This window comes from Kribbella sp. CA-247076 (assembly GCF_050942445.1).
In the GTDB taxonomy this organism is placed as follows: domain Bacteria; phylum Actinomycetota; class Actinomycetes; order Propionibacteriales; family Kribbellaceae; genus Kribbella.
In genome coordinates, this window is record NZ_CP192051.1 from 170,184 (window position 1) to 280,082 (window position 109,899).

Consider the following 109,899-nt stretch of genomic DNA (forward strand, 5'->3'; position numbering starts at 1 on the left):
TGGTCGACGCGGCGGGCTGGCAGTTCATCTTCTGGATCAACGTGCCGGTCGCGCTGGCCGCCGTACTGCTGACCGTGTTCTTCGTGCCGGAGTCGCGGGCCGCGGTGCCGCGGCGGATCGACCCGGTCGGTCAGGTGCTGGTCGTGCTGCTGCTCGGCGGCGTGACGTATGGGATCATCGAGGGTCAGCGGCTCGGCTGGACGTCGCCGCTGATCATCGGGTGTTTCGTGCTGGGCGTGGTCTCACTGGCCGGGCTGGTGGCGTACGAGCGCCGCCGGGACGAGCCGTTGCTGGACCCGCGGTTCTTCCGGAGCGCGCCGTTCTCGGGGGCGACCTTGATCGCGATCGCGGGGTTCTCGGCGCTGTCGGGCTTCCTGTTCCTGAACTCTCTGTACCTGCAGTCGGTGCGCGGGTTCTCCGCGTTGCACGCCGGGTTGCTGACGCTGCCGATGGCCGCGATGACGGTCGTCTTCGCGCCGCTGTCCGGGTGGCTGGTCGGGCACCGCGGTCCGCGCCTGCCGCTGGTGGTCGCGGGGAGCATGCTCACGGTCTCGGGGCTGATGTTGTCCCGGATCGCGCTGGACACACCGACGGTGCTGCTGATGGCCGGCTACCTCGTCTTCGGACTCGGCTTCGGCATGCTGAACGCGCCGATCACGAACGCCGCGGTGTCCGGGATGCCGCGGTCCCAGGCCGGCGTCGCGGCCGCGATCGCCTCGACGAGCCGTCAGGTCGGCGTCTCGCTCGGGGTCGCCATCGCCGGGACCGTGCTGACCGCTCGCCTGGCCGGGTCGCTGGAGAGCGGGTTCGTGGACGCCGCCCAGCTGTGCTGGTACATCATCGCCGGCTGCGGGCTGCTCGTGCTCGTCCTCGGTCTGATCACCACCGGCCCTTGGGCCCGCCGTACCGCGGCTGCCGTCGCCGAGGACTTCGTCAAGGCTCGATGATCCCGGCCCGCACGAGGGCCTTGAGCCGGCCACGGAGGATCTTCTGGCGGCGGTCCTCGTCGGGGAACAGGTCGACGTACGCCGTACCTTTCGCGGCCAGGAGGTCGTCGTCGAGGCGGCGTACGGTCCCGGCCGGGAAGCGGTGGGTCATCGCGGCCTGGACGGCGGCGCTGTCGATGCCGGCGAGCAACTCCGTCAGCTGCTCCTCGGTGGTCACGCCGAGCCGCGCGAGTACGCCGAGGATCCAGGCGTAGTGGTTGGTCTTGGCGTGCGGCGCGTCTGGGTAGCGCCGGGTCAGGTACGTCGTCAGCGTCGCGGTCGTCAGGTCCCGGGGAGTCTTGTCCGGCTGGGTCGCGGCGAGCTCGCGGTACAGCCGGTCGATCTCGGTGAACTCGTTGTCCGCCAGCTCCATCAGCGCGGCCGCGAGCAGGAACCGGCGGTCGAACTCGGGTTTGCGGTCCGGCGGGATGTCCAGCTTGTACCGGATGTCGTGCTCGAACTCGGCCCACGCGTGCTGGACCGCCGTCCGGACCTGGATCTCCATCGTGAGGTTCTTCAGGACGGCGTACTCCGGGAGCTCGCGGCGGTGCGCGTTCAGCCGGACCAGGTAGTGCTTGCTCGCGTACCCGAACACGCCCTGCGCCCGGGTGTGCGCGCCCATGTCGGTGTGCTCGACGATCTCGAACTCGGCCTCGATCACCTCGCACACCCGGTCCACCGCCTCCACCAGGAAGGTGATCACCCGGGCCGCGACCAGGTCGGTGATCTGGTTCAGCGGGTCGTCGTACTTCGGCCGGCCGGGATCGTCGGGATGCGGCTTCGAGGCCTTGGAAAGGAACGACTCCGGGTCCTTCGCGCGTGCTGTCGCGCTCAGGTAGTTGATGCCCTCCTCCTCGCCGATCAGCTCGTTGATCAGCGCCTCGAGCTTGCGGGCGCCCCCGACGTACTGCTGATGCACGCGCTCGTACAGGCCCGCCGCCTGCCCCGCCCACTCCATGGGCGCACGATAGTGGTCCGAGCGGGGCTAGGCGCGTCTAGCGAAATCTAGCGTTCTTGCTAGAAAGCTGTAGAGATGGGTCGCGACACGTTCTCCGTGTCGCTACGTCAATCTAAGGAAAACGCTAGACGCGGTCATACAGTGAAATGCATGGATCCGATCCGGAATCCCTATGCGCCCGGCGCCGGTCAGCGGCCGCCTGAGCTGGCCGGACGCGACACCGAGGTGCGGCAGTTCGAGGTGGTCCTCGAACGGGTCGCGGCAGGCAGACCGGAACGGAGCCTGGTGCTGAGCGGGCTCCGCGGGGTGGGCAAGACGGTGCTGCTGAACACCCTGCGCAGCCAGGCGATCAAACGCGCCTGGGGCACCGGGAAGATCGAGGCCCGGCCGGACCAGAGCATCCGGTTGCCGATCGCGCAGGCTCTGCACACCGCGATGCGCGAGCTGGGACACCGGCACCGCGACGACGAGAAGGTCGACGGCTTCAGCGCCGTACTGAAGGCATTCGCTTTGCGGACGGCGGCGAACGATCGCAAGGGCATCCGCTGGCATCCGCCGGTCGACGTGGCCGCTGCGAAGGGCCGGGCCGACTCGGGCGACCTCGAGATGGACCTGATCGAGCTCTTCACCGACGCGGCCGACCTGGCCGGCGACCTGTCCGTCGGCGTCGGGCTGTTCATCGACGAGATGCAGGACATCTCCGCCGACGACCTGTCCGCGCTGTGCGCCGCGTGTCATGAGATCTCGCAGCAGAGCGCGCCGCTGGTCGTCGTCGGCGCCGGGCTGCCGCATCTGCCCGCCGTACTCTCCGCCAGCAAGTCCTACTCCGAGCGGCTCTTCCGCTACGTCCGCGTCGACCGCCTCGCCCGGGACGCCTGCGACCGCGCGCTGATGATCCCGGCGGAGAGCGAAGGGGTGTCGTACGACGAGGAGGCGCTGGACGAGCTGTACGCCCAGACCGACGGCTACCCGTACTTCGTCCAGGCCTTCGCCCACTCCACCTGGGACCACGCCCCGACCTCCCCGATCACCATCAAGGACGTCGCCGTCGCGGCCCCGGAGGCATCCGCCGAGCTGACGGTCGGCTTCTTCGGCTCGCGGTACGAACGTGCCACGCCGGCCGAACGCGAGTACATGCGGGCGATGGCCGAGCTCGGCATCGGCGTCGACGACGGTTCCGTCCCCACCGCCGAGGTCGCCAGCACCCTCAACCGCAAACCCCAGTCCCTCTCCCCCGCCCGCGACGGCCTCATCAAGAAAGGCCTCGTCTTCTCCGCCGAACGCGGCACCGTAGCCTTCACCGTCCCGCACTTCGGCAAATTCCTCCGAACCCGCACAGCCTGACCAGTTGCGGACTGGCCTGGTGACGACTGTGGATGGCGAGGGACTGGATCAGAGGGAGAGCGCTCGGCTGTACGTGTACCAGACTGAGTACGTCGACGGGACGTAGACGCGGTAGCTCCGGGCGCGGTTCGTGGTGAGGGTGTAGGCCGCCGCTCCGGTCGCGGTCGGCGTGACGTACGCCAGGCTTCTCCACGTCGTCGTACCGGGGTCCTTGTACTGCACCAGCATCCGCGCGTGCGACCGGACGTAGACCCTCTTGGCAGGACTGAAGTATGTCGCCGCCGCGGTCAAAGTGACCTTGCTGCCACGTCGTACACCGGAGAGCGTGGCGATCGAGGCGGCCTTGGTGACCGAGGTCGCGGGCAGGAGGTCGGCGACCTTCCGGCCGTTCTTGTCTATCGCCACGCTTCGCGGAGTCCAGTGCGTGGTCCCACCGACGTGGGTGTACTGGACATACACACCACACGACTCCCACCCGCAGCCGATCCCCATGTGCGTACGGCCGTCGTCGCTGACCGGGAACCAGCTGGCGTTGTGCACAGTCTTGGGGCAGTCCGCGCCCAGCGGAAAGCTGACGTAGACGTTCCGCGAGCTGAGCACGAGCTTGGCCGGCACCGGGAACGAGCAGGTAGCCGTGGCCTGCACCGGCGCCGCCTGCGCGGTCGGCTGGAACAGCAGTCCCGACGCGATGAGGCCGGCGGCAGCGAGCAGTGATCTGTAACGCATGGTGTCCCCTCGAGAAGCGACCGTCACCCTCGGTCGAGCACGCGAAGACTACCGGCCACCTCACGTCGGTCGGCAAGGCGCTCAGAAAAATGCGTGAGGAGGATGTCGAGGGTTGGTGGTTGGGTTCGTCCTTGGGGTGGATGCGGTCGGTGGGGCCGCACGGACGGAAGGGCGAATCATGCGGAAGTTGATCGTGCAGCAGTGGGCGACCGTCGACAACGTGGTGGCTGAGGAGGACGGGGGGCTCAGTTTCGTGTCGGGGGAGCCGTTCGACGACGCGGTGACCGACAACCCGTTCCAGAACAGTGTGATGAGGTTCATCGACTCGGTCGACACGATGATCATCGGGGCGAACACGTACAACCAGTCCAAGGACTACTGGCCGTACGCGGACGAGCAGGGTGAGTACGGGCGCAAGTTCAACAGCCTCACCAAGTTCGTCGCCTCGTCGACGCTGGCCGAGGCGCCGTGGGGCGACTACCCGGCCGCGACCGTGACGCGCGACCCGGTCGCCACCGTCCGCGAGCTCAAGGAGCAGGACGGCAAGGACATCTTCCTCTGGGGCAGCCTCCAGCTCATGCGTTCCCTGTTCGACGCCGGCCTCGTCGACGAGGTGCAGTTGCGGGTCTGCCCGGCGGCCCGCGGCAAGGGAACGCGCGTCTTCGAGGACCGCCAGAACCTGTCCCTGGCCGAAGCCACCCCGTTCCCGAACGGCGTCGTACTCCTCCGCTACAACCTCGAGAAGTAGGCCGCCTTCGGTTCGTTGGTGGGGATGGCATGAAGCTGCCCTTTCGGTTGGGGCGGGAGGGTGGGTAGGGTGAATCGTCATGACCACCCGGCGGACTGGCCAGCGCGCGGACGCGCCTGCCCGGAAGCGGCGGGGTGGGCGGCACAGCCGGAGGAAGTCGTACAAGGCGCAGTGGTTCTCGGTGTCCGCGCTGGCGGTGCTGGGCACGGTGATGGTGGCGCACCCGGACGCGATGGACCGGCGGAGCCTGGCGTCGGAGGTGGTGGCGGGCGTGGCCGCGTCGGCCACCGAGGCGCCGTACGCCGCGCCCGCGCCGGAGCCTGTGTTCACGCCGACGGCGGCGACGCCGACGCAGAAGTTCACCACTCCGCTGCGGCCGGCGCCGACGTTGACGCGGCCGCCGAAGGGCGCGAAGCCGAACTACTCGGTCTCGAGCGGCAAGCTCGCGGTCGTCCCCGGGTCGAACAAGGCGACCGGCGTCCGGGACAAGCTGACCTACCGGGTCGAGATCGAGCAGGGGCTGTCGGTGAACGGGCCCGCGGTCGCGGCGATCATCCACAAGACGCTGACCGACACCCGCGGCTGGCAGGCGATCCATCCGGTCAACTTCGAGCGGACCGACAAGGTCGACGCCGACCTGCGGATCATCCTGGCCACGCCGACCCTGACCGACAAGCTGTGCCTGCCGCTCGACACCGGCGGCGAGGTGTCCTGCCGGGTCGAGGACCGGGTCGTGCTGAACGCGAAGCGCTGGATGTACGCCGTCCCGGCGTACTCGGGGAACATCCCCCTCTACCGCAGCTACCTAGTCAACCACGAGGTCGGGCACGCGCTCGGCCACGGCCACTCCACCTGCTCGAAGGCGAAGACTCCCGCGCCGGTGATGATGCAGCAGACGAAGGGTCTCGGCGGCTGCCTGCCGAACGCCTGGCCGACCATCAAGGCGACCTGAGCGCGGCCCAGCGGCGCGACCTGAGCGAAGCCCTCGTTCGTGAGAGGCTGAGTCCGAGGGGAGGGAGCAGCGATGTCCTCACAGGATTTCCCGACGTACGGCCGGGGCGACCAGCCCGAGCAGGGCGAGCAGGAGGAGCACCACTACGCCCCGCCCTCCCCGTACGGCGGCGGCACGTACGGCGCCCCGCACCAAAGCCAGCCTCAGTCAGGCCCCTACCAGCAGGGCCCGTACGCGCAACCGCAGCAGTACGGCGCTCCGCCGCAAACACCACCTCAGACCCCGCCCGGCGCCTACACCCAGCCGCCGAACTACCGCCCCGGTCACCCGTACGGCACGCCCGCCCACCCGCAGCAGCACGAGCTCCCGCAGTACGGCCGCGAGCTGCCGGTCGCACCCCGTGACCCGCGCGCGGCCCGCGTCGTACTGCTCGCCGCGATCATCGCCGGGGTCTACGGCCTCCTGGTGCTGTCGGTCCAGCGGGTCGCGCTCCGCGAGATCTCCCAGGCCCCCGGCTCCCCGCTGAACCACCCGCTCCGCACCGACGTGATCGACACGATCGGCCAGCTTCTGCTGCTCATCGTCGGCCTGGCCGCGATCGCGATGTGGACGCGCGACATCCTCGCCCGGCGCAAGGTCGGCCGGGAGCTGGATCCGATCGAGCTCGGCGGTCTGCTCCTGGTCGGGGTCGGGCTGATCCCGATCCTGATCTGGGCGGTGATGGTGCTCTCGACCGGGATGGGTGCGATCGACGACTCGCTCGACCGGCTGCCGACCGCGTACGGCTGGGGCGGGATCGGGCTGCTGATCCTCGCGGCCGGCTTCCTCCTCGGTTACCGCGAGCTGAAACCGCCGGTCGGCAACTCGGTCGTCCAGGCTCCGCCGGCCCGCGCGCCCTGGGAGTGAGCATCCCGGTCGTCCTGGTCCCGGGGCTCGGGCTCGGGCCCAAGTCGTACGCACCGACGGTCGAGCACCTGACGACGCCGTACGACATCGTCACCCTGCCCGGGTACGGCGATCCCGCCGAGCCCGGCGCCGACCTGCGTCCCCAGGCTCTGGGTACGGCGCTCGCCGACAAGCTCCGTGATCCGTCGGTCCTGGTCGGCCACTCGGCCGGATGCCAGATCGTGGTGGAGGCCGCGGCCGCCCGCCCGGACCTCGCCCACGCCCTCGTCCTGATCGCCCCGACCGGAGACCTCCGCGCCGCGACCTGGTGGGACCTCGTCGTCCGCTGGCTGGGCTCGGCCGTGCCCGAGTCTCCCCGGCTGATCCCGGCGCTCGCCCCGCAGTACGCGCGGACGACGTTGCCGACGATCGCCCGGGCGGTGGAAGCCGCCCGGCACCACGACATGGCCCGCGCGATCACCCGGGTGAAGGCGCCGATCGTGCTCGTTCGCTGCCGGCACGACCACCTGTCGCCGGCCGAGTGGATCGACCGGTTGGCGGAGCTGACCCACAGTGAGGCGCGCACCCTGTCGACCGGCTCACACATGCCGGTCCTGACGAACGGCCCCGAGTTGGCCGCTCTCATCCAGCGGGCAGCCGCTGCACCCGGCCAGGCCTGAGGCGCTATCGTTGACGCGGTAACGAAACCTCTGCGGGAGCTCGCACGATGCGCGGGCTGAGAGGGCGACGCCGGGTCGCCGACCGCCTGAACCTGACCGGGTAATGCCGGCGTAGGGAGCGGGTCCAACCATGACCAGTACTGCTGTCCGTCCTGTCGCCCAGAGCGAGGCGCCGCTCGTCCTCACCACGGACGCGCCGCGCACGCTCGGCTTCTTCGACCAGTTCACCCTCTGGGGGAACCTCGGGATCTCCCTGTTCGGGCCGGTGACCGGTGCGCTGGTCGCGGCGTACACCGGCTCGCTGGCGCAGGGCCTGCTCGCGGTCGTGATCGGCTGCGGCATCGGTGCGCTCGTGCTCGGCGGGGCGGCCGTGTTCGGCTCGCAGACCGGGGCGCCGGCGATGGCGAGCCTGCGCGGCCTGTTCGGCCGGCGCGGCTCGATGGCGCCGACCGTGCTGAACATCGCGCAGAACATCGGCTGGGCGACGATGGAGATCATCGTCATCTCCCAGGCCGCGGTCGCGGTGACGAGCGAGCGCTGGCGCTGGCTGTTCGTCGTCCTGGCCGGGGTGATCGCGACGGTGATGGCGGTCCGGCCGCTCGGCAGCGTGAAGGTACTGCGCAAGTTCATGGTCTGGCTGGTGCTGATCGCGTCGGTCTACCTGTTCGTGCAGGTGCTCAGCAAGCCGGTGCAGCCGCTGCCGCAGGACGGGGTCTTCGGCTTCTGGCCGGGTGTCGACCTGGCCGCCGCGGGCGTGGTGTCGTTCGCGCCGCTGGCCGCCGACTACACCCGGCACTCGCGGACGAACAAGGCCGCCTTCGCCGGATCGTCCCTCGGCTACGGGATCGCCGCGATCGGGTACTACGCCCTCGGCGTGTTCGCCGTGGCCACGCTGGGGACCAACAGCGCGGACGTGATCACCGCGCTGGTCACCCTGCCGGCCGGCGCGATCGCGTTGTTCGTGCTGCTGGTGGACGAGGTCGACGAGGCCTACGCGAACGTCTACTCGACCACGATGGCCGCCCACAACCTGGTCGGTCACGTCGACCGGCGCTGGATCTCGGTCGCCATCGGCGCGCTCGCCACCGGCCTCGCCCTGTTGGTTGACCTGGGCAACTACACGCAGTTCCTCTACCTGATCGGGTCGGTGTTCATCCCGCTGTTCGCGGTCGCGATCGCCGACTTCTTCGTGGTCAGCAGGATGAACTGGGACGTCTCCGGTACGGCGCGGTTCCGCTGGCAGCCCGCGGTCGCCTGGCTGATCGGGTTCGTCGCCTACCAGCTGGTCAACCCCGGCACGGTGTCCGGCTGGTCAACGTTCTGGCTCGACGTCCAGCAGTGGATCTTCGGTGACCGGCCTGTCCCCGGCTGGCTCGGCGCGACGTACACGTCGATCGTCGTCTCGATGCTGGCCGCCGTCGTTCTCGGGCGGATCGGCCGCCGACCGCTGGACAACTGACCCGGAGTAACCGGGATACTTGCGCAATGCTGAACTCCGCACTGCGCAGCCGGGCCGAGTACGCGGAACTCGGGGCCGACGGGCTGGCCGCGCGTACCACGCCCGAGCGGGACGCGGCGATCGTCAAGGCCGTCGAGGAGCTGCTCGAGGGCCGGGAGTCGGTGCTCGACCTGTGCTGCGGGTACGGCCGGATCGCGCTGCCGCTGCGCCGGGCCGGCAAGGTCGTCCGCGCCCTGGACATCGCGCCGAACCTGGTCGAGGCCGGCCGGGCGAAGGCGGTCGAGGAGGACCTGGCGATCGACTGGGCGATCGGCTCGATGACCGACCTGCCGTACAAGTGGGATGCGTTCGACGCGGTGATCTGCCTGTGGACCGCGTTCCACGAGCTCTTCGCCGAGGACGAGCAGGTGTCCACGATCTGCGAGATCTCCCGGGTGCTGAAGCCTGGCGGAGTGGCGATCATCGAGGGCCCGGTCTGGGGGCCGGCGACGGCCGCCGAGATCGCCAACGGGCTGCGCCAGGGTCCCGAGCACCGGATCGTCACCACCGAGCACTTCGACTCCAGCAGCGTGCACTTCATCCACGACGAAATCAGCTACGGCCGGCTCTGCGCGGCCGCCGGAATCGAGGACTACAAGGTCTACAAACGGGACTGGGGCGGCCGTCGCCGGCTCATTCTGGAGATCCACCAACCCGGTGCCGACTGACGCGTCAGGCAATTCGTTCACCGCGCCCGGATCCCTTCCAGGCAAGGGAAAACAAGAAGCAGATCCCCACTCCACACTGGGGATCTGCTCCTTAGCTCTTTCAGTGTAAATGCCTTCTCGGCGGCGCGGGAAAACTCAGCTTTTTGCTTCGAGATTCAGCAAGAATCGTTTCGCGTCCAGTCCGCCCGCGTATCCGGTGAGCGCTCCGCTCGACCCGATCACCCGGTGGCACGGCAGCACGACACACACCGGGTTCGCGCCGAGCGCCGTACCGACGGCCCGGGCCGCCTTCGGCTTGTGGATCGCCCCGGCGAGCTCGCCGTACGTCGTCGTCCGCCCGTAGCTCGTGGACGCCGGCAGGTCGGCCAGCACGAGTCGCTGGAACGGCGTCGCCAGCGCGAGATCCACCTCGAGGTCGAACTCGTGCCGCCGGCCGTCCAGATACTCGTCCAGTTGCCGCCGTACGTCGTCCAGCGGCCGGGGCTGCCGGAGTACGCGCGGGGACACGGCCCGGGCGAGGCGGTTGGTGACGGTCTCCTCGTCGGCGAAGGAGCTGGCGACCACCCGGCCGTTCGCGATGGCGAGCACCAGCGTGCCGATCGGGGTGTCGTGCAGGGTGTAGGCGACGTCGGCGGTCGGAAGGACCGGTGGCTTGAGGTCCGGTGCGGTGAGCCGGGCGAGCCGGCTCTCGAGGTCATTCATGGTGTACTCCGAGTTTCGTGCGCAAGGTCGCGAGCGCGTCGCTGACGAGTCGTCGGGACGCGGCCGGCGTGGTGTCCAGGGCGGCGGCCACACCGTGGTGGTCGAGGTCGCCGACGTACTTGAGCGTGATGGCGAACCGCTGGCGTTCGGGCAGGTCGTTGACGGCCTGCCACAGGTCGGGGTCCGGCCAGTCCGCGGCGTCCGGGCCGTCGACCGCGAGCGCCGGGGCCTCGTCGAGCGGGCTCTGTGGTCTGCGCGCCCGGTGCAGGTCGGTCGCGCACCGGGCGGTGATGGTCAGCAGCCAGCTGCGGAGGTTCTTCGCCGAGGTCAGCGCCGGATAGGCGGCGAACGCCTTCTCCCAGGCGCGCTGGGCCACGTCGTCGCCGTCCACCGGCCCGGCCAGGGCACGCGCCAGCCGCGCCACGTCCCGCCAGTGCGCGTCGACCAGCGCCTGGAACGGCGGCAGCGAAACCGACTTCTCCCGAGCCATCACGCCAGTAGAACGCATCCGGCCCCCACGGTGTGAGTCCGCATCCCGAGACTCGGCGCTGTTGCGGCGTCGGCCCGGTTTCAGGTCACGCGGACGACGAGCTTGCCGACCGCGGCGCCTTCCTGCATGATCCGGTGCGCCTCGCCGATCTGCTCCATCGTGAGGACCCGGTCGATCCTCACCGGAAGCTTGCCGCTGGCAACCAGGTCGACGTACCGCTGGAGCGCCTCGGCGGGGAGGTCGCTGCTCTCGCCGCCGTACGCCGTCAACCGGACACCGTTCGGCAGGTAGCCGATCGGGTAGAAGTCCGGGATCGTCCAGGTGTCGCTGAGCATGCCGGTGAAGCACACCGTGCCGTGGACCGCCGTCGCCTTCAGCGTGTCCGGGAGCACGTTCGTCCCGACGAGCTCCAGCGCCGCGTCCACGCCCGCCGGCGCGATCTCCCGCACCTTCACCGCGACGTTGCCATCGTCAACGATCGGATGGTCGATGCCGAGCTCGTGCAACACCGTCGCCCGCTCCGGATTCCGTGTTGTCGACAACACGGTCAGGCCGTGTTCCTTCGCGATCGCGGCCGCCGCCACCCCGACGGACGACGTACCGCCGCGGATCAGGAGTGTCTGCCCCGGCTGGATCGCCAGCCCGGTGTGCAGCGACCCGTGCGCGGTCTGCAGCATCTCCGGCAGCGCTCCGAGCGTCGCCCAGTCCAGCTCGGTCCGCACGGGAATCACCGACGACGCCGGTACGACGGTGTACTCGGCGTACCCACCGTCGTACTCACGCCCCATCCCGCCCATCATCGCCACCACCTGCTGACCGGGCTCGTACTCGCCGCCCGGCGCCAGGTCGACCGTCCCGGTTGCCTCGATCCCCGGGATCACCGGGAAGCGTGCGTTCGTCGCCAGCCCGGCCCGCAGGTGGTACTCCGACCGGTTCAGCCCGAACGCCTCCACCTTCACCCGCACCCACCCTGGTCGCGGCTCCGGTACCGACACGCGCCGTACCCGCAGCTCCTCCGGCTCGACCGGACCCTCCAGCACCACCGCCCGCATCAGCATTCGTCCATCCTGCCGGACACTACCCACGGGAAGTGGTCCGCTTCAGGCTGCAGCAATCGTTTTCCCTGGACGGCGTGGCTGCGTGACCTGGGCGCTCGACCGCGTGACAGAGTTGATCCCATGGCGCAGAGCTTGCTCGGGCGGGGCCCGAGCGTCGTCGCCCATCGCGGCGCGAGTGACGTCAGTCCCGAACACACGTTGGCGGCCTACCGCCGGGCCGTCGAGGCCGGCGCGGACGGCCTCGAGTGCGACGTACGGCTCACCTCCGACGGGCATCTGGTCTGCGTCCACGACCGGCGGATCGACCGCACCTCGAACGGCCGCGGCGTGTTGTCGACCATGAGCCTGGAGGAGCTCGAGGCGTTCGACTGGGGTTCGTGGAAGAACCCGTGGTCGGACCTCGACGACGAGGCCGAGCTGCCGACCCCGGACCTCCGGAAGGTGCTCACCCTCGACGAGCTGCTGTCGATGGTCCGCGACTGCGGCCGCCCGGTCGAGCTCGCGATCGAGACCAAACACCCCACCCGGTACGCCGGTCTGGTCGAGCGCCGCCTGATCGAGACCCTCGACCGGTTCGGCTGGGCGCACCCGAAGGTCGGCAGCGAGTCCCCGGCGCGGGTGATGAGCTTCTCCTGGCTGTCCCTCCGCCGACTGCGCACGATGGCGCCCGCCCTGCGCACGGTCCTGCTGATGGACCGCGTGCCGCTGCGCTTCCGCGACGGCTCCCTGCCGACGGGTGTCTCGTACGCCGGCCCGAGCCTGGAGATCGTCACCGCCCACCCGGAGTACGTCGACCGCGCGCACAAGCACGGTCACCAGGTGCACGTCTGGACCGTCAACGCGGACGCGGACATCCGCCACTGCCGCGCGATCGGCGTCGACGCGATCATCACCGACCGTCCCGAAGCCGCGCTGAGAACCCTCGCGGAACCCCCGACCCCGCCGCTCCCCTCCTACACCTATCCACCCAGACGCCAACCCCGCCGTCAGTAGCGCGGCCGGGCTCTCCGGACGGTGTGGGATGGGTCACGAGGGCAGGCCGGGACGGTGCGCTTACGTAGCGGTGTGAATGCGGCGCGTTATCGCAACGTTCAATTCCGTCGATTTCGTCTCGATTTGTTGGCTAAACGTGTGATCTGCGGCGTCGCTATGTAACGGAATACCTGCCGGTGTTTTCCCAGGTCGGAAGCTGGGCAGATGTGCATATGGCTGTTCCGATGAACGAGGAGACCCTGCTTGTCCTCTGCGACCTTGCCTGCCGACGTGAGCGTTGTGGACGTCGTACTGCCGCATGAAGTGTCCGCGGTAGCGGATGCCCGTCGCCGTCTAGCCGCCTACCTCAAGCGTTTCCGGGTCGCCGAAACCGCTCGTGACGACGCTCAGCTCGTCCTGTCCGAACTGCTCTCGAACGCGATCCGGTACGCGCCGCCGCTGCCCGCCGGCGAAGTCCGTGCCGCCTGGTGGATCGACAAGGCGGGGATCCACGTCGAGGTCACCGACGGTTGCGGCGACACCGAGCCGCAGCGCATCGACGACGCCCACCCCGAGTCCATCGGCGGCCGCGGCCTGGCGATCGTCGACGTACTCACCTCCGCCTGGGACGTCCGGACCGCCGCCACCCACCGCACGGTGCACGCGATCATCCCGAGCTGACCGCGAGCCGGGTGCGTTCCCGAGTTGGCTGTCCGGGGCGGCGGGCTGCAAGACTGCGCTCTATGGGAAAGAAGTCGCGGCAGCGCCCGAAGAACACGACGACCGTCACGCTGGATCCGGCCGACCTGGTCGACGTCGGGCCACGGGAGCCCTGCCCGTGCGGCTCGGGCAAGCGGTTCAAGCAGTGCCACGGACGGGAGCGAGCCCAGGCGGCCGACGCCTTCGTCGTCCGGCCGTTCGAGGGGCTGCCGTCGGAGTGCGACCTGATCGCGTTCCGCGAGATCGTTCCGTCGGGTACGGCGGAGGTCGTGATGACCGGTGACCACGCCGGCAAGGTGGTCAACCTGGTCACATTGCTGCCGATGGCGATGCCGGGGCTGGTGCGCGACGACGAGACGATCTGGATCGGCATGCAGACGCACGCGTCGTCCGGTGACCCGAGTCGCGACCTCGGGCACGCGATCACCGCCGCGTTGACGACCGAGCCGGGCAACCCGATCCAGTTGGGCGACCTGCTCAAGGACGGCCCGCGGTTGCAGGACCTGATCGACACCACGAAGCCGATCGAGGTCAAGGTGCACGAGGGCTTCGACTACTGGGTCGGCGAGAACGTCGAGGACCCGACCGGCGAGGTCGCCGCGGGCCTGGAGCGAGCGAACTCGGCCGCGGCGCCGACCGTCCGCCTGGAGTCGGTGGACGCGGCGTACTGGACGCAGATCGGCGACCGCCGCTACCTGCGCTGGGTGATGCCGCACAGCGAGGACACCCTGCTGGACGCGCTGGCGCGGCTGCATGCCGCCGGCTCGTCCGCGCTGGTCGACGGCAGCCGCCTGATCGGCTCCTTCCGCGCGCTCGGCGTACTCGCCCCCGTTTGGGAACTCCCCGCCGACGCCGAAGCCGCCGACGTCGAGAAGCCGGCCGCCGACTTCGCCACCGCCCTCGAGAAGGCCCTCGCCACCAACACTCCCCTCACCACCGAAGAACGAGCCGCCCGAGCCGGCCTCTCCAGCCGCCAACTAACCATCCGCTAGCTCTGGGTCCAGTACGCCGTACGCGAGAACCCGACCGTCGGTCGCCAAGCACCTCGCGTACGGCGTGCACATAAGAGCCGACCAAGTACGACGCGCATCGGCTCAGTCCGACCGCCGCGGGGGAGGCCCGTTGTGGTCTAGTCCGTTGGGGTGGTTGTGGACCAGTGGATCTCCGCGGGAGGCGGGTGGGCCTGCTACCGGGAGAGAACGTGGACGGCCCAAGTCCTGCTGACGGGGGAGCAACAGGGCCTGGGCCTAGGCATGAAGAGTACTCAGGTTGGGGGTCGGCCACAAGCCCCGATTTCACTGCGCGTGTCGCCGGGCTCACGTGGTCCGGCCCGGTCGGCCTGAGTGCGGTTTAGACCACTTTGACCGGCGCGCGCAGAACCGGGCAGGACATGCAGCGCGGACCACCCCGGCCGGAGCCGAGCTCGGAGCCGGAGATGCGGATGACTTCGATCCCGGACTCCTCCAGTCGCGCATTGGTCTCGACCGTGCGCTCGTAGGCGATGCACACGCGCGGTGCGAGCGCGAGAGTGTTGTTGCCGTCGTCCCACTGCTCACGTTCGGCGGTGACCGGATCCAGGCCGGTGTCGATCCTTCGCAGCGTGTCGATCCCGAGCGCCTTCGCGGCCGCGACCAGGAACGGCTCCGGCTCCGCGACGTACAACTGCTCGCCGTCGGTCGTCACCGCATGCGCACGCATCTCCTCCGCCATGTTCGGATACATCAGGACGGCGTCGACGTCGACCATCGTGCACACGGTGTCGAGGTGCATCGTCGCCCGCTGCTGCGCGATAGGTACGGCGAGGACCGTATGCGCCAGCCCCTTCGCGAAGACCCGTCGAGCCAGCCGCTCGACCCCTGCGGGCGTGGTCCGCTCACCCACGCCGACCGCCAGGACGCCCGGACCGAGCGCGAGCACATCGCCGCCTTCGACATGCTCGAGTTGATGGTCGTAGACCTTGTCCGACCCGGCGAACCGCGGATGGAAGGTGTAGATCAGCTCGGTCAGCTGCGTCTCGCGCACCCGGGCCGGCATCGCGAGCGAGGTGACCGCGACCGAGTCCCGGATCCACACGCTCGAGTCGCGGGTGAACAGCAGGTTCGGCAGGGGGTCGATCAGGAAGTCCTCGTGGGCCAGCAGTGAGGTGACCAGCCCACCGGCTCGGACCTCGTCGTTCCGCACGCCGGCCATCAGCGCCTCGGCCAGTCGCGCCGGATCGAGGTCGCTCAACGCCGTCCGGAGGTAGTCGCGCAGCGTGTCACCGAGCCGGAGGTCCGCGATGGCACCGCTGACCGCGACCGAACGGGCCTCGGGATCCGTCAGCGCTTCGGTGAGCAGCTCGCCGAGATACAGCACCTCGACGTCGCGGTCGCGCAGCGCCTGGGCGAACGCGTCGTGCTCCTCCTGCGCCCGCCCGACCCAGGGGATGCCGTCGAACAGGAGCTTGTCGTTGTTCCGCGGGGTCAGCCGGCGCAGCTCGTTGCCCGGCCGGTGCAGCATCACCGTCCGCAGCGGGCCGACCTCGCTGTCGACGCCGTACCCCTGGTCGACTCCCTGAGCCTCGGTCATCCGCCTGTCCCTTCTCCGGGTCGTCCCAACCACGCTACGGCAGCCGGGCGTGCTGCGCCGGTCGCCGGACCGATCTGTCTGATTGTCGGACAATATCCCTTCACCTCCAACTTCTCCAGTCGAGCGACGAGCCGCTCTCGCCAGAGAAGATGCCGTGATCCGGCCGCCGGCCTCCCAGGTTTTCCACAGGTCGTTCGAAAGAAGGAGATATCCACAGTGGTCCGGAACCGACGAGGTCGATCGGCTGCGAAGCAACTAGGCTGCGGTGCTGTGTCCGGTCATGACCTGCCTTCCGAGCCCTTCGAGCGAGCCGTCGCCTGCGTGATTCCGGCGAAGGACGAAGCGGACCGGATCGCGGCCACGGTGGACGCGGTGCACAAGATCATCGGCGTGGATCTCGTGGTCGTGGTCGACGACGGTTCGGCGGACGGCACGGCGCAGGCCGCCGAGCGAGCCGGGGCGGTCGTCGTCCGGCACGAGCGGAACCGGGGGAAGGCAGCGGCGATGGAGTCCGGGGCGGCGGCCGTGGCGGAGCGCGACGGCGCCCGCGCGCGGCACCTGCTCTTCCTCGACGCCGATCTGACCGACTCCGCGACCGCCGCGGGTGCGCCGCTGATCGAGCCGGTGCAGACCGGCCGGGCCGACATGACCATCGGGACGCTGCCGGCGCAGGTGCGCGCGGACGGCTCCAAGGCAGGCGGCCACGGGTTCGTCGTCCGGCTCGCGCGGGCGGGCATCGAGGAGGCGACCGGCTGGGCGCCGGAGCAGCCGCTGTCCGGCCAGCGCTGCCTGACGCGGGTCGCGTTCGACGCCGCCGTACCGCTCGCCGCCGGTTTCGGGGTCGAGACCGCGCTGAGCATCGACCTCGGTCGTAAGGGTTTCCGCATCCTCGAGGTGCCGATCGACGTCCGGCACCGCGCGACCGGGACGGACCTGCGCGGCCAACTGCACCGCGGCCGGCAGTATCTGCACGTCCGCCGCGCCCTGGCCGCGCGGAGCGCGCTCCCGGCCGGCAGCGGGCCGTCGCTGCGCAGTCTTTTTCCGCGGAAGTCGCAATGAGCACCAGCGACACCAGCACCGAAACCACAGACCCGCGGCTGGCGGACCGCTACGGCCGCCGCGCGGTCGCGCTCTACCTGGCCTGTACGACGCTGATCGTCGCTGTCGGCCTGCTCGGCCCGTCCGTGGTCGTGCTGACCCTGACGAACCGGCACGCCTGGCTGCCGTCGTACTGGTTCGACAGCAAGCCGAACGACTGGCTCGTCACGGTGATGATCTACGTCGCCATCCTGCTCGGCGGGTACGGCGTCTTCCTCGCGACCAAGGCCCTGAAACACGGGTGGGCGCCGCGGGTCGAGCGATTGGTTGCCCTGGGCATCGGTACGACAGCGGCGATCACGCTGGTGCCGCCGATGGCCTCCGGTGACGTCCTGATCTACGCGGCGTACGGCCGGATCATGTCGCTCGGCGGCGACCCGTACACGACCGCGCCCGCGGACACCATCCGGCTCGGGTACGACTCGGTGATCGCGGCGACCGAACGGCCGTGGCAGGGTGCGCGGAGCGTGTACGGCCCGATCGCGACCTGGATCCAGTGGATCTCGTCGCTGATCGGCGGCGACTCGATGCAGCTGACCGTGTGGATGCTGCAGTTGTCGGTCGCGATCAGCCTGGTCGTCACCGGGCTCGTCCTGCTCAAGCTGGTCGGGCGCAACCTGCCGAACCAGCGGCGCGTGGCGATGCTCGGCCTGGCCAACCCGCTGATCCTGTGGACGGTTCTGGCCGGTGCGCACAACGACGCGATCGCGGTGATGTTCGCGGTGATCGGGCTGTGGCTGTTCCGGCGGCACGTCTTCTGGGCGGGCATCCTGATCGGCATCGCCGGCTGCACCAAACTGTCGATCGGCCTGGTCGGCGTGGCGATGCTGTGGGCCTTGCGCGCGGACCGTCGGAAGGCAGCGATCTTCTGCGGCGGTGGTGCGCTCGCGATGGGCAGCCTGTACGCCGTGGTCGGCTTGCAGGCGTTCCAGCAGGCGCGCTCGCAGACGTCGTTCATCTCGACCGGCACGCCGCACAAGGTGCTGCTGAGTTTCTTCGACCTGTTCCTGCCGGGCCCGCTGGTCCGGACGTTCCTCGCGATCATCGCCTGGCTGGGGCTGATCGTGGTCGCGATCCTGCTGTCGCAGGTCTTCCCGAAGTCACTGGTGCCGCAGACGCACCCGGACGACCCGACCCCGGCAGCTATCCGGTACACCGCGATCTACGCGATCGCCTGGATCCTGACCGCGATGTACTCACTGCCCTGGTACGACGTGATCGCCTGGGTCGCGCTGGCCGCGGTGGCGGCGTCGAAGGTGGACGGGTTGATGGTGGTCCGGACGACGATGCTCGCGATCGCCTACGTCCCCGGCCGAGATCCGAACGCACGTCAGGTGGCGGCGAGCCTGTCGGATTCGCTGGAGTGGTTCAGCGCCCGCCTGCGGGACACGATCTGCCCGGCGGTCGAGCTGGCCGTGCTGATCGGGCTCATCGTCTGGGCGCGGCGCGGCGGCGCGCAGTGGTGGCCGTACGACTGGCCCCGCCGCCGGCCGAAACCCGTCGTCGGTACGGCGGAGCCGCACAAGACCAGCACCTGATCGGGATTCGTCCGCTAACCTCCCCGGGTGAAGAAACTGGCGGGGGCGGGCGTCTTCGTACGCCGCGAGCCGAACGACTACGTCGAACAGCTACGGAACGAATCGATGTCCGTGGGCACCTACTCGATCCCGGCGGGCGGTGTCGACGACCAGGCACCGCACCACGAGGACGAGATCTACGTCGTCACCACCGGCCGGGCGACGCTGGTGACACCGAGCGGCTCCGAGCCGGTTGGGCCGGGTGACGTGCTGTTCGTCCCGGCCGAGGAGGAGCACCGGTTCACCGACATCACCGAGGACCTGGCGCTGCTCGTGATCTTCGCCCCGCCGTACAGCGGTCGGTAGCGCCGTGTCAGCGCGGTGACGGTGGGGTGTCAGAGCCGGCCGCGAAGGTCGTCGTCATGAACACTTCAGAGCGCGCGGCCTCGGGGCCGCGGAAGCGATATAACGACAACAAGGCCGCTCGGCGGGCCTTTCGGCGAGTAGGGGTGGCGGCGCTGGCCGTGGCGTTGATGACCGCAGCGACCGTGCCAGGGGCGGCTGCCGCGGACAGCACGGCCGTGTCGAAGGTGGGCGAACGCCCGGAGCTCCAGAGGGCGATGCAGGAGTTCGTCGGCGCCGGGTTCGGCGGCCTGCAACTGCGGGTACGCGACGAGCGGGGCGACTGGGTCGGCAGCGCCGGGGTGCGGAAGCTGGGCGGGAGCGCGAAGCCGCCGACGAACGGGCGGTTCTGGATCGGGAGCACGACCAAGACCTTCACCGCCACCGTCGTCCTGCAACTCGTGGCCGAGGGCAAGGTCGGCCTGGATGCGCCGGTGGCCGGTTACCTGCCCGAGCTCGGGCTGGATCGGCGCATCACCGTACGCATGCTGTTGCAGCACACCAGCGGCTTGTTCAACTACACCGGCGACTTCGACGCCGACGGGAACTGGGAGCCGGGGGTCGTCGCCGGGGGCAAGGACTGGGTCGACGACCGGTTCCACTCCTACCGGCCGGATCAACTGGTCAGGCTGGCATTGTCCAGGGCACCTCGGTTCGCGCCGGGAACGGACCAGCGGTACGCCAACACCAACTACACGCTGGCCCTGCTGCTGATCGAGAGGAGCACGGGCCGCTCGTACGCCGACGAGCTGCAGCGGCGGATCCTGCGACCGCTCCGGCTGGACGGGACCTCGGTGCCAGGCAACCGGTCGCGCCTTCCCGGGCCGCATGCTCACGGCTACTACCGGTACCAGGACGCCGGCGAGTGGAAACTGGCCGACGTCAGCCGCCAGAACCTCACCCTGCTGGCCGGGGCCGGCGACATGGCTTCGACGACGAAGGAGCTCCAGACGTTCATCGCCGCGCTGATGGGCGGGAGGTTGCTGCCGGCCGCGCTCCTGGACGAGATGCGCACGCCGGTCGGCCCGTACAACCTCGGTCTCGGGCTGTGGGTGCAGGATCTGGGACCGGACTGCGGCGGCATCGTCTACCAGCACAACGGCGGCGCGCCGGGTGGGTACGGCGCGATGATGTACAGCTCGGCGGACGGCCGCAGGACCCTGACCGCCTCGGTCACCACTGCCGACGCACCGATTGACCCGGCGGTCGTGTTCCCGGCGGCCTCGGACAAACTCGTCAAGGACGTGTTCTGCGCCCAGCCGCGCAAGGCAGCCCGCTAAGCACCACCACCAGCCGCCCCGAGCTCACTCGAGCCGGGGCGGCCGGCGGTTGCCGGGGCTGGGGCTCGGGCCGGTGGTTATCGAAACCGGGCGGCTGGCGGTTGGTGGTTGGTGCCGGTGGTTGCCGGGGGGTCGGGTGGGTGGTTAGTGCCAGAGGGGTTCGGCTGCTGCGATTGCTCGGGCGAGGATGGACTTCACCGGTTGTTTGAGCTCGGCCGCGGCCGCCACGACGTCGTCGTACTCGGGCTGGACGTTGACGACCTGGCCGTCGTACCGCGCGATCTTGATGCTGATCGGCTGCCCGTCCACCTCGACGGTGGTGAACTCGCGGTCGGCGGCGTGCTTGCTGATCGGGAACTCGCGCAGGCCGATCGCCGTGGTCTCGGTGAGGATCACCCGTCGGACCGCGTCGGCGTTCACGCTGCTGACGAGGACCGACAGCGTGTGCGCCGGGCGGCCCTTCTTCATCAGGATCGGGGTCAGCCAGGCGTCCGCCGCGCCGGCCTCGAGGAGGCGGGCGAGCGTCTGCGGCCACAGGCGCGGGTCGAGGTCGTCGACGTTGGTCTCGTAGACCAGCTCGGTCGCGGGGCGCTCGGTGGTCTCGCCGACGATCACGCGAACGATGTTCGGCACCTCGACCGGGTCGCGGCCGCCGGCGCCGACGCCGGTCCGGGTGATCCGCATCGGCGGCATCATGCCGAACTCGTCGGCCAGCGTGGCGAGCAGCGCGGCGCCGGTCGGGGTCGTCATCTCGTACGGCGCGGTGCCGCCGACGACCGGGGCTTCGGCCTCGGACAGCAGGTGGAGTACGGCGGGTCCGGGGATCGGGATGCCGCCGTGCTGACCGCGCACCTGGCGCCCGCCGCCGAGCGCGATCGTCGAGACCACGACCCGGTCCAGCCCGAGCGAGACCGAGGCCGCGGCGACGCCGACGATGTCCGCGATCGCGTCCAGCGCGCCGACCTCGTGGAAGTGCACGGCGTCCGGCTCGACCCCGTGCGCCGACCCCTCGGCTCGAGCCAGCCGGGCGAAGGTGTCCAGAGCCCTGGCCCGAACGCCTTCCGGCAGGTCGGCCCACTCGAGCAACTCCCGCACATCAGCCCAAGCCCGAGTAGGTCCGTGGGAATGCCCGTCGTGCTCGTGCTCGCCGTGCCCGTGCCCGTGACCGTGGCCGTGCTCGGAAGGTCCATCGGAGTGGGAGTGACCGGTTTCGGGGAAGGACTCCGGGTGGGGGGTGCCTTCTACTGTCACCGTGGCCTTGGTGGCGGCTATCTGGTGGCGGGTGGTGGGGTCGACGGTGACAGACAACGACGGGTCGACCGCGGCTACCGCCGTGTTTACGAAGGTGAGGTCGGCGCCGGCGTCCAGGAAGGCGCCGAGGAGCATGTCGCCGGAGGCGCCGGCGGAGCAGTCGATCCAGGCGATCCTCACGAGGTCTCCTTGGACTCGCGCGGCGCGGCCCGGCGGGCGACCCGTGCCGCGAACACACCGGCCCCGAAGCCGTTGTCGATGTTCACCACGGTCACACCCGGTGCGCACGAGTTCAGCATCCCGAGCAACGCCGCGACCCCACCGAACGAGGCGCCGTACCCGACCGACGTCGGTACGGCGACCAGCGGTACGCCGACCAGCCCGCCGACCACACTCGGCAGCGCACCCTCCATGCCGGCGACGACGATCAGGCAGTCCGCCGCGTCCAGCCGCTCGCGGACGGCCATGATCCGGTGCAGCCCCGCGACGCCCACGTCCGTGATCACGTCCACCTCCGCGCCGAACACGCGTGCGGTCGTGACCGCCTCGGCTGCCACCGGCGCATCCGACGTACCAGCCGCGACGACGGCGACAGTCCCGCGCAGTACGGGCGGCTCGCCGAGGACCGCCGTACGGCCGACGGGGTCGACCACCGCGGTCGGGAGAGCGGCGGCGACGGCCTCCTGCGCCTCGACTGTCAGGCGGGTGGCGAGCACGGCGTGGGACGGGTGAGTGGCGTGCAGAGTACGCAGCAACTCGACGACCTGTGCGGGCGTCTTGCCGGCGCCGTAGACCACCTCGGCGTCGCCGGTCCGCTCCAGCCGATCGGTGTCGAGCCGGGCGTATCCGAGGTCGTGGACGCCTGGCTGGGGACCTGGGTCGGGCAAATGTGTCACGCGGCTGAATCTACGTTGCTGCTGACACCACCCGATCGTGTGGTCCACCGACCAGCACCGGGCAAGCACTCTCCGCATTCACCTGAATACTCAGGTATGACGAAAGATGCTTTAGGCTTCCTGCGTGTCTTCGACGTTAGCCGGTGCATTCGGGATCGCCGCCTTGTTCGTGGCGGTTCTCGCCCTGGTGTTCGCTGTTCAGGCGGTGCGCGCACAGTCCGCGGCCGCCCAGGCCGACGTACCCGCGCCCCCGGTCCCGGAGCCGGAGCCGCAGCCGGAGGCCAAGCCGGGCACGGTGAGATCCGAGCTGCGGAAGCTGGGCAAGGAGCTCGAGGTCACCCGCGGCGAACTGCGCGAGACCCTGCAGCACCTGGCCGTGGTCCGGTACGACGCCTTCGGCGACACCGGCGGGAAGCTGTCCTGGTCGCTCGCACTGCTGGACGACAAGGGCGACGGGGTCGTGCTGACGTCGATCAACAGCCGGGCCGACGCCCGCACGTACGCCAAGGAGATCAAGGCGTTCGCGAGTGAGGCCAAGCTGTCGCCCGAGGAGGAAGAGGCGATCGAGACCCTGCAGAAGGAAGCCGGCCCGACCGTCGACGGCTAACGCCGCTTGGGCACGCGGGTCACCAGGGCGCCGGCCTCCACCTCGGCGGTCAGCGAACGGCCCGGACCGATCGGGTCCCCGTCGAGTTGCCTTTGTACGTCGACCGCCGCGGTGATCTCCACCTTCCGCCCGGTGAACCGTTCGAGGTACATGTCGTGCCGGTTGGTCCGGGTCATCAACCGCCAGACGACGATCGGCCACTGGGTCACCCGCCGCGGCGCGATCACCACCACGTCGAGCAGTCCGTCGTCCGGCCGGGCGTCCGGGAGCAGCGGGATGTTCGCCTGCAGCATGCCGACGTTGCCGACCACGACCGTGCGCACCCGGCGTTCGATCACGAGCTCGTCGTCGAGCGCGAGCCGGACCTTCACCGACGGGTGGTTGATGTTCTTCGCCGCCGACACCAGGTACGCCGTCCAGCCGATCTGCCGCTTCAAGTGCGGCGGCGCGTCCGAGATGATCGCGGCGTCCAGCCCGAGACCGGCCATCACCGCGAACCGGTCGGTGTCCAGCTCGTCCCCGTGCACCTTGACCAGGTCGATCCGCCGGTCGCGGCCCTCGAGGATCCGTTCGAGCGCGTCGTCCAGGTCGAGCGGGATGTGCAAGTTCCGGGCGAGCAGGTTGCCGGTGCCGGCCGGGATCACCCCGACCGGGATCCCGGTGTACGCCAGCGCCGCGCAGACCACCCGGACCGTCCCGTCGCCGCCCGCCACCAGCACCAGGTCCGACTCGTTCTCGATCGCCCGCTTGGCCATCGCGTTCCCGGCGTCGTCCTCCCGGGTCTCCAGCCACAACGGGTCGTCGAACCCGCGGACCGCGAGCGCCCGGGTCACCTTCCGCCGGAACGCCACCCCGTCGCCGACCTTGATCGGGTTCACGATCACCGCGGCCCGTGGCGGCTCCACCCTTCCGTCGTCGTCCGACGGCGTACGGCGACGTCGCCGGCGCAGACCGGGCCGGAGCCCGAAGCCGATCGAGGTCGCGGTCAGGATGGCCAGGCCGAGCGCCCAGCCGCCGAGGACGTCGGAGACGTAGTGCACGTTCAGCGCGACCCGGTCGACCGAGGCGATCCACACGACCGCGATGGTCGGCAGCATCACCAGCAGGCGGAACCGGCGCCGCCAGCCGCGCACCGACGGCAGGACGACGCCGAGTGCACCGGCCATCACGAACGCGGCGGCAGCGTGGCCGGAGACGAAGGACCAGCCCTCGTTCGCGACCAGCATGCCGTCTGGGCGCGGCCGGTCGAAGATGTGCTTGACCGCGTACGTCAGGCCCAGCTCCGCGCCCGCCGAGACCAGCAACCAGATGGTCAGCAGGCGGGCGCGCCGGTGCCAGAGGTAGACGGCGACGATCACGATCACCGCCCGCATCGCCCACGGCAGGAACACGTCGCCGACCACGTGCCAGAAGTCCACGACGTTCGGCCGGGTGGCGCCGTACTCGGCGGCACGGGCGGCGACCGACCGGTCCCAGCGCTCCAGCGGCGCCCACCGGTTCGCGACCAGCAGGGTCAGCACGGTGAACGGCAGTGCACCCAGCACGACCGTGAGCGCACGGCCGAGGTGACTGGGTGGATGGTGCTGCATGACCCGCTCGATTCCCCCTCATGATCGCGTAGGCACAGCCCATCATCCCGAATAGACTTCGCCCGCTCTGACACGCCCCGATACCCTCGGGGTGTGATTGACGCGAAACTGCTCCGTGAGAACCCCGATGTCGTGCGCGCGGCCCTGACCAAGCGCGGTGAGAGTGCGGACCTGGTCGACCAGATCCTGGTGGCCGACAGTGAGCGTCGATCGTCCATCTCCGCCTTCGAGGCGCTGCGGGCCGAGCAGAAGGGGCTCGGCAAGCAGGTCGCCCAGGCCAAGGGCGACGAGCGGGCCGCCCTGCTGGAGCGGACCAAGTCGCTGGCCGCCGAGGTGAAGGCCACCGAGGCCGCCGCGAACGAGGCCGAGAACCGCTTCGACGAGCTCGCCCGCGCCCTGCCGAACCTGGTGTCCGACGAGGCCCCGGTCGGCGGCGAGGACGACTACGTCGTGGTCGAGGAGATCGGGAAGCCCCGCGATTTCGCCGCCGAGGGCTTCGAGCCGCGCGACCACCTCGAGCTGGGCGAGCTGCTCGGGGCGATCGACATGGAACGCGGCGCGAAGATCTCCGGCTCGCGGTTCTACTTCCTCAAGGGCGTCGGCATGCTGCTCCAGCTCGGCATGCTGCAGCTGGCGATCCAGCAGGCGGTCGAGGCCGGGTTCACCCCGATGATCACGCCGACGCTGGTCAAGCCCGAGGTGATGGGCGGCACCGGCTACCTGTCGGCGCACGACGACGTCTACCGGCTCGCCGACCCCGACCTCTACCTGGTCGGTACGTCGGAGGTCTCGCTGGCCGGCTACCACATGGACGAGATCGTGGACCTGTCCGCCGGCCCGATCCGGTACGCCGGCTGGTCGTCGTGCTACCGCAAGGAGGCCGGCTCGCACGGGAAGGACACCCGCGGGATCATCCGTGTCCACCAGTTCGACAAGGTCGAGATGTTCTCCTACTGCACCCTGGAGGACGCCCCCGCCGAGCACCTGCGGCTGCTGAACTGGGAGAAGGAGATGCTCGACAAGATGGAGCTGAGCTACCGGGTGATCGACACCGCCACCGGTGACCTCGGCATCTCGGCGTACCGGAAGTTCGACTGCGAGGCGTGGGTGCCGACGCAGGGCCGGTACCGCGAGCTGACCTCGACGTCGAACTGCACCGACTTCCAGGCCCGCCGGCTGAACATCCGGCACCGCGACGCCGACGGCAAGACCCAGCCGGTCGCCACGCTGAACGGGACGCTGGCGACCACCCGCTGGATCGTCGCCATCCTGGAGACGCACCAGCTGGCCGACGGATCGGTCCGGGTGCCGACCGCGCTGCGCCCGTACGTCGGCGGTCGTGAGGTCCTCGAACCGGTTGGCAGATGACGGACACGCCGCGGCCGACGGCCGTTGCCCTGGACATCGACGGAACCCTGCTCGACCACGACGACCAGCTGTCCCCGGCGGTGCTGGACGCCGTCCGGCGGGCCGCGGCCGAGATCCCGGTGATCCTGGCCACCGGGCGGGGCTGGCAGACCGCCAAGCCGGTGGCCGAGCGGCTCGGCCTGGCCGCGGGCGCGTTGGTTGTCTGCAGCAACGGTGCGCGCACCATCCGGTTCCCGGCCGGTGAGGTCGTCGACGAGCGGACGTTCGACCCGACGACGGTGATCGCGTCCGTCCGCAAGCACGCGCCGAACGCCCGGATGGCGGTCGAGGAGTACGACGGCAGCTACCTGGTCACCGCGCCGTTCCCGGACGGCGACCTCGGGTACGACGCCCGGATCCGGGTGGTCGGCGACGACGAGCTGGCGCCGGAGCCCGTGACCCGGTTGATCATCCGCGACCCCGAGCAGTCGGAGGCGGACTTCGTCCAGCTGGCCGAACGCCTTGGCCTGCACGGCGTCAGCTACTTCGTCGGCTGGACCGCGTGGCTCGACATCGCGCCGGAAGGCGTGGACAAGTCGACCGGGCTGAAGGTCGCACTCGCGCAGTACGACCTGGACGCGTCCGGTCTGCTCGCGATCGGTGACGGACGCAACGACATCGAGATGCTGACGTACGCCGGTCTCGGTGTCGCGATGGGGTCCGCGCCGGACGAGGTGAAGGCGGCCGCCGACGAGGTGACCAAGACGGTCCAGGACGACGGCGTCGCCGCGGTCCTCAACCGGTGGTTCTGAACAACTTGCTGTAGGCAACCGAAAGGCCCGGAACCCCTGCGGGAGCAGGAGTTCCGGGCCTGAAGCTGAAGCTGTTACCGTCCGATAGTCCGCTGGCGGGCCGAGTATCGGATCAGGCCACCCGGCTGCTGCCGGTCCGGCGCGGCTGGCGCTGCTGATCGACGACGGTGTCGAACGCGTCCAGCACGGCGCTGACCTCGGGCCGCGGCCGCGGCGTCTTGGCGGCCGGGCTCTGCCCGCGGCGCGCCCGGCGCAGGTGCCGCTTCACCGTGGACAGCGAGCACCCCAGCCGCATCGCCAGCGACTCCAGGCTGTCGTTCGGGTACTGCGTCCGCAGCCGGAGGACCTCCTCGTGGCTCACCGGGCGGCGGGTGCCGCGCGCGCCGGCCAGCTGGTCGAAGTCGTCGGCCTGGACCTCGACGTCGAGCAGGTTACGCATCGAACGCCGTTGGGCCGCGGTGGTTCCGGCGACGAAACCGCTGACGTCGTGCTCGGCGACCGCGTTGTAGAGGCAGTCGGTGAACAGCGGGCACGAGGCGCACAGCGCCTTCGCCTCCCGCACGAGCTGTTCGTACCGCTCGCGGGTCCGCCGGGTGGCGGACGCGGGCGGCGGTTCCTCCATCAGCCGGTGCTGGAAAATGTCCGACCGGGCGATGCAACCGGTCATTGCCCCTTCCGTGGTGGAAGATGTGTCGACAGCGGCTCGGGAACTGCTGCCCCCTGATCCCGCTAGATTGGCGCTGTTGACGGTCATGTGGCTCCCCAAGTTTTAGGATCCGAATGAACGAACGATGAACGTCGTTCGGCCACGCGGACCCACTCGCTGATGGATCGACGTACCTTTGCCGACCCACCGTGTCGCCCCGGCACGGGGCGCACCGATCCATAACTGTTGACGCCGTTGATGTGGCTTTGGTTGCAGTCAACTCCACAACAGTTCTTCGACGTTTTCGTGTGTGCTTCCAGGGTGGGGCTGCATCAGTCGCGCTGATCCAGAACAGGCTTACGACGCGGCCGAATCGCCCCCGGTTCCCCGCCAGACCACCGCATGAAATCATGCGTAAACCGCGCTGCGCAGGGGAACTTGCTGCCTTTGCAGCATCCTGCCGTAACGGTCTGGTGACGTTGTTCAAGCCTCAATCAGATTGGTCAGAAACGTCTGAAACCGGTCCTCGATCGCTTGCGCGGGATGTGCCGCGAGGGGTAATGAGCGGTCGTCGGCGAACGCGGATACGGTAGTCCGGGTGAAGGCCACCGACGACCTCCGCCCACCCCGCCTGATCGCCACCGATCTGGACGGAACCCTTGTCCACAGTGACGGAACCATCTCGGACCGCACTCGATCGGCCGTGCTCGCGGCGCAGCACGCGGGAAGTGTTTTCGTGATGGTCACCGCCCGTCCACCTCGGTGGCTGCACGACCTGGCCGACCTGGTCGGCGAGCACGGTGTCGCGATCGTTGCCAACGGCGCCATTCTGTACGACGTCGTCCGGCGGCGGCCGATCCGGACCCGGCTGATCGATCCCGCGGTGGCCCTCGAGGTGGCACAAGCGATCCGGGCCGAGATTCCCGACGTCGAGTTCGCGATCGAGCGATCGAACCGCTACGGGCAGGAGCCGAATTACTTGAACCGGTGGCCGAAACCCGACGACACCCTGGTCGCCGGGATCGAGGTGCTGCTGTCCGAGCCGGCCGCGAAACTGCTCGTCCGGCATCCGAGCTGGCACTCGGACGACCTGCTCGCCCGGATCAGCCCGCTGGTCGCCGGCCGGGTGACGGCCAGCCACAGTGGCGGGACGAGTCTGGTGGAGATCTCCGCGAGCGGAGTGTCGAAGGCCGCGATGCTGGCCGATTTCGCTGCCGACCAAGGGATCGCGGCCGAGGAGTCGATCGCGTTCGGTGACTCGATCAACGATCTCCCGATGCTCGCGTGGGCCGGGACGTCGTACGGCGTGGCCAACGCGCACGCCGAGGTGCTCGCGGTTGTGGACGAGGTGTGCCAGTCGAACGACGAGGACGGCGTCGCCGCCGTCCTCGAGAGTTTGTTCAAGCTGTAAAGCCGAAGAACTACAGGTACATGCCGCCGCTGCCGGGGCCGTCGGTGCGGTTGGCCTGGGGCGAACCCGGGAAGCCCGGCACCTCGTCCTCGGGGAGCTGCTGGCCGCCGGGCAGTGCGCGACGCATCTGCTCCAGTTGCTGACGGGCGGCCATCTGCTGGGCGAACAGCGCCGTCTGGATGCCGTGGAACAGACCCTCCAGCCAGCCGACCAACTGGGCCTGCGCGATCCGCAGCTCAGCCTCGGTCGGCACGCTGTCGTCGGTGAAGTCGAGGCTGAGCCGTTCCAGCTCCTCGACCAGCTCCGGCGCGAGCCCGCTCTCGAGCTCCTTGATGGAGACCTCGTGGATCGACTTCAGCCGCTGCCGGGAGGCCTCGTCGAGCGGTGCCGACTTCACCTCCTCGAGGAGCTGGCGGATCATGTTCGCGACCCGCATCACCTTGGCGGGCTGCTCGACGAGCTCGGTCACCGACCGCGGCTCGTCCTGCTCGTCGCGGTCGTCGGCGCGCGGCGGGCCCTCGACGGCCATACCGTCCGGCCCGACGATCAGCACCTTGCCGTCCTCGGTCCGCGCTCCGGCCATCGGCCTGTCCTGGCCCTCGCTGCTGCTCTCGCTCATCTGCCCATCCTAGGCGCCGAATCCGAGCGGTCCCTGTCCGGGCCGTCGACGGCTCCCGGGATCTACGTCGAGCGGGCGCGATGGCGTCGTACGGCGTCCCGGTTGGCGCAGGCGGGACTGCAGTACCGCTGCCGGCCGGTGCGCGACAGATCGGCGTACACGTGGTCGCAACCCTCCGTGGCGCAGCGGCCGAGCCTGGTGATGCCACGGCCCGCGAGGTGCAGCGCCGTACCCGTGCTGATGAGCGTCGCGACCAGTCGGCCGACCGGTACGTCGTCCGGCCGGTAGTGCATGTGCCAGCCGTCGCCGGCGTGGTTGGTCAGCCGGGGGTGCTCGGTGTACTTCGCCAGCATCGCGTTGACCAGGTCGACGCGAGTCTGCTCGTCCTTCGCGTCGACCACCTCGAGCCACTCGTCCAGGGCAACCCGTACGGCGGCGAGGTCGGCCGCGGTCACATTGCGGTCGCGCACGAGGCGACTCTCGACACCACTCTCCTCACATCTCCGGGCCAACTCCTCAGGCGTCTCCGCCGGCCGGGTCACCAGGTTGACCGCGAGCAACACCGCGTCCGCGCCGTAAGGGTTGAGATGCACAATGGCATTACACCACGAGTCACTCGATGCGGCTCACCATGGGTAGCCGGGAGCGCGTCATCAGCCAGGCGAGCAGGCCGGCGAACAGCGGTACGACGAGCACGATCGCGCCGATCTCCAGCCACGGCACCATGAAGCGCGGCGATCCGAAGGCGGCGTGGGCCGTGTAGCCGTAGAGCGCGCCGACACCGACCCCGAGGACGCAGCCCAGTTGTCCCAGCACCCACGCCTGCGCGGCCGCGAGGTTCCGCCGCCGGCGCGGCTGCGCACCGATCGCCGCCAGCGTTGCCAGGTCGGCCCGGCCCTCCGCCGCGGACAACGAGACGGAGATCGCCACACCGAGCAGCGTGACCACGGTCGCCGCCGTGATGATCCCGATCAGGAAGGCCCGTGCGGGACTCCGGTAGCCCTGCTCGACCGTGAGCAGGTCGTCGCGTCCGAGCAGCCGGTGCGCGGCGTCGAGCTCGTCGCCGGACGGCGTACGGCTGAGGGCGTACTCGACCTGGACCACCCGGACGGCGCCGACCTTCGCGGCCGCCTCCGGGCTGATCAGCCCGCTCTCGCGCAGATAGGCGATCCTGGGTATGCCGCCCGCGTGCACGGCCGGATGGCGATCGATCTTCTTGCCGCCGGTCGGGGTGTCGCTGATCAGCTCGACGGTGTCCTTGGTGGTCAGGTCTCCCCTGGGCAGGACGATCTTCCCGGCGCGCAGCTCGGCGGCCGCGCGCTCGAGGCCGGCGAACTGCTCGACGTACGCCGGTTCGGTGACGATCAGGTTGATTCCGCTCTCGCCGAGGGTCGTCTCCGGTGCGCGGGCGAAGATCGTCGGCACGTAGCCGTACTCGCCGACCGGCTTCGCTCCGGGCACCGTGAGGGTGCCGAAGCGGTAGGTCCGCTCGACTGGTAAGAGTGCCGCGACCCGCTGTTCGGTCGCGGGCGAGTAGGGCACCGAGCCGGATCCGCCGAGGTCGAACTGCACGGTCGCGTTGCCGGAGAGGCCCTGCGGCACGTACTCCTTGGCGTCCGCGGCGATCGCGTTCGATCCGGCGAAGGCGACCGCGGCCGTGCCGGCGACGGCCATCATGATCGCCGCGGTCGCGGGTCCAGTGCGGTGCCGGTGCCGGGCGGCGTCGCGCACGGCCAACCGTCCGCTCAGCGGGAGGTGTCCGGCGAGACCCGCGAGCTTGCCGACCAGGTTGGGCAGCATCCAGACGAGGCCGGCGATCACCGCGGTGATTCCCAGCAGGACAAGGGCGATCGGACCGGTCGGCGTCGCACTGGCCTGATAGCCGGCCGACTCCGGCACCGTTCGCCGCGCCTCGGCGAGCGCCGACGCGAGCATCCCGCTGCCGGCAACCACCAGGGCGACACCCGCGACCACCATCAGCACAGCCGGCTTGCGGATCTTCGCCTTGCCGGTCGTCGCCGCGAAGCGTCCGGCCAGCGCGGCGAGCGGCGCCTGCCGGCCCGCGCTGACCGCGGGTACGACGGCCGCGGCCAGACCTGCGAGCACACCCAACACCGCGATCACGATCACGCTGACCCACGGGACCTGCCACGACAGGAACAGGGTCGAGTTCATCCGCTCCCACCAGGGCTTCCCGGCGAGCAGTACGACGGTGGCCAGCAGCAGACCGCCGGTCACCCCGACCACACCGGCGAACAACCCCTGCAGCAGGACGATCCGGCGTACGTCGCGCGCCGTACCGCCGGCCGCCATCACCAGACCGAGCTCACGCGTCTGGCGGCGGGCGCCGACCGCGAACGCCGTGCCGGCGAGCAGCACGATCTCGAGGACGCCGAAGCTGATCGCCAGCGCCATCGCGGCGTACGGGCCGAGGTCGCCGGACTGCGTGCCGTAGACCTCCGGCGGCGGGTCCACGATATTTGCCCGCGGCAACAAGAACAGGCCCCGGTCCCGCAGCGGTCCGGCCAGCGCGCCGCCGTCGACGGCGTCCGGCAGGTCGACCAGGTACCGGACGGACGCGGTCGGGTCCACGGTGACGAGCGAGGTCCCGGGAGTCGCCAGGACCGTCCGAGCCTGCGGATTGTTCGCCGGACGGACGAGACCGACGACCGGGTACGACGTTCCGTCCGCGCTGCGCGCCGTGGCCCCCGTGAGGTCGCGAAGGCCGAGGTACTTCGCCAGCGCGGGTGAGATCGCCACCTCGGCCGGCGAAGACGGGAAGCGCCCTTCGTCCAGCCGGATCGTGTCCTTGGCGAGCGGGCTGGCGGCGTCTCCGGTCAGGACCGTGACGCTGCTGGTCGTCGACGGTCCCTGGACGTCCGCCGTCCCGACCTCGGTGACGAGGCGCGCGAGTACGCTGCCCGCCGGCAGCAACGGCTGCGGGTCGAACGTGGCCGGCGTACGGACCGGCTGCTCGGCACCCTCGGCCGGCGGCGGCTCGGCCGAACCGAGGACCGGCGGCAGGTCCTGCGGCTGGAGCTTCGCGTACGGCGTCACGTCGATGCGGGCGTCGGCCTGGCCGAGGCTGAGCCGGGCCAGCGTCTCGCCGGTCGGGCTGCTCGTCTGCAACACCACGCCCATCCAGGTCGCGGCGAGGACGGGCAGACCGATCAGCGCGGCGACCAGGAACGTGCGGCCGAGCGATCTCCTGGTCGTCCGCCGGGCGATTCGCAGGGGTGGCGCCCATCCACCCATCAGCGACTCTCCTGCAGCAGCGCGTCGGCGTCGGGGAGCGGACCGGACTGGCCTACCAGCACACCATCACGCAGGTAGACGACGCGGTCGGCCCAGGCCGCGTGCCGGGCGTCGTGGGTGACGAGGACGCCGGCGACGCCGTGGTGGTCGCAGCGGTCGCGGAGGAGTTGGAGGACGGCCTCACCGGTGTCGGAGTCCAGGGCGCCGGTGGGCTCGTCGGCGAGGAGCAGCCGGCGTTCCCCGACGATGGCCCGGGCGATCGCGACCCGTTGCCGTTGGCCACCGGACATGTCGTCGGGGAATCGGTCGGCGAGGTCACCGATCGCCACCTCCGTCAGGGCTGCTTCGGCGTACTTGCGCGCGGTCCGGGTCCGGCTGCCGTCGAGCTCGAGCGGCAGCGCGACGTTCTCGGCGGCGGTCAGGGCGGGGATCAGGTTGAAGTCCTGGAAGACGTAGCCGATCCGGCGCCGGCGGAGGGCGGCCACCGCGTTCCGGCCGAGCGTCGTCAGGTCGTTGCCGTCGACAAGCACCTGGCCGGCGGTCGGCCGGTCGAGGCCGCCGGCGCAGGTGAGCAGTGTGGACTTCCCGGAACCGGACGGGCCCATCACCGCCACGAGCTCGCCGGCCTCGACGGAGAGGTCGACACCGCGCAGTGCGTGCACCGCCTGTTCGCCCTGCCCGTGCGTCCTGGTCAGGCCGCGGATGTCGAGGATCATCGCCGGACCCCTTCCTGCTCGACCGCGGACGCCGTCGTACCGGATGGCGTCGTACCGGATGAGGTCGTGCCGGAGGACGCCGTACCGGATGAGGTCGTACCGGATGACGCCGTACCGGACGACGTCGTGCCGGACGGCTTGCCGCGGTGGCGTAGCAGCATGGCTTCGCAGTGGTCGAGCCAGCGGATCTCGGCCTCAGCGGCGAAGATCATTGACTCCAGCACCAGTTGCCAGGAGATCTCCGCCTCTCGGCTGGTGCGTTTGAGCCGAGTCAGCTCCTGCAGCGACTGCATGGTCGACATCCGCTGCCGCTGGACGACGGCACTCACGTCGACGCCCGGGACGGCCAGAGCCAGCGCGAGTTTGATCGCGAGCTCGTCCCGGGGCCGCGACTCGCGGGTGACCGGGGTGTCGAACCAGCCGGCCAGTTCCGACCGCCCAGCATCGGTGATCTCGTACATAGACCGGCCATCGCCCTCGGACGACGCGGCCCGCACGAACCCGTCCCGCTCGAGCCGGGTGAGCGTCGTGTAGACCTGCCCGATGTTCAGCGGCCAGGTCGCGCCGGTGGCCGACTCGAACTCACCGCGCAACTGGTAGCCGTACTTCGGCTCCTTGCGCAGCAGGGCCAGCAGTCCATGTTTGATCGACATGGATACTGAGTATGCATACCGAGTATGCGACGGTCAATCCTTGTGGTCAGTCCTTGCGGACGAGGCGCCGGACGAGCCGGTCCGTGGCCGCGGTGACGTCGTACGGGCGGCCGGTGCCGGGGGTGAGCTGGTCGAGGACGAGGCCGTCGATGGCGAAGTGCAGCAGGCGGATCTCCTCGGCGCCGCCGGGCAGGCCGGCGTTGGAGTTGAAGGCGACGTCGGCGTCGAAGCCCTGCCTGATCGTGCGGGACAGGATCTCGTGCAGCTCGGGCCGGCGAGCCGCTTCGAGACGGAGCTCGAGCAGGGCGAGCGAGAGCTCGGGCCGCCCGAGCAGTCGCTCGACGATGTAGTGCACGTAGTCGACCATCAGGTCGACGCTCGGCTCCCGCTGCGACAGTGGCTCGATCACGGTCTCGTCCGGAGCGAGCCGCTCGAAGATGCGCTCACCAAGCGCACCGAGCAGGGCGTCCCGGGTGCGGAAGTAGTTGGACGCCGTCCCGGCCGGCAGCCCGGCCGCGGCGTCCACGGCTCGGTGGGTCAGTCCACGGGCGCCGGCCTCGGCCAGGACGGCCAGGCCCGCGTCGGCGAGTTGGGTACGGCGTTCGGGATTCCTCGGCATGTTGACAAGGCTAGCAGAGTTCCACTACAACTGTCGTACACAACAACGACAGATGTAGTAGTCAGGAGTACATATGCAACCTGCAGCCTTCGGCGCCACCGTGGTCACCGACCGACCGGCGGAGGTCGCCGCCTTCTACCAGCAGCATTTCGACCTGCAGATCGCCATGGACCTCGGCTGGTTCATCACGGTGCGCCGTGGTGAGGCGGACTGGGAGCTCGCGATCTGTCAGCGTGGGCACGAGACGGTGCCGGCCGCTCTGAACGAGCTGACCGAGAGCACGAACCTGTTCGGGTTCGTCGTCGAGGACGTGGACCGGGTCGCGCAGTCCTTGACCGACGCGGGCGTGAAGCTCGAGTCCGAGGTGGTCACCGAGGTCTTCGGGCAGCGGCACTTCTTCGTCCGCGACCCGGAGGGGACCTGGCTGGACGTCATCCAGCTGGTCGCGCCCGACCCGGAGTGGCTGGCCGCCAACCTGCCGGCGTCAGAGAGTTAGCAGGACCTTGCCGATCTGCGTGGACCGCTCGAGCATCTCGTGGGCGCGGGCGACCTGGTCGAGGGGGAGAGTGGTGTGCACGATCGGGCGCACCTTCTTCTCCGCCATCAGCGGCCAGACGTGGCCGACGACCTCGGTCAGGATGTGGCCCTTGTCCGCAACCGAGCGGGACCGCAGGCCGGCCGCGGTGATCGAGGCCCGCCGGCTGAGCAGCCGGCCGAGATCGAGTTCGCCCTTGACGCCGCCCTGCATGCCGATGACGACCAGGCGGCCGCCGTACGCGAGCGACTTGACGTTGTCGGCCAGGTAGCGCGCGCCGATGATGTCGAGGATGACGTCGGCGCCCGCCTTGCCGGTGGCCTCGTGGACCACCGAGGCCCACTCGGCGTCCTTGTAGTTGATCGCGACGTCCGCGCCGAGCCGGGTGCAGAACTCCATCTTCTCGGTGCTGCCGACCGTGCAGAGCACGCGCGCGCCGTGGGCGACGCCGAGCTGGATCGCCATCGTGCCGATCCCGGACGCACCACCGTGGACGAGCAGCGTCTCGCCGTCCTTGAGGTGCGCGCTCATGAACACGTTCGACCAGACGGTCGCGACCACCTCGGGCAGCGCGGCCGCGCTGACCAGGTCGACGCCTTCCGGGACCGGCATCACCTGCGGCGCCGGTACGACGACCTTCTCGGCGTACCCGCCACCCGCGAGCAGCGCGCAGCACTCGTCGCCGACCGACCAGCCCTCGACCTCCGCGCCGACGGCGGCGATGGTGCCGGAGACCTCGAGCCCGATCGTGCCCGGTGCGCCGGGTGGCGGCGGGTAGTTGCCCTGCCGCTGCAACAGGTCGGCGCGATTGACGCCCGCGGCGGCGACGTCGATCACGACCTCGTCGACCGCTGGTTGCGGATCCTCGATCTCGCCGATCGTCAGTACGTCGATCCCGCCGGCACCCTCACACACGACAGCACGCATGCAGGCCACGGTACCGCTAGCTCCCGGCGATGCCGGCCAGATCCCGGGCGAGACTCTCGAGGTGAGCGGTCGTACCTACCGAAGCGAACCAGTCCCATAGTTCGAGCGCGTGGTAGAGCCGGTAGAGGGTGGTCCGTTCACGCCAGTCCGGCGGCAGGTCGCCGTACCCTTCGAGCAGGCCGTCGAGCTTGGCGGTGTTGTCCCCGATCGAGTAGGACTGCGTCTTGGCGAGGTCCATCAGCGGGTCGGCGGCGATCGCGTTCTCGACGTCGACGAATCCGGTGACGCGGCCGGTCTCGTCGACGAGCACGTTGCCCTCGTGGAAGTCGTTGTGGCACAGGACGGCAGTTCCCGTGTTGCTCAGCAGGCCGGCGTGGGCTTCGACGTACTGCTGCACCTTGTCGTGCAGCCCTGGATCGCCGCCGAGGTCCTCGAACTCCTTCAGCTTGACCGCGAACTGACGGCGCATGTACTGCGTGTTGTCCGGCAGCGGGTCGAGGATCCGGTCGACGAGATACCCGTACGCCGGCTGGCCGACGCGATGGACCGCGGCCAGGAGCTCACCCAGTTGCCCGTACGTCGCCCGCCAGTCGGACGGAACCGTCTCGGAGAGCGGTCTACCGGCGAGCTTGGTGAAGACGGTGAAGTCGTCCCCGGTGTCGAGGACGCGCGGGACCATCGGCCCGAGGTCGGCGAGCAGGCCGTAGACGTGCAGTTCCTTCGCCTGCTTCCAGGCCACGTCCGCGGGGTAGACCTTGACGATCACGGGATCCGCGGCGGGACGGCGTACCTCGAAGACAGTGTTCTGCTCGCCGCCGCTGCGCGGGACGATCTCGCTGTCCGGGAACGCTCTTCGTACCGTCTCAGTCATCCAGGTCCGCCCAGGTGTCGACGTCGTGGCCAGCGCGGGTCGGTGCGGACCAGGTGAGGTCGAGGTCGGCGAGAGTACGCCGTACCGACTTGTCGCGGGGATCGCCGACCTGCCGGATCGCCTCGGCGAGCGTCGTCCGTCGATAGGCCGTGGCCAGGTGCTGCTCGTGGCCTTCGGTGTCGCGCAGTCCGTGACCGTCATGGTCGCCGAGGTTGCGGACCAGGTGGGTGACGTCGTACTTGGTCAACCACGGAAGGTCGCAGCTGAACACCACGACGATCGGCGACGTGCCGTGAATCAGGCCGGCCGCGATTCCGGCGACCGGACCGCCGGCGGGCGGGTCCTCGACCGTCCACGCGACCTGGCGGTACGTCGTACGGATCGGGCCGACGACCACGGTCGACGTCGCGTCCTCGGTCGCGGCCAGCACCCGGTCGAGCATGGTGACGCCGTCGAGCACCAGCATGGCCTTGTCCACCCCGCCGAACCGGGTCGATCCACCCCCGGCGAGCACCAGCGCGTCGTACTCCACGCGGCCAGTGTCCCAGGTACCGGGGGCTCCGATGCGGCACCATGGAAGCGTGAAGATCGCCGTGGTGCAGACCGCCAGCAGCTACGACAAGGCCGCCAACCGCGAGTTGGTGGGCCGGGTCGTCGCCGACGCGGCGCGGGAACGGCCGGACCTCGTCGTCCTGCCGGAAGCGGTCATGTCCGACTTCGCGGTCGAGGGTGGCTCGGTGGCGGAGGCCGCCGAGGCGCTGGACGGCGAGTTCGTGGCCGTGTTGCGCAAGAGCGCGGTGGAGCACGGGGTCGCGATCGTCGCGGGGATGTTCGAGCGGAGCTGCGACCAGCACCGGCCGTACAACACGCTGCTCGCCGTCGGCGCGGACGGCTCGCTGCTCGGTGCCTACCGGAAGATCCACCTGTACGACGCCTTCGGGTACAAGGAGTCGAATCAGCTGACGTCCGGCGATGTCGCGCCGGTCGTCGTGTCGGTGGGCGGGTTGAAGCTCGGCCTGATGACTTGCTACGACCTGCGCTTCCCGGAGTTGTCGCGAGCCCTCGTCGACGCCGGCGCCCAGGTCCTCGTCGTACCGGCCGCCTGGGTCCGTGGTCCGCTGAAGGAGCACCACTGGACGACGCTGCTGACCGCGCGGGCGGTGGAGAACACCTGCTACGTCGCGGCCGCCGCCCAGAACGGGAAGAAGTACTGCGGTCTGAGTCAGGTCATCGATCCACAAGGCATCGCCGTCGCATCGGTCGGTGAATCCGATGGGCACGCCTTCGCGGAGTTGTCGGCGGATCGCTTGGCCGACGTACGACGGCGGAACCCGTCGCTCCTGAATCGCCGTTACACCGTGACTCCGCGCTGATCGCGCGTCTTCGGAAGCAGTTAGCCTCCTAAGGTGAACGACGGGTTTGAGCTGGACCATCACGGTGATCTCGAGGTCGGCGGCGGGCTGGTCGACCTGGCGGTCAACGTCCGGGCCGGGACCCCACCCGCCTGGTTGATCGAGGAGATCACGAGCAGTCTGACCGACCTGGCGGCGTACCCACGGCAGGATGCTGCGGTCGCGGCCGTGGCTGCGCGGCACGGGGTGTCGCCGGATCGGGTGCTGTTGACCGCGGGTGCGGCGGAGGCGTTCGTGCTGGTGGCGCGGGCTTTCCGGCCTCGGCATGCGGTCGTGGTACATCCGCAGTTCACCGAACCCGAGACGGCGCTGCGGTCGGCCGGGCATGTGGTCGACCGGGTGGTCCTGCGGCCGGAGGACGGGTTCGCCCTCGATCCTCGGGCGGTGCCGGCCGACGCCGATCTTGTTGTCGTCGGCAATCCGACCAACCCGACATCGGTGCTGCATCGCGCCGACGTCCTGCGGGAGTTGGCGCGTCCGGACCGGATCCTGGTCGTCGACGAGGCGTTCATGGACGCCGTACCGGGTGAGCCGGAATCCCTTGCCGGCGCATCGGTCCCGGGCCTGGTAGTGATCCGAAGCCTGACGAAGACGTGGGGTCTCGCCGGCCTGCGGATCGGGTACGTGCTCGCGGCTCCGGGGCTGGTCGAGCAGCTGGCCGCGGTCCAGCCGCACTGGCCGGTGTCCACTCCTGCGCTGGCCGCGGCAATTGCCTGCAGCAACGGGCATGCGCTGGCTGAGGCGGCCCGGGCGGCGGCCGACCTCGACCGGCAGCGCGCGTACCTGGTGGACGCTTTGGGTGTGGAGCTGTACGGCGAGCCGCGCGGGCCTTTCGTCCTGGTGCGGGTCGACGGTGCCGACGTACTGCGAAACGCCTTGCGGGAACGGGGATACGCGCTCCGTCGTGGGGACACTTTTCCGGGACTCGGGCCGGACTGGCTGCGGATCGCCGTACGTCCCGAAGTGGTCACCGACGCCTTCGTGAAGGTGTGGCGCGATCTCCGCGGGTGAACCGAGTCGGCGCTGTAACCCGCGAGGGGTTTAGTCGGCCTGCCCATTGCGCACAGGATGGTCCCAGAGTGCCCGCACCACGTCCCGGCACTCGCGGCCATTTGCGAAGGGAGTAGTTGCATGAGTCTGAACGACGACATGACCACCTCGTCCGACGGTGGAGAGGGTCTGGCGGACGGTGGCGCGACCGCGGGTGCGACGGACGGCGGAGCCGACGGCGGCGCCTCCGGCCAGGGCAACGACACGACGGCCGGATACGGCTCGGAGGGACCCGCCGACGGCGGAGCCACCCCGGGTGCGACCGACGGTGGCGCGGATGGCGGAGCCGACGGGGGCGCGGACGGTGGCGCCGGTGGTGAAGGGCCGGCCGATGGTGGCGCGACCCCGGGTGGAACGGATGGCGGTGCTGACGGTGGAGCCGGCGGCGAAGGACCCGCGGACGGTGGGGCCTCACCTGGTGTGAGCGACGGGGGCGCCGACGGTGGTGCCGATGGTGGTGCGGGCGGCGGTGGCGAAGGCCCGGCCGACGGCGGTGCCAACCCGAACGCAACCGATGGCGGTGCGGACGGCGGAGCCAGCTCCGGAGGTTCGTAAAGCAACGACGAGGAGCCGGGCCGGAGCTGGGATCCGGCCCGGCACCTGGAAGTTGGACTTGGAGCTGGGCTGGGCCTGGCTGGGCTGGGTCGGTGCCGGTTTCGGTGTCGGTGTCGGGAGGAGTGTTGGGGATGGATGGGCGGTTGGCACTTCGGCGGTGTGTGGCGGGTGACCTGGACGAGTTCGCGCACTCCTCCTGGGGTGCGCGGGCGCTGTTGTCCCACGCTGCCGACCTGCCGGCGCCGTACGACGACCTGTTCAGTCTGGACGCCGCGGACGAGTTGCTGTCCCGCCGCGGTCTGCGTACGCCGTTCCTCCGGATCGCGAAGAACGGAGCAGTCGTCGGCGACGCACAGTTCACCGGCTCCGGCGGAGTGGGTGCCGAGATCGCGGACCAGGTGCGCGACGACAAGGTCGCCGCGCTGTTCGCCAGCGGGCACACCGTCGTACTGCAGGCGCTCCACCGCACCTGGCCGGCTCTCGTCGACTTCGCCACGCAGTTGACCGTGGACGCGGGTCATCCGGTGCAGATCAACGCATACATCACGCCGCCCGAGTCACAGGGCTTCTCAGCGCACTACGACGTACACGATGTCTTTGTCCTGCAGGTAGCGGGCGAGAAGCACTGGACCGTCCACGAGCCGGTGCACGTGGACCCGCTACGCAACCAGCCCTGGACGGACCACTCGGCCGCGGTGGCTGCTGCTGCGCGTGATCGAGCTCCGGTGGTCGACAACGTACTGCGGCCGGGTGACGCGCTCTACGTGCCGCGCGGCTTCCTGCACTCGGCGAAGGCATTGGGTGGGGTCAGCGCGCACCTGACCGTCGGCCTGCACACCATGACGCGTTACCTCCTTGTGCAGGAGCTAGCTGCGCTTGCGGCCGACGAGGCGGCTCTCCGTGCAGCCCTTCCGCTCGGCTTCGACGCGGGCGACCCCGCGCAGGTCAGCGCGGTCCTGCCTGAGGTTGCCTCGCTTTTGATCAAGCAGATTCAGTCTGCGACTCCAGACGACCTGGCAGCCCGGCTGCGTCGCCGCACCTGGTCGAGTAGCCGGCCGGCTCCACTCTCGCCACTGGCCCACGCCGCTGCGATCGCCTCACTCGCGGTCGGCACCACGGTCCGCGTCCGCACCGGCCTGCGCTGCCGCGTCGCGCCGGGCGATCCCGTCGTACTCCACCTCCCCGACCGCAAAATCACCTTCCCGGCCACCACCGCGGACGCGGTCACGGCCCTCTGCTCCGGCACCGACCACAAGGTAGGCGACCTCCCCGGCCTGGACCCAGACGACCAACTAGTCCTAGTACGCCGCCTCCTCACCGAGGCAGTCCTGGTAACCACCACCCCTTAACCCCACCCACCCCCGCCGACCTCCAGCCCACAGCCCCGGGCCACAGCCAGACCCCAGACCGCGCGGTCTAGCCACCCCGCCTCGAGCCCACAGTCCCGAGCCACCTCCGGACCCCAAACCCGCAGGCCTAGCCGCCCCACCTCCAGATGCCTGACCACGCCGATCTCCAGACCCAAGACGGCGGGCCTGGCCGCCCACCTCCAGACCGCGGCACGAGCCACCCACCCCGACGGCCTCGAACCACCCCTTCCAAGCCACGGACCCGAGTCACATCCCCAGACCACCGCGAGCTCGGCCACCCCACTCGCCGACCTCAACCACCACGACCCACAGGATCCACGGGATTGTGTGCCCGGGTGCGCAGGGTGGACGAAGGCTGTGAGGTCGCCCAGCGGTCCGGTACGCCGCCTGCTCCGGCCGTGATGTGGACACCGGCAGCCGGTGCGCTTACCGCGTGTGCTGAGGTGGTGTCACCTGTGTTGTGGCGGTGTGCCGGAATACCGCCGCGGGAGCAGGTAGGCGGCAGCGACGTCGGGTATGCGGAACGGACAGGTGGCAGGGACCTCGTGGATGTGGGAACGGACGGGTGTGGTGACTGAGACGTACCGAGCGGAGACCGGTTGTGCTGCGCTGGCCGACCGACGCGGCGACTCATTGGTCGCCACCGCACCACCCGCCGAGCGCTGGCTCCTGATCGAATCGCGCGTGCCTTGGCCCCGCGACGCCCTGACCTCGCTCGAGTACTCGCGGGACGCCGGAGACAGCACGCCAGATGGTGCCTCGGCCGGACGCGAAGCTGATGATGCGCTTGGGAGCGGAGTTAGTGACGCGGCAGGGAGCGGCCGTTCAGCGCGAACAGCTGTCGGCTCCAAAGGCGGTGATCCAGCGCGGGCAGCTGTCGGCGCAGAAGGCGGCGGTAGAGCTCGAGCGGACGTCGGCGATTCAGCGCGGGCAGCTGTTGGGGCAGAGGTCGCGGCTGAGGTCAGGACAGATCTTGGGGCTGAGGTTGCGCGGCGGTGTCGGGAGTTGGGGTATCGGCCGGTGCTGATCCGGCGGTTCGGGCGGATCGATCGGTCGGCGCCGCGGCGTTGGGCGCTGGTGGACTGCCGGCCGGGGCAGGAGTCGGCGCGTTGGGGTGTGCTGCCGTCGGACGAGCATGTGCTGAACGTGCTCGACGGATCCGATCCAGGCGAGGTCAGCGACGAACCGATCTACCTCGTGTGCACGCACGGGCGGCACGACGCGTGCTGCGCCGTACGTGGACGACCGGTCGCGGCCGCACTGGCGGCCGCGTATCCCGAACGCACGTGGGAGTGCAGCCACATCGGCGGCGATCGCTTCGCCGCGAACGTCGTCGTCCTGCCGCACAGCCTGTTCTACGGGCACGTGACAGCGTCCCGCGCCATCGAGCTTGCCAAGCTGTACGACGAAGGCCTCATCCTTCCTGATCTCCTCCGTGGATCAGGCGCGTTCTCTCCTCACGTTCAGGCGGCCCAGCACTACGCCCGAGCCGCCGGTCACTCCACAGCCCTCAACACCCTCCAACCCACCTCCGCGGCCCAACTCGCCAACAACCACTGGCGCATAACCCTCGCCACCAACGACCCGGCCAGCGCCACCAACGACCCGGCGAGAGCCACCGCCGACCAGGCGAGCAAGGACACGGCGACCAACGAGGTTGGCACCAACGGAACCGCGACCAACCAGGTCAGCCTCACCGTGGAGGTGTCGGCGCACCTGGACACCGTCAACGCGCGACTCACGTGCGCAGGCAATTCGCCCGCCCAAGTCCGCCGCTTCCAGCTACACCACCTGACCGCCGCAACCACCTGACCGCCGTAACCAACTGACCGGCGCAACCGCCAGACCGCCGTAACCAACTGACCGGCGCAACCACCTGACAACCACTTGACCGTCGCAACCGGCGGACAGTTCGCGGCTGCGCTGAGGTCGCATGACCAGGCAGACGGCCTACTCGTGCTCGGGCAGGAGGCGGTCGTCCTGGTGGGCGCCGTAGTACGCCGACTGACGCGCCATGATGTCGCGCATGGGTGTCCCCCGCGGTACGCCGTACACGGTGCCGGGAAAGTCCAGATCGCGTTGGATCTGCCAAAGCTCCTCATGCCGGTCGGGCGAGAAGAGCTCGGCCGGATCGCCGACCGCGATCCACCCGATCGGGAGGACCGTGCCGGGCTCCAGGCGCGAGTTCACGTGCAGCACGCTGTTGATCCGGAGTTCCGCGCCCGCGCCGACGACCGAACCGGGGAACAACGCGGCGCCCGTGGCGATGAAGACCTCGTCCTCGACCGTGGCGCCGTTCACGTGTGCATGGGGACCTACCAGGACCGCGTCGCCAAGCAGAGCGGGATGGTCGGCCCGGCCGCGCACCAGGGCGTTCTCCATCACCACACTGTTCTCACCGAGACTGACCTCGCCGTTCTCCGCGGTCAGCACCGCACCGTGCAGCACCCTGCTGCCTTCGGCCAGTACGACGGCTCCGCACAGCACAGCCGACGGTGCGACATAAGCGGATTCGGGCACGACCGGTCGTCGGCCGCGGTGTTCGAGCAGCATCGTGCGCTGTCCCTTCGTCGGGCATCACCTCGTTCTCGTCAGCTTCTACCTGGTCAGCCTGCGGATCTCCACTGCCCGAGCCCTCACGCACCCGGGCGGCGGCGCCTCGAGCGTCCGGTCCACATCGACGGTGGGAGGTTCGGTCGCCCTGGCGGTCCGGGTGGAGAACCGCGAACGAGGAAAACATTAGAACAGATGTTCGAGAGCGCGCAACGAAGCCTGACTTGTCAGTGTGATATCTCAGGACATCGGCGACGTTTCGGCCTGAGCAGTCACGATCCAACCGGCTTGGAGATGCACAGCATGGCTCTGACAAAGGACGGGCATCCGACGCGGGAGCTGCACACGCTGATTGCGTCGGCACTGGGCAAAGAGCCGATTGACTGGCATCGGCCGCACGCGGGGCTGTCGGCCGCGTCTTTCGTCGCTGGCTTCGCTGACGGCTCGAGCGCCTTCGTGAAGACTGCGTTCGATGACGAGGGAGCGAAAGGGCTCCGTACAGAGCATGAGATCGTCTCCAGCGCCAACAGCGACCTGGTCGCTCGGGAGCTGGCCTGGCTCGAGCACGGCGATCGCCCGGTCCTCGTCATGGAGGACCTGCGTGCGGCGCATTGGCCGGCCGACCATGACCCGGTGACCTGGAAGCCCGGTCAGTTCGATCTGCTGTTCGCGGCACTGCGCCGGGTCGGTGAGCTGCCCGCGCCCGCATCCCTTCCGTCAGCCCGGGACGGATTCTGGCCGCAGTGGCCGTTGATCGAGCGTGAGGCGGAGGACTTCCTGGCGCTCGGCCTTTGCAGCGAGGCCTGGTTCAACGCTGCGCTGGCTGGACTAGTGGAAGCGGAGAGCAACGTCCCGGTCGGGGGCGATTCGCTGGTGCACAACGACGTACGGAGCGACAACCTGTGTTTCGTCGGTCAACGCGTGGTGCTGGTGGACTGGGCCCAGGCCGTTCGTGGGAACCCGCAGCAGGACCTCGCTTCGGCACTCAGTACGTTGCCGCTCGAAGGCGGCCCGGATCCGTTCGACGTGATGCCTGAAGGAGGGCCTTGGGCGGCCCACATCGCCGGTCAGTGCGCTCGCCGGGCCGCTCACGAGACGGAGGCTCCGGAGTGGCTCCGCAGGGTCTTTCGACGTATCGCCGTCATCTGCCTCACCTGGGCCTCCCGCTCGCTCGACCTGCCACCTTGGACCGGAGCCCGCTGGAACGAGATCCGCTGACTTCGGCGGCAGGGCCCGGCTGTCAGCGGCGTTGGGTGGTGGAGTGGGGGAGGATTCGGTCGAGGGTGAGGATGGTGGCGGCGGCCGCCAGGGCGAGGACGGTGAGAGCCAGCCACGGGAACTCGTGCCGCACCTCGAAGAGTTGGGCGAAGAAGGCCGGCGCCAGCACGCTCGCGAACGTGAACGAGTACTGCCAGTAGGACAGGTACTTCCCGTGCCCCACCACCGGCGCGACCGCGGCGGCCAGTGCGTTGGACGTCGCCGCGTGCAGTACGTCGGCGAACGCGAACACCGCCGTCGCAAGGATCAGCCCCGGCACCACCAGCCACGTCGGGATGTGCAGCAGCGAGGCCATCAGCAAGCCCCACACCGCCCACGTCACGCCGGCAACGATCAGTACGTTCGTACGACGCCGCTTCTCGGTGTGCTGGACGACCAGGGTCTGCCCGGTCGCCAGTACGACGGACACGGCTGCCAGCAGTACGCCGACCAGCCACGGCGGCACGGGCAGCGCGTCAGCGACGTACACCGGCAGTCCGACGCCTAGCAGCATCGTGCAGAGCGCCAGGACGGTGTTGGCGGCGATCAGCACCAGGAACGGCTTGTCCTTGCGCAACTGTGGCGCTGGACCGGTGTCCTGAACCGCACGCTGGTGGTGCGACGGGTGAAGCCGCAGCAGGAGCAGTCCGGCCAGGAAGAACGTGGCCGCGTTGAGTGCCATCGCGATCAGGAACGGAGTGTCGCCGCCTACAGCCAGCAACGCGCCTGCGGCCAGTGCGCCGAGACCGAACCCGCCGGCCTGCATCATGCCGCCCAGACCGAACCACCGGTCGCGGTCGCCCTCGTCCGCCACATCCGACAGCAGGCTGAACACCGACGACCAGAACACCCGCTGACCGAACGTCATCACCAGTGCGCAGAGGAAGAGCAGCCACAGCGACCGGCCGAAGAAGAATCCGGTGAACGCCAGCCCTTGGGCGAACTGTGAGCCGACAACCAGGTTGCGCGGCCCGATCCGGTCGATCACCACGCCGACCGCGGCCGGTGCGGCGATGGAGAACAGCGTCGCCACGGTCAGCAGCGTTCCCGCCGTACCGAGGGGGACATCCGCGACACGGACGAAGTACAGCAGCAGCAGTGGTCCCGCGCAGCCGCCGCCGAACGAGTCGATCGCCAGGCCGACGAGCAGGGGGACGCGGCCGCGGATGTTCGGGAGGCCGAGGGACGTGGCTGTAGGCATGACAGAGTGCTCCGATCGCATCGACTCGGCCCACTCGCAGCGTCGCTACGAGACCACTCCACCAGGGGTGTTCCCCTGACTACAGTCGGGGCTCTCGGCCGAAAACACTAGCAAGCCTTTGCCGAGAGCCCCAGCCCTTTTCAGTCCGCCGCGGGCACCCGCCGTACCGACACGTGCCTCAGCGGGCGCCAGGCGACTACGGTCATCAGGACCATGGCGACGAAGGCGATGGCGAAGGGGGCTGCCAGACCGTACTGCTGCGCCAGTACGCCGCCCAGCCCCGCACCGATCGCCGCACCGCCGACCGAGGCGAGCAGGTAGACGCTGTTGACCCGGCCCATCAGGGGCTCCGGTGTGGCGAGCTGACGCGCGGTGGTCGACACGATGCCCCAGACGACCGCATGGACGCCGAACACAACCATGGTCGCGCCGACAACCCACGGGCTCCGGGTCAGCGCGAGGATCAGGTGCACGGTCGTCTCGATCACCAGTCCGGCCCGCAGGAGCGTCAGTGACCCGACTCGCGGCTCCAGCAGGTGGTACACCGGCATGCCGAACACTCCACCGATCGCCCCGACGGACACGAGCAGGCCGAACTGCGTCTCGCTCAGCCCGAGGCGCTCGCGCGCGTACAGCACCCAGGTCGCGAAGGCAGCGCAGAAGGTGATGTTCATGACGAGGATCGAGCACGCCAACGTCCGGACACCCGCGTGCGCCCACAGCCAGCGGATTCCATCGTGTACTTCGGCCCAGAGCGCGCGGGGCGGGCCGTCCGGCGGTGCCGGGCGTACGGCGACCCGTGCGATCAGCGCAGCCGCCGCGGCGAAGGTGACCGCGTCGAACACCAGCGGCACTCCGGCCCCGACGGCGAACAGCAACGCGCCGAGCGGTGGACCGCCGAGCTGCTGCAAGACCGTGCCGGTCGCGAACAGCCGGGCATTCGCCTTACCCAGCTGATCTTTCGGTACGGCACTGACCAGCAACGCACCGGACGCGTTGTCGGCCAGCGTCTCCGCCGTACCGAGCAGGAAGAGCGCGGCGTAGACCGCCCACAGGGGTGAGGTGTCCAGGAGTACGGCGACGCCGAGCGCACCGAGGACGATGGCACGGAAGATGTCGGCGGCAACGATCATCAGCCGGCGGTCGAGCCGGTCGACGAGAGCGCCGCTGAACAGGGCGAACAACAGCCACGGCAGCTGCTGGACGAACGCGGCCGCGCCGACGGCGGCCGGTTCACGGGTGATCGAGGCGACCAGCAACGGGCCGGCGGCAAGCATCGCGCCGTCGCCGAGGTTCGAGATGATCGCGGCCGGCCAGATCTTGCGGAAGTCGGGGCCGAGCTCGGGCGGCAGCAGCGACGTACGGAGGGATCGCATACGGAATCTCCAGAGGGCATGACGGGACAACCTGACAACCGGCGCCGCTCCGGCGCCGGCGGGTGGTCAGCCGCTGATCAGGTGCTGGTCAGCGCGCCGACCGGATGGTGCGTGCCATGTCCTCGAACGACCGAGACATTGCCCTCACCTCCGTCCGCGATTCCAGGCGGCCCGTCCGCCTCTCCGCCGACCCTACAGTTCCGTCCCCGCCGCCGCACTCCCGTTCGGCCGCACCCACCCCACCGCGCTATCCTCGACGCTCGGCGACCACGTCGCCAGGAGGGTTCGCATAGCGGCCGAGTGCGCTGGTCTTGAAAACCGGTAGGGCGGGTGACCGTCCTCGTGGGTTCGAATCCCACACCCTCCGCCTTGGGAAAGTGGCCTCTGACCTGCGAAAACCCTGCCAGCGCGCCAAGCTCCAGCCAATCAGGAAGAAGTCTTCGCGAAGGACTCTTCTGGGTTAGGCTGGGGCGATGAGCGATCAGGTGCCGTCGGGTGACATCGTCTTGGATGCAGCGACCCTGCGGGTGCTGGCTCATCCGATGCGGTTGACCCTGTTGGAGCACCTCCGGCAGCGCGGTCCTGCGACTGCGCGGCAGCTCGCGGCGCACTACGAGATCGACTCGGGTGCAGCGAGCTATCACCTGCGGCGGTTGGCAGACGGAGGTCTGATCGAGGAGGACCTCGAGCGCGGTAACCGGCGCGACCGCTGGTGGCGGGCTCGGCATCGGTCGTCGGTGCATCAGCCTGCGGACAGCGGTCCCGACGAGCGACAGGACAGCCGGGCGTACCTACATGCGGTGGTGCTCGCGTACAGCGAGCAGTTACGTCGGCTCGCCTACACAGCGCCGCTACTGCCGGATGAGTGGTACGAGGCGTCCATGTTCAGCAATTACACGCTGCGGCTGACGCCGGAAGAGCTCAACGAGGCGAAGTCCGAGCTGGCTGCGGTGATCAAGAAGTATCGCGACCGAGGCGATGGTGCGGGCGTGCCGGTAGCTCTCCAGTTGCACGCCTTTCCGCTGTTAGAGCTGGACGATGCCGATTAGCGGTGCTGTTCCCGCAGTCGCCTACCGGGATCGCAACGTCCTGCGCTGGACGGCGGCCTACACCGCGTCTGTGAGCGGCGACGTTGTCTTCTTCCTGACCTTGTCCTGGGCGGCAACGCGGATGGCCGGGCCTGCCCAGGTCGGCGCAGTGTTGGCCGTCGCAGCCATTCCCCGAGCGGTGCTGATGCTGGCCGGCGGGGTGATCGCCGATCGGTATGGACCGCGCCGCGTGGTGATTGGCAGCGATCTCGCGCGCTGCCTGATCGTGTTCGGCGCTGCCGCGCTGATGCAGTTCCAGACGGCCGGGATGTCGATGCTGTTCGCCGTTGCGCTGGTCTTCGGTGTGATCGACGCATTGTTCATGCCTGCGGTTGGGGCGCTCGCCGGCCGGCTCACCGATCCGGGCCAGCTCGGGCGGGTTCAAGGGCTGCGGCTGCTGGCGGTCCGGCTCAGCAATGCGGTTGGTCCGATGATTGCGGCGATCGTGTTGACCGCCGCAGGAGTGTCCGCGGGGTTCGGCTTGGCCGGCTTGCTGTTCAGCCTGTCCATTGGTCTTCTGCTTGCGGTACGCCTGAATCCGATTCAACCCGGCGTGGGGTCTACAGACTCCCCATTCGCCGATCTCAAGGACGGGTTGCGGCACGTACGGCGAAACCGTCACCTGACCCGGCTGGTTGTAGTGGTTGGGCTGGGCGAGTTGTGCTTCAGCGGTCCAGTCGGAGTCGGTCTGGTCCTGCTGATCGCCGAACGCCACTGGGCCGCGGACGTCCTCGGATGGACGCTCAGTGCGTTCAGCCTTGGAGGTGCGGTCGCCGGGATTCTGCTCACAGCTCTGACTCGCATCCGGCGGGCAGGCGTCGTACTCGTGTGCTCCCTGCTGGCGACCGCCGTTCTGATCGGCGCCTTGGGGCAGGTCACCACCGCCGGCATGCTGATTGTCGGTTCAGCTGTACTCGGAACGGTCAGCGGTGCCGCGTCGGCGATCGGCAACGCTCTACTGCAACACAAGACCGATCCCCGCTACCTCGGCAGAGTTGGTTCGGTGACCTCCCTCTCCACCTTGGGCCTAAGTCCACTTCTGTACCCGGTCATCGGCTTGGTTGCGGCCGTCTGGGGAACAGGCGTCTTCTTCGCCGGGTGCGCGCTGGTCTGCCTGCTCGCGGCGCTGATCGCCACGACCAAATCCGTGCGCGGCTCTGAGCTCTAGCATTTGCCTCAGAGCTGCTGCGCCAAGAACACCACCGTCAGTTGAAGGTTTGGGACCGGTGTCGGATTTTGGGGTGGGTTGTTCGTGGGGTGGGTAGAGGCGCCTGTTGGGGGTGCCGTTGGTTTAGGAGCGCGTGATGACTGCGACGTATACGTTCGACGTTTTCTCCACTCTTGATGGGTTTGGGTCGCACTCGGGGGACTGGGGTGGTTACTGGGGGAAGCAGGGGCCTGAGTTGCTGGAGCGGCGGGCCGAGTTGTACGGCGGGGAGCATCGGATGGTGTTCGGCGGTACGACGTACCGGGTGCATGCGGAGATGTTGGCCGCGAGTGCCGAGGGGGACGAGGTGCAGGACGCGTGGGCCATGCGGATGCGGGAGTTGCCGGCGACGGTGGTGTCGAACACGCTGGAAGGGCCGCTCGACTGGCCGGACGCGACGCTGGCGAGGGGTGACGCGGCGGAGATCGTACGGCGGCTGAAGGCGGAGTCCGACGTACCGCTGCGGTCGCACGGGAGTCTGTCGTTGAACCGGGCACTGCTGGCGGCCGGTCTGGTCGACCGCGTCCAGGTGACTGTGTTCCCGGTGATCTGCGGTCGGACCGGTGTGGACCCGGTCTTCGGCGGTGCGGACGACTTCGACCTCGAGTTGCTCGAGAGCCGCACGCTCGACGGCCACACCCAGGAGCTCATCTACCGCCCGACCCTGCACGCCTGACGCGCCCCACGACCCATCAGCGCGCCGGGAGGTGTCAGGGTGGGGGCATGGAGCTGCAGGTGCCTGTTGGTGGTGGTGAGATCTGGGCTGAGCACGTGGCGGGGCCGGGAGTGCCCGTGATTCTGTTGCACTCGGCGGTCGGGGATTCGCGCGGGTGGGATCCGGTGATGCCTCGGTTGGTCGAGAGGCATCGGGTGGTGCGGTACGACGTACGCGGGTACGGACGGTCCGCGCCGCCGAAGACGGAGTTCTCGCTGGTCGGCGATCTGGTGAGTGTGCTGGACCAGCTAGGGCTCGAGCAGGTGGTGCTGGTCGGGTGCAGCCTGGGTGGGGACACGGCGTTGCGGCTCGCGGTGGACGATCCGGAGCGAGTACGGGCGCTCGTGCTGCTGTGTCCTCTGGTCAGCGGGTTCCCGTATCCGGACGAGCCGGAGCTCGACGCGGAGTTCGAGGCGCTCGTCGAAGCGCGGGACGTGGATGGACTCGTGCAGCTGGGCCTGCGGCTGTCGGCCGGGGCCGGAGCCGACGAGGCCGCGGTGGCTCAGCTGGAGGCCGCCGTACCCGCGTGGTTGGACCAGGACGACTACCTGCGGAAGGACCCGCCGGTCTACGACCACCTGCACGAGATCCAGGCCCCGACCGTGGTGATGGCCGGCGCCAAGGACCGGCCCATCGTCGCCGCCGCAGCCGGCGCCGCCACAGCCCGAATTCCCAGCGCAGAGTTCATCTGGCTGCCCGAAGCTGACCACTTCCCCGCCCTCCGCTGCCCGGACCAGATAGCCGAAACCGTCCTGCGCCTAGTACTCTGAGAGGTACTCGAGAACTAGCGTTGAGCGGACGCCGGTACGTCGTCGTGGGGGAAGGAATGGTGTTCGTGGGTGACGGTCCAACGGCCGTCGATCCGGCGTAATCCGATCGTCAGCCGGAGACGCTGGTCCGGCTTGGCCGCGAACTCGTCCGGGGTCCCGCACCGCAGCAGCGCGAACGCGAACGCGACGTCGGCACCCGCGGTCACGTCCAACGACTCCAGCTCGAAGGACGCCCCTGAGCGTTGCCACTCGAAGAACCCGGGCCAGGTGTCGCGGTAGGCGTCCATCCCGCGCACCCCGTCGTACGGCGGGGGTACGTCGAACATCACGATGTCCGGCGCGTGGTCGGCCAGGACCGTGTCCAGGTCACCGGCGTGGACAGCGGTGACCCAGTTCTCGATGAGCGTGCGGACTTCCTGTTCGTTCGTCATGCGTCCGTCCTAATCTGCGAGAGATTCGTCACCGGTAGAACCCCGGCACCAGGCGGAAACTCATCGCGGAGACGTCAGAAGACTTCCTCCGGCAGCCCGAACGACTCGAAGTCCGCCTCCAGGAACGACACCACCTCGACGATCTGCGACCCGCGGACGACGATCACGTCGAGCCCGGACGGCACGTACCGGTCGACGTCCCACAGGTACGTCCCGAACGCCAACTGCCCGTTCGCCCGGGCCGGCAGGAACCGCCACTTTTCCCGCAGCGGACCGTCCAGCAGGAACTGCCGGATCCCGGGCCGGCCCGAGAACCACTGCAGCAGCGGCGGCATCGAGTACCTTGCGTCGTCCGCGAGCATCGCGACGATCGCGTCGACGTTCCCGGCCTCCCACGCGGCCATGTACCGCCGTACCAGGTCACGCTGGGCCGACTCGCCCAGGTCACGCAGAGTCTCCTGCTGTGTCGGTCGCAACGAGCTCAGCACCGAGCGGGCCCGCTGCAGAGCACTGTTGACCGCGGCAACTGAGGTTTCCAGCAGCTCGGCGACCTCACGGGCGGCGAACGCCAGTACGTCGCGCAGCAGCAGCACTGCACGCTGCAGTGCGGACAGGTGCTGGAGCGTCGCCACGAACGCCAACTCGACCGACTCGAGCGCCACCACTCGAGCTTCCGGCGACAGTTCGGCGGTCCACGCCAGCCGGCTCGTCGGATACGGCTCCACCCACTCGGCGTCGTACTCGGCGCCCAGATCGGTCGGCAGCTCGCGCTTGCCGCGCTTCTCGATCAGGGTGAGGCAGCGGTTGGTGGCGATCTTGTAGAGCCAGGCCCGGATCGACCCGCGGTCCTCATACCGGTCGAGACCACTCCAGGCGCGCAGGAGCGTCTCCTGGACGGCGTCCTCGGCGTCGGAGTCGGAGCCGAGCATGCGGTAGCAATGAGCATGCAGCTCCCCACGCCACGGCCCCACCAGCTGTCCGAAGGCGTCCTCATCCCCGCTCTTGGCGGCGTCGAGCAGCTCACGCATCACCTGAACGCTAACGAGTGACCGGCCCAGCGTTCCAGCGTTGCCGTGGTGTCGCCGCTGTCCACAGCCCGTCGGCACCGCTCCAGCGCCTCTGCAAGCTGCTCCAGCAGCAGCCCCTTCCCGAGGTCCAGAGTGACGAGTGCGGCCGCCGCGTTCAGCAGTACGACGTCCCGCACCGGACCACGCTCGCCGTCGACCAGACCGCGTAGTACCCGGGCGTTGAAGGCGGCATCACCACCGCGTAGCTCGGCCAGTGACGCCGGAGCGAGTCCGAGCGACCGCGGGTCGAACACCACCTCGGTAGCGGTGCCGCCATGCACGACCCACACCCGCGAGGGCCCGGTGGTGGTGAGCTTGTCCAGCCCGTCATCGCCACGTGCGACCAGAGCAGACCGGCCCTGCGCAGCCAAGGCGCGTGCGATGACGGGCTGCATGGCTGGGTTCGCTACCCCCACCAGTTGGTGCTGAGGATCTGCCGGGTTCAGCAAGGGTGCGAGCACGTTGAACGCCGTCGGCACCGCCAGCTCCCGTCGTACGACGGCAACGTGCCGCAGCGCCGGGTTGAAGCGGGGAGCGAACAGATAGGTCAGCCCGACGTCCGCAGCGACGCGTGCGGCGTCGTCCGCCGACAGGTCGAGCGGCACACCCAAGTGCTCGACCAGGTCGGCGGAGCCCCCGGCGGACGACGATGCGGCGCGTCCACCGTGCTTGACCACGGTGACGCCGGTGGACGCCGCGACGACGGCGGCCATCGTGGAGATGTTCACGGCGCCGGTCCGGTCGCCTCCCGTCCCGACGATGTCGACGAACGGTCCGCCGATCCGCACCGGCGTCGCGTGCGAACGCAGTACCGAGGCCAGCCCGGCGACCTCCTCGGCCGTCTCGCCCTTGGCGCGGAGTGCGATCAGGAAGCCCGAAATCTGTGCGGGTGAGGCGTCGCCGAGGACCAGTTGGTCCATCGCCCAGGCGGTGTCCGCGGCGGTCAGGTCGGAGCCGGCCAGGAGCGCGGAGATGAGCCCGGACCAGGTCCGGAGTGTTGTTGCCATCGGCAATCCTCGGGTGCTGGGCCGCCCACGAGGAGGCATCACAACGGCCGCCTCGCAGGAGACGGCCGGGTGGGTACGCGGAAGCAGGACCGTCTACTCGACGGCCCACCAGCTTCCGGCGCTCAGGGACATGGCAGTGACCCTAGTCAGGCGACGAGCTCCTCCGCAACGTTCCATCCGCGGATGTGGTCGACGGTGAACGTCGGCACCAGGTGGTCGTCGTCACCGTTGCTCTGCTCAGGGAAGTCGAACACGGCGAGCATGAGCTGCAGCGGGTACGCCGGTGCGCCCTGGCAACTGCGGATCTCGGTGCCGTCGACGAAGAACGCCGCCTCGCTGCCGGTCCACTCGACCGCGTAGGTGTGGAAGTCGGCCAGATCGATCGGCAGCGGCACCGCCTCGAAGTCCTGCGGTACGGCGGGGTCGCGGATCGTCTTCAGGCCCATGCCGACCGCGGTCGACTCACCGGGGACGATCGCGTCGCCGAAGACCTCCATCACGCAGATCTCGCCACAGCGCTCCGGCTGGTCCTCGAGCCCGACCATCCACAGCGACACCATCGACCGCGGACTGATCTCGGCCCGGGCGCGCAGCTCGACGTACCCGCCGTGCGGCGTCCAGCCCCAGAACGGCTCCTGCTCCTCGAGGACGACCTGGCCGTCGCGGAACGGCTGCTGGCCGACCGTGCTCCCCACCGGGCCGGAGTAGTTGCCCGACTGGATCCCGGAGACGCGCAGGTCCGGCTTGTGGTCGCCGGCGCACCACAGCCCCTGCTCGGTCGGGATGCTGAGCGTCAGGCAGGAGTCACCCACCGAGTACGTCGCCGCTGCCGCCTGCCGCGAACTCCACTGCGGCAGGTAGTACGGCGACCAGACGGACAGGTCCAGCGTGGAGCCGTCGAACGCGTCCTCGAAGACCAGATCACCACGGGTCTCAGCCATGACCCCATCATGGGGCACAACCTGGCCCGGCCACATCCACGACCTCGCGGCTGTCACATGATGGTGCCGCGGTCCGTCAGAGAGATGACGGAGTACGACGGGAGACTGGGACCAGTGGACGAGCACGACCAGCTAGCGCGGCAGTTCGAGCAGCACCGGGGACACCTGCGGGCGGTGGCGTACCGGATGCTCGGGTCGCTCGCGGAGGCCGAGGACGCGGTGCAGGAGGCGTGGCTGCGGCTGAGCCGGTCGGACGTGAGTTCGGTCGGCAATCTGGGCGGCTGGCTGACCACGGTCGTGTCGCGCGTGTGCCTGGACGTTCTGCGCAGTCGCAAGTCACGGCGTGAGGACTTCGTGCCGGATCCGATCGTGACGCGTGAGGACAGTGGTCCGGGTCCGGAGGAGCAGGCGGTCCAGACGGATGCGATCGGGCTCGCGCTGCTCGTCGTACTGGAGACGCTGGCGCCGGCGGAGCGGCTGGCGTTCGTGCTGCACGACCTGTTCGGCGTCAGTTTCGACGAGATCGCGACGATCGTGGACAGGTCGCCGGCGGCGACCCGGCAGCTGGCCAGCCGGGCGCGGCGGCGGGTCCAGGGCCGGCCGGCCGGTGACGGCGATGCGGGACGGCAGCGGGAGATCGTGAACGCGTTCCTGGCCGCGTCTCGCGGTGGTGACTTCGAGGCGCTGCTCGCGCTGCTCGATCCGGACGTCGTACTGCGTGCCGACGCCGGCGCGGCGACCGCGGTGGTCGCCGGCCCCGCGGTGTCCAAGCTGGTCCACGGCGCCCGGGCCGTGGTCGAGCAGGCCCTGCTCTTCAGCCGCATGTCCCCGCACACTCAGCTCACCTTGGTCAACGGCCGCCCCGGCGCCGTCACCATCGTCAACGGCCGCCTGATGGGCGTCATGGACCTCACGATCACCGACGACAAGATCACCGAAATCAACATCCTCGCCGACCCCGACCGCCTCGCCCACCTCCCCCTCCCCGCCTGAGCAGCGCCAAGACCCTCCCGGCCTGGGCTTCCGCCGTACCGGGAGGGTTGCGCGCGGCACTTGGCCCGCCCGGTCCGACCAATGTGAGCCAGAAGGCGGCCCACAGGCACCGAGCGGTGTGAAACCGGTCCAGGTCGACCGCGAACCGGTCGGCGAAGCCGGTCCAGTCCGTACGGCGTCCGGACAGATGCTCGACCAGATTCGCCAGCTCGACCGCCAGGTCGCCACGGCCGGCGTCCTCGAAGTCGACGATCCGCACGCGTTCGCCGTCCCAGAGGTAGTTCTCCAGGTTCGGATCACCGTGCCCGATCACCGGATCCTGTACGTCGACCAACTCGCACCCGGTCTCCAGCCAGGTCCGCGCCGCCGAGCCGATCACGCCGGGCACGTCCCGGAGCGTGGTGAGGCCGGTGCGGACGCGTTCGTCGAGCGCTGGAAGGTCGATCGGGGCAAGGCTGCCGGGCGGGATCGACCAGAGCGTTCGGAGCGCGTCGGCGAGGGCGTCCAGCTGCGGTTCGGTGAGCGAGCCGCTGAGTGCAGCACCGGGGACGACGGTCATCGAGACAGCGACTCCCGACGTCGGTACGCCGCCATCCGCCCAGGTCTTGCCGAGCGGGGCCGGGACGAGATCCGGTGCGTGCCGGGAGACCAGGTGCAGGGCCGTCCACTCTCGGACGGGCTCGTTGCGGGTCCAATCGACGTACTGCTTCCGCAGGACCTGACCGTCGACCGAGACCGCGTGGGTGGGGCTCATGCGAAAAAAGTTTGGGGGGTGTGTCAAGAACGGGGGGTCTTGCTCGACGTATCGGTAGATGCGGACAGCGAGGGAGTGGTGAGGATGACTACGCAGACGGTTGCTCCGGAGACGAGTGACGTGGTGGCGGGGCTGTTGGGGGCCGGGTTCAACGGGGTGATCCGGCGGCCGGGTGAGGCGGAGTACGACGTTCAGCGGAAGTCTGTGATTCCGACGGTGGATTCGCGGCCGTTGGTCGTGGTCGAGGCGTTTGCGCGGACGGATGTGCAGGCGGCAGTCCGGACGGCGCGGGCGTACGGCGTACCGATCGCGGTGCAGGCGACCGGGCACGGCACCCGGGTCCCGGCCGACGGCGGCATCCTGGTGAAGACGACCGCGATGGCGTCGGTGCTGATCGACCCGGAGCGCCGGATCGCGAAGGTCGGGCCGGGGGCGCGCTGGGGCGCGGTGCTCGACGCGGCGCGGCAGTTCGGCCTGGCGCCGCTGTCGGGATCGCACCGCGACGTCGGCGTCACCGGCTACACGCTCGGCGGCGGAGTCGGTTGGCTCGCGCGGAAGTACGGGTTCGCGGCCGACAGCGTGATCCGCGCCGAGGTCGTCACGGCCGACGGCCGGTTCGTCACCGCGAGCACCGACCACCACCCGGACCTGTTCTGGGCGATCCGCGGCGGGACCGGCAACTTCGGCATCGTCACCTCGCTCGAGTTCCGGCTGTACCCGGTCCGCCAGGTGCACGCCGGCATCGCGTACTACGGCATCGACCGGGCCGCCGACATCCTCCGCCGCTACCGCGAGTGGACGACGACGGTCCCGAACGAGCTGAGCACCGCCGTCGTCCTCACCAAGCTCGACGACGGCCGCCGCGCGGTCGCGATCAAGGTCATGTACGCCGGTGCCGCCGACGTCGCCGAGCACCTGCTGAAGCCGTTGTTCGAGGTCGCGGGACCGCGGTTGGCCGGTGAACTCCGGACGATCGAGTACGCCGACGCCGCGATGGGCGGGACACCCGCCCGGCACCTGGACTTCCTGGACGAGCTGCCCGACACCCTGATCGAGGCGCTGACCACGGACGAGAACGCCCCGACGGTGGAGATCCGGCATTGGGGTGGCGCGATGGCCCATCCCGGTCCCGGCGCCGGCCCGGTCGGCCACCGCGGTGCGTCGTACTCGCTGATCGTCGACCGGGAGATGCCGCACCTGCCGAACTCCGGCCGCACGTTCGTGAACTTCCTCGGCGACCCGGGCCGCGCGGACACGGCGTACGCGCCGGCCGACCTGCAGCGGCTGCGCCAGGTGAAGCGGGCCTACGACCCGGCGAACTTCTTCCACCTGAACGCCAACCTCAAGCCCTGACAAAGTGAGCGACCCCGGCCCTCAGGTTCCGGAGGGCCGGGGTCGCTCGGAGCGTCAGCGGAGGGCCGACGGGGTCTAGACGGTGCCTTCGTTGCCGTAGACGGACACGTGCACGTGGTCATAGTGGTTCGCGGTCGCGCTGCCGCGGTCCTCCATCCCGCGCCAGCCGTCGGAGCTGCGCTGGACGGTCCAGATCTGCTGCTGGTAGATCAGCTCACTGATCCCGAGCTTCTTGTAGTTCGCCTTCAGCCACTCGGCGACCTCCTTGCCCTCGGCGCCGCTGACCATGATGTCGAGCGCGCGGCCGCTGGAGTGCTCGGAGCCGCTGTCGCCGGGGCGGAGCCCGCCGTACGACGTGATGTTCGGGAACTTCGCGCAGACGGCCCGGTGCACCCGGATCGCGTCCTGGGACAGCCCGTCCTCGACGTCCGAGCCGGACTTGCAGGCGGCCTGCGAGATGGTGTTCGCGGTGCTCGCCGCGGTCTTCGCGACCGGCTTGGTGGCGGACAGGTACTGCGCCTTGACCCACCGGGACTTGTCGTCGCGGACGATCTCGGCCCAGATGCCGTCCACCTTGCCCGTGACCGAGACCTTCGTGCCCGTCGGGATGACGTCCAGCAGGGTGCCGGCGACCGGCACGGACCAGACGTTCAGGTCGGTGGTGGTGTACTTCGAACCCGTGACCTTCGGCGGGGTCGCCGCCTTCGCGGCCGCCCGGGTCTTGGGGGCGGCGGGCTTCGGGATCGGCGCCTGCTTCTTCAGGTGCTTCGCCGTCGGAGCGGCGGCCTTCGGCTTCGGCTTCGGTGCCGGCGGCGTGACCTTCAGCGGGGGACGGAGGGCGTCGCGGCTGATGGCCGACTCGCGCGCCAGCTGCAGGGACGAGCTGGCGATCGGGGTGTCGAGCTTGACCTCGTGGTCGGGAAGTGCGGCTGCCGAGCCGGTGGCGACCAGGGCCACCGCCGCGCCGGGGATCGCCACCTTCGCGATGCCGGGCTGGATCACCTTCGGGCGCGGTTGACGGTGCCGCGCCTGTCTATGCCGTCCTGCAGCCACTGCTCACCCAATCTGCCGAGACCAAACCGTTATCGACCGGAGGAGTCAAGCACACATCGCCCAAAGGTTCGCAATCGACCCGCACTCTTAACGCATTACGAACATGGAAACGGGGAACAGGGCGTAATCCGCCCGCTATCCGGAAGTTATCCATCCGAGATCAAACGATCGGTGCAATTTCGTGCTGTTGTTTCAGCACACAGAGTCACCGATCGTCCGCCCGATCCAGGTGGTGTACCGCTCGAGCGACCAGCCGCGGTGCAGCACGAGGAGCTCGTACTGCTCGACCGCGATGCAGGTCCAGAGCACGTCGGCGACCTCCTCGACCGTGATCCCGGCCCGCAGTCCGCCGGAGTCCACCAGGTGGCGGGCGAACATCGTCATGCCGGTGAGCCGCTCGGTCAGCAGGGTCTCCCAGGTCTCCCGCAGCGTCTCGTCGTGGTGCCGGCCGTCCCGGATCATGAGCTGGACGCGGGCCGACCGCTCCTGCCGGACCTTCAGGCCGTCCACGTACAGCGCGATCTTCCGCCGTACGTCGGGCTCGGCCTGGATCGCCCTGGCTTCCGGGCGCTCGGCCATCGGCACGGGCTCGTCGTCGCCGGCGATGACGAAGTCGAACACGGCTTTGGCCAGCGCGGCCTTGGTGCCGAACCCCTTGTAGATGCTCTCGGCCGAGACGCCGGCGTGCCGGGCCACCGCGGTGATGGTCGTGCCCTGGAAGCCGTGCGTCTCGAACAGCTCCCGGGCGGCGACCACGACGTCCCGTCGCCGCTGCCGGGCCCGCTCACGCCGGCCGGACGCGTCGTACTGCCTCTTGACTTCTGCCATCACCGGTCCCATGGTTTAGATACAGGTTCACTGTATCGAATTCTAGGGGGAGACATGAACACCACGGCAGGCGTGTCGGCGAGCGAGTTGGCCGTCCGCAGCATCCGGATCATGGCCGACGGCGACCGGGCCGACTTCGACGCGCTGGTGCACCCGGAGGCGGTCAACCGGGAGGGCGAGGTCGAGCCCCCGGAGTGCCGCGTCGGCGGACCGGCCGGGTTCTACGCGACCGCACTCTGGCTGCGGACCGCGTTCGAAGGCCTGGCGTACGAGATCCACCACGTCGTTGCCGACGGCAATCTGGTGGCGATCAACTCGACCATGAGTGGCCGGCACGTCGCGCCGTTCGCGGTGTACGACGGAGACGGCGTGGACACGGTGTTCCCGCCGACCGGGAAGACGTTCGCGATCACGCAGTCGCACTGGCTGCGCATCCAGGACGGCCAGGTGATCGAGCACTGGGCGAACCGCGACGACCTCGGCCAGGCCAAGCAGCTCGGCTGGGTTCCGCCGACGCCGGCGTACCTGGTCCGGATGGCGCGCGCGAAGTCCCGGGCGAAGCGCGCCGCCGTCAGCCGCTGATCAGGCGCTGATCAGGGTGCCGCGGAGCTCCACGCGGTCGCCGACGAGCGCGGAGATCCGGGCGGCGACGGCTTCGGCGCGGGCGTCGTCGGCCACGTCGATCAGGACGATGCCGGACACCTGGTGGTCGGCCGGGACGAAGGGACCGGCGGTGACCGTCTGCCCGTCATCGCGGATCCGGACGATCCGGCCCTCGGCCGGGACCTGGAGCTCCTCGGCGCTGACCAGCTCGCCGGTCGGGGCGAACTCGGCCTTGACCGCGGGCAGGCGGCGGGCGGCGTCCGCCCCGTAGATCATCACGACGTACTTCATGAGCACACGGTAGCCAGCTGAACGGACAGAACCCCGCGGGACGGGCCCGCGGGGTTCTGAGGTCTCTGGTGAATCAGTACCAATGTCGTCGTCCGCCGACCGCGCGGCCGGTCGATCCGAGCAGGAACAGCACGGCACCCACGATCAGGATGATGATGCCGAGCGTCCACAGGATCGAGATGTTCAGCACGAGACCCAGGACCAACAGGATCAGTCCGAGGATGAGCATGAAGCCTCCTTCTCAAGGGGCCGCCGGGCGGAGGGGTGGCGGCCGCAGGTATCTGGTGCCCACTCCGGAGAAGGCAAACCTCCAACAAGTGTTTGACCTTCTCCGGCCTCGTTGACGCTCTGTCGAAAGTCGGCCACTCGTTCCGACGTACCGGGCGAGAGGGGGTCACAGCGGCCTCCGGGAGCGTCAGGATGGTGCCTGTGAAGTACGTGCTGCTGATCTACAGCAACCCCGACAGCTGGGCGAGCCTGTCCGCGGAGCAACGCGACGGCCTGACCCGGGCGCACGAGGACCTGAGTCGCGAGCTGAGCGAGCAGGGCCTCCTGGTCAGTGCGGCCGGACTGGCCGACCCCATCACCAGCCGGACGGTCTCGGTCCGTGACGACACGACCACGACCACCGACGGTCCGTACGCCGAGGCCAAGGAGCACCTGGCCGGGTTCTACCTGGTCGAGTGCGACGACATCGACCAGGCGATCGGTTACGCGGCGCGGATGCCGGACGCGAAGTACGTCGCCGTCGAGGTGCGGCCGGTGATGGACACGTCCGGGCTGGAGATGTGAGTCTCCCCGCGGACCTCGAGCTGCTGCTGCGGGAGCAGGCGCCGCAGGTGCTGAGCGCGCTGGTCCGGCACTACGGGCACTTCGACCTGGCCGAGGAGGCTGTCCAGGAGGCACTGCTCGCGGCCACTCAGCAGTGGCCGGACGAGGGCGTCCCGGACAATCCGCGCGGCTGGCTGATCCGCGTCGGGTCGCGCCGGCTGACCGATCTGCTCCGCAGCGAGTCGGCCCGGCGCCGGCGCGAGGAGAACGCCGCCCAGCTGGCCGCGCCCGAGGAGTTCGTTGCCTCGGGCCCGGACATCGACGATCCGGGCGGGCGGGACGACACCCTGACGTTGCTCTTCCTGTGCTGCCATCCGGCGTTGTCGCCGGCCTCCCAGATCGCGCTCACCCTGCGGGCCGTCGGCGGTCTGACCACCGCCCAGATCGCGGCCGCGTTCCTGGTGCCGGAGGCAACGATGGCGCAGCGCATCAGCCGGGCGAAGCGCAGTATCAAGCAGGCGGGCAGTACGTTCGAGCTGCCACCCGAGGCCGAGCGGGACGAGCGGATGGGCGCCGTACTGCACGTCCTCTACCTGATCTTCAACGAGGGCTACACAGCCTCGTCGGGTACGTCGTTGCACAGCGCGGAGCTCACCACCGAGGCGATCCGGCTAGTACGCGGTGTGCGCAAGCTGCTGCCGGACGACGGCGAGGTGGCCGGGTTGCTGGCGCTCATGCTGCTGACGGACGCGCGGCGACCCGCCCGTACCGGTCCGGACGGTGCACTGGTCCCACTGGCCGAGCAGGACCGGTCGAAGTGGAACAAGGACACCATCGTCGAGGGTGAGGCGCTGGTGACCGAGGCACTGGCGCGCACGCAGCTCGGGCCTTACCAGGTGCAGGCAGCCATCGCCGCCGTACACGACACGGCCGAGCGGGCTGAAGCCACGGACTGGCGGCAGATCGTCGCTCTGTACGAGGTACTCGAGCAGATGGTCGACAACCCGATGGTGAAGCTCAACCACGCGGTCGCGGTGGCGATGGCGACCGGTCCGAAAGAGGGCCTCGCCGTACTCGAGCCACTCGAGTCCGACGGCCGCCTGGCCGGCCACCACCGGCTGGAGGCCGTGCGGGCCCACCTGCTCGAGATGTCGGGGGACAGCGCAGGCGCACGCGAGAGCTACCTGCTGGCGGCCCGCCGGACGACGAGTGTTCCAGAGCGCGACTACCTGCAGTCGAAGGCGGACCGGCTGGCCTGAGTCGCGGTGCACCCCGCGGTGTGTCAGGTTGGACGTGTGGATCTCACCAGGGCCTCGCTCCTCCGCGGGATGCTGACCGGCACCGAGCTCGGCAGCCGGACGACGGAGTTCGCCCACTCGCTCCGCCGGTTCACCACGCGGACCGGGGGCCTGATGCTGTTCGGGCCCGCCGACGACGAGCCGTGGCACCTGACCGCCCACCTGGACGACGAGCTGCACCGGGCCGGCATCGAGTCCGTCCGGCCGTCCCTGATCCGCTGGTCGCCGCCGCCGGACGCGCCGCCGCACCTCTCGATCGGCCTGGACCGGCTGCGCGACGCGGGCCGGGGCGAGTCGTTGCTGGTGGTGGCCGAGGACGACCCGGCGGACACGCTGCTCGAGCGGATCAGCGACGTACGGCGGCGTGGTACGACGATCTTCAGCATCGGGAACGGGGACAAGGAGCTGACGTCGCTCAGCCACGAGTCGCTGGTGCCCGAGCTGCTCGTGCCGGACGGGTTCGGCTGGACCAGTCGCCGGATCGAGCTCGACCACGACGAGCCCGAGTCGGCGGTCGAGCAGGCCATGGCGATCGATCAGGCCGCGGTGACCGACCTGGAGGCGCGGACCGCGGAGGGCTTCGAGATGGCCCAGCACCTGGTCAGCCTGGCCGCTGCCGACGAGGAGGCCGGGCAGCCGGCCTGGCGCCGCCGCCTCCGCGCCGCCATCGAACGCCTCAGCGGCGAACCGGGCTGATCAGTCCAGGTAGAGCGTGGCCAGCCGGGGGAGGTGGATGTGCAGGTCGTCCTCGTCGTCGAAGTCGATCTCCTCCCCGGCCGGCAGGTCCGGCGTGTCCGGCGCCTCGGCGTCGACCGCCTTCCAGTACGCCGCCTCGTCGCCGGTGACGTTCTTGTACGCGTGGCTGCCGACGTGCAGCAGCCCCTCGCCGTCGAACCCCTCGAAGCCTTCCGGCCTGTCCTCGTCGACCACGTCGGCCAGTGAGTCGGGGTCGGCCAGCGCCGCCTCCCAGACCTCCCGGCCCTGCGCGACCAGCCAGCCCCGGAACGAGTCGAACCCGTCCTCCGAGGCCCCCGAGTTGATCAGGTACGCCGCCGCCCACAGGTCCCACCGGTACGACTCGACCTGCAACCGCGCGAGCTCGACCCCGAACCCCGCGATCTCCTCGGCCTCCAGCCCACCCAGCAGCTTGGTCAGCGCGTCCGCTACCCCGTCCGGATCCGCGACGGTGTCATCCACCCCACCACGCGCATCCTCGACCAATCCCCAGAACCCATCCCTGTCCACCCTCACAGCGTCTCACCGGCGAACCCGCCTGTGGAGCGCTGATTCGAGCTGATTTGAGTTCGATGGTTCACCCGAGACCGGAGAGCCGCACGTCATGCTCTGCAGCGGGCTCATCTCGGGTGACTTCCGCTGGGTCGGTGCTGACGTTCGATGAGATCGATCCAGGCAACACAACATCATTGGCCGTCAGTGTGGCCGAGCGTGCCTCGGCCTCGGCGCCGTCCTGTGACGAGAGTGCTGTTGAGGTCAGCGCGGCCGGCTCGTCAGGCTGTACCGGCGCCTCGCGGAGCCGCGGCGGAACGGCGGTCCAGGCCCGCAGGTCCTGTACGACGTTGCCGTAGAACGAGTCGATCGCAGTCTCGATGGAGTCGATGAAGGATCCCCGGCCACGGCCGCGCTTTGTGCCAAGCGGCGTTCCCAGGGCAACCCGGAAGGCGCGCAGTTCCTTCTTCGGGTCTTCGATCAGTACGGTCGGCTGGTCGCGGACGGTGCGCAGCAGTTCCGCCGTACCCGCGCCGCGCGAGTGCATGACGAAGGCCTCGATTCGCGCAGTGTCTGGGGCGTGCCGTAATTGCCGCACCAGCCAGTTGACCCTGGTCGTGGACCGTCCCTCACGAGGGGCTGCGACGTCTACGTGACATGTCACCGTGCCGGCACGCAGGTCCGCCGTCACGACCAGTGGGCCGACTGCGTTCGGGATGTTGATCGCGCCCTGCATGGTCCCGTTCGCACACATTGACTGCACCAACGCCTGTGAGCGGAGCGCAGGGTCCGCCAATTCCTTCCGACTTAACGCAGGCGTCACGTCGTCCCCGAGTTTGCGGCCTAGTTGCAGGCTGACATACCTCAGCAGCGCGTCGAACCTGCCGGCTACCTCCGGAGCACACTTGTCTCCGCTCCGAAGTGTCCCTGAAGCAACGGCCTCGCGGGTCGCCACCCAGGAAGCTCCCATGTCGTCGAACTGCAGCGCGCCGGACCTCGGATGCTCGAGGTAACGGATCAGCTCGCCGAGAATCCAGGCCTGGTCGGGATCGGCGACGCCGCGGTGTTCCTTCTGCAACACGGCCTCTGCCAGCACCATCGACCACGACCAGTGATGCAGAGCAACGCGTTTGAGTTTCCGCTTGTCGACTTTGGTCGGGTGCAGGCCTGCGATCGCCGGGATCTCGTTGGAGATGGTGATGACGGCGTCGAAGTCCTGCTCACGTGCGATGTCGAGATAGGCCTCAAGTTGCTCGACACCCAGCTCGTTGACGCCGGTCTTCACCTCGATCAGCGCCGTCCATTGCCTCTGTCCCCGGCGAGCGCGGACCAGCCCATCCGGATAGAGACGGCGCTCGCCCAGGTTGAAAGGCACCTCGATGTACGTCTCCAGCGGGGCGGACGGTGCTCCCAGCGGCTGGGTCAGCACACGGCCGAACTCGCGGACGGATGACATCACCGCAAGCAGCGCCGACGTCGCTCGCCGCTCCTGTTCGTCTGCACCGTTGATCCCCGACGTCGGGATGAGACGTGCCTGATGCCAGGTTTCCTCTGCCATTTGTTCCCCCCACGGGCACTACCCAACAGACCCCCCAAAGGTCCGTACTTCTGTCATAGCCCGTTGAAACCGGCACCATACGCCTCTCGTCACGCAACGTGAAGACCAGACCTCGTCTCAGCGGGTGCGGTGGAATGTGGTGATCAGGACGCCTTCGCCGACGGTTCGGGTGGTGGTGAGGCGCCAGGTGGTTCTGTCGGGGGTCTCGGTGAAGAGCTTGCGGCCGGTGCCGAGGATGACGGGGAACGTCATCAGGTGGAGCTCGTCGACCAGGTCGGCGGCGATCAGGGTCTGGGCGAGCCGGATGCTGCCGGGGACCTGGATCTCACCGGCCACGTCGGCCTTGAGTTTCGCCACCTCGTCGCGGACGTCGCCGGTCAGCACGTGGGTGTTGGTCCACGTCGGGTCGGTCAGCGTGCTGGAGACGACGTACTTCGGCATGCTGTTGTACTTGTCGGCCAGCTCGCCCTCGTAATTCGGCCACGCGGAGGCGAAGCCCTCGTAGGTCCGGCGGCCGATCAGCAGCGCCTCGGCCGCGAACGCCTCGTCCTCCTTGAACTTCTCGCCCTCCTCGCCGCGGTCGAACTCGAAGCTCCAGTTCGGGTACTTGAAGTCCTCCCCGCCGGGCGCCTCGACGACGCCGTCGAGCGAGCTGAAGGCGGTCACCACGATCGTTCCCATGTCACAGCTCCTTCGCGAACTGCCGCAGCACCGGCGCCAGCACGGGCGGCTCGACGTTGTGGTTCTCACCCGTGACAGGCAGCAGCCGGGCGGTCGGCAGCAGCTCGGCCACCGCCGCGGGTCCGGTCTTCAGGTACGGCGGGGTGTTGTCGCCGTGCATCACCAGGACGGGCACGTCGACGGCGGCCCAGCGGTCGGTCGGCAGCGGGTTGCCCGACATCGTCGTGCCCATGATGCGACCGTCGTACGCGATCGTCCCGGCGACCTGCTCGACCCCGGTCCAGATCGGCGTCCCGCGCATCATCTCGACGAACTCGGGCGGCATGAGAGCGGCCGCGGTCATGAAGAGCTCGACCGCCTCCTCCGGGCGGCCGGCGGCGACACTGGCCTCCAGCCGCTCGACGTAGTCGGTCGGCAGCGGCGGACGGCTGTCGTCGACCACGACCGGCGGCTCGAACAGCGCCAGCGCCTTGATCGGCAGGCCGGCCGCCGCGGCGTCCAGCGCGAGCAGACAGCCCGAGGACCAGCCGAAGACGATCGCCGACTGTCCGGCGTCCTCGATCAGCGCGGCCAGGTCCTCGATCTCGCGCTCGATCGCGTACGGCGTGGTGTCGGTGCTCTCGCCCCGGCCGCGCCGGTCGAACACGTACGTCCGGAACTCGTCGCTCAGCAGCTTCGCGACCTCGGCGTTCGACGGATTCACGGCCCGGTGCGCGGTCGCGCCGTCGGTCATGATCAGCGGCTGCCCGGTGCCGATCGCCTCGAACGCGATCGTCGTACCGTCGGCGGATGTCACGGTGCTCATCGGTGCCTCCCTGTGGTGTCGTTCGGAACTAGACCGTACAGTACTCAGAAGAGAACTGGACTGTCTAGTATGATTTTCGGAATCGCAGAGGAGGACGTCGTGGACCAACGCCAACGAGTCGCCGGCTGGCAGCCGGAGCCGGCCGTCGTCGAGGGTGAGGGGCGTACGCCGCGCAAGCGCCGGGCGATCCTGGCCGCGGCCACCGAGGCCTTCCTGCAGCACGGGTACCTCGGCGCGAGCATGGACGAGGTGGCCGCCAAGGCCGGCGTCTCCAAGCAGACCGTGTACAAGCAGTTCGAGAACAAGGAGCGCCTGTTCGCCGAGATCGTCCTCGGCACCAGCGACCAGTTGCTCGACGGCCTGACACAGGCGTACGTCGATGCGCTCGACCGCTCGAGTGACGCCCGGGGAGCCCTGCGGGACCTGGCGCACTACTTCCTCGACAGCCTGACCAATCCCAGCGTGCTCCAGTTGCGCCGGCTCGTGATCGCCGAGGCTGATCGCTTCCCCGAGGTCTGCGGGGCCTGGTTCACCAGCGGGTTCGAGCGGTCGCTGGAGGCGCTCGGGCAGGCGCTGACCACGTTGACCGAGCGCGGCCTGCTGCGCGAGCTGGCCGACCCGACGCTTGCGGCGTACCAGTTCGCGGGGCTGGTCATGTACAAGCCGATGAACCGGGCGATGTTCGCCGGCACCGAGGCGCGGCCGCCCGCGGACGAATTCGAGAAGCTGGCCGACCAGGCAACCGAGGTCTTCCTGGCAGCCTATGGACTAGACAGCCCCGCGCGTTGATGTGCGGACCACGAGCTCCGGGGTGAACGTGACCCGCTGGTGCTCGTGGTCGGGGTTGGACGACTCGTCCAGGAGCAGCTCCGCGGCGGTCCGGCCGAGCAGCTGCCGCGGCTGCCGGACGGAGGTCAGCGGTACGGCGGCCGCGGCGGCGAACTCGATGTCGTCGTACCCGACGATGGCGACGTCGTCGGGGACGCGCAGGCCGAGGCTCACGCACTGTTGCAGCAGCCCCAGCGCCAGCAGGTCGTTGGCACAGAAAGCGGCCGTCGGCCGCCGCGCCGCGGGGAGGCCGGCGAGTCGTTGCCCTGCGCCCCTACCTTCGGCGACGGTGAGCGCGCCGGTGGTCAGCTCGATCAGGTTCTCCGGGGGTTTCCCGGCCTTGGTCAACGCCCGCCGGGCGCCGTCGCGGCGGTCGACGACCTGGCCGATGGTGTTCGGTCCGCCGACGTACGCGATCCGGTCGTGCCCGAGCTCGAGCAGGTGCGCGATCGCGAGCTCGCCGCCCAGGACGTCGTTCACCGCGACCGAACAGTGCTCGTTGTCGTCGAGGGCGCGGTCGACCACGACGACCGGCGTACCGCGGGCCGGGAGTTTGCGCAGTCGGGAGGAGTTCTGGTCGATCGGGGTGATCAGGACGCCCTGGACGCGTTGCTGCTCGAGCAGGTCGAGGTAGTCGGCCTCGCGGTCGGCGTCCTCGTTGCTGTTGCACAGGAAGACCGACAGGCCGGCCGCGCGGGCCGCGTCCTCGACCCCTTTGGCGACGTCGGTGAAGAACGGGTTGCCGGCGTCGAGCATCAAGTACGCCAGGATCCGGCTGCTGCCGGCGCGGAGCTGTCGGGCGGACTCGTTCCGGACGAAGCCGAGCGACGCCATCGCCGCCTCGACCTTCGCGCGCGTCACCGGGCTCACCACCTCGGGCCGGTTCAGCACGTTCGAGACGGTCCCGAGTGACACGCCGGCGGCGGCCGCCACCGCCTTCACGCCGGCCGTGTGCTGCTTGTCCTTCCGCCGCCGCCCTGGCTCGCGACCCTTCCGGCCGGACCCCGACGACAACCTGGCGGGGCGGGCGGGGTCGGTGGTCGACGCGGTGCCGGCGGTGTCTGCCGCGTCCGCTGCCATGCTCGACCTCCCTCGTCAAAGGCCCAGGACTGTTTGAAACGTCTTAGACGGCCAGAGCGTACCTGCTGTTCGCACGGTTTCCGCAGTCCGGCGTCCGGGATCGGCCGCGAAAGCCGGCCCAGGTCTTGACGCCCGTATCCGCCCGCCCTTACGTTCGTGCAATCCTCTTGAAACCTTTCAGCAACTCGCCCGCCCCGAGTCGGAGGTGACCATGGCCGACGCGACGCCCCTGCTGCGGGTCCGCGCGGTGTCGAAGTCGTTCGGCGCGGTCGCCGCCGTCCGCGAGGTCTCCTTCGATCTGTACGGCGGCGAGGCGCACGCCCTGGTCGGCGAGAACGGGGCCGGGAAGTCCACGATCGTGAAGATGCTGGCCGGGGTGCACCGCCCGGACAGCGGCACGATCGAGCTGAACGGCGTACCGGCCGAGCTGCAGACGCCGGCCGACGCGAAGGCGGCCGGGATCGCGGTCATCTACCAGGAGCCGACACTGTTCCCGGACCTGTCGGTGGCCGAGAACATCGCGATGGGCCGCCAGCCTCTGGGTCGTTTCAAAACCGTCGACCGGGCGGCGATGGTCCGGCAGGCCGCCCAGCTGTTCACCCGGCTCGGCGTGTCGATCGACCCGAACCGGCCGGCCCGGGGTTTGTCGATCGCCGACCAGCAGCTGGTCGAGATCGCCAAGGCGCTGTCCGCCGAGGCCCGGGTGGTGGTGATGGACGAGCCGACCGCCGCGCTCACCGGCGTCGAGGTCGAGCGGCTGTTCGCGGTCGCCCGGTCGCTGCGCGACGACGGCGCCGCGCTGATGTTCATCTCGCACCGCTTCGAGGAGATCACCGCGCTGTGCGAGCGGGTCACGATCATGCGCGACGGCCGGCACGTCAGCACCGAGTTGCTCGCCGACATCACCGTCGACGAGATGGTGCGCAAGATGGTCGGCCGCGACCTCGGCGCGCTGTTCCCCAAGCAGGACGTCACACCCGGCGCGGTGGCCCTCAGCGTCCGCGACCTGTCGCGGGACCCGGTGTTCAAGGACGTCTCGTTCGAGGTCAGAGCCGGCGAGATCGTCGCGTTGGCCGGCCTGGTCGGATCCGGCCGCTCCGAGGTGGTGCAGTCCATCTTCGGTGTCGACCCGCGCGACAGCGGCACGGTCGAGGTCGCCGGCAAGACGCTCCGACCGTCCGCACCCAAGCAGGCCATGGCCGCCGGGGTTGCGCTCGTCCCCGAGGACCGTCGCCAGCAGGGCCTGCTGATGGAGCTGTCGATCGAGCGGAACGTGACGTTGCCCCGGTCCCGCTCGCTGTCCCAGCTCGGCTTCCTCACCGGCAGCCGGGAACGGCGCTCGGCGAAGGAGTGGACCGAGCGGTTGAAGACCAAGTACGGCCGGCTGTCCGACGAGGTCGGCACGCTGTCCGGCGGCAACCAGCAGAAGGTCGTGCTGGCCAAGTGGCTGGCCACCAACCCGACCGTGCTGATCGTCGACGAGCCCACCCGCGGCATCGACGTCGGCACCAAGGCCGAGGTACACCGGCTGATGTCCAGCCTGGCCGCTGACGGCGTCGCCGTACTGATGGTGTCGTCGGAGCTGCCCGAGGTGCTTGGGATGGCCGATCGCGTGCTGGTGATGCGCGAGGGCCGGCTGGTCGCCGAGCTCGACCGGAGCGAGGCCACCGAGGAGTCGGTGATGTTCGCCGCGACCGGTCAGGAGGCGACGGTATGACGGCGGTCGAGCTGCCCGCGCCGCGACGGTCGTCGCTCGACGTCGTACTCCGGGCGCGTGAGCTCGGGATCGTGCTCGCGCTGGCGTTGCTGGTCGCGGTGACCGCGATCTCGAACCCGCGGTTCGTCTCCGGTCAGAGCATCCGCGACATCCTGCTCGGCACCGCGATCCTGGCCGTTCTGGCGGTCGGCCAGGCCGTGGTGGTGATCACCCGCAACATCGATCTCTCGGTCGGCTCGGTGCTCGGTCTGAGCGCGTTCACCGTCGGCACGTTGCTGCAGAACAACAACCTGCCGGTCGTGCTCGCGCTCCTGGTCGGCGCGGCGGTCGGTGTCGTGTGCGGCGCGGTCAACGGCGTGCTCGTCCGCTACGGCAACGTCCCCGCACTGGTGGTGACGCTCGGGACCCTGTATGTCTACCGCGGGATCACGTACTTCTGGGCCGGCGGCAGCCAGATCAACGCCGACGAACTACCGGCGGCGTTCCTGGACTTCGGCAACGCCACCCTGGTCGGCATCCCGTACCTGGTCCTGCTGGCGCTCCTGGTCCTCGTCGTCACGGGAGTTGTCCTGCGCAACTACCGGACGGGCCGGGAGCTGTACGCGATGGGCTCGAGTCCGCAGGCGGCGCGACTGGCCGGCATCGCGGTCGGCCGCCGTACCGTCGGGGCCTTCGTCGTCAGCGGTGCTCTTGCCGGGCTGGCCGGCGTACTGTTCGCGGCCCGGTTCGGCACGATCGACGCCGCGGCGGGCACCGGCTACGAGCTGAACGTCGTCGCCGCGGTCGTCGTCGGCGGGGTCGCGGTCTTCGGCGGCAGCGGGACCGTCTGGGGCGCCGCGCTCGGAGCGTTGCTGCTGACCACGATCGGCAGCGCGCTCGCCGTGCTCGAGATCAACCAGTTCTGGCAGCAGGCGATCGTCGGCGGGCTGATCCTGCTCGCGATCGGCGCCGACCGGCTGGTCGCCGTCCGGGTCGCGGCCGGCCTGAAGAAGCGAGGCTCCCATGTCAGCTGAGCTCACGGTCACCCGCACGGCCCGGCTGGCCAACTGGAACGTCGCGATCATCGCGATCACGGTGCTCGTGCTGATCGTTGCCGCGGCCACCGTCGACAGCTTCGGTACGTCGCGGAACTTCGGCTTCCTGGTCCTCGACCTGCTCCCGATCGCCCTGGTCGCGCTGCCGATGACGCTGGTGATCGTCACCGGCGAGATCGACCTCTCGGTGGCGAGCACGCTCGGCCTGTCCAGCGCGGTGATGGGCTACCTGTGGAACGCGAACCAGCCGATCGAGACGATCATCCCGCTCTGCCTGCTGCTCGGCGCCGTGCTCGGCGCGGTCAACGGCTTCTTCGTCACCGTCCTCGGCCTGCCGTCGCTGGCCGTCACCATCGGCACGCTCGCGCTCTACCGCGGGCTCGCGTTCGTCGTCCTCGGCGACAGCGCGGTCGCCGACTTCCCGGCGCTCTACACCGACTGGGTCACCGGCACCATCGGGAGTACGCCGATCCCGAACGTGCTGATCGTCATCGTCGTCCTGGCCGTCGTGTTCGGCGTGGTCCTGCACGCGACCCCGATCGGCCGGGCGGTGTTCGCGGTCGGCGCGAGTGAGCAGGCCGCCCGGTTCGCCGGCATCCGGCCGGGCCGGCTGAAGTTCTGGCTGTACGTCGTCAGCGGACTCGTCGCGGGTCTGGCCGGCGTGCTGTGGACCCTGCGGTACTCCAGCGCCCGGGCCGACAACGGCGCCGGACTCGAGCTGGCCGTGGTCGCCGCGGTCCTGCTCGGCGGCGTCTCCATCTTCGGCGGCAAGGGTGCGCTCCCCGGTGTGATCGCCGGAGTCGTGCTCCTCGGGTCGCTGCAGAACGCGCTGCGCCTGTCCGACGTGTCCAACGAGGCCCTCAACGTCGTCACCGGCGTACTCCTGATCGTCTCCGTCCTCGCTCCCAACCTCGCCCGCACCGTGCTGCAACGGCGCCGCACCTGAAAGGTCGAACCATGTCTGCTCGCAAACCCCAGTTGGTGGCGGCCCTGGCCGTGGCCGCCCTCGCCCTGACCGCGTGCGGTGGCGGTACGACGCGGTCGGACACGGCCGGTGAGGCCACCGCAGCCCCGGCCACGAGCGCCGGCAAGGCCGATCCGAACGCCCCGCTCAAGGAGGGCCTGAAGATCGCCTACCTGCCGAAGCAGCTGAACAACCCGTACACCGACGTCGAGGTGGGTGGGGGCAAGGTCGCGGTCGGTGAGATCAAGGGCGAGTACAAGCTGGTCGGCCCGAACGACGCCAGCGCGTCGTCGCAGGTCAGCTACATCAACACGCTGATCCAGCAGCAGCAGGACGTGATCGTGGTCGCGGCGAACGACCCGAACGCGGTCTGCCCGTCGCTGAACCAGGCCCGCAAGGCCGGCATCAAGGTGGTCACCTTCGACTCCGACGCGTCCAAGACCTGCCGGGACGCGTTCATCAACCAGGCCAGCACGCAGGGCATCGGTGAGAGCCTGGTCAAGATGGCCAGTGAGCTGGCCGGCGGCTCCGGCGAGATCGCGATCCTGTCCGCGACCCCGAACGCGACCAACCAGAACTCCTGGATCAAGGTCATGCAGGCCGAGCTGGCCAAGCCGGAGAACAGCAAGCTCAAGCTGGTCAAGATCGCCTACGGCAACGACGACGACCAGAAGTCGTTCACCGAGGCGCAAGGCCTGCTGCAGTCGTACCCGAACCTCAAGGTGATCGTCTCGCCGACCACGGTCGGGATCGCGGCCGCCTCCCGGTACGTGAGCGCCTCCAGCTACAAGGGCAAGGTCGCGATCACCGGGCTCGGCCTGCCGAACCAGATGCGCCAGTACGTCAAGGACGGCACGGTGAAGAAGTTCGCGCTCTGGAACCCGGCCGACATCGGCTACCTGGCGGCGTACGCCGGGGCCGCGATGAGCTCCGGCCAGATCACCGGTGCGGAGGGTGAGAAGTTCAAGGCCGGGAAGCTCGGCGAGTACACCATCGGCGCCGACGGCGAGATCGTGCTCGGCCCGCCGACCGAGTTCACCGCCGCCAACATCGACCAGTTCAACTTCTGAGGGCCGTCCCGTGAATCGCTACTGCTTCTGCCTCCAGGTGAAACCGGACCGTTTGGAGGAGTACGTCGAGCGGCACCGGAACGTCTGGCCGGAGATGCAGGCCGCGCTGCGGGATTCCGGCTGGCACAACTACTCGCTCTTCCTCCGCGACGACGGCCTGCTGATCGGGTACGTCGAGGCCGAGGACCTGGAGGCGGCGCAGAAGGCGATGGCGGCGACCGAGGTGAACGCACGCTGGCAGGCCGAGATGACCGAGTTCTTTACTCGCCAACAAGACGGCACAGAAGACGGGAGGCCGCCGGACGAGTCGTTCCTGCTGCTGCCCGAGATCTTCCATCTACCAGAGGACTGAGAACCATGACGACCGACGCCGTGAAGACCGCCCTGAGCCGCCAGGAGATCGAGCTGCCCTCCTGGGCGTTCGGCAACTCCGGGACGCGGTTCAAGGTGTTCAGCCAGCCCGGGGTGCCGCGCTCGCCGGAAGAGAAGATCGCCGACGCGGCCGTGGTGCACAGGTACACCGGGGTGGCTCCGAGCGTCGCGCTGCACATCCCCTGGGACAAGGTGGACGACTACGCGGCGCTGGCGGCGTACGCGAAGGAGCAGGGCGTCCGGCTCGGGGCGATCAACAGCAACGTCTTCCAGGACGACGACTACAAGCTCGGCAGCGTCACCAACCCCGACCCGAAGGTACGGCGGAAGGCGACCGACCACCTGCTGGAGTGCGTCGACATCATGGACGCGACCGGGTCCCGGGACCTGAAGCTGTGGTTCTCCGACGGCACCAACTATCCCGGCCAGGACGACATCCAGGACCGGCAGGACCGGCTGGCCACCGCGCTGAAGGAGGTGTACGACCGGCTCGGTGACGACCAGCGGATGCTGCTGGAGTACAAGCTGTTCGAGCCGGCCTTCTACACCACCGACGTGCCCGACTGGGGTACGTCGTACGCGCACTGCCTCGAGCTGGGGCCGAAGGCAACGGTCTGTATCGACACCGGGCACCACGCGCCGTCGACGAACATCGAGTTCATCGTCGCGTTCCTGCTCCGGGCCGGCAAGCTCGGCGCGTTCGACTTCAACAGCCGGTTCTACGCCGACGACGACCTGATGGTCGGTGCGGCCGACCCGTTCCAGCTGTTCCGGATCATGAACGAGATCGTCCGCGGCGACGCCCTCGACTCGGATCGTGGGATCGCCTTCATGCTCGACCAGTGCCACAACATCGAGGTGAAGATCCCGGCCATCATCCGGTCGGTGATGAACGTCCAGGAGGCCACGGCGAAGGCGCTGCTGGTCGACCGGGACGCACTGCGCGCGGCCCAGGCGTCCGGTGACGTGCTGGGCGCGAACGCCGCGCTGATGGACGCCTACAACACCGACGTCCGTCCGCTGCTCGCCGGGCTGCGCGAGACCCAGGGACTGGACCCGGACCCGGTCGCCGCCTACCAGCGCAGCGGGTACTTCGAGCAGATCGTCAAGGACCGAGCCGACGGCCAGCAGGCCGGATGGGGAGCATGACTGTGACCAGCACACCGGCCGAGCTCGTTGCGCGTAGCAACAGACTGGGTGCCGATCCACGCAACACCAACTACGCCGGCGGGAACACCTCGGCGAAGGGAACCACGACCGACCCGGTGACCCAGCAGCCGGTCGACCTCCTCTGGGTCAAGGGGTCCGGTGGCGACCTCGGCACGCTGACGGAGTCCGGTCTCGCCGTACTGCGGCTGGACCGGCTGAACTCGCTGGTCGACGTGTACCCGGGCGTCGACCGGGAGGACGAGATGGTCGCCGCCTTCGACTACTGCCTGCACGGCAAGGGTGGCGCGGCGCCGTCGATCGACACCGCGATGCACGGGCTGGTCGACGCCCCTCATGTCGACCACCTGCACCCGGACTCCGGGATCGCGCTGGCGACAGCGGCCGACGGCGAGAAGCTCACCGCCGAGTGCTTCGGCGACCGCGTGGTCTGGGTGCCGTGGCGGCGGCCCGGGTTCCAGCTCGGTCTCGACATCGCGGCGATCAAGCGGGAGAACCCGCAGGCGATCGGCTGCATCCTCGGCGGTCACGGCATCACCGCGTGGGGCGACACCTCGGAGGAGTGCGAGGCGAACTCCCTCGACATCATCCGGACCGCCGAACGCTTCCTGGCCGAACGCGGCAAGCCCGAGCCCTTCGGCGCGGTCGTTCCGGGCTTCGAACCGCTCGACCCGGCCGCACGCCGCGAACGTGCCGCCGCGCTGGCTCCGGTCGTCCGCGGTCTCGCGTCGACCGACAAACCGCAGGTCGGCCACTACAACGACTCCGACGTCGTACTCGAGTTCACCTCCCGGGAGAAGCTGGGTGAACTGGCCGCTCTCGGTACTTCGTGTCCCGATCACTTCCTGCGGACGAAGGTTCGTCCGTTGGTCCTCGACCTTCCGCCGACGGCGCCGCTCGAGGATGCGATCACCCGGCTGCGGGAGCTACATCTGCAGTACCGCGAGGACTACGCGGCGTACTACGACCGGCACGCGCAGCCGGACAGCCCGCCGATGCGGGGCGCGGATCCGGCGATCGTGCTCGTCCCCGGGGTCGGCATGTTCAGCTTCGGCAAGGACAAGCAGACCGCGCGGGTGGCCGGCGAGTTCTACGTGAACGCGATCAACGTGATGCACGGGGCCGAGGCGGTGTCGACGTACGCGCCGATCGACGAGAGCGAGAAGTTCCGGATCGAGTACTGGGCGCTGGAGGAGGCGAAGCTGCAGCGGATGCCGAAGCCGAAGGCGCTCGCCACCCGGGTCGCCTTCGTCACCGGCGGCGGGTCGGGCATCGGCAAGGCGATCGCGCAGCGGCTGGCCGCCGAGGGTGCGTGTGTCGTGGTCGCCGACCTGGACCTGGCGGCGGCCGAGGCGGTGGCGAAGGAGATCGGTTCGTCGGACGTCGCCGTGGCCGTCGGCGCGGACGTATCGTCCGCGGAGGCGGTCGAGGCGGCGCTGCGGGACGCCGTACTCGCGTTCGGCGGTGTCGATCTGATTGTCAACAATGCCGGATTGTCCATCTCCAAGTCGCTGCTCGAGACCACGGAGAAGGACTGGGACCTGCAGCACGACGTGATGGCCAAGGGCTCGTTCCTGGTCTCGCGGGCCGCCGCGAAGGTGCTGATCGACCAGGCCATCGGCGGCGACATCGTCTACATCTCCAGCAAGAACTCCGTCTTCGCCGGCCCGAACAACGTCGCGTACGGCGCGGCCAAGGCCGACCAGGCCCACCAGGTCCGGCTGCTCGCTGCCGAGCTCGGCGAGCACGGCATCCGGGTCAACGGCGTGAACCCCGACGGCGTCGTCCGCGGGTCCGGGATCTTCGCCGGCGGGTGGGGCGCCCAGCGCGCCGCGGTGTACGGCGTACCGGAGTCCGAGCTGGGGGCGTTCTACGCGCAGCGCACGCTGCTGAAGCGGGAGGTCCTGCCGGAGCACGTCGCGGCGGCCGTCCTCGCCCTGACCGGTGGGGAGCTCACCCACACGACCGGTCTACACGTTCCCGTCGACGCCGGCGTCGCCGCCGCGTTCCTGCGTTAGGGAGGAGTACGACGATGTGGAGCACCGACCCGAGCCGTTCCGTCGACGGGAACGGCCTGCTGCCCCGGGTTGAGCCGCGGAAGACCCGGATCGGGCTGGTCGCCGGCGGGCTCGGGGCCTACTGGCCGCAGTTCCCCGACCTGCTGCCGCAACTGCAGGCCTCCGCGCGCCGGGTGTCCGAACGGTTCTCGGCGATGGACTGCGAGGTCGTCGACGTCGGCTTCATCTCCGACGCGCAGGAGGGCGCCGCGGCCGCCGAGAAGCTCCGGGTGGCGGACTGCGACCTGATCGTCGGCTTCCTCACCACCTACATGACCGCCTCGATGCTGGTGCCGGTCGCGCAGCGCAGCGGTGCGCCGGTGCTCCTGCTCAACCTGCAGCCGAGCGAGTCGATGGACCACGCAACCTTCGACACCGGCGCCTGGCTCGCGTACTGCGGTGCCTGCCCGCTGCCCGAGATGGCGAACGCGTTCGAGCGCTGCGGGATCGACTTCCGCTCGGTCTCCGGGTACCTCGAGGACGAGCGGGCCTGGGCCCGGATCGACCGGTGGATCCGCGCGGCCGGCGTACGGGCGGCGTTCCGGCACGGCCGGCACGGTCTGCTCGGGCACCTGTATCCCGGCATGATGGACGTGATCACCGACCCGACGCTGGTCTCCGCGCAGCTCGGCGGGCACGTCGAGATCCTCGAGATCGACGACCTGCGGGTCCTGGTGGAGAAGGTCACCGAGGCGGAGACCGAGCAGCGGATGAAGGTCGCCCGGGAGATCTTCACCCTGGACGACTCGGTGGTCGAGGACGACTTCCGCTGGGGTGCCACCGTCTCGGTCGCGCTGGACCGGCTGGTCGAGGACTTCGCCCTGGACACGCTGGCCTACTACCACCGCGGGCTGGACGGCGAGACCCACGAGCGGGTCGCGGCCGGGATGATCCTCGGCGCCTCGTTGCTCACGGCAAGGGGTGTGCCGGCCGCCGGCGAGTACGAGCTGCGGACGTCGCTGGCGATGCTGGTGATGGACAAGCTCGGCGGCGGCGGGTCGTTCACCGAGCTGCAGGCGCTGAACTTCCGCGACAACGTGGTCGAGATGGGGCACGACGGGCCGGCGCACCTGGCGATCAGCTCGGACAAGCCGCTGCTGCGCGGGCTCGGGGTCTACCACGGCAAGCGCGGCTGGGGTGTGTCGGTCGAGTTCGACGTGAAGCACGGGCCGGTGACCGCGTGCGGTCTCGGACAGCGGCGGGACGGTTCGTTCAACCTGATCGCGTCCGAGGGCACCGTCGTACCCGGGCCTCTGCTGCAGATCGGGAACACCACGTCGCGGGTCGACTTCGGGTGTGATCCGGGTGAGTGGACGGACGCGTGGTCCGGGTCCGGGGTGGCACACCACTGGGCGCTCGGCACCGGGCACCGCGCCAAGGACCTGGCGGCGGTCGCGGACCTCCTCCGCCTCGACCTGACTGTCGTGAACCCATGAAGCGGGTCGCGGCGGTGGATCTGGGCGCGTCCAGTGGGCGGGTGATGCTGGGCGAGGTCGGCGACGGCGTACTGGACCTGACCGAGCTCCACCGCTTCTGGAACGGCCCGATCCGCCTCCGCGACACCCTCCACTGGGACGTCCTCCACCTGTACCGCTCCCTCCTCGAGGGCCTCCGCACCGCCGGCCCCCTCGACGGCATCGGCATCGACTCCTGGGCCGTCGACTACGGCCTGCTGGACCCCTCCGGCCGCCTCCTCGCCAACCCCATCCACTACCGTGACCCCCGCACCGCCGGCGTGATGGAGAAGGTGCTGGAGCTCATCTCGGCCGAAGAACTGTACGAGATCACCGGCCTCCAACAGCTCCCCTTCAACACGATCTACCAGCTAGCCGCCGAACGCGGCCCTTCCGCGCCCGCCTCCGCGCCTGCCCCGACCGGCTCCGCGTCGCCGCGGGCCGGCTCCACCTCCTCCCCACCTGGCCCAGCCTGTTCCGCGACGCCCCGGGCTGGCTCCGTCTCCTCCGCGCCTGCCCCGGCCGGTTCCGGCTCTTCTTCCGCGCCCGACCGCGCCGCAGGCGCGGGCGGGCGCGGGCTGTTGGACTCGGCGGCGAAGCTGCTGATGATTCCCGACCTGCTGGCCTACTGGCTGACCGGGCAAGCCACCGGCGAGCGGACCAACGCCTCGACCACGCAGTTGTACGACGTGCGCGCGCGAGACTGGAGCGCAGTCCTGGCGGAGCGGATCGGTGTGCCGCCCGAGCTGTTGCCCCAGCTCCTGGAGCCGGGTGACGTCATCGGCTCCTTGCTGCCCACCGTCGCCGAGGAGGTCGGTCTCCCGGAAGCGACCCCCGTGATCGCCGTCGGGTCGCACGACACCGCGTCTTCCGTGGTCGCCGTACCGGCTGCCGCCGAGCGGTTCGCGTACATCTCGTCGGGCACGTGGTCGTTGGTAGGGCTGGAGCTGGACGCACCGGTGCTGACCGCCGAGGCGCGTACGGCGAACTTCACCAACGAAGGCGGCGTCGACGGCACGGTCCGCTTCCTGCGGAACGTGATGGGACTCTGGATCCTGCAGGAGTGCCAGCGGGTCTGGGGCGCCGACGACCTGCCAGGACTGCTGCGGGAGGCGGCCGAAGCACCGCCGTTCGCCGTACTGATCGATCCCGACGCTCCGGAATTCCTTGCTCCCGGCAACATGCCGCGGCGGATCGACGAGCACTGCCGGGCGAGCGGCCAGGAGCCGCCACGGTCGCGGGCCGCGACCGTGCGGTGTGTGCTGGAGAGTCTCGCGCTGGCATATCGCCGTACGCTCCGGTCGGCGCAGACGATCGCGGACCGGCCGGTCGACGTACTGCACGTCATCGGCGGCGGGTCGCAGAACGAACTGCTGTGCCAGTTGACCGCCGACGCCTGCGGGCTGCCCGTGCTGGCCGGCCCGGTCGAGGCGTCCGCGCTGGGCAACGTCCTCGTGCAGGCACGTGCGCTGGGCGAACCCCTGCCGGACCTGGGCGCGATGCGTGCCCTCGTCCGTACCACCCATCAACTGCGGCGCTACGAACCGCAGGGAAAACCGGCCGACTGGGACGCCGCCGAGTCCCGGGTGTTCGGAACTAGTTGACGCCCTCCTCACCATGACGGCAGAGGATTCCAACTACTACGCGGAGGTAGCGAGTTGAGGTTCACGCTTCGACGAGACCCGTACCGGCGTCTCTCCGCGTGCGCAGACGGCCCGCCCGGCCGCGATGTTCACTGCCGCATTCACGTCCGCGTTCGCCTGGTGCCCGCAGGCTGTGCACCGGAACACCGCTTGGCTCTCGCGATTCTCCGGTGCGCAGTGCCCGCAGGAACCACAGGTCTGCGACGTGCGTGCGGGATTGATCTTCTCTACCCGGCCCGCGGCCTTGTGCTCCAGACGCTGGACGAGAAGCCCCCAGGCGTTGCTGAGGATCGCCCGGTTGAGTCCGGCTTTCGCGCGGCGATGGTTCGAGAGGTAGCTGCCAGGGTGATCCGGATCTGGTTTGAGTCTCGGCCTCCTGGTCATCTGCTTGATACGCAGGGCCTCCACCCGGATCAGGTCGAAACGACGGGCGAGATACGTGGTGATCTTCTCCACCCAGTCCTTGCGCCGATCGCTGGCCCGGGCGTGCAGCTTGGCGATGGCTGCTGTGACGCGTCGCCGGCGGTTGGAACCAGATGCGCAGCGAGCGAGCCGGCGCTGCAGGGTCTTCAGCCGTATCTGCTCCCGGTCCGAGAGGCGGGGGCACGACAGGAGCTCTCCGTTGGAGAGCGCCGCCGATACAGTCACCCCCCGGTCCACGCCTACGACCTCGCCCGTCATCGGTGCCGGTATCGGCGGCGGGATCGCTGCGAATGCGACGTACCAGCGTCCCGCTCTGTCACGAGTGACGCGATAGGACTTCGCGTCGGGCACGGCACGGGACAGCCGAAACCGAACCCAGCCGACCTTGGGCACCAGCAATCGCGACCATCTCCTGCTTACCCGCTCAACTCGATGAGCCTGCGTGCCGACTATTCGGAACCCCTCGCGCACCCCGGCCCGGCGCCACGTCGGTCGGCGGTGCGTCCCGTTGTAGAAGTTCCTGACTGCCTGGTCGAAATCTCGGAGAGCCTGTTGTTGCACCGTCTGCGAGCCCGCTCGCAGCCAGCCGAACACCGCTCGTGCCTCGGTCAATTGACGGCATTGCTCGGCGAACTTCGGAGTCGGGCCCTTGTCGCGAGTCCACATCGACCATTGCTCGAGCGCCAGATTCCACACGAAGCGGGCATGTCCGCACTGCTCCACGAGCGCTGCTTCCTGCGCTGCAGTCGGGTAGATCCGGAACCGGGACACGTCTCTCACCCAACCAGACGGGACCGACAAGTCCCGATCCTTGAAAGGAGGGAGTCGCGGCGTGCGGGCATTTGGAGAAGAACCTGTACGTCGCGACGACGCCGATGACCGTCCTCCCCCAGGAACTTCGTCCGCTCGCCCGGCGGGTGCCGCCGCGCGAGATCAGCCACGACGACCTGCAACTGCTCCGGCTCCTCGCCACCGGTCTGCCGGTGGACTCCGTGGCCCGCCGGCTCGACCTGTCCGAACGGACCGTCCGCCGGCGGACCCGGATGGTGTGCGACCGGCTCGGCTTCGGCACCGCGATCGAAGCCATCGTCTGGGCCGCCCGCCGCGGGCTCGTCTGACTCTCGTTGTCAAGCAAGTTGCCTCGGGCACCTAGCACGAACCGCGGGTGCCCGGGGCGGCGAGGACGTGCGGCGGGGACGTGCGCCCGGGACGTGCGGCGAGACGTGTGCCGGAGATGTGCGCGGGAGACGTGCGCCTTAGACGTGCGGTGGGGACGTGCCGTTGGGACGTGTGCCGGAGATGTGCGCGGGAGACGTGCGCCTTAGACGTGCGGTGGGGACGTGCCGTTGGGACGTGCGCCGGAGACGTGCGGTCGGGATGTGCGGTGGGACGTGCGGCGTGCGTGGTGCGGCGTGCGGCGTTAGGGGAGGGGGTGACGGGGTACCGGGGACCCGAACATCGAACCGAGGAGGAGCGATGGACGGGATGACCATCCTGTGGATCGTCGTCGCACTGGCAGCCCTCGTCATCCTGGTGGCACTGATCGCCGGGGCGTCGCGGAAGTCGTCGCAGCGCCGGGCCGAACGGAACCGGCAGGAGGCGTACGAGCACGAGCAGCAGGCCAGGACGTCGGCCGTACACGCGGAGAAGCAGCAGGCCGCGGCGGACGAGGTTGACGCCAGGGCACGCAAGGCGCAGGCCGTCGCCGACGAGAAGGCGGCCGAGGCGCGCCGGCTCGCGGCCGGAGCCTCCGAGCGGCAGCAGGCCGCGGCGGACGCCCGGTCCGAGGCCGACGAGCACCGCAACCGCGCCCAGGAGTTGCACCCGGACCACGGCACTCCGCACGCCGCCTCCTGGGGCAAGGACCGTGAGAATGTCGACCGTGATCGCGCTGGTACGGCGCAAGCCGACGCCGACGACCGCAATCGCGCCGACTGGACGCAGGACGCAGACACCGACCGACCCGGGATGACACGAGACGGCGTCAACGACCCCGGACGAGCCGGGATGGCACGGGACCAAGCCGACGACGGTGGCCGAGCCGGGATGACGCGGGACGCGGCCGACGACCATGGTCGAGCCGGGATGGCACGGGACGGCGGCAACGACCCTGGACGTGCCGGGATGGCGCGGGACGAGGCTGACGATCGTGGTCGTGCCGGGATGGCGCGGGACGGGGTTGGTGACCGGGACCGGCCGGATGCGTGGGGTCGGGACGGGCAGCCGACGGACGAGCACTGGGCCGACGGGTTGCACCCGGACGACCCGCGGCGGCAGCCGTGGCCGGAGACGCCCGGGTCCGATCAGCCGGACGACCATCCGAAGCACTCGAGGAACTGAGTCACCTCAGCAGGAACGGAACCACAGACGCATTTGATCCCGCCGGGAGCGCAACGGGGCTGACCACGGCACCTGTCCGGAAGCAGGTGTTCAGGCTCCACCGGCGGGATCAGTGCGCGTGCGTCCGGGGCGGGATCGAGTGTGGGTGTGTTCAGATCAGGTAGCGGAATTCCGGTGAGTTCGGGTTGATTCGCTCGATGTCGAGTGGGGCCGCGTCCATCCGGGTCAGCAAGCCCTCCAGGTCGTCCGGTCGGCTGATCTCGATGCCGACCAGCGCCACCCCGGTCTCGCGGTTGTTCCGCTTCACGTACTCGAACAGCGTGATGTCGTCGTCCGGCCCGAGCGCCTCGTCCAGGAACGTCCGCAGCGCCCCGGGCTCCTGCGGGAACGTCACCAGGAAGTAGTGCTTCAGCCCTTCGTGAACCAGCGATCGCTCGAGGATCTCGCCGTACCGGCTGACATCGTTGTTCCCACCCGACAGCAGGCACACCACGGTCTCTCCCGGGCGTACGTCGAGACCGTTGCCCAAGGCACCTGTCGCCAGCGCGCCGGCCGGCTCCGCGATCAGACCGTCGGTTTGGTAGAGCTCGAGCATCTCGCTGCACACCAGGCCTTCCGGCACCGACATCAGCTCGACGCCGGCCTTCGCGACCAACGGCAACGTCACGTCACCGACCTGGCGTACCGCAGCGCCGTCCACGAAGCTGTCCAGCTGCGCCAACGTCACCGGTTCGCCGGCCTCCAGCGCCGCGGCCATGCTCGCCGCCCCGGCCGGCTCCACTCCGACGATCCGTACGCCGGGATGCCGCTCCGTCAGCCAGGTCGCGACCCCCGCGATGAGCCCGCCACCACCGACCGGCACGACGAGGACGTCGGGCGCGTGCCCGAGCTGGTCGACGAGCTCGACCGCCACGGTCCCCTGGCCGGCAACGGTTCTCGGGTCGTCGAACGCGGGCACCATCGTGGCCCCGGTGGCCTCGGCCTCGGCCAGGGCCGCGGCGGCCGCGTCGTCGTACGTGTCACCGGTGACGATCACCTGGATCTGCTTGCCGCCGAGTGCCGCGATCCGGTCCCGCTTCTGGCGGGGCGTCGTACGGGGAACGTAGACCTTGCCCTGCACACCGAGGATGTGGCATGAGTACGCGAGGCCTTGGCCGTGGTTGCCCGCACTGGCGCAGACCACGCCGGCGGACTTCTGGTCCTCGTCGAGCTGGGCGATCAGGTTGTACGCGCCGCGAAGCTTGTAGGAGCGGCCGATCTGCAGGTCCTCGCGCTTGATCCAGACCTGGGCGCCGGTGCGCTCGGACAGCCGGAGGTTGCGCTGCAGCGGTGTACGCACAGCGACGCCGTCGAGCCGTTTGACGGCCGCGTCGACGGTGGCCGCGTCAACGGCGTACCGGGTGGTGCCGGAGGTCGATCGAGCGACTGAACTACTGCCCTGCATGAGCTTCCTTCCCGTGCATTTGCACGATCTTCGCCGATTCGCTCGCTGCACAAGACAATCCGCGTCCACAGTACGGACGTGCGGCTACCTTTGCGCAACAGACCCTTGTGCCAGGCGTGAAACGGCCCTTCACTGGGCAGTCTAGTTTTCATACGCTCACTCGGTGTAACGGCCAGGGTCCTGGACGGGATGAGCCGAGTAAAGCCGGTCACAGTGGACTGGAGGGCACGAATGGAACTGATTCCGTTCAGTCTGTGGGGAGACGCCCTGTGGTGTGGTCAGGAGGTCGTGCGGGAGGCCCCGCACGAGCAGGCGATCCGAAGCCTGTTCCCGGACCCCATCCCAGCGCGAGGAGCAGACCTGGACACCGACGCGGACCTGGTCCCGGAACCGCACAACCGCTTCGATCCCCGATCCATCGCCGTACGGGTGCAGGGGAAGGTTGTCGGCTACCTGCCGAGGGACGATGCGCACCGGTACCACCCGGTGCTGTCAGAGCTGGTGGCACAAGGCCTGCAACCGCAGGTGCCGTGCCACCTGTGGGTGAGTGAGTGGGAGCCGGCCGACTGGGACGGGAAGGCCGACCAGGGGACGGAGTTCCACGCGAGCGTCGCGGTCGCCCTCGGGCAACCGCACATGCTCGTCCCGGTGAACCTGCCGCCACCCGGTAGCTATCACCTGCTGCCGCCCGGCAGTGGCATCGTCGTCCCGGGCAGTGAGGTGCATCCCGACGTACTGGCACCGTTCTTCCGCGCCGAAGGCGAGTGCTGGGCCTACGCCACCATGCACGCGGTCGAGGAGGAGGACACCATCCAGGACCGCCACCGGGTCGTGGTCGAGGTCAGACTCGACGACGAACCGGTCGGTCGGCTGAGCCCACGGCTCAGCGCCGAGTTCCTGCCGGCCATCCACTACCTGGCCGACATGCGCGCCGAGACCGCCGCCCGCGTCGCCGTCCGCGGCGACCGCACCGCATCGGAGGTGATCCTCTACGCGGCGCGGAGTCACGACCTGCCGGCCACCTGGCCGGACGGCCTGACCCGTTCCCCAGTCGCGTCCCCGCAATGGCACTACTGGGCAACCAAAGAAGCCAACTAGGCGGCTGCGCAGTACTCACCACGCCCCTTGGCGGGTACTGCGGAGCTACTTGAACCCACCCCTCTGCTTAGGACGAAGGCAGCCGGGGTACCCCGCGCGTCGTCTTACCGGCTTCTCGGGCGAGGGCGGCGGTCAGTTGGCGCGGCAGGAGATCACGAGGAAGAAGGGGTAGCGGGCTGCTGGGGCCTTGGGGGAGCTGGGGTCGATGACGGGCCGGGGCTCGGCGGTTCGGGTGAGGGTCAGGCCGTGGTGGTGAAGGGTGTTGAGGTAGGTGGACAAGGTGCGGTGGTTGGCGCCGACCTGCTGTCGTAGCGTCGACAGGGCGCCGTCGGCCTGCCAGTAGCGCTCGTCGTAGTACGTGCTGTCGGAGGGCCAGGCCCCGGAAACGCCCTCTACTCCTGGGAAACAGGGGTGCAGGATGCAGAAGGCGAACGTGCCGCCAGGGCGGAGCAGGCGATGGACGTTGGCCACGGTGCCGTCCAGGTCGTCGATGTCGGACAGGCCCATGCTGCAGACGGCGGCGTCGTACGTCTCGCCGCGGAGGAGGTCCGGGTCGGCCGCGTCGGCGTGGAGGTAGCGGATGCCCAGTGGTTCACGATCTTCGAGTTCGCACGCTTTCCCGAGCATGGCCGGCGAGAGATCGACGCCGACGACGGACGCTCCTCTGCGCGCGAGTCCGCGGCTGATCCGTCCGTGGCCGCAGGCGACGTCCAGCACTCGTTGCCCGTCGACCCCTCCCAGCACGTCGAAGAGTGCGGCCGTGACTGGATCGTCGAGGTCGTCTGTCCAGCCGGTTGCGTAGTAGTCCGCGACGCCGTCGTACCGAGCGCTCATGCGTCGACGCTACCGGCGCACGGCGCTGGGATCAGTCTGCCCTCGGCTAACTGCGTGCCGAGTAGATCAGGGCGACGGTGCCTGAGGGGTAGGGCCGGGCGGTGCGGAGCGTGAGGGATCTGGGGTCGGTGACGTCGGTGAACATGGAGCCGCCGTGGCCGACGATGGCGGGGTTGAGTTTGATCCAGTACTCGTCGACCAGGTCGGCGGCGACGAGGGAGCGGACTGTCTTGGCGCCGCCGAAGACCACCAGACTGCCGCCGGTGGTGTCCTTCAATCGGCGGACGTGATCGACGCCGTCGCCCGCGGCCAGCGTCGAATTCGCCCAGGAGCTGACGTCGAAGTCGCTGTCCGAGGACAGCACGACCTTCGGGGTCCGGTTCATCCAGTCGGCCAACTCGCCCTCGGCCGCCGTCCAGTAGGCGCCCGACGGCGTGAACGACGTACGCCCCCAGAGCATCGTGTCCGCGACGGCCATCAGTTCGCCCGTCACCTCCGCCGCCAGCTGTGGATCGTCGACCATGAACCCGAGGTCGTTGTCCGGCCCGGTCATGAACCCGTCGAGCGTCACGTCGCTGAAAACGATCAGTGGTCGCATGCGTCCACTGTCGCACCGCGCGGTTTCACATCGCTTTCACCTTGCGGACGAAGGCCTCGGAGGAGTCGAGGCGGCGGCCCGCGGCGTCGGTGACCTCGAGTTTGCGGAGCGGGCGCTGGTCCTGTACGTCGAGCAGGACCGAGTGCGGCTCGTCGTCGTCGAAGAGGTGCCCCTCACCCCACTGACGCAGGCTGACCAGGATCGTGAAGAGGTCCCGTCCCTTCGGCGTCAGGGCGTACTCGTGGTACGCGCTCCCGTCGGCGGCCGGCAGCACCTCGAGGATCTCGTGGGCGACCAGCTCGCGCAGGCGCGATGACAGGATGTTCTTCGCCAGCCCGAGGTTGCGCTGGAACTCGCTGAACCGGCTGATGCCGTCGAACGCGTCGCGGACGATGAGCAGCGACCAGCGGTCCCCGATGACGTCGACCGCCCGGGCGACCGGGCACTCCGCCCGTTCGTGGGTCAGGCGCTTCGGCATGTCGGTCCCCCTGCGGATCTCGTTGGAGCCAAGTGGTTGCAAGTATAAACCAGCTGCTCTACGCTCCCGGTCAAGCGGTTTCAACTTGAAACCACCCTGCGGCTGAGGAGGCCAGATCATGACGGCACAGGCGGATTCGAGAGTGAGCCCGGTACGGGTGGCGGTCGTGCAGTTCGAACCGCGGGTCGGGGTGGACAACCTCAAGGCCAACGCCCTGGCGGTCGAGCAGCGGCTGACGGCCGCGGCGGACGCCGGCGCGGGGCTGATCGTGCTGCCCGAGCTCGCGACCACCGGCTACGTGTTCGAGACCCGGGAGGAGGCGTACGCGCACGCCGAGCTGGTGCCGGACGGACCGACCGTCGAGGCGTTCGCCCGGATCGCGGCGGCGCGTGACGTGTACATCGTCGGCTGCGTGGTGGAGCGGGACGGCGTGACGCTCTACGACACCGCCGTACTGGTCGGGCCGGACGGCTTCATCGGCCGCTATCGCAAGACGCACCTGTGGAACACCGAGAAGCTGTGGTTCACCCCGGGCGACGAGGGATTCGCGGTCTACGACACCAGGATCGGCCGGATCGGGTTGCTGGTCTGCTGGGACATCTGGTTCCCGGAGACCGCGCGGATCGTCGCGCAGCTGGGGGCGGACATCATCTGCATCCCGACCGGCTGGGTGTGGACTCCGCCGCCGCTGTACGACGCGAGCGGTGTCTGCATGGCGGCGTACCTGACCATGACCGCGGCGCACGTGAACAACGTCTTCATCGCGACCGCGGACCGGATCGGCCAGGAGCGCGGCGCCGGCTTCATGGGCAACTCACTGATCGCCGGCACGAACGGGTGGCCGATCGACCGCATCGCCGGACCGGACGAGGACACCATCATCTACGCGGACGTCGATCTGACGGCTGCGCGCACCGCGCCGATCTGGAACCAGCTCAACGATCTGCACCGGGATCGTCGTACCGACCTGTACGACCAGCTGCTCGGCTACACCGGCCGCGCCCCGCTCCCGAGGTGACGCCATGACGACCGTTCGCAGTACGACGGCTGTCCCCGGAGTACGACGGGTCGCCCAGGTGTCCGTGGTCGTGACCGCGGTCCTGCTGGTGGCCCTCGTCGGCTGGACGTTCTCGGTGGTCGCCCGCGATGCGAGTTGGAACGGTGACTACACGGAGGTTGGCCGGCTTGCCTCGTGGGTGGTCGGGTCGATCAGCGAGCCACAGTTCTATGCTGTGGCTCCGGCCGGTGCACTGCTGCTTGTCGGTGGGCTGATCGGGCATGTGGCGTCGCGGATGTCGTGGCGGTGGCAGGGGTTCGTCCAGGCGTGTGGCACGGGTCTGTGGCCTTGGGCGGCGGGCAGTGCGTTGGTGAGCTTGGTGCTCGGGAACCTCGTGTGGGGCTGGACGTTGGCGTCGGGGAGCTGGCAGCCGCTGTTCGTTCCGCTGGTGTCGGTGGCGCCTGCGATCGTCGTGCTCTACGGGCCTGGGTGGCGGGTCGGTCTGTCGGCGGCAGTGCTGGGCGCGGTGCTGACGCCGCCGGCGTCGATCCTGGTGGTCGAGTACGTCTGCACGCCGCTCGACCTGCCGCCGGTGATCGGCGCGACGACGGGCATGTGGGTCGCGGCGATCGTCGCCTTCTGGCTGTGCAAGCGTCTCCCGTGGATGCCGCCGCCAGGCGCTTGGCGAACCTCACCCGCACCGACGTCCTCGCCTGTGCCGACGTCCTCGCCTGTGCCGGCCTCCTCGCCTATGCCGACGTCCTCGCTCTCGCCGACGTCCTCGCCATCGCTGACGTCCTGGGCCTCGCGGTCGTCGGCCTTGCGATCGCGTTCGGCCTCGCTGCCGGGGCAGTCGCGGTTGTGGGTGCCTCGGCGGGCGTTGGCCGACTTCTCGGAGGCGCAGTTCTTCGGTAACGAGTGGGCGAGTGCGGCGCTGATTCTCGGCGCGGTCGTCGTACATCTCGTCAGCCCGGCCGGCCTCGCCTACGGCTCCGGGCTCTTCGTCGCTGTCCTCGTCAGCCAGGTGCTGACCGCAGTCGTCGGTGTGCTCGTCTGGCGCAGGAAGTGGCAGGCGCACGGGTTCTATCCGACGTTCGTCCCGGTCGTGTCGGTCGCGCCGGCCACGGTCCTCGTCTTCGGAGGAACGGTGGAATCGGTGGTCGTGGGTGCCCTGGCGGGCGCACTGATCGGTCCGCCGGTCGCTGCGGCGATCTCGGCGCGGTTGCCGCGGGGGTTCCACCCGTTCATCGGGAACGTCGCTTCGATGGGTCTATGTACTGCGGTGGTCGTGTCGTCCCTCCGCCTCATCCCCGGATTCGGCTCATGACGGCGGTCGAGCTGGGCCGCGCGTTGCGAAGCGGGGAGGTCTCGGCCGTCGAGTTGGCGGAGTCCGCGTTGGATCGCATCCGCGAGCTGAATCCAACTCTGAACGCCTTCGCGCTCGTCGATGAAGCGGGTGCTCGCGCGGCCGCGCGGGTTGCCGACGAGCAGTTGGCCGCAGGAGTCGACCTGGGTCCGCTGCACGGTATCCCGGTCGCCGTGAAGGATCTCATCGACGTGGCCGGCCTGCCGACGAGTTGTGGATCCGCCACCTCCTTCGGCGGAGTTGCGGATGCCGACGCCGAGGTCGTACGTCGGCTGCGTTCGGCCGGGGCGGTTATTGTCGGCAAGACGACGTTGCACGAATTCGCGTACGGGGTCACCGGTGATCGGTCCGTCCACGGCGCCTCGCGCAACCCGGTGGATCTGAGTCGGATGTCCGGAGGCAGCAGCGGCGGCAGTGCGGTCGCGGTCGCTGCCGGGATGGTGCCGGTTGCCTTGGGCACCGACACCGCGGGCTCGGTCCGCGTGCCGGCGGCGCTCTGTGGGGTGGTCGGGTACAAGCCGGCGTACGACGTCGTGCCGACCGCCGGCGTCTACCCACTGGCGCCTTCCCTGGACCACGTCGGCCTGTTCGCCGCGACGTCCGAAGACGCGCTGATCGGCTACCACGCGATCAGTGGCCGGCAGGTGAGGTCCTCGTCGGGCAAGCCGGTCCCTGTCGGATGGATTCCGCCGTCGGCGATCGCGGTGACGGATCCGCGGATCGAGAAGCTCGCCCGTCGGCAGCTGGCGGGGTTCGTCGTGGAGGTCGTGCGGGGGTTTCCCAAGTGGGACCGGTCGGTGTTCGAAGAGTTCTCGGTGTTGCAGGGCCGTGAGGCCTTCCGCGTGCACGAGCATCACCTCAGGGCCGAACAAGACCTCATTGACCCGGAGGTGCTCGCACGCCTCCGCACGGGCGGCGAGGTGACCGACCGACGGTATGCGTCAGCCGACGAGGCACGGCACGAGCTCGCGGTCATGGTCGACGAGCTGCTGACGACGTACGACGTACTCGCTCTGCCGACCGTGCCGATCGTCGCACCGACTGTCGGGGCTCGGCGGGTTTCGGTCGAGGGCGCCGAGCTCGAGGTTCGCCAGGCCCTGTTGTCGCTGACGTGCCTGTGGAACATGACCGGCTCACCGGCGATCAGCGTGCCCGTGGGGCGAGTCGACGGGCTGCCGGTCGCCGTACAACTCGTCACTGCGCCGGGTCAGGAGCACCTGCTGTTCGCGGCCGCCCGCGAGCTTGAGATTGTCAACAATCGAACAAAGGAATTGTATGCCGTCGATCCAGATTGACCTGCCGGTGACAGCCGACGAGGCCACCAAGCGGGCGTTCGCCGAGCGCATCGGAGTTGTCTACGGGGAGATCATGCAGGTTCACCGGGACCTGTTGACGGTCTCTCTCCATGACCTCGGCCGTGGAGGTGTGTGGCGTTGCCACGAGTCCGGTCCGCCGACTCCCTCGGCTCTGATCATGTGCGACATCCGGAAGGGCCGTCCGACAGAGGTCCGGGCTCGTCTCGCCCAGTCTTTGATCGACGCCTGCGTGGAGACGTTCAAGCTGGACGCCTTGTGGGTGAAAGTCGAATTCACCCAGCACGACGGCGACGACATGTACCACCCGCACCTCGGCGGCTTCAACACCAACTGGACCGCCGACGAACGCAACCGATCAGATCCAATTCCGGGGTGAGGAGGTCGCCGACGGAGACCACGTCGCGGTAATTGCTATAGGCAATTACTGCGACGTGGTGTGCCCAAGGGTCGAGGCGTCCGGCCAGACGATGCGGAGGCAGGTGGGGGTGCCGTTGAGCCGGGTCGGGTCGCCGCCGGGTGGTGGGACGGTCGAGGTTTCGACGGCCTCGCCACCGGCGGCGCGGTAGAACTCCCGCGCCCTGGTGTTCTGCTCCAGCACCCACAGGTACATCGCGTTGTCGCCCACGTGATCGGTGACAGCCCGCGCCGCCCGAGCCATCAGTTCGGTGCCGATCCCGCCCCGATGATGGCGATAGTCGACATGCAGATTGTCGACAAGGCTGCCCCATCGCGGATCGCGGTCGAACATCACGTGCACGAACCCGGCCAGCCGCCCGTCGTACTCCGCCAGCACCGTAGCGGTCTCACCCGGGTCGGCGAGCCGCTTTGCCCAAACCTCCCGCCGATCGGCGTCGATGTCGCCGTCGAGGAACGAGTCCGCGTACGCACCCCGGTAGTGACGCCCCAACTGTCCGCATGCAACCCCGCGACCCGCCCAGCGTCTTCAAGCCCGGCCGCCCGAAACTCCAGATTCCCCACCCGCAGCACCGTACTCAAGAAACCTGAGCAACAGCCGGCTGTCCATTTCGTGGGCAAGCTGCTCGGTGACGTGCAACGACAGCGCGTCCTCGGCGCCGGCAGCCCGGTAGATCCGGCGAAGTCGATCGAACGCGTCCGGCACAGTCTCGTTGTACGCCGCCGACCCGTTGCCCGGCCCGGGTACGTCGAGCTCGCCGTAGTGCACGGCCAGCGGGCGAGGCGCGTTCAACCCCGCGATGTCGGCACGGTCCAGCCAACCAAGCACGCCGGGCACGCAATGAGCAGGCGCGTTCCCGGACCGCGCGAAGATCGCGGTGAACGAGCCCAGTGTGCCGCTGGCGAAGATGGAGCGGACACGCTGGCTGAACACCGGATAGGTGCAGGCGAGGTCCCCACCCCACGAGATCCCAGCCACGTCGAGCCGCCGTACGTCGTACGTGGACGCGAGCCAGTGCTCCCACCGCAGCAGGTCCTCGACGGTGTCGCCCAGGAGCGTCCGCCCGTTCTGGAAACCGTCCGTGAGGAGCGTGTACGCCATGTGCCGGCCCCAATGCCAGTACTCGAGGCTCTCGCCGTCGCGATGACGAGCAAGGTCGCTGAGCACGCCGAAGCCACGGAGCTCGGGCAACAAAACCGTGTGCCCAGCCTGCGCGAGCACGAATGCGAAGTTGTGGTGATAGTCCTCGCGCACTCCGTCGATCGCCAGGCACTCGTCAACCTGCCCGTGTCCATGCAACGCGATGACCGCTGAGCCCGTCTGTGTTGCCGGCTGCAGCAAATAAGCAGGCACTGACAGCTCGTCGCTCACCCGCATCACCAACGCGACTACGCCGACGTCCTCGTGAGAGGTACGACGTACCTCCGTCACCCCGCCGGCTCGGACACGTTCGTCGACACCGACGACCTCCGCCAGCTTCGCCTTGGCCTGCGTCCGCCAGTCCGCCCAAGCCAGCCCGGCGGTCTCGAACGACAGCCGGGGTGACGCTCGCGGCGTCCGGTAGCGCAGAGTCAGCTCGTCGGGCCGGATGAGGAAGTCGTAGTCCATCCCGACACACTCGCCCAGCGCCGTCTCAGTTGGTAGTGGTTTTGTTCCCGTTGGTGGCTGGCGGCAACTACTTGATGTGGGCGAGCTGGACAAGGTTGCCGCAGGTGTCGTCGAGGACGGCTGTGGTTGAGGGGCCCATGTCCAGGGGCTGCTGGGTGAAGAGGACACCGAGCTTGCTGAGGCGGTAGTACTCCGCCTGGACGTCGTCCACCGCGAACGACACCGCCGGGATGCCGTCCTTCGCCAGGCCGGACTTGTACGCGTTCACGACGGGATGGCGGTCCGGCTCCAGCACCAACTCGGCCCCGTCCGGCGCTTCGGCCGAGACCACGGTGACCCAGCGATCCTCGCCCATCGGTACGTCGTACCTCTTCACGAAGCCGAGCACGTCGGTGTAGAAGCGCAGCGCCTTCTCCTGGTCGTCGACGAAGATGCTGACCTGGTGGATCCTCATGGGTTCTCCTCCGGTGTGTCCCGCCTGAGCCATCGCGTGACGATGCGCTCGAGCGGCTCGGTGTTCAGATCGTGGAACTTGTAGCGACCCTGGCGGCGCGTACGGACGAGGCCGGCGGACTCCAGCACCGCCAGGTGCTGACTGATCGCCTGCCGGGACAACCCGAGCTGGTACTTCGTCACCAGCCGCGTGCAGATCTCGAACAACGTCTGCCCGTCCCGCTCGACCAACTCGTCGAGAATCCGCCGCCTGGTCGGATCGGCCAACGCCTTGAAAACATCCTCGCCCACGACCCTCACAATAGGCAAGTCAATACTTGCCTATCAAGTCCCCTTCATGACGTGTTCGCGGCTAGTTGCCGCAGGTGGGCGTGTCCTCGATGACTGGCAGAAGGCCGCCGCTGAGCCCGGTGGACAGGCCGCGGCTGGTTTCGACGGATTGCGGGGTCGGGCCGCAGCAGCCGGCGGATCCGGCGTCGCCGTACGCGAGGTCGGAGGAGCAGACCCCGGTTTCGGGCAGGTCTAGTTGGACGTCGCGCGCCGCTTCCCAGTCGCCTGTCAGGGCGGTGACCACCGAGCGGGCCTGTTCGTAACCGGTGGCGAGGAGGAACGTCGGGGCGCGGCCGTAGGACTTCGCGCCGACGGCGTAGTACCCCGGCTCGGGATGCGCGAGCTCGTCGACGCCGTGTGGTGGGACAGTTCCGCAGGAGTGTTTGTTCGGGTCGATCAGCGGCGCCAGTGCGCGCGTGGAGCCGAGGATCGGGTCGAGGTCGAGCCGGAGTTCCGACACGTACTCATGGTCGGGCCGGAAGCCGGTCGAGTTCACCACCGAGTCCGCGACGACGCGCCGGTCTCCCGCGACCAGCTCGACCCGGCCGTCCGGCGTACGCCCGACGGCCTCGATCCGGAACGAACCGACCAGCTCGATCCGCCCGGACCGCACGAGCTTCCGCAACCTGGTTCCGAGCGCTCCGCGAGCCGGCAGTTCGTCCGCGTCGCCACCGCCGTACGTGCGGGCCTGATCGGTGCCGCGAGTCACCCACACGATCTCTCCAGCTAGCTCGGCCAGCTCGAGCAGCGTCGTGGCGGCCGAGTGGCCGGCGCCGACGACCGCCGTACGTCGGCCTGCGAAGCGGTCCCGATCGGCGCCGAGTACGTCGGGCAGCGAGTGGACGATCCCGTCGAAGTCGGTCTCGCCACGGGCCGGGATCCCGGAACCGCCGAGGACGTTCGGCGTCCGCCACGTGCCGGCGGCGTCGATGATCGCGGACGCCAGGAGCTCGGTCCCGTCGGACAGTCGGACCAAGTACGGCGCCTTGTCGCGGCCGGCGGACCGGATGCGGTCGAACCCGACGCGGGTCACCGCTTCGACCCGGGCGTCGTACCGGATGCGGTCGTTGAGCTCGGGCGTCTTGGTCAACGGCTCGAGGTAGGAGTCGATGAGGTCGCCTCCGGTGGGGAGGGTGTCGGGGTCGGGCGCGGTCCAGCCGGCGCGTTGGAGGAGGCGTCGGGCGGCGGCGTCGACGTCGTACCGCCAGGGGCTGAAGAGCTTGACGTGTCGCCACTCGTCGATCGCCGACGCAGCGCCGGGCCCGGATTCCAGGACCAGGAAGTCGAGGTCACGTTCGGCGAGGTGGGCGGCCGCGGCCAGGCCTACCGGGCCCGCGCCGATCACGATCACCGGCGACACTGACTGGTCACGCATGAGGCGCTCCTGTCTAGAAGATCATCGAATCAACCGTCAGCTTGCCTCTTGATTAGACAGGAGTCAAGATAGAGGTATGTCGAAACAGGGGTCCGCTGGTTGTTGTTCGCCGATCTCCGCTCAGGCCCTCGACGAGGCGGGCGCCGTCGAAGGGGCCGTCGTGTTCAAGGCGCTGGCCGATCCGATCCGGCTTCGCCTGCTGTCGATGATCACCTCGGCCGGTGGAGAGATCTGCGTCTGCGAGCTGACGCCGCAGTTCGAGGTGAGCGGGCCGACGATCTCCCACCACCTCAAGGTCCTGCGCGAAGCCGGCCTGGTCGACTGCGAACGCCGCGGCACGTGGGTCTACTACTGGCCGGTGCCCGATCGCCTCCGGTGGATCTCCAGTCTGCTGGCCTTGCCCGAGCCGGCGCTGAAGGCCTGAACATGACCCACACCGTGCTGTTCGTTTGCGTCCACAACGCGGGCCGTTCCCAGATGGCCGCGGGCTGGCTGCGCCACCTCGCCGGCGACCAGGTCGCCGTACTGTCCGCCGGTTCAGAACCCGCAAGCCAGCTCAACCCCGTCGCCGTCGAGGCGATGCGCGAGGTGGGCATCGACATCACCGAAGCCGTCCCCCAACGCCTGTCGACCGAGGCCGTCGAGGCCAGCGACGTCGTCGTCACCATGGGCTGCGGCGACGCCTGCCCCTTCTACCCCGGCAAACGTTACGAAGACTGGGCCCTCACCGACCCGGCCGGCCAACCCCTCGAGGTGGTCCGCCAAGTCCGCGACGAAATCCGCAACCGTGTCGAAAAGCTCCTCAAGGAACTCCGTTCGCAGTAGCCGGCTCCTTGGTCTCGGGGGTCGACCTTGTCCCTCGACTTGCCGTCGGGGCTATCGGGGACAATCGCTCGTGTGAAGAAGCCAGACGCCGAGCCCGTAGTCGCACGCAACCGCAAGGCCGCCCATGACTACCACTTGGGCGAGTCGTGGGAGGCGGGGATAGTGCTGCAAGGCCCGGAGGTGAAGGCACTCCGTGCCGGGCGAGCGTCCCTGGTCGGCGGGTTCGCCATCGTCGAGAACCGGGAGATCTGGCTGCACGGCGTACACATCCCGCAGTACTCGCAGGCCCGCTGGTTCAACGAGGGCTCCCGCCGCAAGCGGAAACTGCTGCTGCACCGCGCCCAGATCGACAAGATCGACCGCAAGGTCAACGAAAGCGGCCTGACGATCGTCCCCGTCACCCTCTACTTCAAGGACGGTCGCGCAAAGGTCGAGATCGCCCTCGCCCGAGGCAAGAAGTCCTGGGACAAACGCCAAACCATCGCCCAACGAGAAGCAACCCGAGAAGCCGAACGAGCCCTCCACCAACGCCTCAAGCGCCGCCCAAATTGACAGCGGTACGCCGGCGCAGGTCCCGGACGGTCGAAGGAGCGCACTTACTGTTCGGTGGGGTTGGATGGCACCAACCCGAGACGTACCGCGACCGCGGCGGCTTGGACTCGTGTTCGGACGCCGAGCTTGACGAGGATATGGCTGACATGGACGCTCGCGGTCTTGGCGCTCATGTAGAGCGCCGTGCCGATCTCCCTGTTGGTGCGGCCTTCGGCGAGCAACGTGAGCACCTGGATCTCGCGGTCGGTCAGGCCGATGACCTCGATCGGATCGGCGCCAGGCTCGGAGCCCGTCGGTGTTTGCCCCAGCGGGATGCGGGCGAGCTTCGCGAGAGATCGGATTCTCCCCATCAGGGGGACCGCACGGAGACTCTCCGCCGTTCGAAGTGCGGCTTCCAGTTCGGCGGCCGCCTGGCTACGAACCCCGGGTGCGCGTGAGGCGAGCAAGGCCTCGGCGGCGCGGAAACGCGCTCGCGCTTCGTCGTACGGGTGCGCGAAGGTCTGCCAACACCGTGCCGCCGCACGCCACAACTCGGGATCGGAAGCACCGACGAGACGAGAGCGCTCGGCTGCAACTTGCGCCGCGATGGCGGATGCTCGCACTCCGGCGACAGCACCGGCCAGTAGCCTGACCAGGCTCTCGAAGTCGTCGCGTGCCTGGACTTCTGCCGCCGCTTCGAGTCCGGCGAGCAGCAAGGTCTGCGCTTCTGCCTCGACATCAGATCCGTGAATGACGGCGGTCGCAGCTCTCGCTGCGGCGAGTGCCTCGGAGGGACGGCCTGAATGGAGCAGCAGCTGTACCTGTACCTCGACGTATCCAAGTTTGTGCAGGGGTTGGTCGTCACGATCCAAAGGGCTGGCGAGGCGTTGGAGATCGGCAGCTGAATCGAGGTCGCCCCGTGCCATGTAGATCTGAGCCAGTGGACTCTCGAGTGCCGGAAACTGTTGCGCGGTCGCCGGCCGTTGAAAGGCGAGCGCCTCGTCCCAACGTCCGAGGTGGTAGAGAGTTTCGACCAGATTGCCCTCGAGCAGATCCTCCATCCAGTGTCTGTCGACCATGAGCCGCCTGAGTTCCTGCTGCACGACTTGCTGAGACTTGAGCATCTCGTCGACTTCGCATCGCACACCGTAGGCATAGGACAGCCCAACGCCGGCGTACACGATGTCGTCCGGCTCCGCCAGGTCACGCGCGATCGACAACGCAGCCTGGAGGTTCTCGATTGCCTCCTGAGTGCGACTGTCGTCCGGCGCCGCCCGAAGCAGCCCGAGCACCAGCCTGGCCCGGCCGATGGTGCGGAGGTCACCGAGCCGCGTGGAGATCTGGAGCGCGACTGACGCGGGTTGCTCGGCTTCCGGCGACCTCGAGCAGGCGACCAACGTGAAGGCTCGCCGAGCTAGGACCTCACCTCGAAGCGCTTCATTCCCTGGTGGAACGAGCCCTTCGGCCCGATCCAGGTCGGCCAGCGCACCGTCGTTGTCGTCGACGTGCGCGCGCATCCACGCACGGGCGAGCAGCGCTGACACGACATCGTGGTCGGCATCCACTGTCGTGTCGACGTTCCCCAAGGCCTCGTTCAGAACTGCGATCGCCTGCAGATGGCGCCCCGCGGCGCCGAGTAGTGCCGCCGCTGACTTCGCCAGCGCGATCGTGCTCGGTGTGTCCCGGTCCACGGTCGCCTGATCCCGAAGCGCCGACGCCACGGCGTACCAGTGACCTGCCTCGGCGATGGCGAACCGTGTCTCGGCCGCCCGGGCAGCATGGAGTGCCCATCGCATCGTCTCGTCTCGGTCGTCCGCCAGCCGATACTGCTCGGCTACTTCGGCGACCGCCGACGCCACGGGTAACGCTCCGAGTGTGGAGGCCAGGTACTCACCGAGACGGGCGTGCAGCCGCCGGCGTTCCGGCAGTAGGAGCTGTTCGAACGCTGTCTCGGCCAGGACAGGATGCCGGGCTGTGGTGCCGTCTGTCGCACTCCTGACGAGTAGGCCGGCCTTGAAACCGATCTTCACACTCGCGACGTCTCCGTCGGCCGCGACCAACAACTCGTCGTCAGTGAGGGGTCGAGCAAGCATGCCCGTCGCGGCGATCGCGGTTCGGACCTGTGGCGGCACCGTCTCCAGTCGTGCTGCCAGCACCTGGCGTAGCGATGTCGACAATGTCGCTTCTCCTGCGGCCAGTTCGGCGCTGAGATATGGATTGCCCGCACTCCGCCTGTACACCGCAGCCACCAGCTCCGCGGAGCAATCCGCCAACTGCCGAGCGGTCTCTTCGATCGTCAGCCGGCGAAGAGGTAGATCGGTCACCGAGGGGAGGCGCAGCTGCTCACTGAGCCACCACGCCTGCTCGTTCCCGGTGCCGTCATCCCGCCAGGTCAGGAGAACCAGTAGGCCCGACGGCGGCAGGTTGCGGCTGAGGTAGGCGAGGAAATCCAGGGTCGACGCATCCGCCCAGTGCAAGTCCTCAACGACGAGTACGACGCCGCCGTCGACGACCTCGCCCAGGGCCCTCATCATCGACTCGAAGGCCCAGGCTCTACCTGCTGCGACCGAAGTGAATCCTTGGTCCTTCACGTCCCAACCGACCCTGAGCGCCGTGGCGAGTCCTCCATAAGCCACCGCGCTCGACAGCGGTGCACATGAGCCGCTGAGGATGCGTAGTCCGGCGGCCGTGGCCTCCGCTACGGCGGCACTCACCAGCCGGGACTTCCCGATGCCCGCCTCACCCCGCACAATCGCGACGGCCGATCCACTGGTTAGTCCGGTCGTCAACTCCTTGAGCAGCGCGAGCTCCTCGTCGCGCCCGATCAGGGCCCCTCCCACGCCACCATCATGCGCCCGACGACGCGTGAAGTGGAGCCCTGGATAAGGCATCAGGAATGGCTTCCTAAGGCGGTACGTCGAGAATCCGCGCGTCAATGCCCGATGTGCCGGACCGGCTTGCGGGCGGACTGTGATGGCAGGCGCACAGCCTTTCGGGAGGACATCATGGATACCAAACGTTTCATCATTACCGCGTCAGTACTCGTCGCCGCCGGGCTCGCGTTGCCTGTGGCCGGTGCTGCCGCCAAGGTTCCGCCGGAGGATCCGCGACCGGTCGCCACCGTTCCATACGAACCCGGACCGCCGAACTACCCGGCCTACGACCCGGCCCACGAGGTCGCCGTGCAGACCGCGGGCGCCAGCAACGACAGCTCGTCCGACGGCATCGCGGTCGAAGCACTCGAGGCCGGCGCATCAGCCGCGGGCGGAGCCGCCGTCGCATTCGCCGTGACCTGGCTATACCGACGCCGCCAGATCCCCACCGCACACGGCTAGCAGCCGCGCCGCGAATCACGGCTCGCCACGAGGCATCCAGGGTGCGCTCGCGGACGACGAGAAGGCACCACGGGGTGGTCGGTGGGCTGCGAGGGAGCGCCGTACGCCAAGACCCAGGTCAGCTGACCTGGGTCTTGTGGCGCGCTCGGAGGGTTTCCTTCGCATCGTAGGAGCCGGATTCACCTCAGTGTTGCCGGCACGTGCATCTTGCTCGTTGGGATCAGTTCCAGAGGCAGAAGGGATGTCCCGCAGGATCCAGCATCACCCTCAACCTGCGCGGGTCTCGGTCTGCTGGCTGCTGACGAGCCTCACGAGCACCGAACGACACTGCACGGTCGACCGCGGCCTGGACGTCGTTCACGCGAATCTCGAAGTGCATCATCTTCGTCTGGGCGGGAACGTCCTCTGGCCACACGGGAGGCACGTACCAATCATTGGCCTGGATGTTGAGCCACATCCCACTTTGGGGGTCTCGCAGGGCAGCCCATCGCCGCTCGCGCTCGGCCACCTCCGTCCCGAGCAGGTCCCGATAGAAGGCAACCTCAGCGTCGTACTCGTCGGGCGCACAATCGATGCATACCGCGTTCCACCGGAACCCCGCCGCTTCTTCGTCGGAACCTTGCATCCTTCGACTCCTTCGGGTCTCCCGTCCGCCAACGAGCTAACCCGACCCTAAGCCAAGCTGCCTGACCTGCGGCTCCGTCCGATGCGCGCAGGGGCTCGGCTTTGTCGCGGTCGAGCAGTTCGAAGGGCCGGAGCCGGAGCCGAGGGATGTTCGGTTCATGGGCTGTGCTTACGGGGAAACGGTGATCTCCAGTGGTGCCGAGACCATTTTGCGCTTGTACGTCAGAAGCGCGATAACCAGCCGCCACTGTCCGGGCGGGACGGCGTACCCCAGGTCGGGAACCACCGAGGCAGTGCCGATCAAGACGGGTACGGGGCGGCTCTGGTGAGGTTCGATCGCGAACCCCACTCGGGCCGCGGTCCGCGGGCCGACGTACAGACCGACGACGGCGCCGGAGCTGTCGGTCACCGCCGAGGTCAGGGCTCCGTTGGTGAGGAGCACCTGCTCCTGCTCGGTCCGATTCGTTACCAGCACCTCCTCGTGCGTGGATCGACCGCTGCGGATCGTCAACGGCGACAGCGGCTCGACGTCGAGGCCGGTGGGTTCTGCGAGTCCGTCGAGTAGTTGGCGCGTGTACTCGCTCACCCACAGCTGTCTGGCCGGAAAGGTCATCGCCCCGACGCGCAGATCCACCAGGCTCCCGTACTTCGCCTTCAGTGCGGCTGCAACGTCAATCGCCCACGCGGCCAGCTCGACCTGAAACCGCTTCTCACTCCGCTCGCTGTCGGGACTGGGAAACGCCACGAGGGCACCCGGTGACTCCTCGCGCAACCGGCGCAGGTCCACACGCAAACTCTCCCAGCCGGCCATAGCCCCGACGGTAACGAAGAAGCTCCGGCTCAACCACAAAGACCGGCCGAATTTCAGGACTCGGCCTGCTTCCCGGCGAGACGCTAGGGCTTCAGGAGGTCAAGACTGATGGGGGTATCCGGCTGATCGGCGTACCCAAGCCACTCGTACCTGCTCTGCGGATTCACCGACCGGCGCAGGTAGGAGAAAGGAACGGTCTCAGCATATGCATTAGCTGGCCGTCGGTAGGCTCAGGCCAAGGCAGGAGGGACCGGTGGACTTTGAGCTGCTGTTGTTGATCGTGCTCACAGTCGGGTTCTCGGTGCGCGCGCTGTGGGCGTCTGCCGTCCTCCATCGTCACGTCGGGTGGCTCGTGGCGGGGTCGTGGACTGGTGGCCTGGTCGCCGGGCTCGTCCTGGAGGTGGACTGGCTGGCGGCTGCCTGCGTACTCGTGTTCATCCTCGCCGAGATCAATTACCAGATCGGTGGCGACGGATCGAAGGCACCACCGGCTCGCTGGTTGGAACCCTTACTTCGCCGGTTGCCAGCCGGGAGGCCTGGCCGCCACGGACGAAGGCAGCACGACGACACTGCATGAGGCCGCCAAATTTGCCTCGGCCCCCTATTAGCTGCCAAACCAGGCCAGCGCGGCGCAGGCGCCCTTGATCCATACGAGCTCAATCCGGCAGAGGGTCCGGCCGGAGGGTGTGCTCCGGCGGTTGATGTGCGACGCGCGTCCGACAGTTGATGCTCGGCACCGGGGGCGTGTTGACCTCGTCGCTATGAAGAGTGCGCGGGGGCTTTGGCGAAGCGGTCGGTTGCGGCCATGACAGCTTCTGCCGTTCCGGCGGCGTGCGTGCCGTGCTCGACGATCACCAGTTCGGATCCCTGCCAGGCGTGGTGCAGCACCCATGGTTTGCCGGTGAGTGCGCCGAGGTCGAGCTGCCCGTGCACGATGACGCCGGGGATGCCCTGCAGGACGTGCCCGTCGCGGGACAGTTGGTCGTCTGCCAACCAACAGCGGTTGCTGAAGTAGTGCGTGACGATTCGGGCGAAGGCGAGTTGGAACCGGGGCTCCCACGGCTCGTGCTCGACGTCGCGGCCCGGCGGGACAGTGGCGATTGCATCCTCCCAAGCGCACCAGTCCTCTGCTGCTTTGCGGTGTACGGCGGGGTCGGGGTCCATCAGCAGGCGGTGATAGGCGGCCGAGATGTCCTCGCCCGGATCGGGTACGCCGGCGAGGAAGCGCTCGTACGCCTCGGGGGCCAGGCCGCCGAAGCCGCGGATCAGCCACTCGACCTCGCAGTGCCTGCCGGTGGCGACGGCGGTCACGATCATCTCCGAGACGCGCTCCGGGTGGCGCAGCGCGTACGTCAGCGAGAGCACTGAACCCCAGGAAACGCCGAACAGCAGCCACTTGTCGATGCCCAGGTGCTCGCGCAGCTGCTCCATGTCGCGGATCAGGTGGTCGGTGGTGTTGGTGGACAGGTCGATCACGGGCTCGCTGGCGTGAGGGGTGCTCCGGCCGCAGTTGCGTTGGTCGAACGAGACGACGCGGTAGACGGCGGGGTCGAATTGGCCGGGGGAACGTGTGCCGCACCCCGAGCCAGGGCCACCGTGCACGTACAGCGCAGGCTTGCCATCCGGGTTGCCGCACGCCATCCAGTACACGCTGTGCCCATCACCGACGTCGAGCATGCCGTGGTCTTAAGGCTCGACCTGTGGGTACATTCGTCCTCCCGACAGAAATGACAGCACTCATATAAATGCGACAGCCAGCGAGTCTCGCCGTTAGGACGGTGGTACGCAACACTCCTCAGCCACGGGGCAGAACGCGATCGCCCACACCCGGCCAAGCTCCGCATGACCGGTAGAGCTGGTCGGCCATCTAGACCAAGGCGGCGCACGACCGGCCAAGCCGCTGCCACCCGCCCGACTGCATTGCCGACGCCAGGTTCACGCAAACGACGCTGCTGCTGGCCGGCGTACCGGTGCACGTCGTCGCGGACCGGCTCGGGCATGCCGATCCGTCGATCACGCTTCGGGTCTACGCGTACGTGATTCGACAGCACGCGGCCGGGATCGCGGACGGGTTCGCTGCCGCCGTCGACCCGGAACGTGACGAGCCGGATGACGGAGCCCTCAGACCTGGACGGTGTTGGCAAGACTGTTAGCAACCGAGAGCCACGGACATGCGAAACCCCAGGTCTATAGCTCGTGACCTGGGGTTTTCGTTTGCGCGCTCGGAGGTGTGCGCTCGGAGGTGTTGTGGTTCAGGACATACCGGACGGGTGTCTCACGACATGCCGGACTGGTGTCGCAGGTGATGCCGGACGGGTTGTTGATGCTCTGGGATGTCGAAGGCCCGGTTGGTGATCATGGCTGTGGTGGTGGAGAAGCGGCCTGTTGCTGAGGTGGTCGCGCAGTACGGGGTGGCCCGGTCGTGGGTGTATGAGTTGCTGGCGCGGTGGCGGGCCGAGGGGGAGGCGGCGTTCGAGCCGCGGTCGCGGCGGCCGAAGAGCTCGCCGCGGGCGACGCCGGGTGTGACGGTGGAGCTGGTACTGCGGCTGCGCAAACAGCTCGCGGAGGCCGGCCTGGACGCCGGGGCAGACACCATCGGCTGGCACCTGCGCCACCATCACGCCACGGTGGTGTCGCGGGCGACGATCCACCGGATCCTGACCCGGGCGGGCGCGGTGACACCGGCTCCGGGGAAGCGGCCGAGGTCGTCGTACCTGCGGTTCGCCGCCGAACAGCCGAACGAGTGCTGGCAGTCCGACTTCACCCACTACCGCCTCGCCGACGGCCGCGATGTCGAAGTCATCAGCTGGCTGGACGACCACTCCCGGCTGGCTCTGCATGTCACCGCGCACCGGCGGATCACCGGGCAGACTGTGGTCACGACGTTCCGCGAAACCGTTGCGCGGTACGGGATCCCGGCCTCCACGTTGACCGATAACGGCATGGTCTACACGACCCGGTTGTCGGGCGGGAAGGGCGGCCGCAACGGCCTGGAGACCGAGCTACGCAAGCTGAACATCGTGCAGAAGAACTCCCGCCCGAACCACCCGACCACCTGCGGGAAGGTGGAGCGGTTCCAGCAGACCCTGAAGAAGTGGCTGCGGGCCCAACCCGCCCAGCCCGCCACGATCGCCGACCTGCAGACCCTGCTCGACCAGTTCGTGGACGAGTACAACCACCGCCGCCCGCATCGGTCCCTGCCGCACCGCTGCACCCCGGCGGCCGCCTACACCGCCCGCCCCAAAGCCACCCCCACCGGCGACCGGGCCGGCGAGGTTCACCACCGGGTCCGCGCCGACCGGGTCGACCACACCGGCGTGGTCACCCTGCGGGTCAACGGCCGCCTCCACCACATCGGCATCGGCCGAACCCACGCCCGAACCCACGTCATCCTGCTCATCCACGACCTCCAGATCCGGGTCGTCGACGCCGCCACCGGCGAACTGCTACGCGAACTGGTCCTCGACCCCACCCGCGACTACCAGCCCACCGGCAGACCACCCGGACCTGCCCCCAAAAGAAGCAGGTGAACCCACGAATCGTGGGTTCACCTGTCCGGGATGTCTTGAGACATCACAGTGTGCGCTCGGAGGGATTCGAACCCCCAACCTTCTGATCCGTAGGAGCCTGCAGAATCTCGCTTGCAACGTCGCCTCCCGGCGATGCCTATTGCCGCAGGTGCCGCGCCGTGCTTTCCTGTACGCGGTCGTTGGGGTCAGACTGGGGTCACCCGCGTGACCGCATAAGACGGTGATTCAGTACTGCGTCTCAGCTGCAAAGGCCTCTGATCCACCCTCGATCATGATCCACGCGTTAGGCCCGAACACGCGTAGGTTGTAGCCACCGATACGAACGTACAAGGCGCCGCTCGGATGGATGTGATAGGTCAGCTCGCCGCGTGCATCTGCCTTGGCTTGGAAGACCACGGAGCCGCCTTCGATCAACCTGACCGAACATTCCTGAGCGATGTCGTCTTTGTGCAGGATCTGATCTGTCTGGACGCTCTCGCGATCGATCGCGATGAATTCGGTCATGCGTGGAGCGTCGCACACGCAGCGCGACGACGCCAACGGGCCTCACCCGCCCCCTGATAGCTGCCAAACCAGGTCGGCTCGGCACGGGTCAAGAGTCGGCTAGCCGATCCCGGAGGGACGCGTAGCGCTCTTGACGCGTGCCGTGCTGGCCGCACGATCGGGCGGCAGGGGGACGGGGCTACCCGCGGTCGACCTCCAGGACCAGGCCGATGCCGACCTTCTTCGAACAGGGCGATTCTTGGCGGTCTCCGCGCGGGAGGCGCGCCGAAGGCGCGCCCTTGATTCTTAAGAGGTCAATCCGGCAGACCCGGGCCGCGAGCCACAGGGGCGGCGATCCGACGCGCTGAGCCGGGCCTGACCCCGTCGGGCGGTTTGGCACGGTGCTCAACTACGTCGACGACTCGTCTTGCCCCGCTTGCCGCGAAGCCGCCTGGTGGTACGTCTCGCGCTGGGCGGGACCTTGTTTGACGTTGCAGAGCTGAATGTCGAGGCGAGGCTTTGGAGCGGAAGAGCAGCGATGGCAGCGTCTCGCTCGGCTGTCCGAGGTTGGGACTCGCCGCGATAGCTGGAGCCAGTGAGAGTCCCATCGGTGTTGTACAGCAGCAGCATCGACCTGCTCGACCGGGTCTGGTACTGCTTTGCCTCGATGTACGGGGCGAGATGTTCGGTACTAGCCCCGTCCGGCACAACAGACGCGGTCAGCAGCCACGACCCGAAGGAGGTCGTGCCGTGCGTGGTGAGGCTCCGTTCGATGTCGCCACCCCGTGCCTGGCGGGTTTGCTCCATCAGCGACTTCCCGATGTCGCGTTGTGCTTCATCGCTCAGACCGACCAGGTCAGCGCCGAACCGAAGCCAACCGGGTGACTTGGCGGACTCGCTGGCAGACAGGTACTGTTCCACCCACGGTTCCTCGCGTCGGGTCGGCTTCGGCGCCTCCGTGTGAGAGAGGCCTTCGCTGCTGTAGATCCACGCGTCCAGCGGGTCGGTCAACGTCCCGAGCCCCACTCGGGATTGCTGTTCATAGCGGCGAACGTCAGATGCCTTCATCGGCCCATCGATGGGTATCTGCGCGGCGACGTCACGAGGGTCGGGCTCGAAGTACATGCCCCCGCTGACGAACCACATGAACATGTCGAGCTCATCGACGCCCTTCACCATCGTCGCGAGCATCCGGCCGCGGCGACGCCGCAAGTATTCGAGGAATTGGGCTGGATGGTCGACCGTACGACTGAGAACGAGCAGGTCGTGCATGCTCACGATCCATGGAATCTCGATGGTTTCGATGATGCCTTTGTGAGCTAGCTCGTTCATTGACAGCGATAACGGGCCCATGTCGTCGAGCATGACGATGATCGAGTGGATCTCGTCGACCGACGCCAAGTCGATCCATTCGCCGTCGGCGCTCCATACTCCGTGATTAGTGCGGAAGAGTTGGGTCAGCCGATCAGCCTGCTCGTTGCCGTCTTTGAGGGTCTTCTGCAAGTCAGTGGCCAGCCGCTTGGCGTGGCCGCCACGGGCCTTCTCCGTGACGGAGCCCGCCTTAACCTCGACGCACAATGCAACACCATCGACGATGAATAGCAGGTCGGACTCGAACTCTCGGGTGGTTACGATCGTCCGGTCGGCGTCCCTGCCCAGGCTGGCGGCGTCGTCAACTGAAACCGGACCGATGTACTTCTGCCCTTCCCAGCGAGGCTCAGCGCCGGCGAGCATGTTGGTGAGCGCGGTAGCGGCCTTAGATTCGGAGTACGAGGCCCGGCGCCTGTCATACCTCGGCCACATCTTGCCTGCACTCCCACGCTTCCCGACCGAGGCCGCGACGAGCCCGCGCTCGATGTCACGACGCAGCTCGTCTTCGCCCAAGAACCCATTGAGGATGAGGTACTCGCCGTCGTCCGCAATGCATCCCCACGGCGTCGGAAGCTCCCCCTTGGCGAACCGTAAGACAGGATTCGCATCGCCTTCCGCCGGCCGGGAGATACTGAAGAACTCCAGGACCGCCTTCGCGGTCCCCTCCTCGATTCCGGCGCGGCTTGCAGCGTCGGCCGCCGAAACAGCCCCGAACAACCGGCATTCATTGGTCATGAGGTTCATGTCGCGCAGGAACGCGTCAGCATCGATGTTCTCGACACCAGCGCCGGACTCGACGATGTCCCCGACCCGGTCACGCGCCCCGAAAAGCCGCTCGTTCAACAGAGCGGTTGACGCGTCGCGCACGGCGTGGATGTCGTCAAGCGTGAACCCGAGCGCATCTTTCACGATGGCGGCGACGGTCGGGTCGCCCAACAGGCCGGTGTTCAGCTCCTTTGCGACGGACTGGTACTGCCGTCCGCGTACCGACAGTTCGTACCCTAAGAACTCGCCCGCGAGCACCCCGAGCGGCTCATCAATGCTGCGTCCTTGCGCAATGGCGCGCGTCCGGGCTGCCGTGACGATGTCGGCCGCTAGACCCATCGCCTCCCGGATGTCGGGTTGCCCAGAGTTCTCACCGGTCAAGGGTTGCCGGGGAAGTCCCATGCCTAGGAGGGTGAGAGCGACGACGTCTTGGGCAGCCTGGGAGTTCTCGACTAAGGTCTCGCTCTCTCGAATCTCGCTGAGGTCCCACGGACTCGCTGCGAGGCGCAGGAACGCGAGCGTGTCGAAGGAGTCGTACCCCCGCAGGCACTCGGCGAGCGCGACGCGCGCTGACTCTATCGCCTCGCCAAGGTGGGTGAGGAGATCCTCAACCGTGGACGCTTTCTGTGCCAACTGCTGGAAATGGGCAGCCGCTCGGCTGAGGCTGCCCATCGCGCCGGTGCCGACGACCTTCAGCCGCTCCTGCTCGTGCTTCACTCGTTCAGTGTGACGGGCAGCACCGACAATAGATCGGATGGCATGAGCGGCGTGGACCAGCCATCGTGAAGCGACCCCGACTGTGAGGAGTTCAGCCGGGGTCGCTTGGTGGTGAGCGGGGCGGGCGCGGATGCAGGGGGTCAGCACGCCTGCCCCGCCGATTAGGTGGTGATCCTCCGCCGAGGCTGAATGTGACGCCGCTCCAGTTGGCGGTAGTTGCGGGTCGACATGCGCGGCGTAATCGGGTCTCGGGCTAGGTACGCCTCGACACACCAGGGGAGGATTTGGCCGACGTGGCGCGGGTCGTATCCGTTCAGCCATACGCCGTTCCGCCGGTCGACGGCCACGGCCTGCCAGGCCCACCGGCGCAACTGGCGGTCGCGGACGTTCCGCCGCTCAGTCATCGAGCCACTCCGCGCCGGTGTCGTCGCGGTGGTACCCCTGGTGGTAGCCCAACCGGCACAGACGTTTGGTCGTCGGATTGCGCCCCTCGCACGGGTCCGCCGGCGCGCTTCGCAGCTCCGGCCAACCAAGTTCACTCCGTCTGTGGGGCTTGTCGCTGTCCCCGGCCCATTCGACGCCATCACCTACCGCCGACTCGACCATCGCTGTGTCAGCCCCTTCTGCCACTGGTACCTTCGTTCTGTGGTGTTGACTCGCCGCACTGCCCAGGTAACAACAAGTGGTGCGGGCCGGGTGAGGCAGAAATGAGGCATCCAGTGGGGCAGGCGCGACGACTTTCCCTGGCTCAGCGCCGACAGTCTGTCGGGCTGAGCCAAGATGGACTCGCCCACGCGCTCGGCGTCGAGCGGTCGACCATCGTCCGCTGGGAAGCCGGCCGGACCGAGCCGCAAGCGTGGGTACGCCCTCATCTCGCGCGGGCGCTGCAACTGTCCGACGAGCAGCTACACGACCTGCTCCACGCGGACATTCCCGGCCGCGATGCGGTGGACCGCCGGGCCTTCGCCGGACTGGCAACCGCCCTGGCTCTCGCCCCTCTTGCTCGGGCGCGGACGGGCAGTCAGATCGGCGCAACGCAGATACGTCAGCTGCGGCAGCGGACCGCTCGCCTGCGACGGCTGGATGACCATCTCGGCGGCATGGACACGTACCTGGTCTACACGTCAGAGATGGATGCGACAGCCAAGCTGATCAAGACGGCCAGCTATAGCAGCACGACGGCCCGAGCACTGATCGGTGTATTCGCCGAGCAAGCGCAGATGGC

The 109,899-nt window shown here is 69.0% G+C and carries 113 protein-coding genes, 1 tRNA gene and 1 riboswitch (2 of these 115 running past the window's edge); of the genes, 61 read left to right on the top strand and 53 right to left on the bottom strand.

Annotation, left to right across the window (positions count from 1 at the left end; all coding sequences use genetic code 11):
- Positions 1-947, top strand: partial view of an MFS transporter gene (locus ACQPYZ_RS00805; RefSeq protein ID WP_433164202.1) — the 3' portion only. Its footprint begins 475 nt before the window's first position; the window shows 947 of its 1,422 coding nt (coding positions 476-1,422); its start codon lies off the left edge, out of view; its stop codon occupies positions 945-947.
- On the opposite strand, the gene ACQPYZ_RS00810 is transcribed toward ACQPYZ_RS00805, so the two are convergent.
- Entirely contained in the window at positions 934-1,944 is a 1,011-nt protein-coding gene (locus tag ACQPYZ_RS00810; RefSeq protein WP_433164204.1) for a GTP pyrophosphokinase, read from the bottom strand. The genes ACQPYZ_RS00805 and ACQPYZ_RS00810 overlap by 14 nt on opposite strands.
- Before the next feature lie 150 nt (positions 1,945-2,094).
- Here ACQPYZ_RS00810 and ACQPYZ_RS00815 point away from each other — a divergent pair, with 150 nt between their 5' ends.
- On the top strand, positions 2,095-3,288 hold the full coding sequence (locus ACQPYZ_RS00815; protein WP_433164206.1) for an ATP-binding protein: 1,194 nt from the start codon (positions 2,095-2,097) through the stop codon (positions 3,286-3,288).
- 48 nt (positions 3,289-3,336) lie between these two features.
- Here the strand turns inward: ACQPYZ_RS00815 and ACQPYZ_RS00820 are convergent, their stop codons facing one another.
- Positions 3,337-4,014, bottom strand: coding sequence for a hypothetical protein (locus ACQPYZ_RS00820; protein WP_433164207.1), 678 nt, complete (start codon positions 4,012-4,014; stop codon positions 3,337-3,339).
- 178 nt (positions 4,015-4,192) lie between these two features.
- Here ACQPYZ_RS00820 and ACQPYZ_RS00825 point away from each other — a divergent pair, with 178 nt between their 5' ends.
- The 6 genes from ACQPYZ_RS00825 (at position 4,193) to ACQPYZ_RS00850 (ending at position 9,445) form a co-directional block, all read left to right on the top strand.
- Positions 4,193-4,762, top strand: coding sequence for a dihydrofolate reductase family protein (locus tag ACQPYZ_RS00825; protein ID WP_433164209.1), 570 nt, complete (start codon positions 4,193-4,195; stop codon positions 4,760-4,762).
- 79 nt (positions 4,763-4,841) lie between these two features.
- Positions 4,842-5,714 carry a DUF3152 domain-containing protein gene (locus tag ACQPYZ_RS00830; protein WP_433164211.1) on the top strand — a complete coding sequence of 291 codons (873 nt, stop codon included), beginning with the start codon at positions 4,842-4,844 and terminating at the stop codon, positions 5,712-5,714.
- A 72-nt stretch (positions 5,715-5,786) separates the two neighbouring features.
- The gene (locus ACQPYZ_RS00835; protein ID WP_433164213.1) at positions 5,787-6,620 is read left to right on the top strand and encodes a hypothetical protein; all 834 of its coding nucleotides are present in this window, start codon (positions 5,787-5,789) and stop codon (positions 6,618-6,620) included.
- Entirely contained in the window at positions 6,617-7,279 is a 663-nt protein-coding gene (locus ACQPYZ_RS00840; RefSeq protein WP_433164215.1) for an alpha/beta fold hydrolase, read from the top strand. Before ACQPYZ_RS00835 ends, ACQPYZ_RS00840 begins: the two co-directional genes overlap by 4 nt.
- A gap of 22 nt (positions 7,280-7,301) precedes the next feature.
- Positions 7,302-7,414: riboswitch (TPP riboswitch) on the top strand.
- Entirely contained in the window at positions 7,410-8,738 is a 1,329-nt protein-coding gene (locus tag ACQPYZ_RS00845) for a purine-cytosine permease family protein (RefSeq protein ID WP_433164217.1), read from the top strand. It overlaps the preceding riboswitch by 5 nt.
- Before the next feature lie 26 nt (positions 8,739-8,764).
- On the top strand, positions 8,765-9,445 hold the full coding sequence (locus tag ACQPYZ_RS00850; protein ID WP_433164219.1) for a class I SAM-dependent methyltransferase: 681 nt from the start codon (positions 8,765-8,767) through the stop codon (positions 9,443-9,445).
- A gap of 135 nt (positions 9,446-9,580) precedes the next feature.
- Here the strand turns inward: ACQPYZ_RS00850 and ACQPYZ_RS00855 are convergent, their stop codons facing one another.
- The 3 genes from ACQPYZ_RS00855 to ACQPYZ_RS00865 all read right to left on the bottom strand — a co-directional run bounded on the left by ACQPYZ_RS00855 (position 9,581) and on the right by ACQPYZ_RS00865 (position 11,695).
- Positions 9,581-10,147 carry a methylated-DNA--[protein]-cysteine S-methyltransferase gene (locus ACQPYZ_RS00855; RefSeq protein WP_433164220.1) on the bottom strand — a complete coding sequence of 189 codons (567 nt, stop codon included), beginning with the start codon at positions 10,145-10,147 and terminating at the stop codon, positions 9,581-9,583.
- Positions 10,140-10,637 carry an RNA polymerase sigma factor gene (locus ACQPYZ_RS00860; RefSeq protein WP_433164222.1) on the bottom strand — a complete coding sequence of 166 codons (498 nt, stop codon included), beginning with the start codon at positions 10,635-10,637 and terminating at the stop codon, positions 10,140-10,142. The genes ACQPYZ_RS00855 and ACQPYZ_RS00860 overlap by 8 nt, the downstream gene beginning before the upstream one ends.
- Positions 10,638-10,717: 80 nt before the next feature.
- Positions 10,718-11,695, bottom strand: coding sequence for a zinc-binding alcohol dehydrogenase family protein (locus ACQPYZ_RS00865; protein WP_433164224.1), 978 nt, complete (start codon positions 11,693-11,695; stop codon positions 10,718-10,720).
- A gap of 120 nt (positions 11,696-11,815) precedes the next feature.
- On the opposite strand from ACQPYZ_RS00865, the gene ACQPYZ_RS00870 reads away from it, so the two are divergent.
- From ACQPYZ_RS00870 to ACQPYZ_RS00880, 3 genes are all read left to right on the top strand, one after another.
- Positions 11,816-12,688, top strand: a complete 873-nt coding sequence (locus ACQPYZ_RS00870) for a glycerophosphodiester phosphodiesterase (RefSeq protein WP_433164225.1) — start codon at positions 11,816-11,818, stop codon at positions 12,686-12,688.
- A 270-nt stretch (positions 12,689-12,958) separates the two neighbouring features.
- Positions 12,959-13,348 (top strand): ATP-binding protein, encoded by a 390-nt coding sequence (locus tag ACQPYZ_RS00875; RefSeq protein ID WP_433164227.1) that lies wholly within the window; start codon positions 12,959-12,961, stop codon positions 13,346-13,348.
- A 62-nt stretch (positions 13,349-13,410) separates the two neighbouring features.
- On the top strand, positions 13,411-14,379 hold the full coding sequence (locus ACQPYZ_RS00880; protein WP_433164229.1) for a DUF5926 family protein: 969 nt from the start codon (positions 13,411-13,413) through the stop codon (positions 14,377-14,379).
- 358 nt (positions 14,380-14,737) lie between these two features.
- Here the strand turns inward: ACQPYZ_RS00880 and ACQPYZ_RS00885 are convergent, their stop codons facing one another.
- On the bottom strand, positions 14,738-15,955 hold the full coding sequence (locus ACQPYZ_RS00885) for an arginine deiminase (protein WP_433164231.1): 1,218 nt from the start codon (positions 15,953-15,955) through the stop codon (positions 14,738-14,740).
- Between the two features lie 270 nt (positions 15,956-16,225).
- Between ACQPYZ_RS00885 and ACQPYZ_RS00890 the strand changes: the two genes are divergently transcribed.
- The 4 genes from ACQPYZ_RS00890 (at position 16,226) to ACQPYZ_RS00905 (ending at position 20,252) form a co-directional block, all read left to right on the top strand.
- Positions 16,226-17,014 (top strand): glycosyltransferase, encoded by a 789-nt coding sequence (locus tag ACQPYZ_RS00890; protein WP_433164233.1) that lies wholly within the window; start codon positions 16,226-16,228, stop codon positions 17,012-17,014.
- Entirely contained in the window at positions 17,011-18,591 is a 1,581-nt protein-coding gene (locus ACQPYZ_RS00895; protein ID WP_433164235.1) for a glycosyltransferase 87 family protein, read from the top strand. Before ACQPYZ_RS00890 ends, ACQPYZ_RS00895 begins: the two co-directional genes overlap by 4 nt.
- Positions 18,592-18,618: 27 nt before the next feature.
- Positions 18,619-18,936, top strand: coding sequence for a cupin domain-containing protein (locus tag ACQPYZ_RS00900; RefSeq protein WP_433164236.1), 318 nt, complete (start codon positions 18,619-18,621; stop codon positions 18,934-18,936).
- A gap of 167 nt (positions 18,937-19,103) precedes the next feature.
- The gene (locus ACQPYZ_RS00905; RefSeq protein ID WP_433164238.1) at positions 19,104-20,252 is read left to right on the top strand and encodes a serine hydrolase domain-containing protein; all 1,149 of its coding nucleotides are present in this window, start codon (positions 19,104-19,106) and stop codon (positions 20,250-20,252) included.
- A gap of 144 nt (positions 20,253-20,396) precedes the next feature.
- On the opposite strand, the gene larC is transcribed toward ACQPYZ_RS00905, so the two are convergent.
- Both larC and larB read right to left on the bottom strand, forming a co-directional pair.
- Positions 20,397-21,683, bottom strand: a complete 1,287-nt coding sequence (gene larC / locus ACQPYZ_RS00910) for a nickel pincer cofactor biosynthesis protein LarC (RefSeq protein ID WP_433164239.1) — start codon at positions 21,681-21,683, stop codon at positions 20,397-20,399.
- Positions 21,680-22,399 (bottom strand): nickel pincer cofactor biosynthesis protein LarB, encoded by a 720-nt coding sequence (gene larB / locus ACQPYZ_RS00915; RefSeq protein WP_433164241.1) that lies wholly within the window; start codon positions 22,397-22,399, stop codon positions 21,680-21,682. The genes larC and larB overlap by 4 nt, the downstream gene beginning before the upstream one ends.
- 124 nt (positions 22,400-22,523) lie before the next feature.
- On the opposite strand from larB, the gene ACQPYZ_RS00920 reads away from it, so the two are divergent.
- The gene (locus ACQPYZ_RS00920; RefSeq protein WP_433164242.1) at positions 22,524-23,006 is read left to right on the top strand and encodes a DUF4446 family protein; all 483 of its coding nucleotides are present in this window, start codon (positions 22,524-22,526) and stop codon (positions 23,004-23,006) included.
- Here the strand turns inward: ACQPYZ_RS00920 and ACQPYZ_RS00925 are convergent.
- Positions 23,003-24,595 (bottom strand): diacylglycerol kinase family protein, encoded by a 1,593-nt coding sequence (locus ACQPYZ_RS00925; RefSeq protein ID WP_433164244.1) that lies wholly within the window; start codon positions 24,593-24,595, stop codon positions 23,003-23,005. The two genes, ACQPYZ_RS00920 and ACQPYZ_RS00925, sit on opposite strands and share 4 nt — an antisense overlap.
- A gap of 93 nt (positions 24,596-24,688) precedes the next feature.
- Here ACQPYZ_RS00925 and serS point away from each other — a divergent pair, with 93 nt between their 5' ends.
- Both serS and ACQPYZ_RS00935 read left to right on the top strand, forming a co-directional pair.
- A complete protein-coding gene (serS, locus tag ACQPYZ_RS00930; RefSeq protein WP_433164246.1) occupies positions 24,689-25,963 on the top strand; it encodes a serine--tRNA ligase in 1,275 nt (424 codons plus the stop codon).
- The gene (locus ACQPYZ_RS00935) at positions 25,960-26,754 is read left to right on the top strand and encodes an HAD family hydrolase (protein ID WP_433164247.1); all 795 of its coding nucleotides are present in this window, start codon (positions 25,960-25,962) and stop codon (positions 26,752-26,754) included. Before serS ends, ACQPYZ_RS00935 begins: the two co-directional genes overlap by 4 nt.
- Positions 26,755-26,866: 112 nt before the next feature.
- Here ACQPYZ_RS00935 and ACQPYZ_RS00940 read toward each other — a convergent pair whose 3' ends face one another.
- Complete coding sequence (locus ACQPYZ_RS00940; protein ID WP_433164249.1) at positions 26,867-27,421, bottom strand: WhiB family transcriptional regulator; 555 nt, start codon at positions 27,419-27,421, stop codon at positions 26,867-26,869.
- A gap of 577 nt (positions 27,422-27,998) precedes the next feature.
- On the opposite strand from ACQPYZ_RS00940, the gene ACQPYZ_RS00945 reads away from it, so the two are divergent.
- On the top strand, positions 27,999-28,811 hold the full coding sequence (locus ACQPYZ_RS00945; protein ID WP_433164251.1) for an HAD family hydrolase: 813 nt from the start codon (positions 27,999-28,001) through the stop codon (positions 28,809-28,811).
- 10 nt (positions 28,812-28,821) lie between these two features.
- Here the strand turns inward: ACQPYZ_RS00945 and ACQPYZ_RS00950 are convergent, their stop codons facing one another.
- The 6 genes from ACQPYZ_RS00950 to ACQPYZ_RS00975 all read right to left on the bottom strand — a co-directional run bounded on the left by ACQPYZ_RS00950 (position 28,822) and on the right by ACQPYZ_RS00975 (position 34,673).
- On the bottom strand, positions 28,822-29,430 hold the full coding sequence (locus ACQPYZ_RS00950; RefSeq protein WP_433164253.1) for a bacterial proteasome activator family protein: 609 nt from the start codon (positions 29,428-29,430) through the stop codon (positions 28,822-28,824).
- Between the two features lie 62 nt (positions 29,431-29,492).
- Positions 29,493-30,023, bottom strand: a complete 531-nt coding sequence (locus ACQPYZ_RS00955; RefSeq protein ID WP_433164255.1) for a CGNR zinc finger domain-containing protein — start codon at positions 30,021-30,023, stop codon at positions 29,493-29,495.
- Positions 30,024-30,042: 19 nt separating this feature from the next.
- Positions 30,043-32,685 carry an FtsX-like permease family protein gene (locus ACQPYZ_RS00960; protein ID WP_433164256.1) on the bottom strand — a complete coding sequence of 881 codons (2,643 nt, stop codon included), beginning with the start codon at positions 32,683-32,685 and terminating at the stop codon, positions 30,043-30,045.
- A complete protein-coding gene (locus ACQPYZ_RS00965; protein ID WP_433164257.1) occupies positions 32,685-33,401 on the bottom strand; it encodes an ABC transporter ATP-binding protein in 717 nt (238 codons plus the stop codon). The genes ACQPYZ_RS00960 and ACQPYZ_RS00965 overlap by 1 nt, the downstream gene beginning before the upstream one ends.
- Positions 33,398-34,054, bottom strand: coding sequence for a PadR family transcriptional regulator (locus ACQPYZ_RS00970; RefSeq protein ID WP_433164259.1), 657 nt, complete (start codon positions 34,052-34,054; stop codon positions 33,398-33,400). The genes ACQPYZ_RS00965 and ACQPYZ_RS00970 overlap by 4 nt, the downstream gene beginning before the upstream one ends.
- Before the next feature lie 46 nt (positions 34,055-34,100).
- Complete coding sequence (locus ACQPYZ_RS00975) at positions 34,101-34,673, bottom strand: TetR/AcrR family transcriptional regulator (protein ID WP_433164261.1); 573 nt, start codon at positions 34,671-34,673, stop codon at positions 34,101-34,103.
- A gap of 73 nt (positions 34,674-34,746) precedes the next feature.
- On the opposite strand from ACQPYZ_RS00975, the gene ACQPYZ_RS00980 reads away from it, so the two are divergent.
- Positions 34,747-35,169: a VOC family protein gene (locus ACQPYZ_RS00980; protein WP_433164262.1), complete on the top strand. Its 423-nt coding sequence runs from the start codon at positions 34,747-34,749 to the stop codon at positions 35,167-35,169.
- Here the strand turns inward: ACQPYZ_RS00980 and ACQPYZ_RS00985 are convergent.
- Genes ACQPYZ_RS00985 through mobA form a run of 3 tightly spaced genes read right to left on the bottom strand, consistent with a single transcriptional unit; the run spans position 35,158 to position 37,538 of the window.
- Positions 35,158-36,135: an NAD(P)H-quinone oxidoreductase gene (locus ACQPYZ_RS00985; RefSeq protein ID WP_433164264.1), complete on the bottom strand. Its 978-nt coding sequence runs from the start codon at positions 36,133-36,135 to the stop codon at positions 35,158-35,160. The two genes, ACQPYZ_RS00980 and ACQPYZ_RS00985, sit on opposite strands and share 12 nt — an antisense overlap.
- Before the next feature lie 16 nt (positions 36,136-36,151).
- Positions 36,152-37,006, bottom strand: coding sequence for a phosphotransferase family protein (locus ACQPYZ_RS00990; RefSeq protein ID WP_433164266.1), 855 nt, complete (start codon positions 37,004-37,006; stop codon positions 36,152-36,154).
- Positions 36,999-37,538, bottom strand: a complete 540-nt coding sequence (mobA, locus tag ACQPYZ_RS00995) for a molybdenum cofactor guanylyltransferase (protein WP_433164268.1) — start codon at positions 37,536-37,538, stop codon at positions 36,999-37,001. The genes ACQPYZ_RS00990 and mobA overlap by 8 nt, the downstream gene beginning before the upstream one ends.
- Positions 37,539-37,587: 49 nt before the next feature.
- On the opposite strand from mobA, the gene ACQPYZ_RS01000 reads away from it, so the two are divergent.
- From ACQPYZ_RS01000 to ACQPYZ_RS01020, 5 genes are all read left to right on the top strand, one after another.
- Entirely contained in the window at positions 37,588-38,379 is a 792-nt protein-coding gene (locus ACQPYZ_RS01000) for a carbon-nitrogen hydrolase family protein (RefSeq protein ID WP_433164270.1), read from the top strand.
- A gap of 33 nt (positions 38,380-38,412) precedes the next feature.
- Entirely contained in the window at positions 38,413-39,429 is a 1,017-nt protein-coding gene (cobC, locus tag ACQPYZ_RS01005) for an Rv2231c family pyridoxal phosphate-dependent protein CobC (protein ID WP_433164272.1), read from the top strand.
- 120 nt (positions 39,430-39,549) lie between these two features.
- Positions 39,550-40,023 (top strand): BatC protein, encoded by a 474-nt coding sequence (locus ACQPYZ_RS01010; RefSeq protein WP_433164273.1) that lies wholly within the window; start codon positions 39,550-39,552, stop codon positions 40,021-40,023.
- A gap of 131 nt (positions 40,024-40,154) precedes the next feature.
- The gene (locus ACQPYZ_RS01015) at positions 40,155-41,372 is read left to right on the top strand and encodes a cupin domain-containing protein (protein WP_433164275.1); all 1,218 of its coding nucleotides are present in this window, start codon (positions 40,155-40,157) and stop codon (positions 41,370-41,372) included.
- A gap of 1,026 nt (positions 41,373-42,398) precedes the next feature.
- On the top strand, positions 42,399-43,205 hold the full coding sequence (locus ACQPYZ_RS01020; protein ID WP_433164278.1) for a sucrase ferredoxin: 807 nt from the start codon (positions 42,399-42,401) through the stop codon (positions 43,203-43,205).
- A 138-nt stretch (positions 43,206-43,343) separates the two neighbouring features.
- Here the strand turns inward: ACQPYZ_RS01020 and ACQPYZ_RS01025 are convergent, their stop codons facing one another.
- The gene (locus tag ACQPYZ_RS01025) at positions 43,344-43,946 is read right to left on the bottom strand and encodes a gamma carbonic anhydrase family protein (protein ID WP_433164279.1); all 603 of its coding nucleotides are present in this window, start codon (positions 43,944-43,946) and stop codon (positions 43,344-43,346) included.
- A 303-nt stretch (positions 43,947-44,249) separates the two neighbouring features.
- Between ACQPYZ_RS01025 and ACQPYZ_RS01030 the strand changes: the two genes are divergently transcribed.
- Positions 44,250-45,164, top strand: coding sequence for a phosphotransferase (locus ACQPYZ_RS01030; RefSeq protein ID WP_433164282.1), 915 nt, complete (start codon positions 44,250-44,252; stop codon positions 45,162-45,164).
- A gap of 22 nt (positions 45,165-45,186) precedes the next feature.
- Here ACQPYZ_RS01030 and ACQPYZ_RS01035 read toward each other — a convergent pair whose 3' ends face one another.
- The gene (locus tag ACQPYZ_RS01035; RefSeq protein WP_433164285.1) at positions 45,187-46,404 is read right to left on the bottom strand and encodes an MFS transporter; all 1,218 of its coding nucleotides are present in this window, start codon (positions 46,402-46,404) and stop codon (positions 45,187-45,189) included.
- Between the two features lie 140 nt (positions 46,405-46,544).
- Positions 46,545-47,780, bottom strand: coding sequence for an MFS transporter (locus ACQPYZ_RS01040; RefSeq protein WP_433164286.1), 1,236 nt, complete (start codon positions 47,778-47,780; stop codon positions 46,545-46,547).
- Between the two features lie 278 nt (positions 47,781-48,058).
- On the opposite strand from ACQPYZ_RS01040, the gene ACQPYZ_RS01045 reads away from it, so the two are divergent.
- The 5 genes from ACQPYZ_RS01045 (at position 48,059) to ACQPYZ_RS01065 (ending at position 51,560) form a co-directional block, all read left to right on the top strand.
- A tRNA-Ser gene (locus ACQPYZ_RS01045) sits at positions 48,059-48,147 on the top strand.
- A 106-nt stretch (positions 48,148-48,253) separates the two neighbouring features.
- On the top strand, positions 48,254-48,829 hold the full coding sequence (locus ACQPYZ_RS01050; protein ID WP_433164288.1) for a helix-turn-helix domain-containing protein: 576 nt from the start codon (positions 48,254-48,256) through the stop codon (positions 48,827-48,829).
- The gene (locus tag ACQPYZ_RS01055; protein WP_433164290.1) at positions 48,819-50,036 is read left to right on the top strand and encodes an MFS transporter; all 1,218 of its coding nucleotides are present in this window, start codon (positions 48,819-48,821) and stop codon (positions 50,034-50,036) included. The genes ACQPYZ_RS01050 and ACQPYZ_RS01055 overlap by 11 nt, the downstream gene beginning before the upstream one ends.
- A 136-nt stretch (positions 50,037-50,172) precedes the next feature.
- Positions 50,173-50,751, top strand: coding sequence for a dihydrofolate reductase family protein (locus ACQPYZ_RS01060; protein ID WP_433164293.1), 579 nt, complete (start codon positions 50,173-50,175; stop codon positions 50,749-50,751).
- Positions 50,752-50,918: 167 nt separating this feature from the next.
- A complete protein-coding gene (locus ACQPYZ_RS01065; RefSeq protein WP_433164296.1) occupies positions 50,919-51,560 on the top strand; it encodes an alpha/beta fold hydrolase in 642 nt (213 codons plus the stop codon).
- A 14-nt stretch (positions 51,561-51,574) separates the two neighbouring features.
- Here ACQPYZ_RS01065 and ACQPYZ_RS01070 read toward each other — a convergent pair whose 3' ends face one another.
- The 4 genes from ACQPYZ_RS01070 to ACQPYZ_RS01085 all read right to left on the bottom strand — a co-directional run bounded on the left by ACQPYZ_RS01070 (position 51,575) and on the right by ACQPYZ_RS01085 (position 55,006).
- Complete coding sequence (locus tag ACQPYZ_RS01070) at positions 51,575-51,991, bottom strand: nuclear transport factor 2 family protein (protein ID WP_433164298.1); 417 nt, start codon at positions 51,989-51,991, stop codon at positions 51,575-51,577.
- A gap of 74 nt (positions 51,992-52,065) precedes the next feature.
- A complete protein-coding gene (locus tag ACQPYZ_RS01075) occupies positions 52,066-53,019 on the bottom strand; it encodes a sigma-70 family RNA polymerase sigma factor (protein WP_433164299.1) in 954 nt (317 codons plus the stop codon).
- Positions 53,019-54,065, bottom strand: coding sequence for an anthranilate phosphoribosyltransferase (gene trpD / locus ACQPYZ_RS01080; RefSeq protein WP_433164300.1), 1,047 nt, complete (start codon positions 54,063-54,065; stop codon positions 53,019-53,021). The genes ACQPYZ_RS01075 and trpD overlap by 1 nt, the downstream gene beginning before the upstream one ends.
- A 146-nt stretch (positions 54,066-54,211) precedes the next feature.
- Positions 54,212-55,006, bottom strand: coding sequence for a glycoside hydrolase family 16 protein (locus ACQPYZ_RS01085; RefSeq protein ID WP_433164303.1), 795 nt, complete (start codon positions 55,004-55,006; stop codon positions 54,212-54,214).
- 114 nt (positions 55,007-55,120) lie between these two features.
- Here ACQPYZ_RS01085 and sigJ point away from each other — a divergent pair, with 114 nt between their 5' ends.
- Positions 55,121-55,999 (top strand): RNA polymerase sigma factor SigJ, encoded by an 879-nt coding sequence (gene sigJ, locus ACQPYZ_RS01090; protein ID WP_433164306.1) that lies wholly within the window; start codon positions 55,121-55,123, stop codon positions 55,997-55,999.
- Here the strand turns inward: sigJ and ACQPYZ_RS01095 are convergent.
- Positions 55,947-56,753, bottom strand: coding sequence for a phosphotransferase family protein (locus ACQPYZ_RS01095; protein WP_433164308.1), 807 nt, complete (start codon positions 56,751-56,753; stop codon positions 55,947-55,949). The genes sigJ and ACQPYZ_RS01095 overlap by 53 nt on opposite strands.
- An 84-nt stretch (positions 56,754-56,837) precedes the next feature.
- Between ACQPYZ_RS01095 and ACQPYZ_RS01100 the strand changes: the two genes are divergently transcribed.
- Positions 56,838-58,106: an FAD-binding oxidoreductase gene (locus tag ACQPYZ_RS01100; RefSeq protein WP_433164310.1), complete on the top strand. Its 1,269-nt coding sequence runs from the start codon at positions 56,838-56,840 to the stop codon at positions 58,104-58,106.
- A 75-nt stretch (positions 58,107-58,181) separates the two neighbouring features.
- On the opposite strand, the gene ACQPYZ_RS01105 is transcribed toward ACQPYZ_RS01100, so the two are convergent.
- On the bottom strand, positions 58,182-59,108 hold the full coding sequence (locus ACQPYZ_RS01105) for an SH3 domain-containing protein (protein WP_433164312.1): 927 nt from the start codon (positions 59,106-59,108) through the stop codon (positions 58,182-58,184).
- Positions 59,109-59,351: 243 nt separating this feature from the next.
- Positions 59,352-59,987, bottom strand: a complete 636-nt coding sequence (locus ACQPYZ_RS01110) for a TetR/AcrR family transcriptional regulator (protein ID WP_433164314.1) — start codon at positions 59,985-59,987, stop codon at positions 59,352-59,354.
- Positions 59,988-60,041: 54 nt separating this feature from the next.
- Between ACQPYZ_RS01110 and ACQPYZ_RS01115 the strand changes: the two genes are divergently transcribed.
- Positions 60,042-60,569 carry an ester cyclase gene (locus tag ACQPYZ_RS01115; RefSeq protein ID WP_433164316.1) on the top strand — a complete coding sequence of 176 codons (528 nt, stop codon included), beginning with the start codon at positions 60,042-60,044 and terminating at the stop codon, positions 60,567-60,569.
- Here ACQPYZ_RS01115 and ACQPYZ_RS01120 read toward each other — a convergent pair whose 3' ends face one another.
- Together ACQPYZ_RS01120 and ACQPYZ_RS01125 are read right to left on the bottom strand one after the other, a co-directional pair.
- Positions 60,570-60,881: a YciI family protein gene (locus ACQPYZ_RS01120; RefSeq protein ID WP_433164318.1), complete on the bottom strand. Its 312-nt coding sequence runs from the start codon at positions 60,879-60,881 to the stop codon at positions 60,570-60,572.
- A 73-nt stretch (positions 60,882-60,954) separates the two neighbouring features.
- Positions 60,955-61,110 (bottom strand): DUF6131 family protein, encoded by a 156-nt coding sequence (locus ACQPYZ_RS01125; RefSeq protein ID WP_165949299.1) that lies wholly within the window; start codon positions 61,108-61,110, stop codon positions 60,955-60,957.
- A gap of 191 nt (positions 61,111-61,301) precedes the next feature.
- Here ACQPYZ_RS01125 and ACQPYZ_RS01130 point away from each other — a divergent pair, with 191 nt between their 5' ends.
- The 3 genes from ACQPYZ_RS01130 to ACQPYZ_RS01140 are packed head-to-tail and all read left to right on the top strand — an operon-like array spanning position 61,302 to position 63,646.
- Positions 61,302-61,673 carry a YciI family protein gene (locus tag ACQPYZ_RS01130; protein WP_433164319.1) on the top strand — a complete coding sequence of 124 codons (372 nt, stop codon included), beginning with the start codon at positions 61,302-61,304 and terminating at the stop codon, positions 61,671-61,673.
- Positions 61,670-62,911, top strand: coding sequence for an RNA polymerase sigma factor (locus ACQPYZ_RS01135; protein ID WP_433164320.1), 1,242 nt, complete (start codon positions 61,670-61,672; stop codon positions 62,909-62,911). The genes ACQPYZ_RS01130 and ACQPYZ_RS01135 overlap by 4 nt, the downstream gene beginning before the upstream one ends.
- Before the next feature lie 36 nt (positions 62,912-62,947).
- The gene (locus ACQPYZ_RS01140; protein ID WP_433164323.1) at positions 62,948-63,646 is read left to right on the top strand and encodes a hypothetical protein; all 699 of its coding nucleotides are present in this window, start codon (positions 62,948-62,950) and stop codon (positions 63,644-63,646) included.
- Here ACQPYZ_RS01140 and ACQPYZ_RS01145 read toward each other — a convergent pair whose 3' ends face one another.
- The 4 genes from ACQPYZ_RS01145 to ACQPYZ_RS01160 all read right to left on the bottom strand — a co-directional run bounded on the left by ACQPYZ_RS01145 (position 63,647) and on the right by ACQPYZ_RS01160 (position 67,221).
- Positions 63,647-64,195, bottom strand: coding sequence for a DUF4240 domain-containing protein (locus ACQPYZ_RS01145; RefSeq protein WP_433164325.1), 549 nt, complete (start codon positions 64,193-64,195; stop codon positions 63,647-63,649).
- 67 nt (positions 64,196-64,262) lie between these two features.
- On the bottom strand, positions 64,263-65,735 hold the full coding sequence (locus ACQPYZ_RS01150) for a hypothetical protein (RefSeq protein WP_433164327.1): 1,473 nt from the start codon (positions 65,733-65,735) through the stop codon (positions 64,263-64,265).
- Between the two features lie 117 nt (positions 65,736-65,852).
- Positions 65,853-66,416 (bottom strand): dihydrofolate reductase family protein, encoded by a 564-nt coding sequence (locus tag ACQPYZ_RS01155; RefSeq protein WP_433164329.1) that lies wholly within the window; start codon positions 66,414-66,416, stop codon positions 65,853-65,855.
- Position 66,417: 1 nt separating this feature from the next.
- Positions 66,418-67,221, bottom strand: a complete 804-nt coding sequence (locus ACQPYZ_RS01160; protein ID WP_433164331.1) for an alpha/beta fold hydrolase — start codon at positions 67,219-67,221, stop codon at positions 66,418-66,420.
- A gap of 99 nt (positions 67,222-67,320) precedes the next feature.
- On the opposite strand from ACQPYZ_RS01160, the gene ACQPYZ_RS01165 reads away from it, so the two are divergent.
- On the top strand, positions 67,321-68,010 hold the full coding sequence (locus tag ACQPYZ_RS01165; RefSeq protein ID WP_433164334.1) for a TetR/AcrR family transcriptional regulator: 690 nt from the start codon (positions 67,321-67,323) through the stop codon (positions 68,008-68,010).
- On the opposite strand, the gene ACQPYZ_RS01170 is transcribed toward ACQPYZ_RS01165, so the two are convergent.
- Complete coding sequence (locus ACQPYZ_RS01170; RefSeq protein ID WP_433164335.1) at positions 67,990-69,129, bottom strand: LacI family DNA-binding transcriptional regulator; 1,140 nt, start codon at positions 69,127-69,129, stop codon at positions 67,990-67,992. The genes ACQPYZ_RS01165 and ACQPYZ_RS01170 overlap by 21 nt on opposite strands.
- A 211-nt stretch (positions 69,130-69,340) precedes the next feature.
- Between ACQPYZ_RS01170 and ACQPYZ_RS01175 the strand changes: the two genes are divergently transcribed.
- Genes ACQPYZ_RS01175 through ACQPYZ_RS01215 form a run of 9 tightly spaced genes read left to right on the top strand, consistent with a single transcriptional unit; the run spans position 69,341 to position 80,568 of the window.
- Complete coding sequence (locus ACQPYZ_RS01175) at positions 69,341-70,846, top strand: sugar ABC transporter ATP-binding protein (protein WP_433164337.1); 1,506 nt, start codon at positions 69,341-69,343, stop codon at positions 70,844-70,846.
- Positions 70,843-71,859, top strand: coding sequence for an ABC transporter permease (locus ACQPYZ_RS01180; protein WP_433164340.1), 1,017 nt, complete (start codon positions 70,843-70,845; stop codon positions 71,857-71,859). The genes ACQPYZ_RS01175 and ACQPYZ_RS01180 overlap by 4 nt, the downstream gene beginning before the upstream one ends.
- On the top strand, positions 71,849-72,826 hold the full coding sequence (locus tag ACQPYZ_RS01185; protein ID WP_433164343.1) for an ABC transporter permease: 978 nt from the start codon (positions 71,849-71,851) through the stop codon (positions 72,824-72,826). The genes ACQPYZ_RS01180 and ACQPYZ_RS01185 overlap by 11 nt, the downstream gene beginning before the upstream one ends.
- Before the next feature lie 11 nt (positions 72,827-72,837).
- Positions 72,838-73,914 (top strand): rhamnose ABC transporter substrate-binding protein, encoded by a 1,077-nt coding sequence (gene rhaS, locus ACQPYZ_RS01190; protein ID WP_433164345.1) that lies wholly within the window; start codon positions 72,838-72,840, stop codon positions 73,912-73,914.
- A gap of 10 nt (positions 73,915-73,924) precedes the next feature.
- Positions 73,925-74,266, top strand: coding sequence for an L-rhamnose mutarotase (locus ACQPYZ_RS01195; protein ID WP_433164347.1), 342 nt, complete (start codon positions 73,925-73,927; stop codon positions 74,264-74,266).
- Positions 74,267-74,271: 5 nt separating this feature from the next.
- Entirely contained in the window at positions 74,272-75,435 is a 1,164-nt protein-coding gene (gene rhaI, locus ACQPYZ_RS01200; RefSeq protein ID WP_433164349.1) for an L-rhamnose isomerase, read from the top strand.
- A complete protein-coding gene (locus tag ACQPYZ_RS01205; RefSeq protein WP_433164351.1) occupies positions 75,432-77,471 on the top strand; it encodes a bifunctional aldolase/short-chain dehydrogenase in 2,040 nt (679 codons plus the stop codon). Before rhaI ends, ACQPYZ_RS01205 begins: the two co-directional genes overlap by 4 nt.
- Positions 77,472-77,485: 14 nt before the next feature.
- Complete coding sequence (locus ACQPYZ_RS01210) at positions 77,486-78,946, top strand: arabinose isomerase (protein ID WP_433164353.1); 1,461 nt, start codon at positions 77,486-77,488, stop codon at positions 78,944-78,946.
- Positions 78,943-80,568 (top strand): rhamnulokinase, encoded by a 1,626-nt coding sequence (locus ACQPYZ_RS01215; RefSeq protein WP_433164354.1) that lies wholly within the window; start codon positions 78,943-78,945, stop codon positions 80,566-80,568. The genes ACQPYZ_RS01210 and ACQPYZ_RS01215 overlap by 4 nt, the downstream gene beginning before the upstream one ends.
- A gap of 36 nt (positions 80,569-80,604) precedes the next feature.
- Here the strand turns inward: ACQPYZ_RS01215 and ACQPYZ_RS01220 are convergent, their stop codons facing one another.
- A complete protein-coding gene (locus ACQPYZ_RS01220; RefSeq protein ID WP_433164356.1) occupies positions 80,605-81,801 on the bottom strand; it encodes an RNA-guided endonuclease InsQ/TnpB family protein in 1,197 nt (398 codons plus the stop codon).
- Positions 81,802-81,872: 71 nt separating this feature from the next.
- Between ACQPYZ_RS01220 and ACQPYZ_RS01225 the strand changes: the two genes are divergently transcribed.
- Both ACQPYZ_RS01225 and ACQPYZ_RS01230 read left to right on the top strand, forming a co-directional pair.
- Positions 81,873-82,148 (top strand): LuxR C-terminal-related transcriptional regulator, encoded by a 276-nt coding sequence (locus tag ACQPYZ_RS01225; protein WP_433164358.1) that lies wholly within the window; start codon positions 81,873-81,875, stop codon positions 82,146-82,148.
- 358 nt (positions 82,149-82,506) lie between these two features.
- On the top strand, positions 82,507-83,370 hold the full coding sequence (locus tag ACQPYZ_RS01230) for a hypothetical protein (RefSeq protein ID WP_433164360.1): 864 nt from the start codon (positions 82,507-82,509) through the stop codon (positions 83,368-83,370).
- Between the two features lie 151 nt (positions 83,371-83,521).
- Here the strand turns inward: ACQPYZ_RS01230 and ilvA are convergent, their stop codons facing one another.
- On the bottom strand, positions 83,522-84,814 hold the full coding sequence (gene ilvA, locus ACQPYZ_RS01235; RefSeq protein WP_433164362.1) for a threonine ammonia-lyase IlvA: 1,293 nt from the start codon (positions 84,812-84,814) through the stop codon (positions 83,522-83,524).
- A 231-nt stretch (positions 84,815-85,045) separates the two neighbouring features.
- On the opposite strand from ilvA, the gene ACQPYZ_RS01240 reads away from it, so the two are divergent.
- Entirely contained in the window at positions 85,046-85,912 is an 867-nt protein-coding gene (locus ACQPYZ_RS01240) for an HIRAN domain-containing protein (RefSeq protein WP_433164363.1), read from the top strand.
- A 132-nt stretch (positions 85,913-86,044) separates the two neighbouring features.
- On the opposite strand, the gene ACQPYZ_RS01245 is transcribed toward ACQPYZ_RS01240, so the two are convergent.
- The 3 genes from ACQPYZ_RS01245 to ACQPYZ_RS01255 are packed head-to-tail and all read right to left on the bottom strand — an operon-like array spanning position 86,045 to position 87,822.
- Entirely contained in the window at positions 86,045-86,746 is a 702-nt protein-coding gene (locus ACQPYZ_RS01245; RefSeq protein ID WP_433164365.1) for a class I SAM-dependent methyltransferase, read from the bottom strand.
- A gap of 46 nt (positions 86,747-86,792) precedes the next feature.
- Positions 86,793-87,344, bottom strand: a complete 552-nt coding sequence (locus ACQPYZ_RS01250) for a dihydrofolate reductase family protein (protein WP_433164368.1) — start codon at positions 87,342-87,344, stop codon at positions 86,793-86,795.
- A 25-nt stretch (positions 87,345-87,369) separates the two neighbouring features.
- Positions 87,370-87,822, bottom strand: a complete 453-nt coding sequence (locus tag ACQPYZ_RS01255) for a winged helix-turn-helix transcriptional regulator (RefSeq protein ID WP_433164369.1) — start codon at positions 87,820-87,822, stop codon at positions 87,370-87,372.
- 142 nt (positions 87,823-87,964) lie between these two features.
- Between ACQPYZ_RS01255 and ACQPYZ_RS01260 the strand changes: the two genes are divergently transcribed.
- From ACQPYZ_RS01260 to ACQPYZ_RS01275, 4 genes are read left to right on the top strand one after another with little or no spacing between them, the layout of a single operon-like run.
- A complete protein-coding gene (locus ACQPYZ_RS01260; RefSeq protein ID WP_433164372.1) occupies positions 87,965-88,840 on the top strand; it encodes a nitrilase family protein in 876 nt (291 codons plus the stop codon).
- A gap of 4 nt (positions 88,841-88,844) precedes the next feature.
- Positions 88,845-90,146 carry a hypothetical protein gene (locus ACQPYZ_RS01265; RefSeq protein ID WP_433164375.1) on the top strand — a complete coding sequence of 434 codons (1,302 nt, stop codon included), beginning with the start codon at positions 88,845-88,847 and terminating at the stop codon, positions 90,144-90,146.
- Entirely contained in the window at positions 90,143-91,480 is a 1,338-nt protein-coding gene (locus tag ACQPYZ_RS01270) for an amidase (protein WP_433164376.1), read from the top strand. The genes ACQPYZ_RS01265 and ACQPYZ_RS01270 overlap by 4 nt, the downstream gene beginning before the upstream one ends.
- The gene (locus tag ACQPYZ_RS01275) at positions 91,461-91,877 is read left to right on the top strand and encodes a hypothetical protein (RefSeq protein ID WP_433164378.1); all 417 of its coding nucleotides are present in this window, start codon (positions 91,461-91,463) and stop codon (positions 91,875-91,877) included. The genes ACQPYZ_RS01270 and ACQPYZ_RS01275 overlap by 20 nt, the downstream gene beginning before the upstream one ends.
- A 45-nt stretch (positions 91,878-91,922) precedes the next feature.
- On the opposite strand, the gene ACQPYZ_RS01280 is transcribed toward ACQPYZ_RS01275, so the two are convergent.
- From ACQPYZ_RS01280 to ACQPYZ_RS01300, 5 genes are all read right to left on the bottom strand, one after another.
- Positions 91,923-92,408 carry an N-acetyltransferase family protein gene (locus ACQPYZ_RS01280; protein WP_433164380.1) on the bottom strand — a complete coding sequence of 162 codons (486 nt, stop codon included), beginning with the start codon at positions 92,406-92,408 and terminating at the stop codon, positions 91,923-91,925.
- 36 nt (positions 92,409-92,444) lie between these two features.
- A complete protein-coding gene (locus tag ACQPYZ_RS01285) occupies positions 92,445-93,524 on the bottom strand; it encodes a hypothetical protein (RefSeq protein ID WP_433164382.1) in 1,080 nt (359 codons plus the stop codon).
- Positions 93,525-93,591: 67 nt separating this feature from the next.
- Positions 93,592-93,978, bottom strand: coding sequence for a VOC family protein (locus ACQPYZ_RS01290; protein WP_433164383.1), 387 nt, complete (start codon positions 93,976-93,978; stop codon positions 93,592-93,594).
- Positions 93,975-94,268: an ArsR/SmtB family transcription factor gene (locus ACQPYZ_RS01295; protein WP_433164385.1), complete on the bottom strand. Its 294-nt coding sequence runs from the start codon at positions 94,266-94,268 to the stop codon at positions 93,975-93,977. The genes ACQPYZ_RS01290 and ACQPYZ_RS01295 overlap by 4 nt, the downstream gene beginning before the upstream one ends.
- A 61-nt stretch (positions 94,269-94,329) precedes the next feature.
- Complete coding sequence (locus tag ACQPYZ_RS01300) at positions 94,330-95,682, bottom strand: FAD-dependent oxidoreductase (protein WP_433164386.1); 1,353 nt, start codon at positions 95,680-95,682, stop codon at positions 94,330-94,332.
- A 76-nt stretch (positions 95,683-95,758) separates the two neighbouring features.
- On the opposite strand from ACQPYZ_RS01300, the gene ACQPYZ_RS01305 reads away from it, so the two are divergent.
- From ACQPYZ_RS01305 to smpB, 3 genes are all read left to right on the top strand, one after another.
- A complete protein-coding gene (locus ACQPYZ_RS01305) occupies positions 95,759-96,106 on the top strand; it encodes an ArsR/SmtB family transcription factor (protein ID WP_433164388.1) in 348 nt (115 codons plus the stop codon).
- 2 nt (positions 96,107-96,108) lie between these two features.
- Positions 96,109-96,507, top strand: coding sequence for an arsenate reductase ArsC (locus tag ACQPYZ_RS01310; protein ID WP_433164390.1), 399 nt, complete (start codon positions 96,109-96,111; stop codon positions 96,505-96,507).
- Between the two features lie 72 nt (positions 96,508-96,579).
- Entirely contained in the window at positions 96,580-97,059 is a 480-nt protein-coding gene (gene smpB / locus ACQPYZ_RS01315; RefSeq protein WP_433164392.1) for an SsrA-binding protein SmpB, read from the top strand.
- Positions 97,060-97,103: 44 nt separating this feature from the next.
- Here the strand turns inward: smpB and ACQPYZ_RS01320 are convergent, their stop codons facing one another.
- Positions 97,104-99,878, bottom strand: a complete 2,775-nt coding sequence (locus tag ACQPYZ_RS01320) for an AAA family ATPase (protein ID WP_433164394.1) — start codon at positions 99,876-99,878, stop codon at positions 97,104-97,106.
- Positions 99,879-100,043: 165 nt separating this feature from the next.
- On the opposite strand from ACQPYZ_RS01320, the gene ACQPYZ_RS01325 reads away from it, so the two are divergent.
- Positions 100,044-100,373, top strand: coding sequence for a hypothetical protein (locus ACQPYZ_RS01325; protein ID WP_433164396.1), 330 nt, complete (start codon positions 100,044-100,046; stop codon positions 100,371-100,373).
- 220 nt (positions 100,374-100,593) lie between these two features.
- On the opposite strand, the gene ACQPYZ_RS01330 is transcribed toward ACQPYZ_RS01325, so the two are convergent.
- The gene (locus tag ACQPYZ_RS01330; protein WP_433164398.1) at positions 100,594-100,998 is read right to left on the bottom strand and encodes a VOC family protein; all 405 of its coding nucleotides are present in this window, start codon (positions 100,996-100,998) and stop codon (positions 100,594-100,596) included.
- Between the two features lie 168 nt (positions 100,999-101,166).
- Positions 101,167-101,808 (bottom strand): hypothetical protein, encoded by a 642-nt coding sequence (locus ACQPYZ_RS01335; protein WP_433164399.1) that lies wholly within the window; start codon positions 101,806-101,808, stop codon positions 101,167-101,169.
- A gap of 253 nt (positions 101,809-102,061) precedes the next feature.
- Between ACQPYZ_RS01335 and ACQPYZ_RS01340 the strand changes: the two genes are divergently transcribed.
- The gene (locus tag ACQPYZ_RS01340; protein ID WP_433164401.1) at positions 102,062-102,385 is read left to right on the top strand and encodes a hypothetical protein; all 324 of its coding nucleotides are present in this window, start codon (positions 102,062-102,064) and stop codon (positions 102,383-102,385) included.
- A 182-nt stretch (positions 102,386-102,567) separates the two neighbouring features.
- Here the strand turns inward: ACQPYZ_RS01340 and pip are convergent, their stop codons facing one another.
- On the bottom strand, positions 102,568-103,485 hold the full coding sequence (gene pip / locus ACQPYZ_RS01345) for a prolyl aminopeptidase (protein WP_433164403.1): 918 nt from the start codon (positions 103,483-103,485) through the stop codon (positions 102,568-102,570).
- A 656-nt stretch (positions 103,486-104,141) separates the two neighbouring features.
- On the opposite strand from pip, the gene ACQPYZ_RS01350 reads away from it, so the two are divergent.
- The gene (locus ACQPYZ_RS01350) at positions 104,142-105,338 is read left to right on the top strand and encodes an IS481 family transposase (RefSeq protein ID WP_433161807.1); all 1,197 of its coding nucleotides are present in this window, start codon (positions 104,142-104,144) and stop codon (positions 105,336-105,338) included.
- Between the two features lie 225 nt (positions 105,339-105,563).
- Here the strand turns inward: ACQPYZ_RS01350 and ACQPYZ_RS01355 are convergent, their stop codons facing one another.
- The 3 genes from ACQPYZ_RS01355 to ACQPYZ_RS01365 form a co-directional block, all read right to left on the bottom strand.
- Positions 105,564-105,842, bottom strand: a complete 279-nt coding sequence (locus ACQPYZ_RS01355) for a hypothetical protein (RefSeq protein WP_433164405.1) — start codon at positions 105,840-105,842, stop codon at positions 105,564-105,566.
- A 384-nt stretch (positions 105,843-106,226) separates the two neighbouring features.
- Complete coding sequence (locus ACQPYZ_RS01360; protein ID WP_433164406.1) at positions 106,227-108,674, bottom strand: hypothetical protein; 2,448 nt, start codon at positions 108,672-108,674, stop codon at positions 106,227-106,229.
- A 161-nt stretch (positions 108,675-108,835) separates the two neighbouring features.
- Entirely contained in the window at positions 108,836-109,078 is a 243-nt protein-coding gene (locus tag ACQPYZ_RS01365; protein ID WP_433164408.1) for a hypothetical protein, read from the bottom strand.
- A 315-nt stretch (positions 109,079-109,393) separates the two neighbouring features.
- On the opposite strand from ACQPYZ_RS01365, the gene ACQPYZ_RS01370 reads away from it, so the two are divergent.
- A protein-coding gene (locus ACQPYZ_RS01370; protein ID WP_433164409.1) for a helix-turn-helix transcriptional regulator crosses the window boundary here: on the top strand, positions 109,394-109,899 show its beginning. It continues 664 nt past the right edge of the window; only the first 506 of its 1,170 coding nucleotides appear in the window; it begins with the start codon at positions 109,394-109,396; the stop codon falls past the right edge of the window.

Excerpts from the sequence above, each read along its gene's own strand:
- ACQPYZ_RS00810 (WP_433164204.1), bottom strand. The coding sequence starts at position 1,944 with ATGGAGTGGGCGGGGCAGGCGGCGGGCCTGTACGAGCGCGTGCATCAG.
- ACQPYZ_RS00815 (WP_433164206.1), top strand. The coding sequence starts at position 2,095 with ATGGATCCGATCCGGAATCCCTATGCGCCCGGCGCCGGTCAGCGGCCG.
- ACQPYZ_RS00820 (WP_433164207.1), bottom strand. The coding sequence starts at position 4,014 with ATGCGTTACAGATCACTGCTCGCTGCCGCCGGCCTCATCGCGTCGGGA.
- ACQPYZ_RS00825 (WP_433164209.1), top strand. The coding sequence starts at position 4,193 with ATGCGGAAGTTGATCGTGCAGCAGTGGGCGACCGTCGACAACGTGGTG.
- ACQPYZ_RS00830 (WP_433164211.1), top strand. The coding sequence starts at position 4,842 with ATGACCACCCGGCGGACTGGCCAGCGCGCGGACGCGCCTGCCCGGAAG.
- ACQPYZ_RS00835 (WP_433164213.1), top strand. The coding sequence starts at position 5,787 with ATGTCCTCACAGGATTTCCCGACGTACGGCCGGGGCGACCAGCCCGAG.
- ACQPYZ_RS00845 (WP_433164217.1), top strand. The coding sequence starts at position 7,410 with ATGACCAGTACTGCTGTCCGTCCTGTCGCCCAGAGCGAGGCGCCGCTC.
- ACQPYZ_RS00850 (WP_433164219.1), top strand. The coding sequence starts at position 8,765 with ATGCTGAACTCCGCACTGCGCAGCCGGGCCGAGTACGCGGAACTCGGG.
- ACQPYZ_RS00855 (WP_433164220.1), bottom strand. The coding sequence starts at position 10,147 with ATGAATGACCTCGAGAGCCGGCTCGCCCGGCTCACCGCACCGGACCTC.
- ACQPYZ_RS00860 (WP_433164222.1), bottom strand. The coding sequence starts at position 10,637 with ATGGCTCGGGAGAAGTCGGTTTCGCTGCCGCCGTTCCAGGCGCTGGTC.
- ACQPYZ_RS00865 (WP_433164224.1), bottom strand. The coding sequence starts at position 11,695 with ATGCTGATGCGGGCGGTGGTGCTGGAGGGTCCGGTCGAGCCGGAGGAG.
- ACQPYZ_RS00870 (WP_433164225.1), top strand. The coding sequence starts at position 11,816 with ATGGCGCAGAGCTTGCTCGGGCGGGGCCCGAGCGTCGTCGCCCATCGC.
- ACQPYZ_RS00880 (WP_433164229.1), top strand. The coding sequence starts at position 13,411 with ATGGGAAAGAAGTCGCGGCAGCGCCCGAAGAACACGACGACCGTCACG.
- ACQPYZ_RS00885 (WP_433164231.1), bottom strand. The coding sequence starts at position 15,955 with ATGACCGAGGCTCAGGGAGTCGACCAGGGGTACGGCGTCGACAGCGAG.
- ACQPYZ_RS00895 (WP_433164235.1), top strand. The coding sequence starts at position 17,011 with ATGAGCACCAGCGACACCAGCACCGAAACCACAGACCCGCGGCTGGCG.
- ACQPYZ_RS00905 (WP_433164238.1), top strand. The coding sequence starts at position 19,104 with ATGACCGCAGCGACCGTGCCAGGGGCGGCTGCCGCGGACAGCACGGCC.
- ACQPYZ_RS00925 (WP_433164244.1), bottom strand. The coding sequence starts at position 24,595 with ATGCAGCACCATCCACCCAGTCACCTCGGCCGTGCGCTCACGGTCGTG.
- ACQPYZ_RS00935 (WP_433164247.1), top strand. The coding sequence starts at position 25,960 with ATGACGGACACGCCGCGGCCGACGGCCGTTGCCCTGGACATCGACGGA.
- ACQPYZ_RS00940 (WP_433164249.1), bottom strand. The coding sequence starts at position 27,421 with ATGACCGGTTGCATCGCCCGGTCGGACATTTTCCAGCACCGGCTGATG.
- ACQPYZ_RS00950 (WP_433164253.1), bottom strand. The coding sequence starts at position 29,430 with ATGAGCGAGAGCAGCAGCGAGGGCCAGGACAGGCCGATGGCCGGAGCG.
- ACQPYZ_RS00960 (WP_433164256.1), bottom strand. The coding sequence starts at position 32,685 with ATGGGTGGATGGGCGCCACCCCTGCGAATCGCCCGGCGGACGACCAGG.
- ACQPYZ_RS00965 (WP_433164257.1), bottom strand. The coding sequence starts at position 33,401 with ATGATCCTCGACATCCGCGGCCTGACCAGGACGCACGGGCAGGGCGAA.
- ACQPYZ_RS00970 (WP_433164259.1), bottom strand. The coding sequence starts at position 34,054 with ATGTCGATCAAACATGGACTGCTGGCCCTGCTGCGCAAGGAGCCGAAG.
- ACQPYZ_RS00975 (WP_433164261.1), bottom strand. The coding sequence starts at position 34,673 with ATGCCGAGGAATCCCGAACGCCGTACCCAACTCGCCGACGCGGGCCTG.
- ACQPYZ_RS00980 (WP_433164262.1), top strand. The coding sequence starts at position 34,747 with ATGCAACCTGCAGCCTTCGGCGCCACCGTGGTCACCGACCGACCGGCG.
- ACQPYZ_RS00985 (WP_433164264.1), bottom strand. The coding sequence starts at position 36,135 with ATGCGTGCTGTCGTGTGTGAGGGTGCCGGCGGGATCGACGTACTGACG.
- ACQPYZ_RS00990 (WP_433164266.1), bottom strand. The coding sequence starts at position 37,006 with ATGACTGAGACGGTACGAAGAGCGTTCCCGGACAGCGAGATCGTCCCG.
- ACQPYZ_RS01010 (WP_433164273.1), top strand. The coding sequence starts at position 39,550 with ATGAGTCTGAACGACGACATGACCACCTCGTCCGACGGTGGAGAGGGT.
- ACQPYZ_RS01015 (WP_433164275.1), top strand. The coding sequence starts at position 40,155 with ATGGATGGGCGGTTGGCACTTCGGCGGTGTGTGGCGGGTGACCTGGAC.
- ACQPYZ_RS01025 (WP_433164279.1), bottom strand. The coding sequence starts at position 43,946 with ATGCTGCTCGAACACCGCGGCCGACGACCGGTCGTGCCCGAATCCGCT.
- ACQPYZ_RS01030 (WP_433164282.1), top strand. The coding sequence starts at position 44,250 with ATGGCTCTGACAAAGGACGGGCATCCGACGCGGGAGCTGCACACGCTG.
- ACQPYZ_RS01035 (WP_433164285.1), bottom strand. The coding sequence starts at position 46,404 with ATGCCTACAGCCACGTCCCTCGGCCTCCCGAACATCCGCGGCCGCGTC.
- ACQPYZ_RS01040 (WP_433164286.1), bottom strand. The coding sequence starts at position 47,780 with ATGCGATCCCTCCGTACGTCGCTGCTGCCGCCCGAGCTCGGCCCCGAC.
- ACQPYZ_RS01050 (WP_433164288.1), top strand. The coding sequence starts at position 48,254 with ATGAGCGATCAGGTGCCGTCGGGTGACATCGTCTTGGATGCAGCGACC.
- ACQPYZ_RS01055 (WP_433164290.1), top strand. The coding sequence starts at position 48,819 with ATGCCGATTAGCGGTGCTGTTCCCGCAGTCGCCTACCGGGATCGCAAC.
- ACQPYZ_RS01060 (WP_433164293.1), top strand. The coding sequence starts at position 50,173 with ATGACTGCGACGTATACGTTCGACGTTTTCTCCACTCTTGATGGGTTT.
- ACQPYZ_RS01065 (WP_433164296.1), top strand. The coding sequence starts at position 50,919 with ATGCCTCGGTTGGTCGAGAGGCATCGGGTGGTGCGGTACGACGTACGC.
- ACQPYZ_RS01070 (WP_433164298.1), bottom strand. The coding sequence starts at position 51,991 with ATGACGAACGAACAGGAAGTCCGCACGCTCATCGAGAACTGGGTCACC.
- ACQPYZ_RS01075 (WP_433164299.1), bottom strand. The coding sequence starts at position 53,019 with ATGCGTGAGCTGCTCGACGCCGCCAAGAGCGGGGATGAGGACGCCTTC.
- trpD (WP_433164300.1), bottom strand. The coding sequence starts at position 54,065 with ATGGCAACAACACTCCGGACCTGGTCCGGGCTCATCTCCGCGCTCCTG.
- ACQPYZ_RS01085 (WP_433164303.1), bottom strand. The coding sequence starts at position 55,006 with ATGGCTGAGACCCGTGGTGATCTGGTCTTCGAGGACGCGTTCGACGGC.
- ACQPYZ_RS01095 (WP_433164308.1), bottom strand. The coding sequence starts at position 56,753 with ATGAGCCCCACCCACGCGGTCTCGGTCGACGGTCAGGTCCTGCGGAAG.
- ACQPYZ_RS01100 (WP_433164310.1), top strand. The coding sequence starts at position 56,838 with ATGACTACGCAGACGGTTGCTCCGGAGACGAGTGACGTGGTGGCGGGG.
- ACQPYZ_RS01110 (WP_433164314.1), bottom strand. The coding sequence starts at position 59,987 with ATGGCAGAAGTCAAGAGGCAGTACGACGCGTCCGGCCGGCGTGAGCGG.
- ACQPYZ_RS01115 (WP_433164316.1), top strand. The coding sequence starts at position 60,042 with ATGAACACCACGGCAGGCGTGTCGGCGAGCGAGTTGGCCGTCCGCAGC.
- ACQPYZ_RS01120 (WP_433164318.1), bottom strand. The coding sequence starts at position 60,881 with ATGAAGTACGTCGTGATGATCTACGGGGCGGACGCCGCCCGCCGCCTG.
- ACQPYZ_RS01125 (WP_165949299.1), bottom strand. The coding sequence starts at position 61,110 with ATGCTCATCCTCGGACTGATCCTGTTGGTCCTGGGTCTCGTGCTGAAC.
- ACQPYZ_RS01130 (WP_433164319.1), top strand. The coding sequence starts at position 61,302 with ATGGTGCCTGTGAAGTACGTGCTGCTGATCTACAGCAACCCCGACAGC.
- ACQPYZ_RS01150 (WP_433164327.1), bottom strand. The coding sequence starts at position 65,735 with ATGGCAGAGGAAACCTGGCATCAGGCACGTCTCATCCCGACGTCGGGG.
- ACQPYZ_RS01155 (WP_433164329.1), bottom strand. The coding sequence starts at position 66,416 with ATGGGAACGATCGTGGTGACCGCCTTCAGCTCGCTCGACGGCGTCGTC.
- ACQPYZ_RS01160 (WP_433164331.1), bottom strand. The coding sequence starts at position 67,221 with ATGAGCACCGTGACATCCGCCGACGGTACGACGATCGCGTTCGAGGCG.
- ACQPYZ_RS01170 (WP_433164335.1), bottom strand. The coding sequence starts at position 69,129 with ATGGCAGCGGACGCGGCAGACACCGCCGGCACCGCGTCGACCACCGAC.
- ACQPYZ_RS01175 (WP_433164337.1), top strand. The coding sequence starts at position 69,341 with ATGGCCGACGCGACGCCCCTGCTGCGGGTCCGCGCGGTGTCGAAGTCG.
- ACQPYZ_RS01180 (WP_433164340.1), top strand. The coding sequence starts at position 70,843 with ATGACGGCGGTCGAGCTGCCCGCGCCGCGACGGTCGTCGCTCGACGTC.
- ACQPYZ_RS01185 (WP_433164343.1), top strand. The coding sequence starts at position 71,849 with ATGTCAGCTGAGCTCACGGTCACCCGCACGGCCCGGCTGGCCAACTGG.
- rhaS (WP_433164345.1), top strand. The coding sequence starts at position 72,838 with ATGTCTGCTCGCAAACCCCAGTTGGTGGCGGCCCTGGCCGTGGCCGCC.
- rhaI (WP_433164349.1), top strand. The coding sequence starts at position 74,272 with ATGACGACCGACGCCGTGAAGACCGCCCTGAGCCGCCAGGAGATCGAG.
- ACQPYZ_RS01205 (WP_433164351.1), top strand. The coding sequence starts at position 75,432 with ATGACTGTGACCAGCACACCGGCCGAGCTCGTTGCGCGTAGCAACAGA.
- ACQPYZ_RS01210 (WP_433164353.1), top strand. The coding sequence starts at position 77,486 with ATGTGGAGCACCGACCCGAGCCGTTCCGTCGACGGGAACGGCCTGCTG.
- ACQPYZ_RS01215 (WP_433164354.1), top strand. The coding sequence starts at position 78,943 with ATGAAGCGGGTCGCGGCGGTGGATCTGGGCGCGTCCAGTGGGCGGGTG.
- ACQPYZ_RS01230 (WP_433164360.1), top strand. The coding sequence starts at position 82,507 with ATGGACGGGATGACCATCCTGTGGATCGTCGTCGCACTGGCAGCCCTC.
- ilvA (WP_433164362.1), bottom strand. The coding sequence starts at position 84,814 with ATGCAGGGCAGTAGTTCAGTCGCTCGATCGACCTCCGGCACCACCCGG.
- ACQPYZ_RS01240 (WP_433164363.1), top strand. The coding sequence starts at position 85,046 with ATGGAACTGATTCCGTTCAGTCTGTGGGGAGACGCCCTGTGGTGTGGT.
- ACQPYZ_RS01245 (WP_433164365.1), bottom strand. The coding sequence starts at position 86,746 with ATGAGCGCTCGGTACGACGGCGTCGCGGACTACTACGCAACCGGCTGG.
- ACQPYZ_RS01250 (WP_433164368.1), bottom strand. The coding sequence starts at position 87,344 with ATGCGACCACTGATCGTTTTCAGCGACGTGACGCTCGACGGGTTCATG.
- ACQPYZ_RS01255 (WP_433164369.1), bottom strand. The coding sequence starts at position 87,822 with ATGCCGAAGCGCCTGACCCACGAACGGGCGGAGTGCCCGGTCGCCCGG.
- ACQPYZ_RS01265 (WP_433164375.1), top strand. The coding sequence starts at position 88,845 with ATGACGACCGTTCGCAGTACGACGGCTGTCCCCGGAGTACGACGGGTC.
- ACQPYZ_RS01270 (WP_433164376.1), top strand. The coding sequence starts at position 90,143 with ATGACGGCGGTCGAGCTGGGCCGCGCGTTGCGAAGCGGGGAGGTCTCG.
- ACQPYZ_RS01275 (WP_433164378.1), top strand. The coding sequence starts at position 91,461 with ATGCCGTCGATCCAGATTGACCTGCCGGTGACAGCCGACGAGGCCACC.
- ACQPYZ_RS01285 (WP_433164382.1), bottom strand. The coding sequence starts at position 93,524 with ATGGACTACGACTTCCTCATCCGGCCCGACGAGCTGACTCTGCGCTAC.
- ACQPYZ_RS01290 (WP_433164383.1), bottom strand. The coding sequence starts at position 93,978 with ATGAGGATCCACCAGGTCAGCATCTTCGTCGACGACCAGGAGAAGGCG.
- ACQPYZ_RS01300 (WP_433164386.1), bottom strand. The coding sequence starts at position 95,682 with ATGCGTGACCAGTCAGTGTCGCCGGTGATCGTGATCGGCGCGGGCCCG.
- ACQPYZ_RS01305 (WP_433164388.1), top strand. The coding sequence starts at position 95,759 with ATGTCGAAACAGGGGTCCGCTGGTTGTTGTTCGCCGATCTCCGCTCAG.
- ACQPYZ_RS01310 (WP_433164390.1), top strand. The coding sequence starts at position 96,109 with ATGACCCACACCGTGCTGTTCGTTTGCGTCCACAACGCGGGCCGTTCC.
- ACQPYZ_RS01325 (WP_433164396.1), top strand. The coding sequence starts at position 100,044 with ATGGATACCAAACGTTTCATCATTACCGCGTCAGTACTCGTCGCCGCC.
- ACQPYZ_RS01330 (WP_433164398.1), bottom strand. The coding sequence starts at position 100,998 with ATGCAAGGTTCCGACGAAGAAGCGGCGGGGTTCCGGTGGAACGCGGTA.
- ACQPYZ_RS01335 (WP_433164399.1), bottom strand. The coding sequence starts at position 101,808 with ATGGCCGGCTGGGAGAGTTTGCGTGTGGACCTGCGCCGGTTGCGCGAG.
- pip (WP_433164403.1), bottom strand. The coding sequence starts at position 103,485 with ATGCTCGACGTCGGTGATGGGCACAGCGTGTACTGGATGGCGTGCGGC.
- ACQPYZ_RS01350 (WP_433161807.1), top strand. The coding sequence starts at position 104,142 with ATGTCGAAGGCCCGGTTGGTGATCATGGCTGTGGTGGTGGAGAAGCGG.
- ACQPYZ_RS01355 (WP_433164405.1), bottom strand. The coding sequence starts at position 105,842 with ATGACCGAATTCATCGCGATCGATCGCGAGAGCGTCCAGACAGATCAG.
- ACQPYZ_RS01365 (WP_433164408.1), bottom strand. The coding sequence starts at position 109,078 with ATGACTGAGCGGCGGAACGTCCGCGACCGCCAGTTGCGCCGGTGGGCC.